Origin of the sequence: Anoxybacillus sp. FSL W8-0104, assembly GCF_038004465.1 — a bacterium.
Classification (GTDB): Bacteria; Bacillota; Bacilli; order Bacillales; family Anoxybacillaceae; genus Anoxybacillus; species Anoxybacillus flavithermus_G.
In genome coordinates this window covers 770,376-883,460 of the sequence record NZ_JBBOQU010000001.1, presented here as the reverse complement: position 1 = coordinate 883,460, position 113,085 = coordinate 770,376, and the positions used below count along the sequence as shown (strand labels likewise).

Here is a 113,085-nt window from a genome sequence, read left to right as displayed (position 1 = left end):
ATAACACAACGGTAATAATAAAGGCAAGCCCCGCCGTAAACAAAATGACTTTCTCGTTCATGATCGTTGCACCTTCCTCATTTCCTATTTATCTTTTCTTCGTTGAATAGCTTCGCGTGCGACGACACGATCATCAAAATGGAACACATCTTTCCCGATGATTTGATACGTCTCATGTCCTTTTCCAGCGATTAAAATGATATCGTCTTTTTCGGCTTGCTCGATCGCATATGTAATGGCTTCTTTTCGATCGACGATACATATAACGTCTTCGGTTACGCCTTGTTTCATGTCGTTTAAAATGGCCATCGGGTCTTCCGAGCGTGGATTATCCGATGTAAAAATCGGGACATCGCCATATTTGACAGCGATTTGCGCCATTAATGGACGCTTCGTCCGATCGCGATCTCCACCGCAGCCGACGACGACAAATACACGTTTTTTCGCAAACTGTCGAATCGTCTGCAATACGTTTTCTAAACTATCTGGTGTGTGTGCATAATCGACGATGACAGTAAACGGTTGTCCGGCATCGACAACTTCAAAGCGACCGGGAACACCTTCGATATCGGCGATGGCTTCGACAATCGTAGAGAGCGGAATGTTTGAAACGAGACAAGCGCCGACTGCAGCTAACAAATTATAAACATTAAACATGCCAATAAGCTTCGTTCTCACTTGTACCGTTTCGATTGGGGTAACAAGTTGGAATGTCGTACCACTTGTAGTTATTTCAATTTGTTTCGCCATAATGTCGCTTTTATGATGAATGCCGTACGTCACAACTGTTGCGGCCGTACTTTTTTTATACTCTTCTGAGGCAGCATCGTCTGCATTCAATATCGCAAATTTTGGACGTCGGTGATCAAAACGGTTACCGAGTTGCGCAAACAACAACCCTTTCGACCAACGATAATGGTCCATCGTTTGATGATAGTCTAAATGGTCTTGCGTTAAGTTTGTAAACACCGCGACATCAAAATCGCATCCGTGTACTCTCCCCATATGTAACGCATGAGACGATACTTCCATCGCAACGACGTCCACGTGCGCATCAACCATTTTCCGAAACATGTTTTGTAAAATAAGCGATTCAGGTGTTGTATTTTTTACATCATACGTATCATCGCCAATTTTCATGTTAATCGTACCGATGAGTCCGGTTTTTTTTCCAGCGTGACGGCATATGCGTTCGATAAGATGCGTCGTCGTCGTTTTTCCGTTCGTTCCTGTTACCCCAATTAAATGAAGGTGGTGCGTCGGCTGACCGTAAAAGGCGTCGGCTAATACAGCGAGAGCACGTCGGCTATCGTTCACATAAATGACCGGTACAGGCAATGCGAGCGGTTTTTCTGCCACGACTGCAACTGCTCCGCGCGCGACAGCTTGTTCCGCAAAATCGTGTCCGTCCACTGTAAATCCTTTGATGCAAACAAATAATGAACCTTGTTTGACTTCCCTTGAATCCATTTCGATCGATGTAATCGTTGGATTTTCTGTTGCAAGTGGGGTAAAGCTATGTAAATGTTGAAGTAACGTTTGTAACTTCATACCGATCGTTCCTTTCTTTTTTTCTTATCTAAACAGAAAAAGAAGCCATGAGGATACCTTCCTCTAGGCTTTACCGTTTCGTTCCAAAATAAACCCGGATCGTCGCTCCTTCTTTCACTTTGACTCCAGGCTTCGGCGCCTGTTCAACAACCGTATCGCCTTCGCCACTACCATCTAATTTTAAGTTAAAAAGTTGCTGTTGCAAATCTTTTTTTGTTAAACCGATTAAATTTGGCACTTCTACATAGCGTGGGTCGAGCCATGTCGTTTCTTTTTCAATTTGCTGTTTGCGCGGTTTGACACCGAGCGCGCGCAAGCTATCTTCCATAATGTTTCCAACAATCGGAGCGGCGACGACACCACCAAATTGTACTGTGCCTTTCGGATTATCGACCGCCACGTATACAACAATTTGTGGATCGTCTGCTGGCGCAAAACCGATAAATGAAACGATATGGTTGTCTTTTAAATATTGACCGTCTTTCGCTTTTTGAGCTGTTCCGGTTTTACCGCCAACGCGGTAACCGTCGACAAACGCTCCCTTCCCTGTTCCTTGGGCTACCACGCTTTCGAGGGCATAACGAATTTGTTTAGACGTTTCCTCGGAAATAACCCTTCTTTTTGCTTTCGGTGTTTGTCGTTGAATTACTTCTCCTGTAACCGGATCGAGCCATTCTTTTGCGATGTATGGTTGGTATAAAATCCCTCCATTTACCGCAGCAGCGACCGCTACCACTTGTTGAATCGGTGTAACAGCTACCCCTTGACCGAAAGCAGTCGTTGCTTGTTCGACCGGTCCAACGCGATGAAGTGGGAATAAAATTCCTTTTCCTTCCCCTTGCAAATCGATGCCCGTTTTCTCACCGAAACCAAACGCGCGAATATATTCGAATAGTTTATCTTTGCCGAGTCGATCACCAAGTTCAACGAATCCCGGGTTGCACGAGTTTTGTACTACTTCTAAAAACGTTTGGTCGCCATGTCCTCCTCGCTTCCAACAATGCAACGTCGCTCCTGCCACTTTCACATGTCCTGGATCATAAAAATGTTCTTTCAATAAATCGACCTTTTTTTCTTCTAACGCTGCCGCGAGCGTAATAATTTTAAACGTGGATCCCGGTTCATACGTGCTCCAAATCGGTAAGTTTCGGTTAAAAATTTCAGGTGGCACGTTTTGAAAATCAGCGGGATCAAATGTCGGACGGCTTGCCATCCCTAAAATTTCTCCGTTGTTCGGATTCATCGCAATCGCAATCATTCCGTCAGGGCGATACGTCGCTTCCGCAATCGTTAGCTCGCGCTCTAAAATCGTTTGTACACGCGTATCAACTGTCAATTTTAAATCAAGTCCATCCACGGGTGGCGTGTACGCATCCGCCATCCCAGGCATGCGTTTTCCTTTCGCATCGGAATAAAATTGAACGGAACCCGGTTTTCCGCTTAGCTGTTTATCGTAGTAAAGTTCAAGTCCCATTAATCCTTGATTGTCAATACCTGCAAAGCCGAGTACATGTGATAAATAGCTCCCGAACGGATAATAACGCTTCGAATCTTCCGCAATGTATACTCCTTTCATCCCTAAATCGCGAATTTGTTTCGCTTGTTCGTTTGAAATTTTTCGCCCCTCTGGATGAATACGTTCAATCGACGTTTTTTTCGTCACATGTTTATACGCTTTTTCTACCGGCATATTTAATATGCGCGCAAGCTCTTTCGCTACTTCCGATGGGTTTTCGATTTGTCGTGGAACGACGAGCACGGATGGAGCACTCATATTTGTTGCGAGAGGCACTCCGTTACGATCGACGATTTCCCCACGCTCTGGTTCAAACGGAATGTTTCGACTCCATAAATCTTTCGCTCGTTCTGTTAACATATCTCCTAATACAAATTGCACATAACCGAGACGAATATCAATAATTGCAAAAATGAAAAATCCGATCAATAAAACGGCCGTCAATCGCTTTCGAACTGTTACTGCACGCATACAGCGGAACCTCCTTCATCTATTTCGGCTCGTTCCACTATATGCTTGTACCGTTTTATATAGAACTAATCGACTGGGCCGTCTATCTCTTGCTGTTCAGTGCTTGCTTGTTGTTTTTCATCGATGTCTGACGGTTTCGCAAGCTCAACGATGACGTAATCGTTTTGTTTTATCACCGCTCCTGGAGCGATATTTTGCCTAAATACGTATCCGCTTCCGATAAAGCTCGGTTTAAGTTGCAACAATTCAGCGAGCTTCATGACATCGCGCAACGACCAGCCTGTCACATCCGGCATGATCGCATCTCCGTCCGTTTGCAACAACACGCGATCTGGCGCAACGACGTATTCGCCTGCTTGTGGAAATTGGGCACGCACTTTCGTTCCCTTTCCGATGACCGTCACACGCAATCCTTGTTTTTTCAATGACTGTGTTGCTTGCTCTACCGACTGACCAATATACGAAGGAAGAGCGATGCTTTTTTCTTTTTTCACTTGTTTTTTCTTAACGGTCGGTTCAATGTTTAAATATTGTAAACTATTTTTCATCACCGAGTTAAAAATCATCGATACAGGTGCTGCCCCTGTTTCTGTATATGAAATGTTCGGTTGTTGCACAGCAACATACATAATTAAGCGCGGATTTTCACGCGGCGCCATCCCTAAAAATGAAAAAATGTGGTTTTGATGCCCAGTTAAATACCCGCCTTCTGGATCTGGGATTTGGGCTGTTCCTGTTTTTCCTGCGACGCGATAACCCTCAATTTGATACGGACGCCCTGTTCCTTTTTCAGATGTGACGACCGTTTCTAAAATGTCTAGTACTTTTTCAGCTGTTTCTTTTGGAATCGGTGTATCGACAACAACCGGTTCGTGCTTCATCACTGTTTTTCCTGTATCTCCGTCAACAATGCGGTCAACAACGTACGGTTTCATCATTTTTCCACCGTTTGCGATGGCGGTTGCTGCTTGAATTTGTTGAATCGGTGTGACTGACGTTCCTTGTCCGAATCCTGTCGTCACTTTTTCGATCGGATAACGATACAAAATGTTTCCAGCTTTTTCACCCGGCAATTCAATGCCTGTCGGTTCGTTAAAACGGAAACGATGCAAATATTGTAAAAAACGATCTTCCCCTAGTTTTTCACGCACAATTTTTGCGAATGCGACGTTTGACGAGCGCTGTACTCCCTCAAGAAACGTAATTTTCCCCCATCCGATTTTGTTATGGTCACGAACGCGATGAGAACCAATTTGATACGAACCGGATTGATACGTTTCATTCGGCTCAAACACCCCTTCATTCACCGCAGCGGCGAGCGTAAAAATTTTCATCGTCGATCCCGGTTCATATGGATACGAAATCGCATCGTTAAAATAGTTTTCGATGTTTCGTTTGTTCGGATCAAAACTCGGACGGGTGCTCATCGCTAAAATCGCCCCAGTTTTCGGGTCAGCGACAATGGCGATCATTTTTTTCGGTGTATATTGTTTTTCGACGGCATTCATCGCGTCTTCTAAAAACGTTTGAATATGTTTATCAATCGTCAAATAAATGTTTTTTCCGTTTTGCGGTGGAACGATTTGTTCATCTGCATATGGGAGTTTAAATCCTTTTGGGTCGCTTTCATACGTGATCTCTCCGTCTTTTTCTTTCAGCTGCTCATTAAACTGTTTTTCAATGCCCATTTTTCCTTCGACTTCGTTCGTCGCTTCATCTTTTTGCGCATAGCCGACGACGTATGAGGCAAACGTGCCGTTTGGATAAAATCGTTTTGAATCGCGTATAAACGTAATGCCTGGAAGCTGTAACGCCTCAATTTTTTGTTTCACCGTTTGGCTAATGCCGCGGCCGTTCGGGCCGAACTCAACTTGCTTCGCCTTCTTTTTTAAAATGCGCTCGACATCCGCTGCATTCATGTTTAATAGCGGCGCAAGTTTACGTGCGGTTTCTTCCGGATCGGTCACATGTTGCGGCATGTTCGGATCGAGAATGGCGGCCACTGTATACGAAGGAATGTCTTCAGCAATTACTTCTCCGCTTCGGTCGAAAATCGTTCCACGCTTCGCTTCAAGCGTTTGTTTTTTGAAATAACGTTTTTGTGCCTCGACCGCTAACACTTGTCCATCTACAACACCTGTAGCTTGTAAATAAACGAAACGTACAAACAATATAAAAAAGAGCAAGCTAAAAAAAACAAAACATATAGCTGCTCCTCTATGCGTATGTTTATGCTTTCTCATTTTGCATCAGTCCTGCACAACTTTTACGTTATTTTCGTTTAATGTAAGGCCAAGTTCTTTCGCTTTCGCTAAAATGCGCTCATACGTGCTTAACTCTTTCACTTGTACGTATAAATCGCGGTTTCGTTTTTCTTGCTCCTCAATGCTTGTTTGTAATTGTTGCACTTCTTTATTGACATGATAAATCGTAAATTGATTCGAAACGATTGTGACGCTACTATACAAAGCGAAGGCAAAAAACGAAACGAACACCATTTTTTCCCCAATCGTCCAACGTATATTTCGTTTTCGCTTTTTCTTTGGCGCGCGTTGGACGTGTTGTTCTTGTTGTACTTTTTGTACTTTTTGTTGAATGCGAACAGCAGCCATACATTTTCCCCCTTTTTACAGTTTTTCAGCAATGCGCAATTTTGCAGATCGTGCACGATGGTTATGTTGCAATTCTTCTTCAGACGGGACGATCGGTTTTTTTGTAATGATTTTTAATTTCGGCTTATATTCATCTGGAATGATCGGCAATCCCGGCGGCAAGTGCGGTGTTTCACTTGCTTGTTTAAATGCGATTTTGCAAATGCGATCTTCTAGCGAATGGAACGTAATGACGCTAATTCTTCCTCCGGGCTTTAATAGATCAATTGCTTGTTCAATCGCTTCTTCAAACGCGCGCAATTCGTCGTTGACTGCAATGCGAATCGCTTGGAACACGCGTTTGGCTGGATGTCCCCCTGTTCGACGCGCTGGTGCGGGAATCGCTTCTTTAATGACTTCTGCAAGTTCTGTTGTCGTTTCAATTGGCTTTTGCTTGCGTGTTTGCTCAATTTTACGAGCGATCGCTTTTGAAAATTTTTCTTCACCATATTGGAAAAAAATTTTCACGAGCTGTTCGTACGACCATGTGTTGACAACGTCGTATGCTGTCAACGTTTGGTCACGATCCATGCGCATATCGAGCGGCGCTTCATGTTGATAACTAAAGCCACGCTCAGGCATATCTAACTGCGGGGACGATACACCAAGATCAAACAAAATGCCGTCGACTTCATGCACACCGTAAAGCGCCAGCTGTTGTTTCAAATAGCGAAAGTTGCTTTTAATGATCGTAAACTGACCACGATATCGTTCAAGTCGCTGTTGCGCATGACGAATCGCGATATCATCTTGATCAAAGGCAAATAGTCTTCCTTCTGGCGATAATTGTGATAATAAATATTCGCTATGTCCAGCTCCCCCGAGCGTGCAATCTACATATGTACCATCTTTTTTAATATTTAATCCGTCAACTGTTTCCTTCAATAATACGGTTACGTGATGAAACAATGATGTCACCTACCTAAACAACATATACATAAAAAATGAGTGCAATTGTATTGTACCATCATTTCACAAAATTCACTACTTACTTCCGAACTATTCTATTGTACATAAAAAAAATCCTGTACGCGACAGGATTTTTTTATCGACGAAAATAGTTAAAGATATACAATTTTATGCATTCCGTTCCAACGATAATCGACATGAAGCAGACGATCCACAAAGTCTAAGCCGTAGCGATTCATATAGTAAAGCACGTTCCAAACCCGCTCTTGTAGCATATTGTTCGGGCGAAGCGACAGTTCAATGCGTTCATATTTGCGCACATGTACGTCATGTTTTTGCAACATGCGTCGTGTAATCAATTGTTGAAGATAATCGATTTGTGTCTCGACTCGTTCGGCATTTTTCAACATCACTCTTTCAAGATGCGGATCGACTTGCATGCCGAGTTGGCGAAGTTGCTCGTGAATGTGCGCTATCTGTTTTTTCGCTTCATGAAACGTCTCATCAAACGCCACAGGTTGATTGTTGCGCACCCATTCCTCTAACGCTTGCTTCGTGCCGTTTGTCAACGCCTCTGCTACTGTCATTTGCACATCCGCCAAGTCCGTAGCAATATGACGCTCGATAAGCGTGAGCGAAAGGCGCGGCACGATCGGCGGCATATGCCAATGGAAATGCTCAAATACTCGTTTTAATTCCGCCCAATAAGCAATTTCCCCTGGACCAGCGATAAAGGCGAGCGTCGGAAATAACCATTCTTGCATAAGCGGTCGTGTAACAACGTTGTTGCTAAACGATTGCGGCTCACTTTCGATTCGCTGTCTTAATTCGTCTCGCGTGAAACGATACACCCCATCTTTTGTGTAAAAACAATGTTGCTCATCGTCATAATATAACAAGCGACGTTGACCGTCATCATAAAATAAATGTGCGCACATCGGCGATACATCAATCGATTGCTCATAGCCGAGTTGGGCGAGATGTCGTTGTTGAGTTTGCAACGCAGTTGTAATCGCTTCGTGTTCACGAGCGAGCGTCATAAACCATTCGCGCTCAATCGCCCGCAAATGCGGATGTGCTGCATCGACAATTACAATCCCTTCTTTCGCAAACAACTTAAGTACGATCGCCGCAAAAAAGTCGGCCACCGTTTTTGACGTTGCCATACATTCATATATGTACGTGCGCAATTCGTTTGTTACATTTGTTTCGCCAAATGTTTTGAATATATCATCTATCCATTGTTTCAACGCATCTGCATCAAGCTCGATGTGAGCAGCCATTCGCTTTTCTTTCGCTAGTGGCGAATACACATGTTTTTTCACTTTTCCACGTTGTGCGACATGGACGTAATTAATTTCTGCAATGTCGTGGTCTTCAGATGCCATCCAAAATACCGGAACGACCGGCACACGAAGCTGTTGTTCTTGTTGTTTTGCTAATGTAATGATGGAAATGATTTTATATATCGTATAGAGCGGTCCGGTTAAAAGACCTGCCTGTTGCCCGCCGATGACGACGACGCTTTCTCGATGACGCAATTTTTCAATGTTTGCAATCGTTTCTTCACTTGCTTGAAACTGTTTATGATACGCAAGCAAATGATCAACGAGCGCATCACGGGCATACGTCCGCTTTTGTAACTCATGCAAACGTTCTTCAAAAGAACAAGGATGGAACGCCTCGTGAACAGGAAACGCCCCTTCCATGTATTCCGTCGCTAAACGGTTTGTTGCTGGCAGTGACAGCTCGATGACTTCCATTGTGAACTTCCTTTCTCCTTCATGATGAAAATGCGATCATGACACGATGAATGATCCCATATATAAATAATCCAATATAAGCGGCAGTAAATAATAAAAACTGCATTTTCCAATATAGTTTAAACGTTCGTTGCAACGATACGTCGCCTGTTTTTTTCCAATACCAAACGATCCCAATCATTAATGTTACAATAAAAAAAATAAGTAGTTCAACAATATATGATCGCCGAAAAATAGCTTGCAATAAAACATGAACAGCAAAAATAAAAAAAATGGTCGATCCGTTTACAGCGACGTGGAACGCACGCCTCCCTTTTCGCTTAAAAACCGCTTTGGCAAGTGTAAATATAAAAAAAAACGACAAAAACGGCATAACAATCATGATAGCAATGAAAGAGGTGAGTATATCTTTCATCTCTCCGTCTCCCCCTCTAATTGTTTCCCTTTCATAAGCGCATATAAAAACGTGCTAATTGGGGCTGGGACGCATCGCTCGTTCGCCCGCTCGATCACATAGCCTAAAATCGCATCTAATTCCGTCATTCGCCCCGCCTCGATGTCACACAACATCGATGAGCGATTGGCAGCCGTTTGTTGACAAACCGTTTCAATATGCTTCCATATACGCTCTCGCTGTTCAATCTGAAAAATAGATGTGACTTCATGAAACAACTGTTCCATCGCTTGCCGATACGGCGCATGTGTCACTAACATGCCGTTTGGTACTTGCAATAGAGCGGTAAGCGGATTAATAGCAACGTTCACCATTAATTTTTCAATTAACATCATTTCCCAATCGTCGACATATTGGAACGGAAAACGGGCGTCTGTCGTATATAGAAAAGAAAACGTTTCTTTTTTTCCGCGCCACACGCTCCATTTCGTTTTACCGACACCCGTATGGGAAACCGTCGTATCGTCGATTTTGAACGCGCCATGTTCAACAACCGCAAGCGCAATATGATGATGAGGCATGTGCGGTAAATGGGACACATGCCCCATGCCGTTTTGCAAAAACATCACAGCGTCCGCTCGAAGCATATGCATGTTTGTTTTCAATATGTTTGTTAAGTCGTATTGTTTCACCGCTATAAATAACACATCTACATTCGTTTCACGAACGAACGGTTCAGCATGAACACGATGCGTCGTCCGTTCATCGCCACAAATGACCGTCAGCCCATGCGTACATAATTGTTCTGCTTGTTCTTGCCGACGCGTATAAACCGTCACGTCATAGTGGTTACTGAAATAAGCTGCCATCAATAAGCCGACTGCTCCGCCCCCTATAATTCCGATGCGCACGATGCGATCCTCCTCTTTTTTGCTATGTTTTATTGTATAAAAAAAAGTAGCTGGCGTCTATCAGCTACTACACAGACAATTGACGTGCGCGTTCTAAAATGTGCATCACCGTTTGATATTCTTGTTGCACCGCTTGCAGTTTCTTTTCAAGCTCTTCTTTTTCTTTTTGGAGCGTCCGTACTTGTTCGCGCAACTGTTCGATTTCTTGTTGCCCTTCCCCGCGTTGTTGCAACGTTTGTAAAAAAGAGATCACATCTTGCAACGTCATGTTTCGCTCGGCTAGTTGCGGTTCTTTTTTCTCTTTTCGTTGCTGTTTAGCAAGCTCTAACGCCTCTTCATATTGCTTCCGCACATATGCGTTCCAACGAAAACCACAAGCGGCTGCCGTTCGTGATAGTTTTTTCCCTACTTCTTCAAACGCGCGTAATTGGGTGCTCCCTTCGCGCACAAAAGCTAGCACCGTTTCAGCGAGCAATACATCTTCTTCTTCTGTCCATGCATCTTGGCGCGTCATTTCTATCCCTCCTCGCTACATTTACTATATGAGTATGCAGCTAATAGAGAAGATAGAAGACTATTTGTTTCGTTTCGTTAAAAATGATTGCACCGCTTGATCGTGTTCTTCGCTTTCCCATAAATATGCACATCGTTCGATTTCAGCGAAAAACCGTTGGCGAAACTGCTCTGTTTTCCAACGTGCCACCGCGGCTTCTTTATAAGCGCGCAATACAGCCGTTGATTTATTCGTATACTCCCTTAACTCTTTTTCACATCGTTCGCGCAACGAGTCAGGAAAAACGCGATGTACAAAGCCGATATGCTCCGCTTCTTCCGCTGTCATCGTTTTCGCGCGCAACAATATATTGAGCGCTTGATCGTACGGCATTTTTTCAAATAACATCGTCGCGCCGCCCCAGCCGGTCGTGATCGCTAAATTCGCTTGCACAAATCCGAGGCGCACCCCGGCACGCGCGAAACGAAAATCGCATGCGGTCGCTAATTCGCAACCTCCGCCGATCGCAGTTCCATTGATTAACGCAACCGTTGGCTTCGATAACGTCAATAAACGATATAAAATGTTTCCCATTTTCGCTAACATCGCATGCGCTTCTTCTTTTGTTTTCAGCTGATGAAACACTTGTAAGTCGCCACCCGCGCAAAACGCCTCTTCTCCTTCCCCTGTAATGACGAGCACTTTCGCCTCATCATCTTGTTCAACGAGCGTCAGCGCTTGCTCGAGTTCATCCATGACTGCATAATCAATCGCATTTCGTCTTGACGGACGACAAATGGTAAACGAGACGATGCCATGTTGTTCTTCGATCATTTTCCCTCTCCCCTTTACTGCATGTCCATCTTTTTTATTCGCTTTCCCGTTCTTTTTTCCTTCCAAATAAGAAAAGCGCAAGGGGATGGCCCTTACGCTTTTCTTATTTGTTTACAACGTCTTTTCCTTTGTATGTTCCACAAACTTTACATACGCGATGAGCAAGTTTCATTTCACCGCAGTTTGGGCATTCTACCATACCAGGTACGCGCAATTTGAAGTGCGTACGACGTAGTCTCTTTTTCATTTTCGATGTTCTTCTAAAAGGTACTGCCATCATTTCCACCTCCTTAAAGAGATTTAGGCGAATATGGAGGCCGGTGTAGTTCCGGATCTTCCCTTATGATTCATTTTTGTTTTCAAAAAACTTGGCTAACTTCGCAAGGCGCGGATCAATTTTGTTTTCATGTTCTTCTTCCGAAATGACCGCCCAATCTTTTCCTGATTGCGGAACGGCATCCGGATGATCCGGCTGCTCGCTAAAAATTTGCATTGGAATTTCAAGAAGAATGAGCTCTTTTACGATCGGCATTAAGTCGATCGCCTCTCCTTGAACAACATGCGATTCTTCATCGGTTGCATCATAATCGTTCAAAAAAAACGTTTCTGTGCTTTCGATGGCGAATGGATATGATACGTCCACAAGCGTACGGGAACACGGTAACGTCATCGTCCCTTCAATCGTTAAGTGGAACGTGAACTTTTTCGCGCTCACATCTGCCCGTCCATGAACACGCACAGGGGAAATGTCGCGAATCGAGTCGTCCACTTCTTTCAATTCGGACACATCAGCCATTTCGTCAATCGACAGCCCTTTATGTTGCAACTGATGAAGTTGATGAATAGACCATCTCAATGATAATCACCTCAAGACAACAAAGAAAATTATACGTTTGAACAACGGTTTTGTCAATATTTTTTCTTTACACTACTTCCATTATAATCAGCTTATACTCACTGTACCACGTTTTACATAAAAAAGAAAGGTGGACAATACATGAAAGCGGTTGGCATCGTTGTCGAATACAATCCGTTTCATAACGGGCACTTATATCATGTGCAACAAACGAGAAAAAAAACGAGCGCAGATTGCGTCATCGCCGTCATGAGTAGCTCATTTACACAACGGGGCGAACCTGCGATCGTACCGAAATGGGAGCGCGCTCGCATGGCGCTTGCAGGCGGCGTCGATCTCGTTGTTGAACTTCCTTATACGTTTGCTGTCCAAACAGCAGAATGGTTCGCTCAAGGGGCTATTTCGATTCTCGATGCGCTTTTTTGCGAGCAATTATGTTTCGGAAGCGAGGACGGAAGCATCGAACCGTTTATAAAAACGGCTCAACTTCTTGTTTATGAAAAAGAGCAACATAACGAAAAAGTAAAACAATATATGCAACAAGGTATCAACTATGCAAAAGCGTATACGCTTGCCCTTCATGACATTGGTCACGATACGCTTGACGTTTCACAACCGAACAACATTTTAGGGTTACATTACGTCAAGGCGATTATCGAACAACGAAGCAAGATGATGCCAGAAACGATTCAACGAACGGCTGCTCATTATCACGACGAAACGCTTCCAGCAAACGATAACATTGCGAGCGCAACGAGCATTCGTCGCTCTTTACAAATTAGTTATAACGATGTCGCACGCTACGTTCCGCATACAACATATGAAACGTTACAAACGTATCGCCATACGTATATGACGTGGCATGATTGGGAAAAATATTTTCCGTTTTTAAAATATCGGTTATTGACGATGGAAGTAGATGACATTCGCCAAATTGCTGAAGTGGAAGAAGGAATTGAGCATCGTCTGAAAAAGACAATCATTCACGCCACGTCATTTCACGATTTTCTTTCGGCTGTCAAAACGAAACGATATACGTGGACACGATTGCAACGTATATGCACCCACATATTAACGAACGTCATGAAAAAGGAAATAGCGAAAGCAATCGAAAACAAGCGTGCAACATACGTTCGTCCGCTAGCGATGAACGAAACAGGGAGAGCGTATTTACAAGAAATTAAAAAGCGCATGACGTTGCCACTTGTGACAAACGCCAAACAAATGAGACACGATCCGATATATCAAATAGAAAAAAAAGCGACGCAGGCGTATTTTTCGATTTTGCCTGAGCCGCTTTGTTCGGAAGCGTTACAGCGCGAGTATAAAACTCCGCCGTTACGATAACTTTTGTAAAAATTGAACGGCATCATCAAACGTATCAACAGGTACAATTTTCATGTTTGTGCCAATATCTTTCGCTGTTTTGACCGCTTCTTTATAATTGGAATGTTTCGCTCCGCGTTCGTTCGGCGCGAAAAAAATGTCCGCTCCTGCTTTATGAGCAGCAATCACTTTTTGAGAAATGCCGCCGATTGGTCCGACTTCGCCGTCGATGTTGATCGTTCCGGTGCCAGCGATGCGATACCCTTTCGTTAAATCTTCTCGGATCAATTGATTGTACACTTCAAGCGCAAACATAAGCCCAGCGGACGGTCCGCCGATTTGATCGGATTCAATGCGGACAGGCGGATCGGTAACGATATCGCGGTCGGTCATGACGGAAAGTCCGAGACCGACGCGATGCTTTTCTTTTGGAAACGGCGCAAGCGTCAACGTTGCTGTTTTTTCTTTTCCTGATCGTTTATACGTAATTTGGACGCGATCTCCTTTTTTCTTTCCGCTTACGTATTGAATAAATTCATCTGCGTCGTTGAGACGTTGCCCGTCAATCGCAACTAATTGATCGCCGCTTTTCAGCACGTTTGAAGCTGGCATGCCATCAACGACATATAACACATACACCCCTTTATTTCGATACGAAAACGATTTGTTTGCTTTTTTGTAGGCGACAGCGATCGCCGTTTCTTTTGAATTTTCCATCATTTTTAATTGACGATGCGTATATTCTTCGTCGCTTTCCCCTTCTTGTCTTACTTCATCCATGGGGTATAACTCGTTATATTTACTCACATGCGCAAGCATAAACGAAAAAAGATTGGCTTGCCCCATGCGAACGGTCGTTAACATAAATTGTCCTTTTTCTTTATAGCCGCCTTGCACTTCAACGAGCGGACGCAACGGTTCTGCCGTTCCAGGCATCGTCACATAATACGGCAAGTGAAAAAAAGTCGCAAAAGCGAGTAGTAGTGCGACGATGATCGTGATTCGAATATACCGTCTTTTATTCATTGTTTAAACCCCTTCTCTGCAAGCAATTGACGAATGATCGGAAGCTGTTGGCGCGTTGCTTCTTCTCCCATTTGAATCATCTCTTTCGCATGGGTGAACGCATACGAGCTATAACGCTCAAGCGATGGACGAATGACGACATCCGCTTGGGCGATACGGTGGGAAGCAAGTTCAGCTTGAATAATATCTAAACTTTGTAAAACGACATCAAAAATTGAGGTGATCGTATCGTTTTTTTTCACGGAAGCGACGTCGACAGCGATGACGACGTCAGCTCCCATGTCGCGCACGACGGTCGCTGGTACGCGATCGATCACTCCGCCGTCCACGAGCAGACGCCCGTTCCATCGCTCTGGCACGAAAATGCCCGGAATGGAAATGCTGGCGCGCACCGCATCTGCTATACTTCCTTTGCGAAACACAACTTTCTCCCCTTTTTGTAAATCGGTCGCCACGATCGCAAGCGGAATATGGGCGTCTTCAATACGCTTTTGTTTTGTCATGACCGAAATGAAATGTTTAATTTGACGCCCGGCAACGAGTCCCATTTTCGGGACTGTCCAATCGATGTAATCGTTGCGTCGAAACGCTGTCGCGAGCCGATATAATCGTTCCGTTGTCATGCCTGATGCGTACAACGCACCAACGAGCGCCCCCATGCTACTTCCGGCGATCATATGAATCGGAATGTTTTCTTCTTCCAACACTTTAATGACCCCGGCATGCGCAAGGCCGCGCGCACCGCCCGAACCTAACGCCAACCCGATTTTCATTCCTGCTCCCCCTTCCTGTTCAATACTATGGTCTAAAATGTCCACATATACTCGTATATTAAAACGAGTACGATCGGCAAATGAGGAGGCTAACGAACGATGAAAGAAAAATGGAAAACATTGCTGTTATCATCGATCATTATTTGTTTATGTATCGCATTACTTCGCTATCCGCAACATTCATTTGAAGCGGCGGTGCGTGGATTGCATATGTGGTGGGATGTCGTCTTCCCATCTCTTCTTCCTTTTTTTATTGTATCAGAAATTTTGATCGGCTTTGGCGTCGTTCATTTTCTCGGCGTATTGCTTGAGCCGTTCATGCGTCCGCTATTTAAAGTGCCGGGCATCGGCGGATTTGTTTGGGCGATGGGCATGGCTTCGGGATACCCTGCCGGTGCAAAACTGACTGCTCGCCTAAGACAGCAACAACAACTTTCCGCCATCGAGGCGGAGCGGCTCGTTTCGTTCACAAACTCATCTAACCCGCTTTTTATTTTCGGGGCGATTTCCGTCGGTTTTTTTCATAATCCGAACATCGGCATCATTCTTGCTTTGTCTCATTATCTCGGCAACATTTGCGTCGGGTTGATGATGCGCTTTTACGGAAAAGACGAAAGCAACGCGGTTCAAAAACAAACAAAAAGCCTTTTGCGCCAGGCGTTTCGCGCCATGCATGAAACACGCTTAAAACATAGCCAAGCCATCGGAAAGCTGCTTGGAGATGCGGTTCGTTCCTCCATTCAAACGCTTTTAATGATCGGTGGATTTATTATTTTATTTTCTGTTTTGAATAAGCTACTTTATATTACAAACATAACGAAATGGCTAGCCGACATCGTACAATACGCCTTGGCATTCTTTCACTTACCTAGCGAATTAAGCGTTCCGTTCATCGCCGGGTTGTTTGAAATTACGCTCGGCAGCCAAATGGCAAGCGAAGCAACAAACGCAACGCTATTACAAAAAGTCATCGTCACAAGCTTCATCCTTGCTTTTGGCGGTTTTTCCGTCCAAGCTCAAGTCGCAAGCATTTTAGCGGAAGCACATATTCGCTTTCAACCGTTTTTTATCGCTCGTATATTTCACGGTTTTTTCGCTGCTTTTTTCGCATTCATTCTTTGGAAACCGCTGTATGTTCAGCCGCTTGAGTCGGCAGAAACGTTGCCTGTTTGGCTTCCGGAAGCGACGATCCGTTGGCCGATATTGTACATACATTGGATCGAGCAATATGGCTTTTTTGTGACGGCAATCGCATGTTTCCTATATGTCTTTTCGGCTTTCCGACGCGAAAAACCACCTGTTTAAAGGTGGTTTTCTGCATGAGCAAACTTTTTTCGGAGCGCTTCTTCGACAACTTTTGGCACAAGTTCGGAAATGTTGCCGTTATATTTCGCGACTTCTTTCACGATGCTTGAGCTTAAAAAGGAGTATTGGTTGTTTGTCATCATAAAAAACGTTTCAATTTGCTCATTTAATATGCGATTCATAGACGTAATTTGCATTTCGTATTCAAAATCGGAAACAGCACGCAAGCCACGCAAAATGGCGCTTGCGTGTTTACTTTTCGCATAATCAACAAGCAAACCTTGATAACTGTCAACGAAGACGTTATGTAAATCTTTTGTCACTTCTTCTAGCAGCTGCACTCGCTCTTCTGCTGAAAACAACGGTTTTTTTGATGAATTGTTTAACACGACAACATATACTTTGTCAAACACTTTCGCTCCGCGGCGAATAATATCTAAATGTCCATATGTGACAGGATCAAAGCTTCCTGGGCATACCGCAATACTTGCCATCTCTATTCTCCTTCCTCGTCTACGTAAGCGTAAATCGATACAGCCGTGATGCCATACGTTTCGTGTTTCACTTTTGTTAAACGACCGATGTGAATGGGAAGCTCGACTTCAACCCCATGTTCAGCAACGATAAAACCGTCTTTTTGCAATAGTTGATGTGCATCGATGATCGCGATAAGCGCTTCCAACTGTTTATTTTTATAAGGCGGATCAAGAAAAATTAAGCGAAAGGTCAGCCCTCTTTTTATAATTGCTTTTAATGCACGTTCGGCATCGTTGCGATAAATTTCCGCTTGATCGGTCAAACGACAGGCAGCGACGTTTTTTTTCATCGTTTGCACCGCTTTTGCGTCATGATCGACGAAAATAACGCGATCTAATCCGCGACTTAACGCTTCGATGCCAAGTCCACCGCTTCCGCCAAATAAATCAAGCCCAAGTCCGCCAGAAAAATACGGACCGATCATATTAAACATCGCTTCTTTCACTTTATCTGTCGTTGGACGTGTCGTCATCCCTGGTACAGCTTGTAACAGCTTTCCTTTACACTTCCCTGATATGACTCGCATCACTTTCACCTCACTTCTTATTATCGTAACATAACCGAAGAGAAGAAAAATATGATGATCATGTATACAATGAAAAACAATGGTCATACTGTTAGTAACAACATCGTTAATGATGTTGTTGCCAACCACGGAGAAGACTTACGTTCCCCATAAGTTCTTCCTCCGGTTTCTCCTCTCCCTTTTTTCCTTCTCTTTTTCGGCTTGTCCGAAAAAGAATGGAAGGGACCCTGCGGCATATGCCACAGGGCATTTTTTTCCTTACTGACCAACCACGTGTATTTCTTCAGCCGTTTCGCTAATGTAGACGGAAAACCATTTCGGAAATTCCGTCCGTTCAATGTATAGCGTCCCGTTCCATTCTCGAATGACTGCATTTGCGCTGTTTGTAAAAAATCTCCAACGACCATTCCCTTTTTCAATAAATACCGCTTCTCCCGAACGTTGAACAGTATAGCCGAGCGTGCGCATAATCGGAATAAACGGAAACAGTTGTTGATCGTCTTTTAATAAAACGTGAGCGTTTGGCAATTTCACGTCATTGACGACGAGCATTTTTCGCTCTGTAAACGTCATGTATGGTTCCTCGTTTTGAAAAAATGTCGTGTTTCCTTCGTACGCTTCGCCTAGCCATTCGTCTAATTTTTTCAACGTCAACGGCTGACCTTCATTTTTATTGACTAACGTCCAAAACGTTTGTTGTTGTTCTTCCGTTAACGTCTGTTGCAATTGCTGAAAAACAAGTTTCGCCCTTTTTGTCACCGGCTCAGTTTTCGTCATATATGAAACGAGCAAATCCCATATCGAATCGGGGACAGCGCTATTTGGAAAACGGTGCTGTAACTGCACGCGAACGTAAGCGCGCTGTATGTCAGAAACGGAAGCTGTATCCGATATAATAACGAACGTCGGCGTCATATATTGCAAACGTGATGAAGTAACAATTAACGTTTGCACATCGCTTTCTTTCCAAAACGATAACGCTGTTTCGTGAAGCGGTTTTGTCGCGTATATGACTAAATCACCGTTAAACGTTGGCTGCAACGGTTGCGATTGAAAATAAAGCGGAACGGTTTGTCCGCCTTTTTTTTCCCACATAAAAAAGGAAAAAGACGGTTTATAGACGTAACCAACGAGCTTTCCGTCTGCTGCCCATACCCCTTCCGGATGAACGACATCGGTGAACGATACGTTTGTTTGTTGTGGCTGTGTCGTATGAAAATAAACGAGCCATTGTTGAATGAAAAGCGGTTCTTTTGGAACAATCGACACGCGATAAGTGAGCGAAAGTGTATTTGTTTTCGATGCGTCGACGATCGTTTTCCCATTTTTTTGTTCGACGCACGTTTTTTTCTTCGCACAGGAAATGTTTGTCACTTCTTTTGGCACCGTCACTTCATATGCGTCAGCAACCGCACCGCGTATATGATGAACGACTTCGATCGTTTTTCCAGTAAATGTTGCTTCAATATCATGTTGCAACACTGATTGTTTCGTCGCTTCCGTATGATATTCGTTCCATTGGTAATATAAAGCTCCTGCGCTAACGCCAAGGAAAAGGAGCATTGAAATAAAAGCTACTTTCCACATACGATGGCTCCTCATTCAGCAGTTTATATTATAACAATAGCAAAATTCCGATGCATTGTCATACACCGTTTTCACTAATTGTCGAAAAAAGTTGAACGTGTTAAAGTAAATGAGGGAATACAACATAAAGTGAGGGAATGGTGATGATTCAACGTTTTATTGAATTAGGGGAAGGATATTCTGACATTTATGAGTTAATTGAAATTGCGAAATCAAACCGTCATCGTTTATCGGGTTTGTTTGCTTTTCATACGATGAAAGACGGCAAGGCGCTCACGTCGTTCGTCGTCGTGCTTCATCCGACAGATCCTGGCGACTTTCAACCGCTATACATTTGCCGTGAAGGCATTCCACACCCTTCTGTGAAAGTGACAAAACGATATGAGTTGTTCCTCGATTTAGCGAAGGAACTGAATCAAGAAATCATTCATTTGGACGTCAAACCGTCTAACTTTTTTGCGGACTTACAATTGTACTATCAGCATCTAATCGGCATTATGCGCATGAATCGATTTATTCCGCCACTACAGTAAGAAAAGCGAAAAGGATGTCAGCGATTGACATCCTTTTTTTATATGCCGTATTCGTATTCTCTCTCTTTGTCTGCTTTTGATTCGAATTCCACTTTCACATACGGGCGATATGAAGGTTCGACGCGTTTAACAAACGGAAGCGAAGCGAGTTTTCGCATCGTCTCTTCTGCTTCGTCCATATTGCAATATAAAACGGCGTATTTTAACCGTTTCGATACGTAATGAACGTTTCCGTATTTCCGCAACTGTTTACTATGTTTTAACGAATACAGCCAAACGATAATGCCTTGACGCATTGGAAACATAAAAATCCCATCCCCTTTTTCACTTCGTCCGACAGCCACACGCACCGCCAGATCCGCATCCTCCACCGCAAGATAAAGAATCGAAATACGGATTTCCTGTCGGCACTTTAATGTTTTCAGATACGGCGCGACCGATCATCGTGCTAATTTCATCTAACAGCGACTGCATGTCTTTTTCTGCTTGTTTAAACGCGGCAATCGGACCGTGTAAATCCAGTTCGCGTTTTGCCTCACGCACTTGCTTTGTGACTTCTTTGTAGTCTGGATGATATTTGCCAAAACGCTGCACCTCTTCGTACCGTTCTTTTAGCTGAACGAACCGGCGAATAAGTTGCTGCGCTTTTTCATCTTGTTGCATATGATAAAAACAGCGACGGTATTCCTCCGCCACGTCTGATTCGACAATCATTTTGCCAAGCTCTTCAGCAAAGTCTAACAACTGTAATCGTTCGATCGTTGCTACAATCACGAGCAACACCTCCACAACGGTATCATAACATGATTTCGCCAACAAAACAAATAAGTCTGGTTGCCCCAGACTTATGAAATCGTCACCGTAAATTCATGTGAGATGTTATATTTACTTGCATCGTTATGGACAAGTTCCAACCGAATCGCATGTTTTCCAACGGGCAACCCCCGAATGACAAAAGCCGCCGTTGTCGTTTCGCCCACTCGTTTCCCGTTCACGTAAATGTATATGCGTCCTTGTCCGTCTTTTTTCGGATGCGTTCCTTTTGTAAACGTAAACTGATCGACAATACATTCGACAAATACGTTATTTCCTTTGACGAGATGTTTCACAAATAACGTTTGTTTTTGCTCAGCAAAAACGATTGTGCTGTCGTGATGAACATACGTAGAAAACAAAAGCGCAATACATAAAAAAAAGAAGCGCAACACTTTCACCGTCCTTTCATTTTGTTTATAAGTGATAGTGTTTGCGTTTCTCGCTTAATTATGAGTGTCTTTCATCAGTTTCATCATCGCCATCATCATTTTAGCCATTTCAACCGTTTGAACGACTTGTTCGACTTTATGCGGCAACGTTTGTTTATAATAGTGACGCGCTTGTTTTTCCATTTCTTTCACATCCATCGGACGTCTTGCTAATCGCCGATACCATATCGGTTGCTCGCGTAAAAATTGATGAAGCTTCGGCTTTGCTACAATGTATTCGTATACGTCTTTTCTCATCGCCTATCTCCTTAATCTTTTCGAAACGAAAACGGATCTTTTTTCGTCTGCTGCATTTGGCGGACGACTTCTTGGATGGATGCGATCGCTTGTTGAACGTTTGCAATGTACGTTTGAAGTTCATTAACATCAAGTTGTTTGACGTAACTGGCTAGCTTTTGCATCAAATCCCCTTGATCTTGTTTGACATCGCTTGGGCGATATTCGTCCCACATGTCATCGTCTTCGCCAAACACGTACCAATCGTTATATAACTCTTTCCACGTCTTTTTCCCTTGGCGCACCTCTTCAATCAGTTTCGGATGGTTTTTCACAAACTGTTTAAATTGTTCGATGGACATATCGGTCGCTCCTTCCTTGTTTGTTTGCCTATCATATATTACGACCGAACAGCCAATGCGTGCGCCTATTTTGGCTCAGAAAAAGGGCGAATAAAGTTTTGCGTATAATGACGTTTATATACACCAACGCCTAAATGCGTCAACTCAGCATTTAACAACGTTTGCCGATGACTACGGCTGTTAAGCCACGCTTCGACAACCGCCGGTCCATCGACATATTCCGAGGCGATATTTTCTCCCGCTAATTCAAAACGAACGTTTGCTTTCGTCAACCGCTGTTGTAAATCTCCGTTCGTTGGCGATTCGTGCGCAAAAAAATCATTTTCTGCCATATCTTTACTATGTCCGTACGCCACTTCCGCCACGCGCTCATCCCATGTAAGCGGTGGAACACCGTGACGAATGCGCATGACGTTTGTAATCTCAAAAATTTGTTGTGCATTTGCTTGCTCGACTTGTTTTTCGAGCGTTTCATCCATTTCTACGCTCGGTAACGGACCACGATATTCAAGTTCATATGGACGAAGCTTCACTAACGTTTCTCCGTCGACCCAGCGAATGCTTGATAATTTGCCGGTAAAACGATCAATATACAATTGTACGTAAACGTCGTCAAACGAAAGAAGCGGTTGAATGAGTAAATCTTCTTCTGTCAATTGAAAGCGATATACGCCATCGTCCAGTTGCACATGAATTGTATCGTGAAGCGGCATCGTTTGTAATAGTTCGTTAATCGAGCGATCGAACTGAAACGGTGCAACGTTGACTTTCGGTCCACACGCATAAATTGTGACAACCCGTCCGTCAACAATACCGATTTGCATATACGTTTTCGGGTCGTTATATACCCACCATACGTAACCGTAAGCGGACGGATCGATACGTGCTGGTTGTCCGAATGTTTGTCTCACTTCTTCTTCCGTCTTGCCAATCCACGCCCCTAACCCTTCTGCAACAATTTTCTCGCTCGTTTGTTCACTCATGATCGATGTATCATTTAGCGGGGCTTGTTCATTAGTTGGAAAAAAAGAAAAAATAAAAATAAAGATCGTAATTAGAGCAATGATCCAACGCATCCATCATTCTCCCTTAGCTGTTGATACTTCCATTATATACAGCTTGTCTGCATTGCAACACTAAAAAATAAAGGCTACGCAAAAAACATAGCCCTCATTCATCGGAATAGCACCGACGTTATAATCGCGCATTTTTACCGCTGCTTCGTACATATTATCGAGCGGTGTACAACATTCGACTTCTGTTGTCATCATTTCTTTTACTTTTGGCATGTGCATCTCTCCTCGTATAGTATGTTTAGAAAGATTTTTAAATCGAATTTCCAGTTGGATATGCTCCTTGACAATCGCATATGTGTAAGTGATTTGCCCACGGGGGAGGGGCGCGCCCCTCCCCCGTGGATGGCACTACATCGGGGTTGGACTTTTCGCGATGTTCTTGGATAATGGTCTTAGGATCATCGGGGACACTCTTCTCTCTCCTGTAGCTTTGACTACTTAGAAAGTCTGTCTCCCCGGCTCCTGTTCGGACTTCTAACCCGCAGGCTGTTCCCGTTGGTTTCCCATGCTGGAAGGAGCAGCTTCCAGGCAGCCCATGGCCCAACGTGAGTTCTCATATGCGAGGGTGACTGGTCAACAGGCGCGGTCCGGGGGCATCCCGAAGAGTCCCAACCCCACGATCCTACTACGATTGGAGGTGATCTCATGAAACTCTACGTCGGGATTGACGTGAGCTCAACGGACTTATACACGTGTATCATGGATCAAGAAGGAAACACGTGCGCCCAATTCAAGGTGGACAATCATCTCCTTGGCGCGACCTTCCTTCGCGATCAAATCCTCCTGTGGGCCAACAAGCTCCAACCATCCGAAATTCTCATCGGGATGGAAGCCACTTCGGTCTACAGCTGGCATCCAGCGATGTTTTTCCACCAACAGGAGGAGCTGAAGTCTTGGAATGTCAAGGTGTTTACCATCAATCCAAAGCTCATTCGCAAATTTAAAGAAGCGTACACTGACTTGGATAAAACGGACGGCATCGATGCGTGGATCATCGCCGATCGGCTTCGCTTTGGCCGTTTGAAAGTGACAGCTGTCATGCAAGAACAGTTTATCGCCCTTCAACGGCTCACGCGCATGCGCTATCATCTCGTCCATCAGCTGACTCGGGAAAAGCAGTACTTCCTCCAACACTTGTTTTACAAGTGCAGTTCCTTTACCCAAGAGGTGGACAGCTCCGTGTTCGGACATGCCATCTTAGAGCTTCTTCTCGAGTCGTTTAGCTTAGACGAAATCAGTCAGATGGACGTGCAACAGCTCGCTGACTTCTTGCGCCAAAAAGGACGCAATCGCTTTGCCGATCCGGAATGCATCGCCAAGTCCATTCAAAAGGCGGCTCGTTCGTCGTATCGGCTTTCCAAATGTGTCGAGGATTCCATCGACTTGCTTTTAGGGCTATCGATTCAATCCATCCGTAGCCTTCAAGCGCAAATTAAAGAGCTAGATAAAGCGATTACTCGCCATTTGGAAGGCATCCCAAATACGTTACAAACGATTCCCGGCATTGGTCCGGTCTACGCCGCTGGCATCTTAGCCGAAATTGGACAAATCGAGCGCTTTGACAACCAAGCCGCCTTAGCAAAGTATGCAGGTTTGACTTGGTCTAAGCACCAGTCCGGTCGGTTCCAAGCCGAGGAGACTTCCCTCATTCGTTCCGGCAATCGCTATCTCCGTTACTACCTAGTGGAGGCTGCCAACTCGGTACAACGGCATGATGCGTCGTTTCGCACCTATTACCGGAAGAAGTATGAGGAAGTACCAAAGCACCAACACAAACGAGCCCTCGTCCTCACCGCTCGAAAACTCGTGCGTGTGATCGATGCGCTGCTACGCAACGGTCAAATCTACACGCCAAGAAAGGGGGAAGATCGATAGGGGTATCGATCTAACTGATTTTGCATTAAAACCCAGTTAATGACATAAGACAAGACTGGGCTTCTTAAGTATTGCCTTTTTTCGGGTCATCGGACAATCGAATTTCCAATTTCGATGATTTTTCACCTTGACATATTACCGCAGGACTTTCACACATTAGTTTCACCAAAATCGAAACAATTATAAAGCTCGTCATTGAAAGTTATGCGCTTTCGTACTATCATTAATGGAGGAATGTTTTATTTTACATAAGGGGGACTTAAACGATGCGCTTCGAAAATACAGGTATTGAAAATCAAACAGCGCCATTAACACGTTTAGATGACTTAATGGAAAGCCTCGGCTTCGTACGTGCCGGTCAATGGGATTACGAACGTGTCACATATGACCGCAAATTTGAAATTAAAAATGACGTCTTTTATTTACGTGTGCAAGGTTATGCGATTGAAGGAGACGTTGGTGGTCGCCATGCGGTCATTAAACTGATGAAGCCGTTGCTTGGCAAGTATTATTATCCACATGGTGTCGAATATGGTGAGGGAGAGAACTTCCCTTCATCATTAGTAAACCAATGTGAAGCTCTTTTAGCAAAAGTGAAAGAAGGTCTTGCAACTATAAACGCATGAGCGCGCTCATGCGTTTTTTCCGTCAATGAGACGACGGACGTACAGGTGAACAGAAACAACCTCTTTTCCTGTCATGTCGTATATGTCATCGATCACTTGTTTTTGAATACGTTCACATAAGGTGAGCATATTGCCATGCAGCTTGACAGAAATGGTCATGGAAATCGTCAATCGGTTTTGTCGTTCATACACGTTCACTTCTTCTAATATGACATGATCAAACGGTTGTACACTCATCGCAACAATCGTTATAACGGGTTTATGCATATCCATCCCCCACACTAAAATCAAAGCAGATGCCGCTTCGTCGTTCAAAATATTTATGTTTTGATGCCATTACTTTATGATACAAATGATAAAGAGGGTGAATGCCCACCCTCTTTTTAAAATCCTAAAATGGCTTTAATGACCGATGTCGTTTCACCGCCGCGGTAAAATACGTATAACAACAAATACACAACAACGCCTGTTGTCGCGGTGAAAAACCAAACGATGCTTGTTATCGGACCGAGCTTTTTATGGCGTACCCAATTTTTTTTCACCGCGGAAAGCAACGTGACAATGCCGAACACCGCGCCGGCAGTCGCTAAAAAAATGTGAAAAAACAAAAAGAGTGTGTAGTAAATTTTCAAATGATCCGGTCCACCAAAGCTTGTATTTCCAATGAAAATCGTACGTGATAAATAAATGATGAAAAATGCTAGTGCGAAAGCGGCCGCAAGCCACATCGTTTTTTCATGCTTCTTCACTTGCTTTTGGCGAATAAAATACCAGCCGACTGCTACAAGGATAGCACTAATGACGATAAAGCTTGTACTAATCGTAGGTAAAATCGGTAACGAACCCATCGTATTCCCTCTCCTATTTGATCATTTTGTCGTCTAAACAGCCACGTGTTCTTCATCTCTTTCTTTTCGATACCATTCAATAAAAATGAAAAATAACATAACCCCATACACAATTTCTTGAATAATTTTCATTAAAACGCCACCGAGCTGTTGATCGTGTAACAGAGACATCGAGCTAAACATTTCCGGTCCGCTCAATTCAAGTGACGCTAATGTCGTTTGCGGCACACAAAGCGCTAACGCGTTCATCCAGGCAGCTGGATCGTAATATGTGGCATACAACGGTGTATCGGCGAAAATAATAAGCGCACAAGCAGGTGTAAGCAATACACCATCAGCGAAAATATAACCAACTTTTTTCACACCCGATAATCTCGGAAAACCATGAACGTCGTTCACAAGTGGCCACCACATCATCATCGCCGCAATAAAAATAGCTGTCGTCATGAGCGCGTGAAGCCACATATTTGTTTTCACAACATCGAAAATAAGCGGCACGTGATATAGCGAAAAAATGCCATTAAACAAAAATAACGCAATTAACGGTTTTGTGAAAAACGTAAACATTGAACGGACGATGCGCATGCGAAATAACGCTTCAAACATCCACGACGGAATGCCTTTAATAAGTAGCGGCGGCACCATTAAATAAAGAACAGCCATTTGCGTCATATGCGCACTAAACATTAAATGACCTAACAAATCGACAGGAGAACCTTTACAAATATAAAGCAAAACAATCGCAGTCACAAACAACGTTTTTTGTTTCGTCGTCGTTTGTTCTTTTGAGCGATTGACAAGCCAAAAATAAACGATCGTCACAGCGACTAAAAAAATAAAAAAGTATGGACTCCACATCGCTTCAAAACCAAATATACTTAACGGCATCATACTCACCTCGCTTTTTTTCCAACTTTATTATACTACAAACGTAACAAACGTGAAAAGAAAAGAAGCTAGCCAATGCTAGCTTCTTAAATCCAGACGACTGTTAAAAACGCCCAAATCGTAATAAACGCCACGGCTACCCCGCCGTACAAGAAAAGCGCTGGAAGTTCATGCCCTTTATGGCTCATATGCATGAAGTAATATAGCTGGAAAATGACTTGCACGACCGCTAACAATAAAATGAACGGTACAGAAAACCAAGCGGAAAATCCTTCATATCCAACCGCAAAAAAGGCGATAAGCGTTAAAAAGATCATTAACGTAAACGAAATGATTTGATGTTTCATTTCTTCCGCATTTTTTTTGCGGCGATATTGTACATCTACTTTTGGGTTTTGTACATGTGTATGATTTGCCATACAATCACCCCACCATTCCCATTAAGTATACGACCGTGAAAATGAACACCCAAACGACGTCGATAAAGTGCCAATATAAGCTGGCAACGTAAAACTTCGGTGCATTATATAAGTTTAACCCGCGTTTCGCATTGCGAATCATTAACGTTAAAATCCAAAGTAAACCAAATGCGACGTGGGCACCGTGCGTACCAACAAGCGTATAAAACGCTGAAGAAAAGGCGCTTGTTGAAAACTTAAATCCTTCATGTACGTATTCTGTAAACTCGTAAATTTCAAGCGCTAAGAAGCCGGCGCCAAGCAATACGGTAATGCCGAGCCAAAGCTGCATTTTTTTAAAGTCAAAGTTGCGCATATGATGCATCGCATATACGCTCGTTAAACTGCTCGTTAAAAGCAACATCGTCGCTAAAAAGACGATCGGCATTTGGAACAGTTCTTTTGCAGACGGACCGCCTGCGACAGAATCCTTCAACGCTAAATATGTGGCGAAGAGAGAGGCGAACAATACCGTCTCTCCGCCGAGGAAAAACCAAAAACCTAAAAACTTATTTTTCCCTTCAAGGGTCGCTTTTTCAGGCTCTGCCGGGAACGTCTCCGGCGTTAATTTTTCTTCCACATGCATTATGCCCCAGCCCCCTTCTTCTCTGCTTCCATTACTTCTTCTTTAGGAATATGGAAGCCGTGGTCATCAATAATTGAACGGAAGAACATGGCAACTAGCGTGATCAGTAACCCGATAATACCAACAGGTAATCCCCAACCGTAGTCGTTATGGAATAAGAAGCCTAACGCTGAAATGAATAGACCTAACGACATAACGAACGGCAAAATTGTAGGGTTTGGCATATGAATATCGCCAAGCGGTTCTGCTGGTGTTAAGCCTTTTTTGCCTTCCATTTTTTCAATCCAATATGCGTCTAAACCACGCACAAGCGGCGTTTGCGCAAAGTTGTACTCTGGCGCTGGCGAAGATACTGCCCATTCCAACGTACGGCCATCTTCCCATGGATCGTTGCCAACGCGTTTTCCTTTTACTGTTGTGATGACAACATTTGCTAATAACACGATTATACCTGCTGCCATGAAAAATGCACCAACAGTACTAATCATGTTTCCTGTTTCAAATCCTTGGCCAGGTAAGAATGTGAATACGCGACGAGGCATTCCCATTAAGCCAAGGAAATGTTGAATGAAGAATGTTAAATGGAAACCAGTGAAGAACAACCAGAATGTTACTTTTCCTAATTTTTCATCTAACATTTTACCGAACATTTTTGGCCACCAGTAGTGAGCACCTGCTAGTAGCGCGAAAACAACCCCGCCGACGATAACATAGTGGAAGTGCGCAACGACGAAATAACTGTCATGATATTGATAGTCTGCCGCTGCTGCAGCGTTCATGACACCTGTCACTCCACCGATAACGAACGATGGAATAAACGCTACCGCATACATCATTGGTGTTGTAAAGCGAATGCTTCCGCCCCATATCGTAAACAACCAGTTGAAAATTTTAATTCCCGTTGGAACCGCAATTGCCATTGTCGCAACCGCAAAGATGGCGTTGGCAATTGGACCTAAACCAACTGTAAACATATGGTGCGCCCAAACCATGAATCCTAAAAATCCGATTAACACCGTTGCAAATACCATCGATGAATAGCCGAACAAACGCTTACGCGAGAACGTTGCAAAAATTTCAGAGAAAATACCGAACGCTGGCAATACGAGAATGTATACTTCTGGGTGACCGAAAATCCAGAATAAATGTTCCCAAATGATCGTATTTCCACCAAGCGCCGGATCAAAGAAGTTTCCACCGAACAAACGGTCCATCATCATGAAAATTAAACCGACTGTTAATGGTGGGAACGCGAATAAAATAAGCGCAGATGTGACAAACGTCGCCCATGTAAACATCGGCATGCGCATATATGTCATTCCCGGTGCGCGCATGTTGATGATTGTCACAAGGAAGTTAATTCCACCGATTAACGTTCCGAGACCGGAAATTTGTAAACCTAATACGTAAAAGTCGATCCCGTGTGTTGGTGATGCAAGCGATAATGATGCATACGATGTCCAACCAGCATCAGGTGCGCCACCTAAAAACCATGATAAGTTTAAAAACACACCACCGAAGAAAAATAACCAAAATCCAAGCGCATTTAAAAACGGAAACGCAACGTCACGCGCGCCGATTTGAATCGGTACAACCGCGTTCATCATCGCAAACACGAGCGGCATCGCCGCAAGGAAAATCATTGTCGTTCCGTGCATCGTTAACACTTCATTGTAAAACCCTGCGCTAATGAAGTCGTTGTTTGGCACGGCGAGCTGAATGCGAATAATCATCGCTTCTAAACCGCCAAGCAAGAAGAAGAATCCGCCGGCGATTAAGTACAAAATCGCAATCTTTTTATGGTCTACTGTCGTTAAGTAGTCCCAAATGACTGCGCCGACACCTTTTTTCCGAGCTAACGTACTCACAGTTTAACCTCCCTTTATCGATAATCCCCTTACTCAACAGATAATGTCATTAAGTATTTTGTTAATGCTTCTAACTCTTCATCAGACAATGCTGGATAAGTATCTGTCATTTTATTGCCTGGCTTAATTTTCTCTGGATCTTTTAGCCAAGCTTTTAAGTTTTCTTCGTTATGTTCTAAAATGCCAGCAATGCGAGAACGATCTGCAAAGTTGCCTAAGTTTGGCGCAAGGCGAGCTTGCTCTGGACGACCATCAATTGGTGTGACAGCATGACAGCCAATACAGCTTTTGTTGAAAATTTCTTCCCCTCGTTGCACAACTGGATCTGTTGAAGCAACAGGTTTAGCATTTTTCATTTTTTCTACCCATTGATCAAACTCCGCACGAGGAAGCGCTTTTACTTTAAAGTCCATTAAAGCGTGTGACGGGCCGCAAAGCTCCGCACATTTTCCGTAAAATAGACGTCCTGCCTCTTCGGCGCGTTTTTCATCAAATGTGAGGAAAAATTGGTTTGTGTTATCTGTATTTGTGTCCATTTTTCCTCCGACAGCTGGAATCCAGAACGAGTGTTTAACGTCAGACGCTTTTAAGTTGAAATACACACGTTCATCTGTTGGAACGACTAAATCTTGGCTTGTAATAATGCCGTAATCTGGATACTCAAACTCCCACCAGTACAAGTTCGCACGAACGTTGACGACAACGACGTCGCGTTCTTTTTTGTTCATCGGTTTTACATCCGCAAGCTCAAACGTGTATAAAACCGTTGGAACAGCTAAAATGATTAGCAAAATAATCGGAATAACTGTCCAAATAATTTCAAGCGTATGGCTTCCTTCCACTTGCTTTGGAATTTTGTTTTCCTCCCCTTTACGACGACGGAAGCGAGTCACAACGTAAAGGAAAATGATTGTTACAACCGCAATGACGATGACCATGATGGCCGTGCTGAGCAGCATAAGGTTGTACTGCATGTCAGCTACTTCTCCTGCTGGTTGAAGCGTCGATAAAAACGGCTTACCGCAACCAGCTAGCAAAAGCGCCATGGCGGATACAAGAGAAACCAAGCGCCAATTTCGTAGCCACTTTTTCATAGCCTAATCAAACCCCTCTTTCGATTATGAAATAAAGTGAAATATATACATTCTTTCTTTACAAAAAGAAAGAATTGTAAACCTCTTTAATCAATTGTTACGATCACCATTGTGACAAACAAAATCGTTAAATAGTTGAGCGAATAAATAAACATCCATTTCGCCCATTTCATATCGTCTTTCATTTTAAAACCAGCTAGTCCGAGCGCTAGCCAACCAACGTTCAACAACGTGGCAATCACCAAAAACGGAACGCCTAATGAAAATAAGTAAAATGGAAGTGGTAAAAGCGCTACAATCCAAATGATGATTTGCCGCTTCGTCATCGCAAATCCGTGAACGACAGGAAGCATCGGAATGCCTGCTGCGCGATACTCTTCACATCGCTTCATCGCCAGCGCTAAAAAGTGCGGCGGTTGCCATAAAAACATAAGCAAAAATAAAATGACAGGAACGATATGGAAAGAGTCATCGACCGCCGTCCAACCGATCACAGGCGGGACAGCACCTGAAATGCTTCCGATAACGGTATTGAACGTATTGCTTCGCTTAGACCACATCGTATATAAAAAGACGTACGTCACAACGCCAATGAGTCCGATCACTGCGGCGGTGACAGTTGTCATAAGCAAGCTTAACGTGCCGATAGCAATGAGAAACACGCCAAACCAGAGCACGCGCTTTGGTTCCATGCTTCCGCTTACCGTCGGACGATTTTTCGTCCGCTCCATTAAGTGATCGATGTCGCGATCAATAAAGTTATTTAATGCGCACGAACCTGCAATGACAAGGGCAGATCCAATAAGCGCAAAAAACACGATATGCAAATTGCTTAAAAACCCTTTTCCGGTAAAATGAAGGGCTAACCAAAGTCCCGTAAATGTCGTAATTAAATTGGAATTGACGATGCCAATTTTAACGACTGCCAACACATCTTTTAAAACACCTGTTTGTATTTTTGTCGGTTTGACATCTTCGACTACATCCGCCATCTGCCGCCACTCCTCTCTTATGCCTTTGAAGGCGTTTCCAATCTATACACGATAACGATATGTCGTCTCTGTATATTAAAGCACATTTCTTCGTCAAATTGTGAACTTTTTTTGTCTTAATTGTGTCGAATTTGTGTCAAAATGAGATTGTTACGATGAAAACGTTGAAAAATAACTGCATTTATATTTCTAGCAAACTCCGCACAAATATTCAACCACATTTGCAACGATTGCTATGTTGTAAAATAATAAAACTTTGCGCTTTTCGGCATTTTCCGCTAATATGAGGTTAGAATTTCTTCACACGTATTTCACATTTTTCACATTTATTATACAGTTTTTACTAGATATTTGCTAGATCAAATTTCGCATTAAGGAAGTGGATACATTGCAACGGCTTTTGAAATGGTTTGCGGTAGCGACAACAATCGGCATGCTTTTCGTTTTAATTGGCGGCGCACTCGTCACAAAAACAGGCTCAGGCATGGGGTGCGGTCGTTCGTGGCCGCTTTGTCACGGACAACTCATCCCATCTAACATTACGGCTGAGCTTTTAATTGAATTAAGCCACCGTGTTGTCTCTGGCGTCGTTGGGTTGATGGTACTTATTTTATCCATTTGGGCTTGGAAAGCGACCGGTCATATTCGTGAAACGAAGTTTTTGGCGATCGTGTCGTTCGTGTTTCTCGTCTTGCAAGGACTCATCGGCGCTGCCGCGGTCGTATGGGGCCAATCGGACGTTGTGCTAGCGCTTCATTTTGGCATTTCGCTCATTTCATTTGCGGCCGTCTTTTTATTGACGTTGTTTATTTTTGAAGTCGATAAAAAATTTGATGCCGCGTCCGTCGTGCTTGATCGTACGATGAAATTTCATATTTACGGCATTATTGCGTATTGCTATATCGTCGTATATACAGGCGCGCTCGTTCGTCATAAGCAGGCGAGCTTAGCTTGTCCAAGCTGGCCGTTTTGCGCACAAACAAGGTTCTTCCCAACCCAATTACATGAATGGGTGCAAATGGGTCACCGCTTCGCCGCGGGATTATTATTTATTTGGATTTTCATAGCGACGATATATGCGATGAAACGATATAAACAACAGCCAATTATGTATTGGGGCTGGCTGATTGCGTTCGTTCTTGTCAGCTGCCAAGTCGCAACAGGGGCGCTCGTCGTCTTTACAGAGTTGAACTTATACATCGCCTTAGCACATGCGTTTTTTATTTCCTGTTTGTTCGGTGTGTTAAGTTACTTTGTGCTACTGGCAACGCGCAGTCAAAAACAAGAAGATGCGCCGCAACGATCGAACGTCATTCCGTCTGCCGTATTAAAATAAAAGAACGAGGGATCCCTCGTTCTTTTATTTTTCGGCTAATTCAATTAATAAATCTCCCGTTTGAATCGCGTCGCCACCTTGGACGTAAATGTCTTTTACAACACCTGAAAACGGTGCTTGAACGGTCGTTTCCATTTTCATCGCTTCGGTAATCATTAAATGGTCGCCTTTTTTCACTTTTTCCCCTTTTTCAACGAGCACTTTTACAACCGTCCCTGGCATCGTTGCAGCAATATGGTTCGGATTGTTACGATCCGCTTTTACACGCGAAACGACAGTTGTCTTAATGCTGTCGTCTTTAATGACGATTTCGCGCGGCTGGCCGTTTAGTTCGAAGTAAACGACTCTCGTTCCGTCCGCCTGTGGTTGACCGATGGCAACAAGCTTGACGATTAACGTTTTTCCTTTTTCAATTTCAACTTCAATTTCTTCGCCAAGGCGCATGCCGTATAAAAACGTCGGTGTATCTAAAACAGATACGTCGCCAAACTGTTCAACGGTGCGGGCGTATTCGACAAACACTTTCGGATAAAGCGCATACGCTAACACGTCGTAGTCGGTCACTTCGCGTTGAACGATATGATATAACTCTTCGCGCAACTTCTCAAAGTCGACCGGCTCTAACAGCTCGCCCGGACGAACGGTAATCGGTTCGCGCCCTTTTAAAATAATACGCTGCAACGTTTCTGGGAATCCGCCGTGCGGCTGACCGAGATATCCTTCAAACAGTTCAACAACCGAATCAGGAAAATCAAGCGTCTCCCCGCGTTCGTAAATGTCTTGTTCGGTTAAATTGTTTTGCACCATATATAGCGCCATATCACCGACAACTTTCGATGACGGTGTCACTTTGACAATATCGCCAAACATGTCGTTGACGCGGCGGTACATTTCTTTTACTTCATCCCAACGATCTCCTAAACCGACCGCTTTCGCTTGTTGTTGAAGGTTGCTATATTGTCCGCCCGGCATTTCGTGCATATACACTTCCGTATGCGGCGCGTTCATGCCGCTCTCAAAATCGGCGTAATATTTGCGCACATCTTCCCAATAGCGCGACAGTTTTTCAAGCGATGTAATATTGACTTCGGGCGCGCGCTCCGTTCCTTCTAGCGCATAATAAAGCGTGTTGGCGCTCGGCTGTGACGTTAAACCGGCCATCGCACTTACCGCTACGTCGACAATATCGACTCCCGCTTCGATCGCTTTAGCATACGTATAAATGCCGTTGCCGCTTGTGTCGTGCGTATGCAAATGAATCGGAATGTCGACGACTTCTTTCAAAGCAGAAATAAACGTATAGGCAGCTTGCGGCTTTAATAGCCCTGCCATATCTTTAATCGCTAAAATGTGAGCGCCAGCTTGTTCAAGCTCTTTCGCTAAGTTTTTATAGTAGTCGAGGTTGTATTTTGTGCGCGCCGGATCGAAAATATCGCCCGTATAACAAATGGCTGCTTCCGCCACTTTTCCAGATTGACGTACTGCATCAATCGCAACCGTCATTCCTTTGACCCAGTTTAAGCTATCGAAAATGCGGAATACGTCAATGCCCGCTTCGGCTGATTTCGCAACAAACTCGCGAATGACGTTATCTGGATAGTTTTTATACCCAACGGCATTGGAAGCGCGAAGCAACATTTGAAACAGGATGTTTGGAATTTTTTCACGCAATTGAATGAGGCGCTCCCACGGGTCTTCTTTTAAAAAGCGATATGCGACATCAAACGTCGCCCCGCCCCACATTTCCATCGAAAATAGTTGCGACCATAAACGCGCCGTCGGCTCAGCGATGCGCAACAAGTCGTTTGTGCGCACGCGCGTTGCTAAAAGCGATTGATGGGCGTCACGAAACGTCGTATCTGTCAACAGCACTCGGTTTTGCTCTTTAATCCATTGGACGAGCCCGTCAGCTCCGCGCTCATCTAAAATTTGTTTCGTCCCTTTCGGCATCGGTTCGATATAGCTCACTTTCGGGATGCGAGGAGGGTCAAAGATCGGCTTTTTCTTTTTTCCGATGCCCGGAAATCCGTTTACAGTTACTGTTCCGATATACGATAACAATTTCGTACCACGGTCTTTTCGTTTTGGGAAAATAAACAGCTCTGGCGTCGTATCAATAAACGATGTATCATATTCCCCTGTTAAAAACTTCGGATGTTGCACGACGTTTTCTAAAAACGGAATGTTCGTTTTTATGCCGCGAATGCGGAACTCACGCAAGTTGCGCAACATTTTCGCCGCCGCTTGTTCAAACGTTAATGCCCATGTCGTCACTTTCACTAACAGCGAATCGTAATACGGGGTAATGACCGCCCCTTGAAAGCTATTTCCTGCGTCTAAACGAACGCCGAAACCGCCGCCTGAGCGATACGCCATAATTTTCCCTGTATCTGGCATAAAGTTATTTAGCGGATCTTCTGTTGTGACGCGCGCCTGAATCGCATAGCCGTGAACAAAAATGTGCTCTTGCTTTGGAATACCAACTTTTTCGCTATGTAACGCATACCCTTCCGCAATTAAAATTTGCGATTGAACGATATCGATGCCGGTAATCATTTCGGTAATCGTATGTTCAACTTGAATGCGCGGGTTTACTTCAATGAAATAAAATTCATCGCCAGAAACGAGAAATTCGACCGTTCCTGCGTTCACATATTGCACGTTTTTCATAAGTTTGACTGCCGCTTCACAAATTTCTTCGCGAAGCTCCTTCGAAAGTGACACGCTTGGCGCCACTTCGACCACTTTTTGATGGCGACGCTGCACCGAACAATCTCGGTCGTATAAGTGAACGATATTGCCGTATGCATCACCTAAAATTTGTACTTCAATATGTTTTGGACGTTCGATTAATTTTTCGACATACACGTCGTCGCTACCAAATGCCGCTTTCGCCTCTGATTTGGCGCGCTCGTACGCTTCCTTCACTTCCGCTTGCGAACGAACGATGCGCATGCCGCGACCGCCGCCGCCTAACGCAGCTTTAATGATCATCGGATAACCGTATGTCTCACCAAAGCGCAACACGTCCTCCAAGCTTTGCACAGGGCCATCGCTTCCCGGAATGACCGGAATGCCCGCTTGTTTCGCTTGGTGGCGCGCTTTTACTTTATCGCCGAACATATCTAAATGTTGTTGGCGCGGTCCGATAAAAATGATACCCTCCTCTTCACATCGTTTCGCAAATTCGATGTTTTCCGATAAAAAGCCGTATCCCGGATGAATTGCATCAACATCATGCATTTTAGCAATTTCGATGATCCCTTCGATGTCTAAATAAGCTTCAATCGGCTTTTTTCCTTCTCCAACTAAATACGCTTCATCCGCTTTGTAGCGATGGTACGATCCAGCATCTTCGCGCGAGTAAATGGCAACAGTGCGAATGCCAAGCTCGTTGCACGCACGAAACACGCGAATCGCAATTTCCCCACGGTTTGCAACAAGTACTTTTTGAATACGCCTCATTATGCATCCTCCCCCTGTCGTTCATAATAAAAACTATAACGAATTTTCTGTATTTGTAAATAGGATTACGAAAAAGAAACGTGATTTTTTTGAATATTGTTTTGTTTTTCTGTTTTGTATTTTTCGTAGTTTGCGACAGCGGAAATGTTGGCAAGCACTCCCACAGACATCATAAGTAAAACGAGCGAAGAACCGCCGTAGCTGACAAACGGAAGCGGCACCCCTGTAAGCGGGATAATACCTGTCACCCCACCGAGATTGATGGACGCTTGAATGCCGATCATTGCGGAAATACCGATAGCTAATAAACTGCCGAACGCATCTGGACATCTCCTTGCAATGACAAAGCCGCGCAATACGATAAACGATAGTAAAATAAGGACGAATGAAACGCCGAATAAACCAAGCTCCTCTGCGATGACTGCCATAATAAAGTCGGTATGCGCTTCTGGCAAATAGCCGTATTTTTGAATGCCTTGTCCAAGACCGAGACCTTTTAGTCCCCCGTTTGCGATTGCGAAATATGAGTTAATGAGTTGATATCCTTCTTTTTGTGCGTATGCAAACGGATCTAAAAAGCTGTACAGCCGCGCCTTGCGCACTTCAGTAAAAACTTTGTCATATATGAACGGAAGGGATAAGAGAAAAACAATCCCGAATAATACGCCTTGTTTAATTAATAGCCATTTGCTTGTTGCTGATGAAAGTATGATTGTTAAACAAATCGCAACGATAATGAGCATTGTTCCAGCGTCTGGTTGAAGAAAAACAAGCAAGCAAATAAACAGCATGTAATAAATCGGAAAAAGCACCTCTTGCGGCGATGTTTGTAGCTTTTTTTGTTTGTTTGCAAGCACCCCGCTTAAATATACAATTAAGCCAATTTTCGCAAACTCTGCGGGCTGAACGTTAACCGGACCTAGTTTAATCCAACTTGTCGCATTGTTTGCTGTATGTCCAAACAAAAGGACGTAAATGAGCGGCAAAGGCATAACAAAAAAAACGAATTGCAAAAACTTTTTGCGCGCATAATGTTTATACGGAACAAATGCAGTGAATAAAAACATGCATGCACCGATGATCCACGCCCATTTTTGTTTTTGGAAAAAATAATCACTCGCCGTATGAAAACGGACGACCGCTGTAATCATGCTTGCGCTATATACCATGATAAGCCCAAACAACGACAATAACATGACAGCGATGATTAACGGATAATCATGATATTTCAGAAACGTTTTCAAGCGCATTCGCCCCATCTTCCTTTTCATTTTCTTACTTTGCATTGTACTACAAAACAGAAAAAACCCAAACGAAATTCGTTTGAGTTTTTGTCATTTTTTCTTTTTTTTCGTGCACGCTTCATGCAATGCCGAAAGCTCCCGCTCAAGTCGGTCTAAAATCGCCTTCCCGTCTTTTTCATCGACAAGCCCTAAGCGGACCGCAAAGTCAATTTCACGGGATAGCCCGAACATTTGCGTATCTAGCACTTCTTCATAAAGCGGACATTGCGGCATCGTTAAATGATCCATTTGCACTTGAATCAGCTTCACAATTTTCTCCGCATCCGCTTGCAATAACGAATAGGCTCTTTCTCGAAAGTTTATCGCCACTTCAGGCGTCACGTTGACCCCTCCGTTCCGTACGTTCCTGTCTTTTCATCTTATCGTGAATACGAGAAAAATGCAAGCATCACGCCTCGGACGATTCGTTTTACAAACAAGCGCTTTCATCATATAATGAAAGGCAGATAGGGGGAATAAACATGGTCATCGTCATCAAGGGAAACGTCAAATTTACGATTACACTCGACCCGAGCGTGTGGATTTTTGACGATCGCAAAGTAGATGTACATACTTATTTTACACGCCATCCAGAAATAGAACAACGAGAAGACAGCGACGACATTCAAAAAATTTCAGCATATTGGGATCGCGAAATTCAAGAAGGAGCTGTGTCGCCTCCGACGTTGCAAACCGAAAAGCAATTTGAAAAAGAAAAAATATTAACAGGCACGTTCGGCATGCCGTTCGCCCCGTTTTTGCGCAATGCAGAGCCGAACGAGAATGCTACAAAGGTCGTGATCGTCACAGAAAACGGCGATACGACGATTTCACTTGCTGAAGCTTACGAGTTGTTATTATGTTTTTCAAAAGACGGCAAACCACTCAAAGAAGATGGACCTGTCCATATTTATTTCGGCGACGGCTCGAACCGCGACAATCCGATCACACACGTGCGGGCGTTTATCGTCGAGTAAAAAGAGGCGCTTCGCCTCTTTTCTTATAAAAGATCGGCGGCAAGCTGCGCAAGCGATGACCGTTCGCCTTTAATGAGCCGCACGTGCCCAGCCACTTTTTGTTCTTTAAATTTTTCAACGACGTATGTGAGCCCATTATTGTATTCATCTAAATACGGATGATCAATTTGGGCAGGATCACCCATTAATACAATTTTACTTCGTTCCCCGACGCGCGTTAAAATTGTTTTCACTTCATGTTTCGTTAAGTTTTGTGCCTCATCAATAATAATAAACTGCTCTGGAATGCTTCTGCCGCGTATATACGTAAGCGCCTCGACTTCAATCGACCCCATGCCTGATAAAATCGCATCGAGTTCTCCCGGTTTTTTTGTATCAAATAAAAAGTGTAAGTTGTCGAAAATCGGTTGCATCCACGGCCTTAACTTTTCTTGTTTCTCGCCTGGCAAATAGCCGATATCTTTGCCGACAGGCACGATCGGACGAGCGACAAGCAATTTTTTATATAGCCGCATATCTTCTGTCTGCATCAGTCCTGCCGCTAACGCAAGCAGCGTCTTTCCTGTCCCAGCTTTTCCGATCAGCGTCACAAGCGGGATGTCGGTGCGAAGCAACAATTCACATGCCATCGTTTGCTGTACATTGCGCGGGCGAATGCCCCAGATGTGATCGTAATGAAATACAAGTTTGCGCACTTTTTTCCCGGTATGGTCAACGATGCCAAGCGCCGATGACGAACCGCCAAGCGCGTCTTTCATAATAATAAACTGATTCGGATAAAACGGGTGGTTTGTAATTTCCGCTAGCACAAGCTCACCTTTTTCATAAAAGCGTGACAAATGCTCCGGACTTATGTACAAATCTAAAAATCCGGTATAAATATGGTCGACTTCAACGACGCGATCGCTTAAAAAATCTTCCGCTTCTAGTCCAATCGCATCTGCCTTGACGCGCACGAGCGCATCTTTACTCACTAAAATAACCGGGCGACCGTTTTCTTTCGTTTGTTCTTCAAGCAATAAATTTTTCGCAACCGCTAAAATGCGATTGTCGTTCGTTTTTTCAACAAAAATTTCTTGCAGCTGCTGAAAGGAGCGATGGTTTAATTCAATGCGCAACACCCCACCGTTATCAAGCGGGATTTTTTCATGGAGTTTGCCGTTTTGGCGCAATTGATCAATAAGTTTGGACACTTGGCGCGCGTTTCTCCTTACTTCGTCCATATATCGCTTTTTTGAGTCCACTTCTTCTAACACGACACCCGGGATGACAACTTCATTATCTTGAAAGGAAAAAATGGAATACGGATCTTGCAAAAGAACGTTTGTATCTAATACGTATATTTTTTTGCCCACGTTTTCTCCCCCTTGACGACCGTCGTTGGACGGGATTGTTGTTTATATATATGAACAGGCGTATAAAGATAGAAGAAGTTTCGCAAAATAAACTTAAAGACGAAAAGGGGTGGAACGATTGAAATATATCTTCATCTTCATGTTGCTTTTTATGAGCGCCTGTGGACAACAAGCACAGCCGAACGATCGCGATTCGCTCATTCATGTGAAAAATACGACAAATGAAGAAATTGTAAATAAATCAGGACAACAAATTGCCCGTCATCTCGCTCATCTTGCGAGCAGCGTGCCGAATGTAAACGATGCGACCGTATTAGTTGTCGGGAAATATGCGTTAGTCGGCATCGACGTCAACGCTAAACTCGATCCATCACGGGTAGGGACGGTGAAATATTCTGTCGTGGAAAGCTTACAAAAAGATCCGTACGGGGCGAATGCGATCGTTATCGCTGATGCGGATTTGAATACGAGGTTAAAAGCCATTCAAAAACAAGTGGAGGAAGGAAAGCCGATTCAAGGATTTATGGATGAACTCGCCGCCATCGTCGGACGGGTCATGCCTGAAATTCCAAGCGACTTTCTGCAAATGAGAAATCCGCGCCCAACACGACAAAACGATAAGCAGCTAAATGAAGGGGAAGAGCAGCAGTTAGAAAACGAACAACAAAAACAATCAAACGACCATATGAAATAAGCCGAGCGTATTGCTCGGCTTATGCTTGTTTTAATGCGCTCATCACTTGTTGATCAAGTTTCGCTGCAGCTTGTGCATCATACGTTTTTTCGTATTTCGGTTCGACGGAAATTTTTGCTCCGTAAAACATGACATCGCGCACTTCTTCAATATCGACTTGAACCGCGGCGAGCTTCAACGGAACATTTTCTAATTTTTCAACTTTCACGTGCGCTTTTCCGCTAATGGAGTACGTCGATTCGTTGGCGATTAAAACGATCGAAATCGCTGGATTCGCTTTCACGTTCGCAACGATGCGGGAACGTTGATCGACCGCAAAATATACTTTGTCATGGGCAGGCGCATACACCCATGAAATCGCACTTGCATTTGGTGCACCTGTTTCGTGGTCAACCGTACATACAATGACATATCGTTCTTTTTGTAACGCTTGGAACAACGGTTCAATTAATGTTGGCTCTACCGCATTTGGCATATGTATCCCTCCTTATTTTTATCATACCTTTTTTTCACACAGTTTCAAATGATATGATATACTAACTTTTAAAAAAACATGTGAGGTTTGACGATGAGAGTACGATGCATTCTTTGTGAAAAAATAGATACGTTAAACGATGAAACGTTGCTTGCAAAACGATTGCGCAATCGTCCGATTCATACGTATATGTGTGAAACGTGCCATGAGCGCATTGCGCAAAAAACGAAAGAACGGCTTGCAACGGGCAAATTTCGCTTTTTCCGCACGAGCAAACATGAAACAGAATGGTAAGAAAAGCGCCCTGCACGAAGCGTGGGCGCTTATTCGTAATTGACATATTTTTCAGGTTCGCGATTGATTTGATCAAGCATCGTTTCGACGAGCTCGGCTGGAAAGCGAAACGTGCGTGATTCGTTGTTTACAGTAAACGCGACCGTATAGACGTCATCTTCTTTTGTATATGCGATTTCCTCAATCGCATGATCTTCACGCAACAAATCAGAAAAAAATTGTTCCGTCTCTTGTGCTGCCGTATCGTCTGGGCGCGCCTGCGCAACCACTTTAATTGTCAGCCAATTGTATACCGCATCTTGTAATTTCACGCCTTTTCCCCCTCGCGACGAAGACGCCATTTATAAATGATTAACACGACGGCAGCGACAAGCAATCCTTCCGCCACAGGTAAAAAGACAGCAAAAAACGTTAAAATCGTACAACCGAGCACAAGTAGCGTATAAATGACGACGTTTTTTAACATCGGTAATTTACGCGCAAAGCCGAGACGATACACAATGATCGCTAACACGACGATCGTCGCGTACAACAACCACATCCCTGTTATCGGCTGTTCGTGCACGTTGTATAGCGAAGCGAAAAATGACAGGCGACCGATCACATCCATGACGACTTCCCCCTATTTCTTTTGCTCGGCGAGTTTTTTCTTTTTCGCAATTTTTTCGCGTTCGTTTTTATCTAATATTTTTTTGCGCAAGCGAATCGATTGTGGCGTCACTTCGCAATATTCGTCGTCGTTTAAATATTCGAGCGCTTCTTCTAACGTCATGAGGCGCGGTTTTTTCATCGTCACCGTTTGTTCTTTTGTCGATGAGCGAACGTTTGTCACATGTTTCATTTTGCATACGTTCACGACTAAATCGTTGTCGCGGCTATGTTCGCCAACGATCATCCCTTCATACACTTCCGTTCCCGGCTCGATGAAAATAACGCCGCGGTCTTCGACTTGCATAATGCCATAAGCCGTCGCTTTTCCTGTCTCCATCGAAATGAGCACCCCTTGATGTCTGCCGCCAATTTGCCCTTGGATGACAGGTTGATAGCTGTCGAACGAATGGTTTAAAATGCCGTATCCGCGCGTAAGCGACATAAATTCCGTCCGATAGCCGATTAATCCGCGCGCAGGCACGAGGAAAATAAGGCGCACTTGCCCGTTTCCGTTATTGACCATATCGATCATTTCCCCTTTGCGCGCCCCAAGCGACTCCATAATCGCTCCTGTATATTCTTCTGGAATATCAATTTGCACGCGCTCGACCGGCTCGCACATGACGCCATCGATTTCTTTCATAATGACTTCTGGCTTTGATACTTGCAGTTCAAAACCTTCACGGCGCATATTTTCAATTAAAATGGACAAATGTAACTCTCCTCGTCCTGAAACGATCCATGCATCTGGCGAATCGGTCGGTTCGACGCGAAGCGATACGTCCGTTTCTAACTGTAAACGAAGACGTTCTTCAATTTTTCTTGCGGTCACATGTTTTCCTTCCCGTCCTGCAAACGGGCTATTGTTCACGAGAAATGTCATTTGTAACGTCGGTTCGTCAATGCGAAGCGGAGGCAATGCTTCTTGCGCGTCAAGCGGACATACCGTTTCACCTACGTTAATATCTTCCATGCCCGAAACAGCCACTAAATCGCCCGCTTTCGCTTCTTCAATTTCGATGCGTTTTAATCCGAGAAAGCCAAACAGTTTTGTGACGCGAAACGTTTTCACAGAGCCGTCTAGCTTCATCAGCGCGACTTGCTGCCCCACTTGCATGCGCCCGCGGAAAATACGTCCGATTCCAATGCGACCGACGTAGTCGTTATAGTCGAGAAGGGCGACTTGAAATTGAAGCGGCTCATCGCTATTGTCGATTGGAGCCGGAATATGCTCAATAATCGTTTCAAATAGCGCCGTCATGTCGGCGTCTTGTTTGTCCGCATCTAAACTTGCCGTTCCGTTAATCGCTGAAGCGTACACGACCGGAAACTCAAGCTGGTCTTCTGATGCCCCGAGCTCAATGAATAAATCAATCACTTCATCGACGACTTCGTGTGGGCGCGCAAATTCGCGGTCAATTTTATTAACGACAACAATCGGCGTTAAGTTTTGTTCTAACGCTTTTTTTAACACGAAGCGTGTTTGTGGCATACATCCTTCGTACGCATCGACGACGAGCAACACCCCATCAACGAGCCGCATAATGCGTTCGACTTCTCCACCGAAGTCGGCATGTCCCGGCGTATCTAAAATGTTAATGCGCGTGCCTTTGTATTGAATGGCTGTATTTTTTGCTAAAATCGTAATGCCTCGTTCACGCTCTAAATCGTTGCGATCAAGCGCCCGTTCTTCCACTTGTTCGTTCGCCCGAAACGTGCCGGATTGGCGAAGCAATTGGTCGACTAACGTCGTTTTTCCGTGGTCAACGTGCGCAATAATCGCGATGTTGCGAATATCGTTTCTCAATGGTTTCAACTCCTATTTTTCAACATTGCGCGTCTATTATAGCACAAACATAGTAGAAAAGCGGAATGTTTTGTTGTAATCTAAAGGAAAGAGGAGGAAAACATATGAATAAATTTCAACCGCTTTTTTTTATAATGGCGCTACTTGCGACGATAACGTTAATAGGCACCGGCATTGCGATCGCTTATCGACATGTACCAGCGATCGTCGGTTCTCTTATTGCCTTTTTTGGCGTGATGGGGCTTAGTTTTTCACTAAAAAAAAAGAAAAAGCGCTAACGAGCGATAGTTAGCGCTTGATCATCGCAAGTATTTCTTCATGCAATCCCGGTTTTGAAACAAACACCGAGCTTTTTTCAATCATATTGAGCGGCTCACCGTACAAATTTGTCACCACGCCGCCTACTTCTTCAACAATAACCATCCCACCAGCAATGTCCCACGGCGACAACCGAAGCGTAATGTACGCATCTAGTTTACCTGATGCGATGTACGCCATCTCAAGTGCCGCAGAACCGTACGAACGCGTGCCGCGCGCTTTTTTCACAAGCGGTGCTAGCACATGGGGGTCGATGCGACGGTTTTCTGTCACCCACGTTGCATTTAGTGAAATGATCGCGCGGTCGAGCGATGTTTTTTCAAGTGGGGGGAGGGGAGTGCCGTTTAAAAACGCCCCTTTTCCTTTTTGGGCGTAATATAGCTCGTCAAACGCCACATCATATATGTAGCCGAGCATGCCTACCCCATCGTGAAACACCCCAACTGAAATGGCGAAATGACGCTGCTGGTGGACAAAATTCATCGTGCCGTCAATCGGATCAATGATCCAAACGGTGCCGTCTAACGCCTCGAGCTGATCACCAAATCCTTCTTCCCCTAAAACGTGATGCGTCGGATACGTTCGGCGAATGCGTTCAATAAAAAATTGTTCAATTTCGCGATCGACATTTGTTACTAAATCGGACGGGCTTGATTTCGTTTCGATTTTTAGTTTCGTTTGAAACGCATCGCGTATGCGCTCCCCTGCTTCGCGAATCCAATGCTGCATATGTTGATCAATTTCGTTCCACATAAAAAACCTCCTGCATATACTTATGTAGAAAAGGCGGCGCTTGCCGCCTTTCATTTCGACGACAGACGAATGAGTTCTTGGCGTAGTCTTTCGAGTTTTCGTTTACATTCATTTTTTTTCGCTTCATTATTTTCTAACATCGCTTCATAAAGGGTGGCTAGTTCGTAATCAACTTCGAGCTTTAATACTTTAATTCGGCGTTCTCCATCCATTTTTTTAAATCCATCGGCTGTTTTTCTCATATCGTGCACCCCTTCCGCTCTTTTTTTCTGAAAATTCTTTTTTATATATTATGTAACGGAAGGGGGATATGCAACTTTACATTTTCACAATCTCTCCGTTGGACAACTCTTTTCCTTTTTTGATTGTTTGGTACGACGAATAGCCGCTTACTTTTTCAAATTCATCGCACAGTTTTCGCTCTTCCGCTTTGCTTGGAACGATTTGTTTAAAGCGGCGATATAAGTTCATGAGTTGCTCTCGCTCAATCCCTTGTTCGTACGCTCGCTCAATGCCTTCGTAAAATTTAATAACGTCGATGATTTCTTCGGTTGACCAACTGTAATCAATTGGATAAGCATATTTCATGATGTTCACCTTTCTCCCATCGTTGTCTTCCTTTAGTTTGCCCAACGGGTGCGAATTTGTTCCGCCTCGTTTATCATGCGCCCAAAAAGTTCGCTAACGGTCGGCACATCGTGAATAAGTCCGATCACTTGTCCCGCCCATGCAAACCCTTCTTCCGTATTGCCGTCGTAAATGAACCGCTTATTCGCTTGTCCGCTAATGTACTCTTTTAGTTGTTCATACCCTTTTCCTTCTCGTTCAAACTGTAAAATTTTTTCCGTCCATTCGTTCAACAAAGCGCGCGCAGGGGCACCGAGCGATCGTTTAATGACGACGGTGTCGCTTTCTGTACGTTCCACAAGCATTTGTTTGTACACAGGATGGGCATGAATGCACTCTTTTGTCGCAATAAAGCGCGTGCCCATCTCGATTCCTTCCGCTCCAAGCGCAAGGGCAGCCATCAGCCCACGCCCGTCGCCAATGCCGCCTGACGCGATGACAGGAATCGATACGGAATCGACGACGCGCGGCACTAGGACGAACGTTCCGATATCGTGTTTGCCGAGATGTCCGCCCCCTTCTTGCCCGACGACCATAACCGCATCTGCGCCGAGCTCCTCTGCTTTCACTGCTTGGCGAACAGCTGCGACAAGCACTAATGTTTTGACGTTCGTTCCTTTCAGCAGTTCAAAAAACGGCGCCGGATTGCCGCCTGTGACCGAGACGACCGGCACGCCCTCATCAAGCGCCGCCTCAAGCATGTGCGCAAACGGACGTCCATGTTGTCCGATCGCAAAATTCACACCAAACGGTTTGTCCGTTTTTTCCCGCACTTTTTTAATTTCTTCCCGCAACGCATCTGGCGTCTCAAGCGACATCGCTGTAATTTGCCCGAGCCCCCCGGCATTCGATACCGCCGCCGCTAAATCGGCATATGCTAAATACGCTAACCCTCCTTGAATAATCGGATAACGAATGCCTAACAGCTCGGTTACCCTCGTGTTCCAGTTCACAACCCATTCCCCCTTTACTTTTTATCATTCTTCACTTATAAAGAAAAGTCCTTCACAAACAATAAATGAAGAAACATACACCGCCTTTCATTTTTAAACAAAAAAACCATCTTTGCAAACGTATGAAGAAGTGCTATAATTCACTTTGTTTTATGTAAATCCAAGTTAAAGAGGTGTACAGCGAAATTGTCACAGTATGAAACACCGTTATTTACCGGACTGTTAGAGCATATAAAGAAAAATCCGATTCAATTTCATATTCCTGGCCATAAAAAAGGAGCAGGCATGGACGAGCAGTTTCGCTCCTTTATTGGAGAAAATGCGTTAGCGATGGATTTAATTAATATCGGTCCGCTTGATGATTTACATCAGCCAAAAGGAATGATTAAACGGGCGCAACAGCTAGCAGCGGAAGCGTTTGGAGCGGACTATACGTTTTTCTCCGTGCAAGGAACGAGCGGAGCGATTATGACGATGGTCATGTCTGTCGCAGGACCTGGGGATAAAATTATCGTCCCACGAAACGTGCATAAATCCGTTATGTCTGCCATCGTCTTTTCGGGAGCGACACCGATTTTCGTTCATCCTGAAATTGATAAAGAGCTCGGCATTTCGCACGGCATTACACCAGAAGCGGTAGAAGCGGCATTAAAGCAACATCCCGACGCCAAAGGGGTGCTCGTCATTAACCCGACATACTTCGGCATTGCTGGCGACTTGAAACGCATCGTTGACATTGCGCACGCATACGGCGTTCCTGTTCTTGTGGACGAGGCGCACGGTGTGCACATTCACTTTCATGAAGAGTTGCCACTATCAGCGATGCAAGCAGGTGCGGATATGGCAGCGACGAGCGTGCATAAACTAGGCGGTTCGATGACGCAAAGCTCCATTTTAAACGTGAAAGAAGGGCTTGTGTCACCGAAGCGCGTGCAAGCGATTTTAAGCATGTTAACGACGACATCAACATCTTACTTATTGCTCGCTTCGCTCGATGTCGCGCGTAAACGGCTAGCGACAGAAGGACATGAGCTTGCGGAACAAGCGATTCGCCTGGCAAATGAAACGCGGAAGCAAATTAACGACATCGATTATTTATATTGCGTCGGAAAAGAAATTCTCGGGACAGAAGCAACGTTTGATTACGATCCGACGAAGCTCATTATTTCAGTCAAAGAGCTTGGACTCACTGGCTACGACGTGGAAAAATGGCTTCGTGAACGCTACAATATTGAAGTCGAATTGTCGGATTTATATAACATTTTATGTATTATTACACCGGGCGATACGGAGCAGGAAACGAACGTATTAGTTGATGCGCTTCGTCATTTATCGAATGAATTTCGCCATCAAGCGGAAGTCGGGAAAAAAGCGGAAGTGATTTTACCAGATATTCCTGTGCTTGCGCTCACCCCACGCGATGCGTTTTATGCGGAAACGGAAGTCGTGCCGTTTGATGAATCGGCAGGGCGCATTATCGCGGAGTTTGTCATGGTATATCCACCTGGCATCCCGATTTTCATCCCGGGCGAAATTATTACGGAAGAAAATTTAAATTACATTCGCAAAAATATCGAAGTCGGCTTGCCTGTTCAAGGTCCAGAAGACGATACGTTGCGAACGTTGCGCGTCATTAAAGAACATCATAGACGATAAAAGCGGAGTGTAGCACTCCGCTTTTAAAAAAAGAGACTGGCGAAAACCAGTCTCTTTTCTATATATATCCTCCCCATCCCCCAAAGCTTATTATTCCTCGTCTTCACAATCGCATGTGCAACATTGACCGTACAATACCGTTACTTTTTCATCTTCAAAATGATCGATTGTCGCATTGCATGTTTGGCATACAATTGTACCCATCCCCGATAACCCCTTTTCCTTTGGAATGTTTGAAAACGTTTTACTTATTACATAATAATATGTCACATTTATTTTGTCAATAGGAATTAGTATGACATATTTAAACAAAAAAAGAGACGTATTTCACGCCTCTTACTCATATTGTTCAACATAAGGTGTCGTTGGTAAAATGTCTGAGAAAAATTCAGCTAAATCTTCAGCTTGTTCTTTTGTGTCGATGCGAAATATTCGTTGTAAGTAGTCGTGGTCTTCGATGTCTTTCGGGTCGAGGAGAGCGGAGCGGCCTGTTTGCATACAGATGACAAGTGGTTTGCCAAAAAACATGCTCGTATAAACGATGCCAAAATCGTAGCGAACGTCTTTTGTCGTAAAACCGACGAACCTCACTTTTACTTTTTCATGCTCATCATACATTTTTTCAAATACGTGCATATCATTCCCTCCTTCTAATAGGTTAACATTCATTATACCGCATCGTTTATATTTTCGCAATTATTTGTTTTTTTATATATATTCATGATACAATGAAAGTGATTTCAACATGTTTGAGGTGAACAAAATGGCTCATACAGCTACCATTGAACTTGTCCCTGCATCAACGTGGGAGACGGTGACGTTAGAACAATGCAAACAACTGCTCGAACAATTTCGCGATATCGCGCGCAAAACGGGCGAACAGCTTGGCTGGGACTACGAACAGTACGCTTTTCCATACGATATCGTCATAAACGAAGACCGCATCATTCTCGTCGGAAAAGATGCACGTTATCATATGATTGAATGCCGCATTCATGAGCGTGCGGTGGAGTTTGCTTTATCGAAACAAGCGACGCATGGCGATAAAGGAAAAGCGAATGAACTATGTAAATTTTTCGCTAAACGAATGGCAGGAAAACTGCATTTATTTAACGGGCGAGTGATGTATTATTACAAACGATAAGCCCAAAAAAGCTCGCGGCAAAGAAAATAAATGGCAATCGTCGAGACGGTTGTCCAACATGCTTGTCTTTTCGTTAAACGAAACCGAAGCGCAAGCAAAAAAGCAACATACATAAACATGACAAACAACAACGCTTTAAAAATAAAATGATCGTGGGCCGATCTCCATTCGATGAGCGAAAACAAACTCCATAAAATCATTTGAAGTAAAAAGACGATATACATGTTTATACACCCCTTACAAACATCATATGATCGTCTCAAAAAAATCATGAAAAAAGAGGACGGCGAAGCCATCCTCTTTTATTTGTTAATAATATGAATTGGGCTACCGATCGCCACTTCCGCTGCTTCCATCGTAATTTCACCGAGCGTTGGATGCGCATGAATCGTCATCGCAATATCTTCAGCTGTCATGCCTGCTTCGATCGCTAAGCCAAGCTCTGCGATCATATCCGATGCGTTCGGTCCGACGATTTGTGCACCGATAATGACGCCATCGTCTTTCGTTAAGACGAGCTTTAAGAAGCCGTCTGTTTCGTTTAACGCAAGGGCACGGCCGTTTGCACCGAACGGGAATTTTGCGGTAATGACGTCAATGCCTTCTTCGATCGCTTGTTTTTCAAAGTAACCGACAGACGCGCATTCAGGATCGGAGAAGACAACAGCTGGAATCGCTAAGTAGTCAATTTCAGACGGATGACCAGCGATCGCTTCTGCCGCAATTTTTCCTTCGTATGATGCTTTATGCGCAAGCGGTGGTCCTGCCACGATGTCACCGATCGCGTAAATGTTCGGCACGCTCGTGCGGCATTGCTTGTCGATTTCAATTAAACCGCGTTCTGTCATTTTGATGCCAATTTGTTCAAGTCCCATTTCTTCTGTGTTCGGACGGCGACCAACAGTAACGAGCACGTATTCGGCATCGACCGTTTTCGTTTCGCCGTTTACTTCAAATGTTACCGTTACGCCGTCTTCACGCTCTTCGACACCTTTCGCAAGCGCGTTTGTAAAGACGTCTACTCCTTTTTTCTTCAAGCGACGACGAACGACAGCGCTCATTTGTTTTTCGAAGCCAGATAAAATTTCATCCGCGCCTTCTAAAATCGTAATTTTCGTTCCGAAGTTTGCGTATGCTGTTCCTAATTCTGTACCGATGTAACCGCCGCCGATGACGACCATTGATTTTGGAATTTCAGGCAAGTTTAATGCGCCTGTCGAGTCAAGGACGCGCTTTGAAAATTTAAACGCTGGCAGCTCGATTGGGCGAGAACCTGTTGCGATAATGGCGTTTTTAAATTTGTACGTTTGCGCGCTATTTTCTGTCATGACGCGAACGGTATTTTCGTCAACAAAATACGCTTCGCCGCGCACGATTTCGACTTTATTTCCTTTTAATAAACTTTCTACGCCACCTGTTAATTTTTTCACGACGCTCGCTTTCCATTCTTGCACTTTTGAAAAGTCAACTTTTACGTTTTCTGCAAAAATACCCATATCTTGTGAATGTGTTGCAATTTCGTAACGATGACCGGCAGAGATGAGCGCTTTCGATGGAATACATCCAACGTTTAAGCACACACCGCCGAGGTTTCCTTTTTCAACGATCGTTACTTTTTGGCCGAGCTGCGCCGCACGAATCGCTGCGACGTAACCGCCAGGACCTGCACCGACGACGAGAGTTTCTGTTTCAATTGCGAAATCGCCTACTACCATCGCATTACGCCTCCATTAATAATAATTCAGGATCGTTTAATAAACGTTTAATATGATTTAACGCATTTTGTGCCGTTGCACCGTCGATCATGCGGTGGTCGAAGCTTAACGACAACGCTAATACTGGAGCGATAACAATTTCGCCATCGCGCACGATCGGTTTTTCTGAAATGCGACCGATACCTAAAATCGCTACTTCCGGATGGTTAATAACTGGTGTAAACCATTGGCCGCCTGCTGAACCGATGTTTGTAATTGTGCACGTTGCACCTTTCATTTCGTTTGGCATTAATTTGCCTTCGCGCGCTTTTGTTGCAAGCTCGTTAATTTCTTTTGCGATCGCAAAAATCGATTTGCGGTCGGCATGTTTCACAACCGGAACGAGCAAGCCTTTATCTGTGTCCGCTGCAATTCCGATGTTGTAGTAATGTTTATGAACGATTTCTTCCGTTGCATCGTCAATGGATGTGTTAAGCGCTGGATATTCGCGAAGCGCAGACGTTAACGCTTTAACGACATACGGTAAGAACGTTAACTTAATGCCTTTTTGCGCCGCGACGTCTTTAAATTTCTTACGATGCGCAACGAGTTTTGTCACATCGACTTCGTCCATTAATGTAACGTGTGGTGCGGTATGTTTCGAGTTCACCATCGCTTTGGCGATCGCGCGACGAATGCCGCTCATTTTCTCGCGTGTTTCTGGGAACTCGCCTTCAAGAACAACTGGCTGTGGTGCTGGTGCCGCTTTTTGTTCTTGCGCTGGCGCAACTGTTTCTGCTTGTGGTGCTTTCGTTTCTGGTTGTGGCGCTGCACCGCCTGCCAAGTACGCATCGATATCTTGTTTTAATACGCGGCCGTTTTTGCCTGTTCCTTGTACGAGGCGAATGTCGACACCTTTTTCACGCGCATATTTGCGCACTGATGGCATCGCGATGACGCGTTTTTTCGGCTCCGTGCTTTGTGCAGCTGGCTCTTGTTTTACTTCTTCTTTCTTTTCTTCTACTTTTGGCTCATCGCCATGATCGCCTTTGAATTTTAAGTTTTCGTATCCTGGCGCATCAAATTTAATTAACGTTTGGCCAACCGTTGCGACTGTGCCTTCGCTCACTAAAATTTCTAATACTTTTCCTTTGACTGGAGATGGAATTTCTACTACTGCTTTATCGTTTTGTACTTCGCAAAGCACGTCGTCTTCGTTTACTTCATCGCCCGGCTTTACAAACCATTTGACAATTTCACCTTCGTGAATTCCTTCACCGATATCCGGTAATTTAAATTCAAATGCCATGGATCTCAACCTCCTATTTCTTAAATGGGGAGGGGAATGCCCCCTCCATTAAAACGTCATTACTTTTTTCACTGTTTCGATGACATCTTTAAAGTTCGGTAACCATACCGGCTCTGCTTGCGAGAACGGATATACTGTATCTGGTGCCGCAACGCGCAACACTGGCGCTTCAAGGCTAAGGATCGCACGTTCATTAATTTCTGCAACAACGTTTGCGGCAATACCTGCTTGTTTTTGTGCTTCTTGTACAACAACCGCACGACCTGTTTTTTCAACTGATGCGATAATCGTTTCAATGTCTAACGGTTGAACTGTACGCAAGTCAATAACTTCAACAGAAATGCCTTCTTTTTCAAGTTCCGCTGCTGCTTTTAATGATTCGTGTACCATGGCACCGTATGTGATGACCGATACGTCTGTTCCTTCACGTTTAATGTCTGCTTTTCCGATCGGAATTGTATATTCGCCTTCTGGCACTTCTTGACGGAACGAACGGTACAATTTCATATGCTCTAAGAAAATGACCGGGTCGTTGTCGCGAATGGCTGAAATTAATAACCCTTTCGCATCGTACGGTGTCGATGGGATGACAACTTTTAATCCTGGCTGTTGTGCAACAAGCCCTTCTAAGCTGTCAGCGTGCAATTCTGGCGTATGTACGCCGCCACCGAATGGCGAACGAACGGTAATTGGCGCATGGAAGCGTCCGCCAGAACGATAGCGCATGCGCGCCATTTGACCAGAAATCGAGTCCATCACTTCATAGACGAATCCGAAAAATTGAATTTCAGGCACAGGGCGGAATCCTTGCAACGCTAAACCGATCGCTAAACCACCGATTCCTGATTCTGCAAGCGGTGTGTCGAATACGCGATCTTCGCCAAACTCCGCTTGCAATCCTTCTGTCGCGCGGAATACCCCGCCGTTTACACCGACGTCTTCACCGAACACAAGAACGTTCGGGTCTTTGCGCATTTCTACGCGCAACGCATCCGTGATTGCTTGAATCATTGTCATTTGCGCCATGGCTTATTTCGACTCCTTTTCTTTGTAGATTTCGTATTGTTCTTTTAAGAACGCTGGCATTTCTTCGTACATGATCGACATTAAGTCTGTTACTTTTTGTTTTGGTGTTTCGTCCGCTTTCTTAATCGCTTCTTTAATATCTTCTTTCGCTTGTTCGATGACGCGATTTTCTTCTTCTTCGCTCCATAATCCTTTGTTTTCTAAAAACTTGCGGAAGCGAACGAGCGGATCTTTTTTCTCCCATTCGTTTTCAAGCTCTTTCGAACGATAGCGTGTTGGGTCGTCTCCTGCCATTGTATGCGGACCGTAACGGAAGCAAAGCGTTTCAATCAATGTTGGTCCTCCGCCGTTAATTGCACGCTCGCGAGCGTCACGAACTGCGACATATACTGCAAGCGGGTCCATTCCGTCAACTTGAATGCCCGGAATACCTGCTGCAACTGCTTTTTGGGCGATTGTTTTTGCCGCAGATTGTTTTTCGACTGGTGTCGAAATCGCAAAACGGTTGTTTTGAACGATAAAGATCGCTGGTGCGTTAAATGCCCCTGCGAAGTTCATTCCTTCGTAGAAGTCCCCTTGTGATGCACCGCCGTCACCTGTATATGTAACCGCAACCGCTTTTTTGCCGCGTTTTTTCATGCCGAGCGCAACGCCGGCTGCTTGAATAATTTGCGCACCGATAATAATCTGCGGCGGCAACACGTTTACATCTTCAGGAATTTGGTTGCCATGGAAATGTCCGCGTGAAAATAAAAATGCTTGGTAAAGCGGTAAACCGTGCCAAATCATTTGCGGAACGTCACGATAGCCCGGTAAAATGAAGTCTTCTTTTTCTAGCGCGAAATGGCTCGCTAATTGGCTCGCTTCTTGTCCTGCTGTTGGCGCATAGAAGCCGAGACGTCCTTGACGGTTTAACGAAATGCAACGTTGGTCAAGCACACGCGTATACACCATGCGGCGCATTAACTCTTTTAATTGCTCATCTGTTAAATCTGGCATTGCCGCTTCGTTTACGACTTCGCCTTCTTCGTTTAAAATTTGAAATGTCGGGAACTGCTCAGCGACTTTTTCAAGTTGCTTTTTCACATCAAATAGGGGCTTTTTACCCATGTTGTTCACCTCATCCTTTCTTTTCGAAACGTAAAATGATGCACCTTTTAATTTGCCCAAAAACGATTTGTTTTTACTACGCTTGTGTATGAAAAGCTGTATTAATAAAAAAAGCAATTACGATTAATACAACTATTTTTTTACATCTTTCAGTTTACACCTTTCGACAACGCACGTCAACCAGTTTGCTTGACACGTTCTATGTAAAAATGAAATTTAGAAAATTTTAACTGTGTTATGAATCTGTTATACTTATTTTTTTAAATCTGTATTATTTCTGTTTTACAACGTGTTTATGTATGTTTCGTCAGCCAATTGCACTTTTGTGCATAATCGCCCATAATAAAACGTAGTCTACTTTGTGGATAAGGAGTGAAACGACGTGATTACGATGAAAGATATTATTAAAGATGGACATCCGACGTTACGAAAAGTAGCGGAAGAAGTTCCCCTTCCCCCTTCTGAAGAAGATCGCCGCATTTTAGCGAGTTTATTGGAATATGTAAAAATGAGCCAAGATCCTGAACTAGCGAAGGCATACGGGCTTCGTCCAGGCATTGGCTTAGCTGCCCCACAAATTAACGTTTCAAAACGGATGATTGCTGTGCATGTGACGGATGAAAAAGGAACGTTGCATAGCTATGCGTTATTTAATCCGAAAATTGTGAGCCATTCGGTTGAGATGTGCTATTTAACGAGCGGAGAAGGTTGTTTGTCTGTAGACGAAGCAATTCCGGGTTACGTGCCGCGCTATATGCGCATTACCGTCACCGGAACGACGCTTGAGGGCGAAACGGTGAAACTGCGCTTGAAAGGATTGCCTGCGATCGTATTTCAACATGAAATTGACCATTTAAACGGCATTATGTTTTATGACCATATTAATAAACAAAATCCGTACGACGTGCCAGCTGGCGCTATCCCGATTGAAAGGTAATAAGAAAAGCGGAAAGCGACCGCCTATCGGCGAAGAGAGCACGAGCCCCACCGAGGAGGCTGTCGCCGCCGCAGTGTGGGACGGAGCGACTCGAGCCGATGGCGCTTGGAGCTAGACATCAATTCGAAATTTTATACTTTCTTTTCAAAAAGGGCTACCATGACGGAGCCCTTTTATTTTAACAAACCAAGGTGGCGTAAGCCGAATAAAATGCCGTCTTCATCGACCGGTTTTGTAATGAAATCAGCTACTTTTTTCGCTTCTTCATGCCCATTTCCCATCGCGACACCTGTACCGACAAAGCGAAGCATTTCTGTATCGTTTAACCCGTCGCCGAACGCATAAACGTTTTCGCGCGGAATGCCGAGTTCGTTCATCATTTTTTTAATTCCTTCTGCTTTCGATCCGCCATACGGCAATACGTCCGTTGACACCGCATGCCAGCGCACGAAGTGAAACGTCGGAAACGATTGAATATACGGCTGTTCTTCTTCTGGTTTACAAAATAAAAGCGCTTGATAAATGTCGTTTCGTTCATCATACGTTTCATCGTGCGGTGGATGAGTAAATTTTAAACTTCCCATGCTTTCGTGAATGTACGGATGATCGGCTACACTTGCACGCATCGTGTCGGCGTCCATAAAAATAAGCGGATGGTCATTGTCGCGTGCCATTTGTTTTAATGCACGAAGTTGCTTGCGATCAAGCGGTTGATTGTAAATGACCTCCCCTTCAAAAACAACATACTGTCCGTTAAAGCTGACAAACGATTGAATGTCAAGCTCTTTTCGCAACGATTCAAACATAAACGGCGCTCTTCCTGTGGCGATCGCTACATATACCCCTTGTTTTTTTAATTCGTGTATCGCTTCATATGTCGATTCCGGCAACTGTTTATCATGATCTAACAACGTTCCGTCAATATCAAAAAAGACGATCTTTCTCTCCATGCTTCTCGCGCTCCTCGTGTAAAAGTTCACAAACTTACCGTAACGGAACTGCGCCATATTGTCAATAAATTGGTTGTTTCAATGTATATTTTCCCATGCAAAATTTGTCGAGCATCTTCTTATAATAAATAGTAGATAAAACATTTACTTTCCGACAAAATCGGATACAATAAAAGTGAGGAGTGATGCGTCATGTTGAAAAAGTTGAAACGCAAGCTGCTCAAACAATGGAAAGAACTTTTGCGCAGAAAATCCATTGCCTAGTTGTACGAGCCCTTCTGTTGAAGGGCTTCTTTTCAATTTTGTTTCCCATTCCACACTTTTTATATATAATAAGAAAAGCGGAACGCGCTCGGGGCTAATAAAATCATTACAACATTACACATAAGGAGAGATGAACGTTGATTTTTAAAGTATTTTATCAAGAAACGATCGATGAAGTGCCGGTAAGAGAAAAAACGAAAACACTCTACATCGAAGCGGAAAGCGAGCGAGATGTGCGCCGAAAATTACAAGACCGTCATATCAATATTGAATACATTCAGCCGCTTGAAGGTGCGCATTTAGCGTACGAGCAACAAAACCCTGATTTTCACGTATTGGAGATTGAACGATGAGCATGTTGAAAAATAAACAAGTTGGCGTTTTCGCCCTCGGCGGTCTAGGCGAAATCGGAAAAAATACATATGGCGTGCAGTATGAAGATGAAATCATCATCATCGATGCCGGCATTAAGTTTCCAGAAGACGAGTTGCTCGGAATTGATTACGTCATCCCTGATTATAGCTATTTAGTGAAAAACGCAGAAAACATTAAAGGATTATTTATTACCCATGGACACGAAGACCATATTGGCGGCATTCCGTATTTGCTTCGCCAAGTGAACGTGCCAATTTACGGTGGAAAGTTAGCGCTCGGCCTCATTCGCAATAAGCTCGAGGAGCACGGATTGCTTCGCCAAACGAAACTAATTGAAATAAAAGAAGATGACGTCATTTCGTTCGGAAAAACAGCGGTGACATTTTTCCGCACAACGCACAGCATTCCAGATAGCTACGGCATTGTCGTCAAAACACCGGTCGGGCAAATTGTGCATACGGGCGATTTTAAATTCGACTTTACGCCTGTTGGCGAGCCAGCCAACTTAACGAAGATGGCCGAAATCGGAAAAGAAGGCGTTCTTTGTTTGTTGTCCGACAGTACAAATAGCGAAATTCCGCATTTTACGATGTCTGAGCGACGCGTCGGCGAAAGCATTCACGATATTTTCCGAAAAGTGCAAGGGCGCATTATTTTTGCGACGTTTGCTTCCAACATTCACCGCTTACAGCAAGTCACCGAAGCGGCTGTATTAAACAATCGAAAAATTGCTGTCTTCGGTCGCAGCATGGAAGCGGCCATCGAAATTGGACAACAGCTCGGCTACATTAAATGTCCGAAAGATACGTTCGTTGACGCTACGCAAATTAATCGCCTTCCTGCCCATCGCGTCACCATCCTTTGCACCGGAAGCCAAGGTGAGCCGATGGCGGCGTTATCGCGCATCGCCAACGGGTCACATCGCCAAATTCAAATTATGCCGGGGGATACAGTCGTCTTTTCATCTTCGCCAATTCCGGGCAATACAGTAAGCGTCAATCGCATCATTAACATGCTTGCGCGTGCAGGAGCGGAAGTCATTCATGGACCGCTTAGCGACATTCATACGTCTGGTCACGGCGGACAAGAGGAACAAAAATTAATGATTCGCCTCATGAAACCGAAATATTTTATGCCGATTCACGGTGAATATCGCATGCAAAAAATGCATGTGAAACTTGCGGTTGATTGCGGTGTGCCAGAAGAAAATTGCTTTATTATGGACAACGGCGAGGTGCTTGGCATTAGTGAAGAAGGAGCAAGCATCGTCGGTAAAATTCCGTCCGGCTCGGTGTATATTGACGGGAGTGGCATTGGAGATATCGGCAACATCGTTCTGCGCGACCGCCGCATTTTATCGGAGGAAGGGCTTGTCATCGTCGTTGTAAGCATTAATATGAAAGAAATGAAAATTGCCGCAGGTCCAGACATTATTTCACGCGGATTCGTTTATATGCGTGAGTCGGGCAATTTAATTAACGATGCACAACAACTGATTGCGAAACATTTACAACAGCTACTCGAACAAGGAACAAATCAATGGTCCGACATTAAAACGGAAATTACTGATACGCTCGCACCGTTTTTATACGAAAAAACGAAGCGAAAACCGATGATTTTACCGATTATTATGGAAGTGTAAAAAAAGAAGGTGCCCGTTTGGACACCTTCTTTTTATTCTCCCACGACTTCGCTTTCGAAGCGGTCAATGTCTTGATCGGCACCGATGACGATTAAAATGTCCCCTTCGTAAATGACTTCTGATGCAAGCGGTGATACGATAATGTCGTTGTTTCGTTTAATCGCCACGATATTAATGCCGTATTTCGCGCGAATGTCTAACTCGAGAAGCGAATGACCGTGGAGCCGTTTGTTTGCGACAATTTCGACGATGCTATGGCGATCAGATAGCTCTAAATAATCGAGCACGTTGTTTGAAATCATATTGTTTGCAATTCTTTCGCCCATATCTCGTTCGGGATGAACGATATGGTCCGCTCCAATTTTTTTCAATACTTTTTCATGATAATCGTTCGTTGCTTTCACTGTAATTTTTTCGACACCGAGCTCTTTTAAAATCAGCGTTGTTAAAATGCTTGCTTGAATGTTGTCGCCAATCGCGACGATGACGTGGTCGAAGTTACGAATGCCTAAGCTTTTTAAGACGTTTTCGTCTGTTGAGTCAGCAACGACCGCTTGTGACGCGATCGATGCATATTCGTTCACTTTATCTTCGTTTATATCAATCGCAAGCACTTCCATGCCTTGTTCGCTTAACGTGCGACATACGCTACCGCCAAAGCGTCCGAGGCCGATGACAGCAAACTCCTTCTTTTTCATTCAATATCCCCTCTTGTTCGATATTCATCAATGACGCGAATGATTCGTTTTTCTAACATATTCATTCCACCGCTTCCTGCTTGGTAATGGCGAAAATGACCATTTGCATCAAATATATAGTACGTCGGCACGCAGCGATTATCAAACGCTTCTTTCAAGCGATGGTCGTTGTCAATGAAAAGCGGATGGGTCATGCCGTATTGTTCAGCTAGCTGTTGGACGACTTCTACGTTTTCGTCGCCATCGCGTCGCGGCATATGGACAGATACGACGTGCAATTCCCCTTTGTAACGCTCGCGGAAGACGTTTACTTGTTTCATTCCGTCTTTACAAAGATGGCAACTGACCGCCCAAAAATGAATGAGCGTCGGTTTTCCAATGAGCTGTTCACGCGTGACATTTCCGTTGAGTACAAGTGTTGCTCCGTCTAGTGATGGCATAAGTTCTCGTAGTTTCATCATTATTCTTCCTTTACTTTATGATTTCCTTTCCAAGTGACGTAACGGGTAAGTAGTTGAATGGCAACATCGATCGCCTCTTCGTTTGGGTTTAATTTCGCATGATGTAAGCCGAACGGTGATTGCACGCCGAGCCAAAACATAAACCCAGGGATGCGTGCAAGCATGTAGCCGAAATCTTCGCCCGTCATCGCTTCTTGACAACGAACGAGGCGTACATTTGTTTCTTTCTCAACAAACTGCATAAATTCGTTCGTTAACGTCTCGTCGTTGTACACTTGATAATACATCGAACCGTAATCAATGTGCGCTTGGCAGTCGTAAGCGACTTCGACGCCGCGCACAATCGCTTCAATGCGCCTTTTCACTTTTTCCATCGCTTCTGGTGAAAGTGTACGAATCGTTCCTTCAAGCCGTGCGCGCTCAGCGATAACGTTTTGTACCGTCCCGCTCGTTAGTTTGCCAACTGTAATAACAGCGCTATCGAGCGGATTGACGTTGCGTGAGACGATCGTTTGCAGCTGCATGATAAGGGAGCTTGCCGCAACGACCATATCTTTCGTTTCATGCGGAAACGCGGCATGCCCTCCTTTGCCGATTAAGTCAATAAACAGTTCGGACGTGTTCGCAAACAATAGCCCTTCTTTTGTTGCGATCGTTCCGACCGGATATTCTGGAGCGATATGCAAAGCAAGGATCATATCGGGCATCCATTGTTTCATTTCGTCGCTCTCCAACATCGGAAGCGCCCCGCCCGGTCCTTCTTCGGCTGGTTGAAAAATAAACAGCATGTCATCACAAATGGGATGATGAACAACATGAGTAAGCACACCGAGCGCAATCGCCATATGCATATCGTGCCCACACGCGTGCATGCGTCCTTCATGCGTTGAACGAAACGGAACGTCTGTTTGTTCGTCAATTGGCAATCCGTCCATATCGGCGCGATAACCGATCGTTTTCGTTGGTGCAGTGCCATGAACGTGCACGAGAATACCTGTGCGCCACGTTTTGATTTGCAGTCGCTCAGACGGAAGGGTGGCAAGATAGTCTAATATGTATTGTTGTGTTTTAAACTCTTGAAAGCCGAGTTCGGGAATTTGGTGTAAATCACGGCGAATATGAATAAAGTCGCCCATACGTTTCCTCCTTTTGAAAAAAGCGTGGAATCGATCCACGCTTTATAGTTGACGAAGTTCTTGTTTAATTTCTACTTTCGCTTTCGTTTTTTCATCGATTTGTTTAATGACACGCGCAGGTACACCTGCAACGACCGTATATGGCGGCACATCTTCTGTCACAATCGCCCCAGCCGCAACGACCGCACCTTTTCCGACCGTTACACCTTCTAAAATAACCGCATTTGCTCCGATCAAGACATCGTCTTCTACGATAACCGGTTTTGCGGATGGTGGTTCGATGACGCCGGCAAGCACAGCGCCTGCCCCAACGTGACAGTTTTTCCCTACTGTCGCCCGTCCGCCGAGCACCGCATTCATATCAATCATCGTACCTTCACCGACAACGGCACCGATGTTAATGACCGCCCCCATCATAATAACCGCATTGTCGCCAATTTGCACTTGATCGCGAATGATTGCTCCCGGCTCGATGCGCGCTTTAATATGTTTTAAATCAAGAAGCGGAATGGCTGAATTGCGGCGGTCGTTTTCAACGACGTAGTCTTCAATCTTATGTTTGTTTGCTTCAAGTGCCGCTTCAATGTCTGCCCATTCTCCAAATACGACGCCTGTCTGACCTGTAATAAATGTTTTCGCGCTCGGACCGAAATCGATGTCGGCAATGTCTCCTTTTATGTATACTTTCACAGGTGTTTTCTTTTTGCTGTTTTGAATAAACGAAATAATTTCATTCGCATCCATCATCATGGTCAGCTCCTCCTTGTCGTTTTATTTTTTACTTTAACAAATGAAACAAACGGTGACAAGCTTATTGTCGCTTTTCGTACATCGAGCGATTGAACCGCTTTAATATTTCTCGGCGCGTCACGATCCCTACAAAGTAGCCGTCATCGTTTTCGACGCAAACGAACGGATGGTCAATAAGCAGCTTCAACGCTTTTAAAAATGAATCGTTCACATGTAAACGCGGCATATTTTTTTGCATCACTTGTTCGACTTTCATCGTCTCTAACCGCTCAAATTCAATGCGTTCAATGCCTAAAATCGCATCCATAATCATCGTCATACTAATGAGCCCTTGTAGTTTGTACGTCATATCTAACACAGGAATGGCTGAATATCCTGTGCGCGTCAATACTAATAATGCGTGTTCTAAATGGTTCCCTACTTGCACGTGCGCCACTTTATCGGACGGAATCATCAGTTCAATAAGCGGTGGTCGTTGCATCGTCATTCCGCCTTTCACAATATAATCCCCATTTGTCATTGTACCATGTTCGTTTCGATATGGAAAAGCGAGAAGTGTAAAAAAAAGCCTTCACCGATGTGAAGACTTAATTCAACAAATCAAAAATTTCGATGGCGATCATATCAATGTTGTCAAACTGATACGATTTCGGCTTCTCGCCTTTTTCGTACACTTCTAATACGAACGTGTTCGTTTTTTCGTAATATGTGACGCTACATTTTTTTTCACCGTTCACTTCGAAGTTACGTTGTGGCGCTTCATTCGTTCCTGTTTTTTGTTCTTGCAAGCTAATTAAACGTTGGATAATGCCTAATAATTGCGACATGACGTTCATTCCTTTCCGATACGTATTTCAACGACTATTCACTACTGTACCAAGATTCGCATAAAAAGTAAACAAAAACGAAAGCCCACCATAGCGGGCTTACGTTTGAAGCGCGACGTATGCAATATAACCGAGCAAAAGAGCGACAAACACGATGTAAGCAATAAATACCGGATTGCGTACATACGGATGAGCTGCCACTTTCTCGCCAACGCTCGTATCGTATTCGCCTTGCGTTTTTTGGCGCTTGCCAACTTGATACGTATACACAAATCCCCCGACTAATACCCCGCTTGCGATCAGTAAAAGCATCCAAGACAACATATCCATCATCACTCACCTCACGTTTACTTTTCCACCGCAAGCGACGTTTTATTACAAATGGGCGTTATGTTCAAATAAATACTCGTACGTTAAGTCGATAAATAAATAATGGTGTTCATCAATCGGATACGAATATGTGCGAATCATTTCACCTGTTTCAATATCGCTGTACAAATCTGATAAAATGCCGCGCTTGCGTGAGCGCATGCGAATAATGTTTTCTAAAAAGTACGGACGCCAGCTCCAGTTTTTCATTTCGTATTGGGGCTGTAACTCCCACGTTTCGCCTTGCTTAAATATGTTTGCGGACTGTTGAAATCCGTCTTCATCGCATATGTAAATGCGAAAACTGCAATCGCTTAACTGTTTGGCTAAGGCAGAAATGAGTTCGTTAAACGATGACGCTTTTTTATATTTAGAAACGAGCTCGGAAATGCGCGCTTGAAACTGTTCGGAAATGTCATACAACGTTTGCAGTTTCTTTTTTTCGTGCTGAATGAACGTATGAAACTGATTGCGCAACGTTTCTTTTAATAAGTCTTTCGGAAGAAATGATGGCGAAGGTTCGTGCAAATAATAGCCTTGATAATATCTTCCCCCATTTCGCCACGCGTATTGCAGTTGAAAGGCGTTTTCAATGTCTTCATACAAAAGCGTTGCGCCAATTTTGCGCGCTAAAAGCGAGATCGAATACAGCACATCATCGTACGATACGGTTGACGTGCGCAACGAATGTAAATCAATTTTTAATAAATCGGGTGCCAACAGACGAATGCGATCTAAATTGCTGCTTTCTTTTCCGATGTTATCAACCGCAATTTGAATGCCGTATGTACGCAAATACGTCAATACGTGCCCGAGCTGTTGAATGTCGCCTTTGAAATGATGTTCGGTTATTTCAAGGACGACTTGGTTTAATCGCAATCCTTTTTCTTTATATCTCACATTTCGCACCCTCTCGACAAAAATCGGGAGGATTTTTTTATCTTCCTGTCGAATAAAACCTTGGAATACAAGGAAAGCAAAGGAGTTTGCTCATCATGGACGTTCAAATTCGGGCCATTTATGAAAGTTCTTATTTGAATATAATAAGCGCCCTGTTCAAAGATCTTGACCTTCCTCAGTTGATTGATCGTCTCGTTCCCGTGGATCCGCAATGCCAAACTCGAGCCAGCGATATCGTCAAACTAATCGTTCTGGATATCTTGAGCGGCCGGCAAGCGCTCGTTCATTTGGAACAATGGGCGCATGACATCGATTTGCCGAAGCTGATTCGGCCAGGGCTGGAGCCGTCTTGGTTCAACGACGATGCCATCGCGCGTCATTTGGATCGCCTGTATGAGGCGAATATCCATCAAGTCCTTTCGTCTTGCCTCGTGCAGATCTACAAGAAAGAAGGCCTCTCTCTTCGCGTCTTCCACGCCGATACGACGGACAAGACCGTTTATGGCGCGTATGAATCGGCCTCGCCGGATGCCTTGCAGATTACGCATGGCTACAACCGGCATCATCGTTGGCAAAAGCAGATCGGATTTGGGCTGATTGGCAACGAGGATGGCATCCCGTTTTATGGCGATGTACACGACGGCAACCTGCCGGATAAGACGTGGAATCCCGAGGTGTTGTCCCGTGTGCAGAAACAGCTGAAGCAGGCGAAGATCGAAGATGAATGGATTTATGTTGCCGATTCTGCCGCCATGACGAAAGACACACTGGCGCAAACGAAGGCCGCCAACGCCTTTTTGATCACAAGAGGCCCTTCTTCGCTCCGGATCGTCAAAACCGCGCTGGCTAAAGCTGATGCCCAAGACACGCCGTGGAGCGATCCGTTCTCCTTAGCGGAGAAAAACGGAGCCACCTACCGGGTGTGGGAAACGACATCGACGTACGAAGGTCATTCGGTCCGGTTGATCGTCGTTGAATCCAGCGCGCTCGACCAACGAAAAGGAAAGACGCTCGAAAAAGAGCGAAACCAAGAAGCAGAGCTTCTTCGGCAGAAACAAACCCAGTGGGAAAGCCGTCTGTTTTCGTGCCGGGAAGACGCCGAACAAGCCCTAGCGTCTCTAAAGACGTCCCTTCGTCTCCGGTTCCATCGCGTCGAGGCGTCGGTCGAAGCGATCGTGCGTCCGAAAAAACGGCGCGGACGTCCGAAAAAAGGGGCGGAACCGGACATGGAAACGCTGTACGCCCTTCGCTTGAACGTGGAATTCGACCAAGATGCGTGGGAACAGGCGAGACGGAAAGCGTCCCGGTTTGTCCTTGTCACGACAGTTCCGGAGGAATGGAAAGGTCAACCGATGGATGCGAAAGAGATCTTGAAGTTGTATAAAGGCCAAATCTCGGTGGAAATGAACTTCTCTTTCTTGAAAGACCCGTTCTTTACGGATGAGATTTACGTAAAAAAACCGGAACGGGTCGCGGTATTGGGCTATTTGTTTCTGTTGGCCTTGGCGATTTACCGCGTCTTCCAGCGCCGGGTGCGTCAGTTCATCACCCCGGAACACCCATTAAAGGGCGCGGGAGGCCGGAAACTGACCCGACCGACCGGACAAGCGATTTTTCAATTGTTTTGGTATGTCAGAGTCGTCCTGTTGGAACTGCCGGATGGACGAATTCAACGCGCGTTAGGTCAACCGCTCACGTACGAGCAGCGAAGGATTCTGCAAGGATTAGGGATGGACGAGAGCATTTACGTCTAATGGGATAAAGAACGACCAACGATGGTAAAAAAAGGATACCATCGCTTTTGGTGTTGGTTTAAAAGTTATTCTAAAAAACTGAATAAAAAATCCTTTTGTTCCGCCCTACCAAGGTGCGAAATATGAGTTATATGGAAGAAGTAATTGTAAAAATGATTCGCCTCGATCAAGCATTAACACGTTTGCGTCACGATTGATAAAAATAAGCGATGCTGGCTGTTCGTTGACAAACTGTTCGAGCGCCTTCGTCGTTATGGCAACATCGACTTCCATACGAAACTCTTCTGGAATTGTTTCGTCGTGAAAAAATGGACCGAGGCTGATGACTTCACCATCTTGTTGAAAGCGACCGAGCACTTCATATCCAACGATGCACTGCTCATCAGCACTAAAAATCGGCTGATAATGCGGGACGACTTGATCGATATGTGTTAAAATGTCTAGCGCATCCAAAACGACGCCTCCTCCCCCGTTTTTTCAACCATTATATCATAAGAAAAATAAAAGTGTTTGTTAGGAAACAAAAGAAAAGCGACGCCAATAAACGTCGCTTTAAAACGGATGTTGATTGAGCCATTGCCCGCCATCAACGGTAATGCATTCCCCATTAATGTAGGCAGCCGCATCAGAAAGTAAAAACGAGGCGACACCTGCAATTTCTTCTGGCGTTCCGAAGCGTCCGAGCGGCACGCTATCTTTCACACGTTTTTCCATCTCCTCTGATAAAATAAGCTTTTCTGCCCCGCCTGTTCGCTCAATTGGACCTGGCGCGATGGCATTCACGCGAAAACCGTATTTTTTCCCCCATTCGACTGCTAATGTGCGCGTCATCGTCAACACGCCTGCTTTCGCACATGCGGAATGAATGACGCCCGCTCCTGCTCCCCAAGCATATGTAGCGACAATGTTAATGATCGACCCTTTTTTCCCTTTTTCAATCCAATAGTTTCCCACTTCTCGGCTACAATAAAACGTCCCGTTTAGGACGATATCAATGACGCTATTCCAGCCGTTAATCGATAGCTTTTCCGCCGGGCAAATAAAATTGCCTGCTGCGTTATTAATGAGCGCATCAATTTTTCCGAAGCGCTCATCTGTTTCTTTCACCATCGCCGCAACTAATTCTGGTTTGCGTACGTCCATCACGATCGGCAATACGCTTCCGCCTATTTCATTTGCTGCTTCGTCAAGCGCTTCTTTTCGTCTTCCTGTAATGACGACATGCGCCCCTTCATCCGCAAAACGCTTCGCCATATATTTCCCCATGCCACTTGAACCGCCTGTCACAATAATGACTTTCCCGTTCATTCTCCTCATCCCCTTTTATGAATGGTTATTCATTCATTTTTATTGTACTATATATTCCGAAAATTTTTAACATTGTTTTTGCTGTTTTTATCGACTTTTTTCTTTTATAATGGGTGAAGAACATTTCATATGTAAGGTTGAAGCGAATGAAACGACGAGATTTTTTTAAAACGATTTTTTCTTTATTCGTCAAAGGAGCTTTGCTTTCCACTGCCGGATACATGTACGCAAAGTATGTAGAACCGCAACAGTTGACGGTACGGCGATATGATGTCGTCCATCCGCTCATCCCGAAAAGCTTTGACGGATGCCGACTGCTTCAGTTTAGCGATGTACATTTAGGGTATCATTATTCTGTTGACCATTTTCAACGGGTCGTGAAACGAATGAATGACCTCGATCCGCATGTCATTTGTTTTACAGGAGATTTACTAGATGAACCGAATCAATATGAACATGTCGATGCGATTACATCGCTGCTCACCCAACTTCACGCTCCGCTAGGGAAATTTTGCATTTACGGAAACCACGATCATGGCGGATACGGAACAGACATATATAAACGAATGATGACAGCAAGCGGATTTCGACTACTTGTCAATGAATGGGTAACGATTGAACGAGGACATGAACGAATTGCGATCGCGGGGTTAGATGATTTTATGCTCGGTAAGCCTAATTTCGCCAAAACGGTGCAACAGTTGCCGAAAGAAACGTACACGATCGCTTTAATTCATGAACCTGACCTTGTGACGCAAGCGAGCGTCTATCCGTTTCATCTTCAATTGTCAGGTCATAGCCATGGGGGACAAATTCAACTGCCTTGGATCGGCCCGCTCGTAACCCCTCCGCTTGCGAAACAGTATGTTGAAGGATTTTATGACATCGGGCAGCTCACCTTGTACGTCAATCGCGGACTTGGTACGACGCGCATGCCGTTTCGCTTTTTAACGCCGCCAGAACTTACGTTGTTTACGTTAAAAGCCGGGTCATAACATGAACCCGGCTTGAAACAAGCATATGCTCCCAATGATTGAAGCGCTTATGTACAAAAACGCTTCTTTATATTGTTTGCCCAATAACAGCTGTAAAGCTTCGACGCTAAATGTTGAAAACGTCGTAAACGCGCCGAAAAATCCGACCGTCACTCCAACCGACTGGACGTCGTAGGCAAGCGCGATACCGAGCCCAAACGAACCGATCCAGTTAATAAATAAAATGGAAAGAGGCACAGGTGACTGTTTCGTCCAACGCATCAGCCATATGCCAAGCTTGTACCGACACCACGCCCCTAACGCGCCACCAAGTGCGACATACATCATGACGCCTCACCTACGCTTCTTGCACCAACTCGTTCACCGACATATATTCCTGCATAACAAAGAAGCAAGCCACCAACAAGTGAAGCGACAACATACAAACTTGCGCTAGCGATCTGTACGTGCCATAACACGACCGTTTCCTTACTAAACGTCGACATCGTCGTCAATCCGCCGCAAAATCCTGTACCAATCGCAAGCCGCAACCATTCAGCCATTTTTCCTTTTCCGACGTAAGAAGTCAATGCGCCAAGCAAAAACGAACCGATGTAATTGACAAACAACGTTCCCCACGGAAATGTAAGAAACGGGAAAAGAAGCGCAACGCCGTATCGGCATAACGCTCCGAATGCTCCCCCAATGGCGACCGCTCCGCTTTCTTTCATCATATCACATCACCTCATTCTTCATCGTCTGCCACATCATACGCCATTTGAAACAACATCATTTGGCTATCGACTTCTTCTTCGTCTTCTTTTCGTTTCACATATTCGTACTCGCCATCTTCATTTTGTTCGCGCGCTTTGACGTTATCAGAAAGCAAAATGTGTAACACCTCAATAAGCCGCTCTTTTAATTGTTGACGGAAAATCGGGAATAAAATTTCGATGCGGCGATCCATATTGCGCGTCATCCAATCGGCAGACGATAAAAAGACGCGTTCTTTTCCATGATGATGAAAATAATAAACGCGGCTATGTTCTAAAAAGCGGCCGACGATGCTGCGAACGCGAATATTTTCACTTACTCCTTTCATTTGTGGACGCAAACAACAAATCCCCCGCACAATTAAATCGATTTGTACCCCTGCTTGTGACGCTTCATATAACTTCATGATGAGCTGTTTATCCGTCAGCGAATTCATTTTCGCGATGATGCGTCCGTCGCCGTATTGTTTATGGTAACGAATTTCTTCATCGATCAGTTGTAAAAATTGTTGTCGTAAATCAAACGGAGCGACGACTAAATGATGAAACTCAGGCTTTTCCATATAGCCGCTTAAATAATTAAAAAAGTTTGTCGCATCTTCGCCAAATTGTTCGTTTGCAGTAATGAAACCGAAATCGGTGTACACTTTGGCAGTCGCATCGTTATAATTGCCTGTTCCTAAATGAACGAACCGCTCAATTTTTCCATGTTTTTGCCGAACGATTAACGTAATTTTACTATGCGTTTTTAAATGCGTCATGCCATAAATGACATGGCAGCCTGCTCTCTCAAGCTCTTTCGCCCATTGCACGTTATTTTCTTCATCAAACCGCGCTCTTAATTCGACGAGAACGGTCACTTGTTTGCCGTTTTCTGCTGCACGCTTTAACGCTTCAATAATTGGCGAATCGCCACTGACGCGATACAGCGTCTGTTTAATTGCCAACACATCTGGGTCATCTGCCGCATCGGAAATAAAATCAATTACTGGCTCAAACGACTCATACGGATGATGAAACAATAAATCGCGCTCTTTCGCTTTTTCAAATACGTCTTCTTCATCATCTAAGTCTTTTGGCGGCTGCGGAATGAGCGTTTCAAAAATCAAATGTTCTTTGTAGCGCGCCACTTCATGATAAAACGAAAATAAAAACGTCAAATCAATCGGCCCATCTATTTTGTACACATCTTTTTCGTGAATTTCTAGCTCATCTAATAAATAATCGAGCACCCATTCGTCAAATCCTTTTTTGCTCATTTCAAGCCGCACCGCTGCGCCCCATTTCCGCTTTTTTAACTCTTTTTCAATTTCTTTTAATAAATCGCGCGCCCCTTCTTCATGAATCGTTAAATCCGCATTGCGCGTAATGCGAAATTGCGTGACAGACAGCACCGTATACCCTTTAAATAGCGTATGAATAAACGTCGTAATGACATCCTCTAACAGCGCATAAGCGCGAATATCGTTGTTCGTCGGGAGAGGGATAAAACGATTTAACACAGCCGGCACTTGTACAATCGCTAATTTTTTTCGCTCATCGTCATCAAGAACGATCGCCAAGTTTAAACTTTTATCTAGCAACATCGGAAACGGACGATACGCATCGACAGCCATCGGCGTTAAAACAGGAAAGATGTTTTTCATAAAATACGACTGCAAATACGTTGTTTGTTCGTCGTTCCATTCATTTGGGGCAAGCAAATGTACCCCTTCAGCACGTAGCATCGGCAACAACGTCCGATTGTACATGTCATACTGCAACTTGACAAGCTCGTGCGTTTTTTTCGCAATTTTTTTCAACTGTTCTTTCGGCGTTAACCCGGCTTTATTTTCTGGCTTATTAAAACCAGCCTTCACTTGGTCTTTTAAACCGGCCACGCGCACCATAAAAAATTCATCTAAATTCGAACTAAAAATCGCTAAAAATTTCAATCGTTCTAATAGCGGATTGCGCTCGTCAATCGCTTCTTGCAAAACGCGCTCGTTAAATGCGAGCCAACTTAATTCGCGGTTATTGTAATACATCGGATGACTAAAATCCATCCTCATCCCCCCATATGAAACTGTAATAAAATCGGTCGTTTTAACATTTTTTCGATATGCTTTTTATGTTTTTCGGCTTGATATTCTTCCGCCTTAAACGATTCGTTGCAAAAGATGTGTATCACGATCGTTTCCTCGTGACGTTCAAGCTGCAAACGGTTGACGATGTTTCGTTTCGTATTGTTTAAACTATAAGCAAATTTCAATAATGCACCAAGAAAACGAAGCTTTTTTTGTTCTGCACGAGTAAACCACGAATGAAACGGCTGAATATATTGTTTAAACAATGTTTTATTTTTAAATGAAGCGACAAGCGCAAGCTGCACGCGATCGCGATGGTTTAATCCGTCAATCGTTCGATTCGCCAAAATGTAAAACGTATGTTGGCTGCTCGCTTCTTCATCGACATATTGCCCTAAATAAAACACATGAGCAGCGCGTTTTAATAAGACGAGGTCTTCCCCGGTAAGCGGAAAAAGGGCGAGCGCGCGCACTTGTTCAAACAATGGAATGACAAGTTTTAATACGTGTTGGACATGATTTGTATTCACTTCGTAGTCTTGGGCTAATTCAAAAAAACTTTCTTCTAATACGCTGGGAAAAGCACTCGGTCCGAACTGTTCATAAAAAATGCCGTCGCGCAAGCCTTTTCGGCTTAAAATAAACATCGTGGCATCTACCGTTTCATATAACGTTTGAAATACTTCAACCGCAGGAATAATTAAATCGGCTCGATCTTTCGATAATGCTTCCACTTTTTGTAGCTGTTCAAATGTCAACGAACGTAAATATTTTTTTACTTCAACGATATGGTCGCGCTTCATTTCATATTGATGAATGCCAGCAATCGGGTAGTTTTGCAGCATTTGATGCACTTGCACGACGTTGCGGGCGCTTCCGCCAATCGCGATAATTGGCAGACGGCGTTGTTTTAGCCACGGAAGCGACTGAAATTGTTTTTCGACGTACGCACGCAACTTCTGCAACTCTTCATCGGTCGGAACGTTCCCCGCAACAAAATCGCGCTTTAACGATAGCGCCCCAAATGGAAAGCTATGATAATCGACAAGTTCGCGATTGTGAAAATACGTCACTTCCGTACTTCCTCCGCCAATATCAACCGTAATGCCTTCGTGAAACGATGTCGATTGGACAACCGCTAAAAAACCGTAGTATGCTTCTTCATATTCGGATAAAATACGAATATGAAAATCAGTGCGCTCCGCGACGATGCGAACGATGTCATCGCGATTGCGCGCTTGGCGAATTGTTGCCGTCGCTACACATTTCACATCGTGCAAGCGATGAAAACGCGTAACATCTTGAAAGGTAAGCAACCCTTCTAAAAGCACATGTAATCCTTCGTCTGTCAACCATCCGTCTTCCGTTAAATAGTTGCGCAAGCGGGCTGCGATTTTTACATTTTCTCGCTCTCTCAAGCGACCGCTTTTGCTTCGTTCGTAAATGACAAGGCGCATCGTATTTGAGCCGATATCAATAATGCCGTATTTCAACGTTCGTCCTCCCTTATGAATAAAATGTAAAAAAAAAAATAAATTGAAAATTTTCCAAAAACATAGGTTATCGTGTATAATAAAAGTGTAACCAAATGAAAAGGGGTTGAATGCCAATGGAAACAGTCGAATGCACCGTTGAAAATTTGTCGGTTGCGCTGTTTACTGTCAATCGTCATGCGAAAACCGCTTTAAATCCTTCGTACTTGTATTTGTTGAAGAAAAAAACGATTGAAAAAATGCTCGAAGAAGGAAAAGCGAAAAAAGTTGGGCTTCATTTTTCCCGAAATCCGAAGTACAGCCAGCAAAAATCGGATGTGCTTGTGGCGATCGGTGCGTACTACTTCCACATACCTCCAACAAAAGAAGACTTCAAGCATTTGCCTCATCTCGGTACGTTGGACGATTCTTATCGCAACCCTGTTGTTAAAATGCCTTTGTCTCAAGCGAAGCGATTACTACAAGCGTATACAGGCATTTCGCCAGAAGATGTACAGCCGAAGCCGAAACGCTACGAGTGGCCACGCACGAATCGGTTAGGGAAAACATTTCGCTAAGGACAAACCTTCCTCGAAAAACGGCAAACATACTTTATCATATTACACAAAAGGGCAACCTCTTAATGAGATCGCCCTTTTTCATTCGTAATAAAAAAATGGCATATTGATCAAACTGTTGCCCAACGACCTCCCATTTCATGAATGGGGGTGTTGGTACAGAAACTGTTGTTCATTCATGCTGTAATCCTCGCTTTTTGTATTGTCCCTCCTTTTCTTATTAAACCATACGTGATAAAGATTGAAAATAGCTTTTCACGAAGAAATACAGATTAGTCAATTTTTCCTGTGCGTAAAATCGATACGTTGACATCCACATCCATTTGAGCTTCTCGATACAATTCGTACCATTGTTTATCCGTCAACTGCAATGCGCGCACCGAGTGGTCGTATATTTGCCCGAAGCCGATCGGATCGGTTTTGTATGCTTTTAGTTTATTTAATAGTTTCTCTATTTCTTTTTTCATTTGTTTTTCAATCGCTCGTTCAAGTGTGCGTATATTCGCTTGCGTAATCGGCTTCATTTTCTCCGACATCTCTAAAATTTCTGCTTGCATTTTTACTGTGACACGAAAATGCGGCGCTGGCTTTTGGCTGATGAGTTTAATTTTCCGTTTTGTGTGAATTTCGTTCATGACGATATTCACCTTCTTCCCTTTTTTCTTGGGCAGCAACGGAGCTACTTCGTCGCGAGACACCGATATTCTTTTCAACCCGGCGTTATATTCGGAAGCTAATATTTTAATATAAAAACTTTCATCGAGCGGCACGCTTCCGACTAGTTTGTCTCCGCGAAATAACGCCACTTTTTCAATAATCGGTTTATCATCCCGCATCGATAAATAAGGCAATACCGGATCTTTGCCGACATCGTAATAACTACTAACAAACTCATGCAACGTTGCCGCAAGCAATGATTCGCTGCGCAAGTTTTTTTCAATTAATCGATATAAGTACGTGCCAATGTCGGTCATATCTTCATACTTTTTACTTTTTATCACTTGCTTCGCGCTCGGTTCGGAAACGGTTAAATAAACGAGCGATCCGATACTGGCATCGCGCCGCAACGAATCGGTCATCGTAAAAATGCCTTCTTCCTCCGCTAGTTCCTTTCCGTACACAACAACGCGTAATTGCCCTGAGTCTAAATCGTGGCTCGTTCGCGCTTCTAAAATTTGACGAAATCCTTTGCCCGTTTTGTCCGTCGCTTCAATCACTTCGGACATCGAAGATTTGTTCGTTTGAAACGAAAGTATCACTGCACCACCTTCATACGACTTTCCTTTTTTATCGAAGGCAGTAGCGGTAATAATGCCTCTTTCTTCTAAGATGCGCGGCGATACACATCCGCTTAACAATAACATACAAACGATAAGCCGTTTCATTTAGCGCTCCCCTTTGCCCATTTTTTTATGCGCACAAGCACGTACAATATAAACGGATATACAAAGCTAAGCCCAAATCCGTAATAACCGACTTGGTCAATAAATTCGTTAATCGTTGCCCGCTTTTCAAAAATAATCGCAACAACGTACGATAAAAACGCAAAAACGAAAAGTAAATATTTTTGTTTCACACGAAAAAGCTCTTTTCCGCCGCGCGTCATCGCCCACATAGACATAAGTAAATTCGGTAAAATGACAAGAATCAAAAGCGGAATGAGGAGATATTCACATCGCTCAAAAAATGGGAGCTTGGCGATTTTAACCATCGATAACGATGCCCAAATGGTGCCATCGAGTTGCTTCGGGCTAAAAAAGACGATGGCGATGACAGTCACTACAGCTACAAGAAACGTCGTTAATAAAACACCAAATTGGGCATAACGATGCACGCGTTCTTTTTCTTTTACAAACGGATAAATGATGTACAATACTTCAAATCCGAGCATTGTGTATGCTGTTTTTAATACGCCGTTTGCCATTTGTTTTGGCGTCGCTTCCCAAATAGGAAGTAAATGAATCCATTCCGCGTATTTGAGCGGTTGAAAGAAGACAAACACAATCCAAATCGTCATAAAAAACGTTAAAAAACTTGCACCTGCTACAAAGCGAAGTCCTCCCCCGTACAACGCATATACGGTTAACAGTAATAAAACTAATGCCCCACTCCAAAGCGGAAAATCAGGGTACATCCACGTTGACATTATTTCAGCATAACCGAGCAAAAGGGACGTATACACCATTAAAAAATAAACAACAACTGCGCCATTGGCGATCCAGCCGAGCACGCGCCCGTAGACGAACGTATGAAGCGAAAAAATGTTGTCATGTTCTGTTTGTTTTAACGTTTGACAAATGATGAAAACGACAAGATGAATCCATAAGCCGCTCAGTAACACAGCAATCCACGCATCTTGGCGCGCTTCGACAAAAATGACGCGCTGCACACCGACGATGCCAAGCCCGATTTGCATGTCGTGAACGAGAAAAAAAACGAGATAAGCGTTAATCAATATCCGTTCGCGTGGCGTTTTCATCATTCATCCAAATCCTTTCGTTTCGCCGCTTCCCGCCATGAAAAACGGCGGGAGTTTTGCGGACGGTTCGTTTTCGGACGTTGGCTATAAAATTTAATTGGAAGGCGAACGAGCGCATATTTTATATCCGCCAAACGAAACGGATAAACAGGCGATAAATATGGACGTCCGAGCGATGTAAGTTTTAATAAATGAGTGAGCAAAAAGCCAAAGCCAACAAAAATGCCAACGAGCCCCAAAAACGCCGCTAAAACAATAATCGGAAAGCGTAAAATGCGAATCGTCGCCCCCATTTCATAACTCGGCGATGTAAATGAACCGAGCGCACTTAATGCGACGATAATAATGAGCACGTTGCTCGTAAAGCCTGCCGCTACCGCTGCTTGTCCGAGGACGATACCACCAACAATACCCATAGTTTGACCGACTTTTGTCGGCAAGCGCGCCCCCGCTTCGCGCAACAGTTCAATCATAAATTCAAGCAATAGCGCTTCGATGACCGGAGGAAACGGGACGCGCGAACGCGATTGACCAATCGTCAAAAGCAAAGCGGAAGGAAGGACTTCGGGATGATACGTAATGACAGCAACATAAAGCGGCGATAAAAAGATTGAGAAAAAAATGCCGAGCATGCGAATGGCGCGCAACACCGTGCTCATCGTCCAACGTAAATAAATATCTTCTGTCGTTTCAAAAAAGCTAAAAAACGTCGTCGGACAAATAATAACCGTCGGGCTGCGATCAACGAAAATGCCGATGCGCCCGTTCATTAAATTGTACGCTAGTCGGTCAGGAAGCTCCGTTAATAAATATTGCGGAAAAATCGTATACGTATGATCGTCCAATAGTTGAGCTAATACGGAACTGTCGGTCACTTCGTCAATGTGAAGCTCAGACAGCCGTTGTTTCACCGTTTGAACGTTTTCTTCATCGGCAATATCTTCGATGTACACGACGCGCACTTCAAGCTTGTTGCGCTCACCGATCGTCATTTTTTCAGTTACTAACTTTTGATCGGTAATATTTTGACGTAAAATGCGAATGTTCGTATCAATCGACTCGGTAAATGATATTTTTGGTCCTAAAACGAGCGATTCCGTCTCTGCCTTTTCAAGCGACCGTTCGATATTTTCTGCGATTTTGACGGCAAGCCCGCTCTTTTCTTTTTCAATATAAATGCCTGCCCAGCCATCACGTATATATGTCGCCATATCGTCCGTCGTTTCACAAATGTGCACCGCGCCAATCGGCAAACAGCGCGCCAACTGTTCAATCGATACGTTCTCTTGTTCATGAATAAATGCCAACACGTTTTGTTGCAAATAATTGTGATTAATTAAATTGCTTAAAAATAAGACGTCGACCATTTTTCCTTTGCATTGAATGCGACGGCACTTGAAATCTGGCGAATGGGCGAGCCGTTTCGCGACATCATCGACTCGATTTTTTTCCGTAAACCACATGATGTTGCCCCCTTTTTCTTCCGCTCCGTTTTTTACTAGTTTGCAATGACGGCTCATTTTTATGCAAAAAAAGAGGAAACCTTAATTGGCTTCCTCCTCTGGCAACGGAATAAATTGTCTTGCTAAACTTTTTCGAAAGTAAAATTTTCGCCATTACTTCGTCTCCCCTTTATATGTTTGTTTTACAATGTCATATGAACGTTTCAACCGTTCGTGATATGTCGGTTCTTCCCAACCATCCCATGTATAGAGATAAAAATGGTTTGGATCTAAATGGGCCGGATATGAAAAATTTTTTTCATATACGCCGATGCGAATGCCGTCAATCGTTTTGCTGCTTGTCAGTCCACCTTGCCACATATCTCCCATCACTTCATGCATGCTCGGGTCTTTTACGTTAAGAAGCGCCCAAGGGATGCGAATTTCATATCCGTCTTTTTGTTGGCTGACACTGACGTCCGTCAATGAATTGTATGCTTCGTCATTCGGATTAGCTGTACCGAACGTCATGATACCTGTTTCATAAAAATCGAACGGATACGTTTTTCCCTTAATTGGTAACTTTTTATTGAGCGTAAGGCGAATCGGATGATACATGCCGTTATTTTTTTTGTGCGCATACGGCAGGCGATCAATCATTTGCAACATATGTCCGTAATGATAATAAAACGAATCGTAGTAGCTATCAACCAATAATCGCCCTTCTTTTTCACCGCGTAAATGGAGGACGAAGTCAACGCCTTCCGTTCGTACGTTCGGCACATCGGGAATAGTCGATTGTCCTTGATTGTTGATCGTGTCAAATAATATATATACGTCTTTGTTTTGTTTTACCGTTGTATCGTAACGAATGTATACGTATCGTTCGTCGCTTGTCATATATAGCGCACGACCGTTTTGTTGGAACGCTGGAGCGATTTTTTGCAATGCCCAGTCTTCTTTTCTCCCATCGACTTTCATCATTTTCGTTTCGTCTGGCGCAGGGTCAAAACTTAATAGACCGAATTGCTGTTCGTTCGTTTGCGCGTTTGACCAAAACGGTCGACGATCTGGATTGTCGTAGTCCATCGTGTTCCACGTTCGTTTAAACCATTCATCTTGCCATGTGAAAATAAATCCGCCCGCCATCTTCTCGTGGACGATATCTTCAAATAGTTTTTTGTTGATAACACCTTGCTCTTGCTCGGAATGAAACCCTTGATTCATCCCGTATACGTTACGGTGCGTCATGCCGCGCGATGAAGGGACGCCAAATTCGGCGACGACGATTGGCATACGATGCACTTGCTTCATATCGTGCAAATAACCTGCATAGTTGTTTTTCTCACCGCGATGGTCGATATAATTGACGTATTTCGGCTCATAGTTTAAAAAGTCTGGATAATACGGATAAATGTGATACGAAGCAAACAAGCCGCTATGCATCGCTTTTGTCGCATATATGACGTTCGGATTGACCGATACGAAATCTTCTTTTTCTAACGGTTCGCTCGGATGTGTTAACAAATCGGTCGTCAACCAGTTTGTAAAGCTGACTGGCCGTTGCCAGTTGTACGTTTTCGTTTCATAGGCGATCGCTTCGTCCATCATGCGCGCGAGCCAAATTTCAAATGGGGAAGCACCTTTTGTATACACATACGCCCCTTGATAATCTGACAAGCCCGCATGTTTCGTATTTGTCGCATGGACGACGGTCGGCTCCCACTCGACGCCAAAAATCCAACCGAGTACATATCGTGAAATGTCGTGTTTATACACACCGCTCGCATGACCGGGACGAGGTGAAATCGTTGCCCGTCCATGCACAATGTCAATCGTCCGCTTTATTTCTGCGACAAACTCATCTGTATTTTCTTTTGCAAATGCATCGTTTGTACGTAAAAACGTTTCTTCATTCACCCAAACACCGTGAAATAAATATAAAGGCTGTTTTGCGATTTGATTATACTCGTAAAAAGCCTCATAAAACGCAGGTGGATGAATCGTATACACCCGTAAGGCATTCGCATGCATCGCCCCAATTTGTTTAAACCAGCGAAAATATTGTTCTTTCGTAATCGCTGTTTCTCCCGGGAAATGCCCCGGCTTTGCGATGCCCATGTTGACCCCTTTCAACAACATATTTTCCCATTTGCCATTTTTGTAAATTTGTATATATTGTTCACCAACGCGACCAGCGAGTTGAATGCCGTCGTCTGTTTTGGCGATCGCACGCTCGCTCCATTGCTTGTCATCGTTAGACGCTTGTTTTAAAATCGTTTTCATCATTGGAACGTACGCTTTCCAATAAAACGATGCGGTGCTGTTCGGATCGTGGCGCGTCGTCCATTTCCGCCATATGTCGATACCGGCCGTTCGGTAAATGCTCGGGACATCTCCGTAATCAGCGTAATCGCCGCAAAAATAGTACGCATCGTACCGATTGTTGCGATGATAAACGATCGCTGGAAACGTCGTCGGCAAACCGATCGCTTGCAACTTCTCTTTTCCGCTTTTTGATAATGAGAGCGTATACGTCGCTAACACTTCTTCGTCGTGTAACGGTTTGACAATATCAAACCAATACGAATACGGAATCGAACCGCTCACGCCAAGCTCTTTTTCCCCTTTTTTTGTCGGAGTAAAAAGCACGCCTTGTTTGCCGATTTCTTTTTTATGCAAAATGATAAGCCGGTCATATTCATCGACAAGCACATAGCCCGGTCCGGTGAATGTATATCGTTTGTTATATTGTTTTTCGTAGTTTTCTTTCACCCATACAGGCACTTCGTCATCTTCAAGCTTCGGAAAATAACGGCCAATCCAACCCGTCCATTCAACGTTTAATAACGCATAAAATTTTTCACGAACAGCTCGATCCGTTGAGCTCGCAAACGAGTTAAACTCCGCAATAAGCGTTTTGTTTCCTGCAAACATCGCATCGTGCAAGCGATTCACTTCTTGCTCTGTCAAACCGCCATACACTTTTTTCGAGCGTTTCCCTTTTTTTTTCCGCAGTGAAATCATTTTCATATACACCATACGTATCCGCCACATAAATGACATCGTACGGTTGTAACGATGTCGGCCACGGTCGTTCTTTTTTCCCATTCGGCATAAAACCGACGTAATCTTTCGATAATTTATAGCGCGTTCCGTTTGGTTTTACATATTTTTGTTGATTTAATAGCCAAACGAGCCCTGCATGTTCGCGATACGTCTCATCGGGGACGGTTTTATTAATAATAAGCACGTTTAACGTTGTTTCTGGATTCAGCTTCCATAGCCAATACGGTGAAGAAATAGCGAAAAACATAAACAGTACGTATACAATGAGCCATCGTTGTCGTTTCATCATTTCGACACACCTTTTCTTTTCATTTCTCCCCAACCTTTTCTTTTTAAGAGCGCATCGACAATGCCTTCACAGCGCCATAATACTGTCAACGGATGATACCATAACGTCTCTGTAAAAGAGTAAAAAAAGAGGCGCACGACGTCGGATACGTTTGAAATTTTTCGCATTGTCCATTCTTCTAACAATACAGCAGCCATTGAAAAAATCGAGCCGTACAAAACGAAAACGAGGAATAGTAAAATCGCAAATTCAACATATATGTCTCCTAAGATGAGAGAGAGAAAGATGAGGATATAGACAAACAGTTCGACGACAGGTCCAAAAAATTCAATAAGTAAAAAATATGGCATCGAAATGAGCCCGATCGAACCGTAGCGCGGGTTAAACCATATGCGGCGATGAAGCCAAAGGCTTTCAAGTAGCCCGCGATGCCAGCGGCGGCGCTGTTTGCGTAAATCTGTCATCGACTCTGGCGCTTCCGTCCAACAAACCGAATCAGGAACGTACACAATTTTTTTATTCGCGTTCGTTTCTTTCACTAGTCGATGAAGACGGATGACAAGCTCCATATCTTCCCCGACTGTATGCGCATACCCGCCCGCGCGAATGACCCATTGTTTCGAAAACACGCCAAATGCGCCTGAAACGATAAGCAGTAAATTGTGGCGGCTTAGTCCAATGCGCCCCACTAAAAACGCGCGCAAATATTCAATGACTTGCATGACGACGAGCGGCTGACGGGATAGCCCGATGCGCACGATTTCTCCTTTTTCAATGTCGCAGCCGTTGGCGATACGCACACTTCCGCCTGATGCGATCACTTCTTCATCTGAGTCGATGATCGGCTTCATCACTTTTAAAAAGGCGCGCCGCTCAATGACAGAATCGCCATCAATGGAGCAAACGTATCGATAAGATGAAAAATTAATGCCCGCGTTTAACGCATCCGCCTTCCCACCATTTTCTTTATCGATGACGAATAAATGGGAAAACTTTCGCGAGCGATATACTGCGCGGACACGTGCCGTTGGCAGCTGTTGGCGAATGACGCGCTTCATTTCAACAAGGTCAAAATCTCGCTTCAATCGCTCAAGCGTATCGTCTGTTGATCCGTCGTTAATGACAACAATTTCATACTCCGGATATTCGATGCTTAAAAGGGAGCGCACCGTCGCAAGAATACCAGCTTCCTCGTTGTAAGCAGGCACTAAAATAGAAACCGGTTTCGTATAACTGACATCGAGCATTTCTTCATACGGTTCCCATTCGTCCAATTCGTACATGCGTCGCAATTGAACGAACGAAACAACGAGTAAAAACGTATAAAACAAAATGACCGCCACCATAAAATAAAAGACGAACATCGCTGCCATTTCAATCATGTTCCCGACCCCTTTCTAACCATTCGAGCGCCATATCGCGCGCGTAGCGGTCGTCTGATGTTTGCGCAATGTGTTCGAGTATGTCCAGTCCGTTCGGCATGCGCAACAAAGCTTCCGCTGCTTGCGACCGAACGGAAAATACAGCATCTTTCATTAACAAGACAATATGATCGACCATTTCTTGCCGGCGCGTACGTGAGCACAGTCGTAATGCCATTAAACGCTCTTGCCAAACGGAAGATTGGAAATGAACGTGCAATTGTTCAACGTCGAGTGGATATGCCATTTGTGCTAACGCTTTTAATGCACGAACGCGATATTCACTTTGTTTATGTCGGAGCAATGTAAGTAAAAACGGAATGTGCGCCAATTTTTGCATAATGCCGATCATATCAATGATGGCGTATTGTATTTTTTCGTTCCAATCAAAAAAATGATCGACCATTTTCGCAAACGTCTCGTCATCCATGCGCGATAAAATAAGACGGTAGTCAAACTGTGTAAATGAATCGTCTGTTTGTTTCATATATTCGTATACGTGCGGATGTTGAAAAAGCGCAAACATTTTTAATAGTTGGCGCTTTTCCATCGTCGTCACACGTTTTTGTTCATACATGTTTTCTAATTCGGGCAAAAAGGAGCGAAGCTCAAAATCTTCAATGTAAAAGAGGGCGTTCATTCGTCTGCCGAGTCGGCGATGATACAATTGCTTATGCAAATAGTCAGCAAAATACGTTTCAGCTAACGATGTCACGCGCGCCCTCACATCTCCGTTGGCGAGCACGCGGATAAAATGGTCGAGCAATTCGATCATCGCGACATATTGCGCAGACGAAGATGGAGCGGGCACTTGTTCATCTCCGTACGCTACATAACGAAGTAATATTGGTTCGTACAATCGTTTGTACGTCTCTACTTCTTTTTTCCAACGCAAGTCTTTTCTTTTTTGCACAATTAAATAAAGGAAGATCGCTAGCAAAATGATCCATAATGTCACGACGATCAAACTAAATAACATAAGTGGATTCGACATCGTTAATTCATCCTTTTTAACATATGACGTATTTTTGCTTCAAGCTCAAGCAATTTAAACGGTTTCGTCATATAGTCGTCTGCGCCAAGCTCAAGGGCGCGGGCAATATCGTTTTCGCTTTTTCGCGCGGTTAACATAATAATTTTGTAGCGCGATGCATCTTTTTTGTTGCGCAATTGTTGGAGCACTTCTAGCCCATCCATTTTCGGCATGACGCCATCTAAAATGACGAGACACGGCTCTTTTCCTTCATGCCAATCGGATGATATAAATTCCTCTCCATCTTTAAACGTACGCAACTCGAGCGCCACTCGTTCTTTAGCGAACATTTTTTGTACGACATCTGTTACAATAGCACGCACAATCGCATCATCATCGACAATCGCTACTTTCACCGTCCGACGAAGCGATGTTTCTTGTTGTTTCGCAAGTACGACGCAGTTTCTTCCTGTGTTTTTCGCTTTATATAATGCGGAATCTGCTAATTCAATCCAATATCCAATCGGTTTAGACGGGTCGTTCACTTCAGCAATGCCGGTCGAAAACGTACACGAAAACGTCGTTTCACCGCTTTGAAACGGAATGCGTTCAAACTGTTCGCGCAGTCGTTCAAACACGAGAAACGCTTCGCTTGCTTCGGTCGCCGGCAATAACACGACAAATTCTTCCCCGCCGAAACGAATGACAATGTCACGCGCGCGAACGTTCGTTTTTACAAATTGGGCAAATTGTTTTAAGACAACATCGCCAATTAAATGGCCGTATTGGTCGTTTACTCGTTTAAAATGATCAAGATCGAGTACCGCTAAACAAAACGGTTCATGCGTACGATGCCAGTCGCTTTTTAACTGTTCATACGCTTGTTTTAAATATTTTCGATTATAGACGTGCGTCAATTCATCTAATAAAAGCAGTTCATCAATGAGCTTTTTCCGTTCGAGCTGGCGGCGAATGCGCACGATAAATTCGTCGATCGCAAACGGCTTTGGAATAAAATCGTCCGCGCCCATTTCGTAACTTTTCATGCGCATCTCTTTTCGGTCGTCAATGCTCACCACAATCATCGGCACGAATTGTTGTTTTAGTTTTTCTTTTAAAAACGTTAATACTTCAAAGCCGGTTTTCGTTTGCATATGAATGTCGATGACGACGCAATCCGGGCGGACGTCATAAAAAGAAGCGACCGCTTTGATCGGATCAGCGATGGCGGCGACATACCATCCGATTTGTTCGAGCTGTTCTTTGACGTACATTAAAAACGACGGGTCATCATCAATGAGTAAAACGGTCGGTTCGCCTCCTTCTTTCGCCCCTTGCTCATTTGATGCCACGTCTCCAATTTGATGTTCGTAACAAAGTTGAAAAAGCGGAGCGAGCCGCTCTTTCACTTCTTTTGCCCCCCATTTTTTTTGTTCATCTTCACCCCATTGTTCCATCAGCTTCCGAGCATAGTTGCCGATATCGTCCATGCCGATCATCGCCGCTGTACCGGCAATGGAATGGAGAAGACGATAGACGTCTTGATGGGCGATTTCTTCAACCGTTTCCCATTCTTCTAACCGTTTGCGAATATTTTTCAAAAAATGTTGTCGATATTTGTCGTAACGATCCATAACAATCCCCTACTGTTTTATAAAATGTATTGATCGATCACTTGAACGAGTTCAGCAATTTCTGGTTTACTCACTTGCGCTGTCGCACCGACACGCTCTCCTTTATGACGAAGGTCATCTGTAATGAGCGAAGAGAAAATGACGACAGGTAAATGTTTTAGTTTGTCATGTTCGCGAATGCGTTTCGTTAAATGATGACCGTCCATTTGTGGCATTTCAATATCGGTAATAACGAGCTGCACTTCGCTTTCAACTGGCTTTCCTTTTTCAACGATCGATTGTAAATAGTGAAGCGCATCTTCCCCATTTTCAAAAAACTCAACGTACACATAGCCCGCTTCAGCAAGCGTATCGTGAAGCAGTTTGCGCAAAAGCGGAGAATCTTCAGCGACGATTAACTTTTTATTCGAGCGGTCGCGTTGACCTAGTTTTTTCACGCGGTCGACGTGAATGCCTGATTGCGGATTAATGTCGACAAAGATTTTTTCAAAGTCGAGCAGTAAAATCATATTTCCGTTTAATTTCACTACACCGATAATTTGGCTTTCTAATCCTTGATACATTTGCGATGGCTTTTCGATTTGTTTCCATGATATGCGATGAATTTGTGTAACGTTATGGGCGTGAAACACAACTTTTTGTTGATTAAACTCCGCAACAATATATTTATCTTGCGCTGGGTTTTGCGATGGTCCGAATCCGAGCGCTTTCGCTAAATCGATGAGCGGAAGCACCTCGCCGCGCAATTCGATAATGCCTTCAATGTACGGGTGCGCATGCGGCACTTTTGTCGGTGCGATCGGCTGAATAATTTCTTTTACTTTAATAACGTTAATCGCAAAACGATTGTCACCGACTAAAAATTCGACAATTTCTAGTTCATTCGTTCCACTTTCTAACAAAATTCCATGTTTATTTTCCATGAAACAGCCTCCGTTACAACATCATTTATTGCCATTTTATCATATTTCTTGTGTGCACGAACAAAATTTAATATAAGTACTCGCTTACTTTTCGATTCGCGACGTTCGTGTCGATCGGGCAAAGGTCGGCATCGCGCCCGTATTGCCATATCCAGACGTTTGCACGGCAGTTCGGGACGTTCGGGCGAAATGTTGGTGCTTTCGCCGCTGAATCAACGCCCCACATGCATCATTCCTCCTTTTTTATACTTCCTTCCATAATGTATGTGAAAGTGTATGTGAATGATACATATATAAATAAAATTGTGAACCTATATAAATATTACTTTATTCCTAGGCAAAAACCACTATAATAAAAATATATAGAGACAGTGGGGGATTTTCCATGAAAAGAGAGAGACAAAAAAAGCAAACGAGAATATTGTTGCAACAAACAGCACTTCATCTTTTTCAAAAACAAGGATATGAACAGACGACCATCTTGCAAATTACAAATGAAGCCGGGGTAGCAAAAGGAACATTTTTTAATTATTTTCGGACGAAAGAAGAAGTGTTACAAAGCGTATTTTTTTCACGTATAGAGAGCATATGTCAAAAAACGATGAACAGCAACAACGATTGGCACAAAAAAATCGATTCCATATTTGATGAGTTAGCGACGATGCACGAACAGCTCGGACGGGAAGTAGCGAAAGCGGTGCTCCACATTCATACCCGAAAAACGAAAGAGGCGGGTTGGCTCGCTCCATTGCATGACGTATTGACGCGCTTATTCGAGGAAGGAAAACGGTGCGGGCATGTGCGGACGAAACAATCCGCTTCGACGCTTGCGCATATCGCGATGCAATTGTACGTCGGTGCGCTACATTTATGGATGTTTTCATATGTGACCGATCCGCTCGCTACGTTTATGACGAATGCGTGGAACATGTTTGTCCATTACATAGAAAAAGAAGGGGACTAATCCCCTTCGTAACATAAGAAGAAGGACGACTACACTCGTTTTTATTTTCAGAAAAAATAAACATATTGACAGCTTTATGAACATGATAGACGTGGACAAATATGGCGCGTTACAATGATTGTGAAAAAAAACACGAAAAGAGAAGGTGTCAACATGAAAGGGTTAGCCATTCTTTTTGAAGAAAATCATACGGTCACGATTTTAGAAGATGTAGAAAAAGAACAACTTGAAGAAGTGGTAGACGAAGAAACAGAAGCAGTTCTTTGGCACGGTGAAGAAATCGACTGGGACTACGGTTATTAATATAAGAAAAGCGAAAAGCGCCTGCCTATCGTTTAAAAAGCTGGCATTCGTCAGCTTTTATTTTTTTTCTTTTATTTTTCGGAATTTTATTTACATTTTACAAAAAACTCTTTATAATGTAGAAAAGGGAGGAGATTATTCTTCTCGCTAAGGGGGAATGAAACATGTATGAAAAATACAATGACATGGCACTCATATCTCAACCGTATGATCTCACAGATTACAAACAAGCGGCACAGTTTGTAATCGAACAGGCGTTGTTTCGATTTGAAAGAGATCGGTTGATGCGCGACATCGATCAGTCGCTTGAGCAGCGGGATGAAGCGTTGTTTCTTACCCTCTCAGCCCAATACAATGAGCTTCTTCAACGCTATCGTCACTTAGAGAGTTTGGCATGATCGACTGTGAAACGACAGAACAGCACATAAGGTGAACGTTTTCAGCAAAACACATTGCGAAACGTTCACCTTTTATTGTTTAATAAAGAAAAAAACGAAGAGGTGAACGATCATGACGCTTCCGATGAATGAACGTGTACGCCATATTCAACTATCTGGCATTCGGCAATTTTTTAATCTCGTTGCGAACGAGAAAGATATGATTTCATTAACGATCGGTCAGCCCGACTTTCCGACCCCTGATCATATTAAAGAAGCGACGAAGCGCGCGCTCGATGAACACTTTACATCTTACACGCATAACGCCGGATATTTACCGTTGCGTGAAGCTGCTTGTCGCTTTGTGGAAACGAAATATGGACTGCGCTATACGACCGATGAAGTGATCGTCACCGTCGGCGCAAGCCAAGCGCTCGATATTGCGTTTCGTACCATTTTAACGGAAGGCGCAGAAGTCATTCTCCCTGCCCCTGTGTATCCAGGATATGAACCGATTATTCGTTTATGTGGGGCAACACCTGTACATGTCGATACGAGAAAAACAGGCTTTAAACTGTTAGCCGAGCACATCGAACCGCTTATCACCGAGCGGACGCGGTGCATCGTATTGCCGTATCCGTCCAATCCGACAGGAATGACGTTAACGAGCGATGAACTGAAACAAATCGCTGCACTTGTAAAAGGCAAACCGATTTGGGTCATTTCCGATGAAATTTATAGCGAACTTGTGTTTACAGGGAAACACGAGTCGATTGCGACATGGCTTCCTGATCAAACGATCGTCATTAACGGCGTTAGTAAATCGCATGCGATGACCGGGTTTCGCATCGGGTTTTTATTTGCGCGACAATGGATCGTGGAACATATGTTGAAAGTGCACCAATATAACGTGTCATGCGCCACATCCATTGCGCAAAAAGCAGCGTTAGAAGCGTTAACGGTCGGAATAAACGATGCGAACGATATGAAAAAGCAATACGCGGAACGAATGACATATGTATATGATCGCCTTCGTGCCATGGACTTTGACGTCCAAAAACCGAACGGAGCATTTTACATTTTTCCTTCCATTGCACAGTTTCATCAATCATCTTTTGACTTTGCATTACAGCTAGCGAAAGAAGCGAAAGTCGCGGTCGTGCCTGGAAGTGCGTTTTCGACATATGGCGAAGGATACGTTCGCATCTCATACGCTTGTTCAATGGAAGAGCTAGAAAAAGGGTTGGATCGCATGGAATCGTACATAAAAAAAGGTGCTCGTTAACAGCACCTTTTTCACCATTCTTTATACCATTTATATAACGCTTGTGTACCGCTTTGTTCTTCCCCGCGCTCCGCAAGCGATTCATACAATTGCTTCGCGAGTTTTAAGCCCGGCAGTGATAAACCGAGCGTTTCCGCTTCAGCAAGTGCGATGCCCATATCTTTAATAAAATGTTTCACGTAAAAGCCCGGGGCGAAATCGCCAGCAAGCATGCGCGGCGCAAGATAAGAAAGCGACCAGCTAGATGCCGCTCCTTGTGAAATGCTTTGTAAGACGCGTTCTGGGTCTAACCCTGCTTTTTCGGCATAAACAAGCGCTTCACATACACCAATCATATTTGTCGCAATCGCAATTTGATTGCACATTTTCGTATGTTGCCCTGCCCCTGCTTTCCCTTGCCAAACGATATTTTTTCCTACGTGCGAAAATAACGGCATACACGCAGAAAAAGCTTCCATATCCCCACCGACCATAATTGATAGCGTGCCATTGCGCGCGCCGATATCGCCGCCTGACACAGGCGCATCGAGCGCATATATGCCTTTTTCTTTTGCCGCTTCGTAAATGCGAATCGCAAGCGAAGGTTTTGACGTCGTAAAATCAATGACGTACGCTCCGCGCTTCGCATGTTTTAAAATGCCGTCATCGCCAAAGTATACGTGTTCCACATCTTGCGGCTCACCAACCATCGTCATAACGACATCCGCCGCTTCAGCAACGTCTTTTACCGTTTCTTTCCACACGGCACCTTCTGCTAGTAAATCTTCTGCTTTTTCTTTTGTACGTGTATATACGACGAGCGAATAGCCTGCCCGAAGCAAGTTTCTTGCCATGCTTTTCCCCATCACACCAAGTCCGATAAATCCGATCGTTTGCATCGTTCTCTCCCCATTCTAAATTGCTTTGACCATGCCGCCATCGACTAAAAGCGATTGACCGGTCATATACGTATTCTCATCGGACAATAAAAAGGCGACGACGTTCGCAAATTCTTCTGGCGTGCCGTAACGACCGAGCGGAATGGTCGCTTTCATGCGCGCTTCCATTTCTTCTTTGCGAATGCCGAGTTTTTTTGCATTTTGTTCATCTAAATAAGCGACGCGTTCCGTCGCAATGCGCCCCGGTGCAACAGTATTAATTAGAATACCGTATGGGGCAAGCTCTTGCGCGAGCGTTTTCGTTAAGCCGACAATGCCAAGCCGAAACGTATTCGATAAAAGCAACCCCGGAATCGGCTCTTTAATGGACGATGAGGCAATGTTGACGATTTTCCCTTTCGTTTTTTTCAAATGTGGTAATGCCGCGCGAATCATTCGCACATAGCTCAATAAATTTAACTCAAACGCCTGTTGCCAATCGTCATCTGTTAACGTCGCGAGCGTTCCCGTCGGGGGGCCGCCAGCGTTATTGACTAATACATGAATGTCACCAAATGTCTCCACCGTTTTTTCCACGAGTTGTTCAATCATCGCGTTGTTCGTCACGTCCGTTACGACGTATGCCGCTTTCCCTTTTCCGAGCGCATTGAGCTGTTCGGTAACATCGTGTAGCTTTCGTTCGTCACGGCTAGCAAGCATGACGTTTACACCTTGCGAAACAAGTTTTGTCGCAATCGCTTTCCCAAGACCTTGGCTTGATGCAGCAACAATCGCTGTTTTCATTTCATCCGCCTCCCTTCGATATGTACATTCGCTAACGATGCCGCGATTCCTCCCTGTTCGTTTTGCTTTTTAAACTAGTTAATTTCATCGTTAATGACCGAAACAAAGCGGTCCCCCTTCAGCTATGTCGATTGTTGTCGAAAAATTAATAAAGTCGCAGTTTCATCGTCTTTGGCGAGGAGACCCCCACTTCAACGACCAAAGGGAGTAGGTGGGGGAGGAATCGCTTTTTTGTTATAAAAGATTTACGATATGGTTCTGTTTTTTCATCCAATCGTAAAAATATATTAAAAATTTTGATAAAATATATTTGAGATCCCACTTCTTTCGTGATTATCTTTACATCTTATTGCATGGTTCTCTTATGAACATGTATAGTAAAAGAGAAAGCGAGGTGAACAACGATCATGATGGCGAATCGAGTGGAAAGGCATATGATTTTCGCCACTCATCCGTATTATCCGATGATCGATGAGTATTGTTTTCGGTCAAAAAATTTGTACAACTTCGCCAACTATCAAGTGAGGCAAACGTTTTTCCAACACGGCACGTATCTTTCTTACAACAAGCTAGACAAGCTGCTGAAAACAGAAGGGATGGATACAGACTATCGAGCGATGCCAATGGCTCAATGTGCTCAACAAACGTTAAGAATGTTGCATCAAAATTGGCAATCATTTTTTAAGTCGATGAAAGATTGGGCAAAAAACAAAGACAAATATACAGGCAGACCGAAACCGCCCAAATATCTCAAAAAAGACGGACGATATGTACTTGTGCTAACGAATCAATCATGCAAAGTCGTCGATGAACAAATCACGTTTCCTGCCTGTTTTCAAGGGTTTCGGTTAAAGACAAACATGAAAGGGAAGCTACAACAAGTCCGATTCGTTCCGAAACACCGCCATATCATCGTCGAAGTCGTTTACAAAATCCCTATTCCAACACAAAAACAAGATAACAACAGATATATCAGTATTGATTTGGGATTAGATAACTTCGCAACCATTGTGAACAATGTGGGCAAACAACCGATTGTCATCAATGGTAAAGGTCTAAAATCCGCCAATCAATACTATAACAAACAAATGAGCCACTACCGCAAAGTAGCGAAACAGATGAATGGACTCGATTGGACAAAACGAATGAGCAAAATGACAGAAAAACGAAACCGCATCGTGGAAAACTTTATGCACCAAGCGAGTGCCTTTGTCATCAAACATGCGCTGTCTTTAGACTGCGATACGATTGTGGTGGGGATGAATAAAGATTGGAAGCGTGAAGTCCATCTCGGAAAGCGCACAAATCAAGCGTTCGTTCACATCCCGTATCAAACGTTTCTTCATCAGTTGCAGTACAAAGCAGCACAGCATGGGATTCGTGTCATCGTGACAGAAGAAAGCTATACATCGAAATGCAGTTTTTTAGACATGGAAGAAATCAAAAAGCAAAAGCAATACAAAGGAACGCGCATCAAGCGAGGACTGTTTCAATCTGAAAATGGAATACTGATTAACGCAGATGTCAACGGGGCATATAACATCATGAGAAAAGTATTCCCAAAGGCGTTCGCCAATGGGATAGCGGGTGTGGGGTTACACCCAATCCGAGTACATGTCGCTTAAACGACGTGGACGGATAAACAATTTTATTAAAATCTTTATCATTATTCTATGATTTTAATAAAATTGATAACCTGACCGTTTTGTACTGATTTTTGCCATAAAAAAGAACCGGGGCGCCCGGTTCTTATTGTTGGAACGTTTCTTTGACAAAACGAACGACTTCTTCTGTTGTGGCAAGCGATAAAATGTGATCTTTCACTCGCTCCGCTTCTTGTTTGGACAGTTTCTTTAATTGCGAGCGAACGCGTAAAATCGATGTCGCGCTCATGCTAAATTCGTCTAAGCCGAACGCTAATAAAATTGGCACAGCTAGCTCTTCGCCAGCCATTTCCCCGCACATGCCAACCCATTTGCCTTCTTTATGCGCCGCTTCAATGACGTTATAAATAAGGCGCAAAATGGCAGGGTTGTACGGTTGATACAAATACGATACACGCTCGTTCATGCGGTCAGCCGCCATCGTATATTGGATTAAGTCGTTCGTTCCGATGCTAAAGAAGTCTACTTCTTTTGCAAATTGATCCGCCAATACAGCAGCTGCTGGAATTTCAACCATCATGCCGACTTCGATATGATCGGATACCTCAACACCTTCAGCGACAAGCTTTTCTTTTTCTTCTAAAAGAACAGCTTTCGCTTGACGGAACTCGTCTAACGTCGCGATCATCGGGAACATAATTTTTAAATTGCCATATACGCTTGCGCGCAACAACGCACGAAGTTGCGTACGGAACATCTCTTGCATATCTAAACAAAGACGAACGGCACGGAAACCTAAAAACGGGTTCATTTCTTTTGGAAGGTCTAAATACGGCAATTCTTTGTCGCCGCCAATGTCTAGCGTGCGAACGACGACCGGTTTTCCTTCCATTTTTTCTAGCACCGTTTTATATGCTTCAAACTGTTCTTCTTCTGTCGGCAATTCGTTGCGTCCCATGTATAAAAATTCGGTACGGTATAAGCCGATACCTTCTGCACCGTTTGCAAGTACACCTTCGACATCGTTTGGTGTTCCGATGTTTGCCGCAAGCTCAACGTGATGACCGTCTTTCGTCGTCGTTTGTTCATGAACGAGCTTTGCCCATTCTGCTTTTTGGGCAGCGAATGCGGCACGTTTTTGTTCGTACTCCGCGATCGTTTCTTCGGTTGGGTTAACGATCACTTCCCCGTCGAGCCCGTCAATAATGACGATGTCGCCGTTTTGAATCGTTGCTGTCGCTTCTTTCGTTCCGACGACAGCTGGAATTTCCATCGAGCGTGCCATAATGGCAGAGTGGGATGTGCGACCGCCAATGTCTGTTGTAAAACCTTTCACATATTTTCGATTTAATTGCGCTGTGTCAGACGGCGTTAAATCTTCAGCTACAATGATGACTTCTTCTGTAATCATGCTTGGGTTTGAAATCGTAACGCCTAGTAAATGGGCGAGGACGCGTTTTGTGACGTCGCGAATGTCCGCTGCACGCTCTTTCATATATTCGTTATCCATCGCTTCAAACATCGCGATGAACATTGATGTGACATCATGAAGTGCAAATTCTGCATTCACACGTTCTTGTTCAATTTTTTGTTCGACCGCTTGCACGAGCTCTGGATCGCTTAGCACGAGCAAATGGGCGGAGAAAATGGCCGCTTTATCTTCGCCAAGTTCTTTTAACGCATGCGCTTGAATGACTTCAAGTTCTTCTTTCGCTTTGGCGAGCGCTTGTTGGAAGCGGCTTACTTGTTCAGCTGGGTTTTCAATCGTTTGTTTTTCAACTGTTAAATCGGGATGTTCTAAACGGTACGCCTTCGCAATGGCAATGCCATTCGATGCAGCAATCCCTTGTAATCGTTTCATTACTCCGCTAATCCTTCTTTTGCTAGCGTTTCTGTTAATGTGTTAATTGCGTCTGCTGCATCGCTACCTTCAGCTGAAATTGTAATTTGCGCACCTTGTGGAATACCTAAAGACATGACACCCATAATCGATTTTAAGTTGACTTTTTTGCCGTTGTACTCTAATTGAATGTCGCTATCGAATTTGCTCGCTGCTTGCACTAACATCGTTGCTGGACGGGCATGAATACCAGATTCTGCAGTTACTTTAAACGTTTTTTCCATTTTGCTCATCTCCTCACTTTATATTTTGAAAACATAGAGGGCGAAAACCCTCTATGTTTTTTTACCGAAAAATGACGCATTTTGCAAGTAAATTATTTTTGAACGACGACAACGTCTTCGCCTTTTGTTACTGTTCCTTGTTTCGCGATATTTACCGTTTCTCCTGCTTGCAAGTTTGTGAAAATAATCGGTGTAACAATAGAAGGCGCATGTTGTTTCACATATGCAAGGTCGACTTTTAAAATCGGTTGTCCTTTTTTCACTTCTGTTCCTTCAGAAACAAGCGCTTCAAATCCTTGGCCGTTTAATTTTACTGTGTCAATGCCAAAGTGGATGAGCACTTCACGACCTGTTTTTGATTGAATGCCGATCGCATGTTTTGTTGGGAAGACGTTGATGATCGTGCCGTCTACTGGCGATACGACTGTCCCTTCTGTTGGCTCAACCGCAAAACCGTCACCCATCATTTTTGTTGAAAATACTTGATCTGGCACTTCAGAAAGCGGAACGACTTTTCCTGTTAATGGCGATGCGACTTGTTCTGTTTCTCCTGTCGCTTGTACTACTGGTTTTGCTTTTTCTACTGCTTTTGTCGGTACGCGACCTTCCATAATGTCTTTAATTTGTGTTTTTAAAATGTCTGATTTCGGTCCGAAAATGGCTTGAATGTTGTTTCCAACTTCTAATACGCCAGCTGCTCCGAGCGCTTTTAGACGATCTTTATCGACGTGTTGAACATCGTTTACTGAAACGCGTAAACGTGTGATGCACGCATCTAAATGCGCGATATTTTCTTTTCCGCCAAGCGCTGCTAAAATTTCGTGCGGGAGTTCGCCTGCATCCGCTGTCGCTGTTGTGTCTGTCGTTTCTTTTTCACGACCTGGTGTTGCTAAATCCCATTTACGAATCGCAAAGCGGAAGCCGAAGTAGTAAATGACCGCAAACACTAAACCGACCGGAATGACAAGCCACCATGCTGTACGTCCTGGCAACACACCGAATAATAAGAAGTCGATGACACCGCCAGAGAACGTCATACCGATTTTGACGTTTAAGATGTGCATGAGCATGAACGACAAGCCAGCAAAAACGCAGTGAATGGCAAACAGCACCGGAGCGACAAACAAGAACGAAAATTCGATCGGTTCGGTAATCCCAGTCAAAAACGATGTTAACGCTGCAGATCCCATGATGCCGGCAACGACTTTTTTGTTTTCTGGACGCGCTTCATGATAAATCGCTAGCGCTGCCGCTGGTAAACCGAACATCATGAACGGGAATTTTCCTGTCATAAATGTCCCAGCTGTTAATTCAGCACCGTCTTTAATTTGTTCCATGAAAATACGTTGGTCACCGCGCACAAGCTCGCCTGCTTTGTTCACGTATTGACCGAACTCAAACCAGAACGGTGAGTAGAAAATGTGGTGTAAACCGAACGGAATTAATGCACGCTCGATGACACCGAAAACGAATGCCGCTAATGTACGGTTTGCATCGATCATGTTGTGTGAAAAGGTGTTTAAGCCGTGTTGGACAGGTGGCCATAACCATGTCATCACAATACCGAGAATTAATGCCGATGCAGCTGTCACAATCGGAACAAAACGCTTTCCTGCAAAGAAACCTAAATAAGATGGCAATTCGATGTTAAAGTATTTGTTGTACATGTACGCGGCTAAAATACCGACGATAATCCCGCCGAATACCCCTGTTTGCAACGTCGGAATACCTAATACGTTTGCAAACGATGGGTCTGTGTCGATTTGATCGGACGTTACACCTAAAATGACGCTCATTGTTACATTCATAACTAAGTAACCGATAATCGCTGCTAAACCAGCAACTCCTTCACCGCCAGCTAATCCGACGGCTACCCCTACCGCAAATAAAAGAGGCAAGTTGGCAAACACAATACCACCAGATTGCTCCATCACTTTTGCAACCATTTCAACCCAGCCTGTTTCTAACGCCGGAATTTTTTCAATTAATGCTGGGTTTTGCAATGCGTTACCAAACGCAAGCAAAATACCTGCTGCCGGTAAAATCGCAACGGGAAGCATAAGCGCTTTACCGACTTTTTGTAACGTACCAAACGCTTTTTTCATATAAAACCCTCCTTCATCATGTTAACGTTCGCAACAAACGCCATTTTCATGCATCAAAAGTAGATGAAACAACACATTAGACGTCTAACAAATGTAAGCATTTGCAAACGATGGAAAACAAAAAGGCATGGGCAAAGAACGACAGAAAAAGGGTACAATGATCCACCTCTTTTCCGCCTCCTTTACTCATGCCTGATCGAATCAGTAACACGTAAAGATAAGTGCGTCGTTATTCACTTTTTCCAGTTAACCGCTGCAAGTGCAACGTTAAATATACGGCTTCGGCTTCATCTACCGGAAGCTGCAACGTTTGCTGCATAATTTTTATGAGCTTCCACGACAAATTATAACATAGCGGGTACGTCTCTTTCAATATATTCGACAATTTTTTTGGCTCTTCAATTTTTTCGCCTTTTTTCACGCGCTCAATCGCATAGCGCAAATGGCGGACAAATCGTAAATAATGAATGCTTTCACGATCAATGCGAATGTCGAGCTGTTCTTCAACAACGGACACGAGGCGGGAAATGAGCTGTGAATGTTGGTTCACTTCGGACAGTTGGTGATTTGTTAACGCACTATGAATGTGTAAAGCAATAAAGCCGATTTCCCCTTCCGGAAGCTCGATGTGTAACCGTTCATTCAACATGTTAACGACTTCTGTTGCTACGCCGTATTCAAGCGGATATAAACTTTTCGTTTCAACTAAAAATGGATTTTTAATGTCCATCCCTTGTTCTAATCGCTTGATTGCGAACAAAATATGATCTGTTAACGCCACGTGAATATGTTCGTTTAACGAGCTGTTCGTCCGCTTTTGAATGTGGCGAATGATATCGTTCATTAAGCCGATAAATTCTTCATCAACGTGTGGCAGCAATTTTTTATATTGTTCTTGTTCACGCTCATTTTTTAAAATGAACCATTTTTCTACACCTTTTTGTTCAATGACGTCCCCTTTTTTCTTGCCAAATCCAATTCCTTTTCCGATTAATACGACTTCATCATACGTCGGATGGGAGGCAATGAGCACGTTGTTGTTTAACACTTTTTCAATGCGAAACGATTGTTCCACGTCTAGTTCGCCCCTTTAAAAACGTTTACATTACTTTCAATGTTACGAAACGAACAAAGCTACGTCAATGGAAATGCGATGTTTTTTGTCAAGACAGCTATGGATGTTTTTTGACAAAAAGGTGTTTCAGTTGCACAAATGCATGTATTCGATTAAACTTTTGTTCATCATAAAAATGGAAGGAGCTTGCCAAGCATGATTCGACTCATTGTTACTGATTTAGACGGTACGCTGCTCGGTTATGACCGTCGTGTAAAAGAAGAAGATCGTGAAGCAGTCGTGCGCGCGATTACAAACGGTATCGACTTTGCTGTCGCTTCTGGACGAATGGACAATGAAATTTTAGAAGTGTTGAAAGAAATCGGTCATGACGCTCATCGCATTAGCCAAAACGGGGCATTCGTATACACAAGCGACCATCATCTTCTTCATCAGCGTACATTTGACCCAGCGCTTGCCCGTTCCATTTACGAACAAGCGCGCACACTTGAAGCGATCGTGCTCGTATGTAACGAACAAACGAGCTTTGTCGAAACAAAAACGGAACAAATGGAGCATATGCGATCGCGACTATTTTTCGATATTGTTGAAAAGAAACAGATGCTCGATGCGATCGGCCATGATCTTTCTCCATCAAAAATTACCGTTATTGCTGAAGAAGACGTCATCAATCGTTTTCAGTCGTTCGTTCATAAACAATGGGATCGATATGTCGATACGTTCATTTCTGAACCGCGCTGTTTAGATATTATGCCAAAACAAATTAGTAAAGGCGAGGCGCTTCGGTTGCTTATGAATCATCTCAACATTCAACCGGAAGACGTCGCTTGTTTTGGCGATTCATTTAACGATATCCCGATGTTTCGCCTCACTCCACATAGTTTCGTTATGTCGCATGCGCCCGAACAAGTAAAAAAAGAAGCTCGTTACATCGTTTCCTCTGTTCATGAAGCGATTGAAACGGTGCTAACGATAAACAAAAAGATGCCTCAAATGTAAGAGGCATCTTTTTGCTCGCTGCTCCGTTAAAAAAGACGAACAGCTTTGACCGCACGCGGCGCCCAATAAGGTCTCATATTCGCGAAAGCAACACCTGTGCTTGTGGCAGCGTGCAATAACGTCTCGCTATCTACAACGATGGAAACATGGTTAATGACTCCATCTCCTGTCGTATCAAAAAAGATTAAATCACCTTTGCGCACGCTCGCAAGCGGCACTTCTGTTCCAACCATCGCTTGTTCGCGCGATGTGCGCGGCAATGTAATACCATTTTCTCTATACACGCGGTGGGTAAACGATGAGCAATCAAAAACGTCTGTGCGCGTCGTTGGTGCACCGAACAAATACGCCGCTCCGAGATATTTTTTTCCTGTTTCAATAATCGCATTCGCTCGCTCTTCCCATGAAAGCGGCACGTTAATCGTTTGTCCAACGCGAATAAAGTTCACGTTTGTAATCGTTGGATTTAGTGCGAGTAAATCGTCTAACGTCACATTAAATTTTCTAGCAATCGTCGACAATATGTCGCCTGGTTGGACGATATACGATTTACTTGCGCTATTTGTCGGCGCTGTTGATGCCGGTCCCGGCGATATAAGTTGGCTTGTTGTATTTGTTGTATTCGTTGTCGGTACTGTTAACGTTTGGCCAACGTAAATGCGTTTTACGTCTGTAATCGTCGGGTTTAGTTCAAGAAGACGTGTAATGGTCGTATTATACTGCCGTGCGATCGTCGATAACGTATCGCCTCGCTGAATCGTATATGTTGTTGTTTGTGTCGTTGGCGCAGTTGTTTGTACATCAGGCACTTGCAATACTTGTCCGACATAAACGACATCTGTTGTTAATCGGTTCACTGTTTTTAATTCATTAACCGATATGCGGAACGTTTGAGCAATTTTCCATAACGAATCGCCCGACTTAACTGTATATTGTGCCGCATCAACCGCTTTTTCCCCTAAAAATAACGTCGATAATACCGCTCCAGCTACAATCGTCTTTTTCATCGCCCCAAACTCCTTCCTTTTTTGAAGCGCTTCCTTGCTCATATCATAACATGAAACTATTAATCTATTAACCGTATATTTTTAAACTATTCTTCCATTAAATTGAAATAAGCATAAATGAAAATGAAAGGAAGATGTGAGATGCCTTATACATTTTAAGAAAAAGCTGACGGTTATTTTCCGCCAGCTTTTTCTTTTAAATCATCACGAACCGTTCCTTCCCAGCGCGGCACGTTTGTGTAATACGCAGCGCGGCTAATGAGATGAGCCGCAACAGGAGATGTCATAAAAATAAACACGATGCCAAGCAAAAGCCGTGAGTTAAATTCACCGTTTTCAAGCAAAAAGTGAAAAAATGCACCGAGTAAAATGCACATCATGCCAAGCGTCGTGCTTTTGCTGATGGCATGGCTGCGCGTATATACATCCGGCAAACGAATCGCACCAACTGCCGACAAAAGCACGAGCACCGCTCCGAACAAAACAAGTGCTGCGACGAGCACATTACCGATCGCGATCACCACGTTCGATGACAACCCCTTTCTCTAAAAACTTCGCAAACGCGACCGTACCGACAAACGCTAAAATACCGATGAGCAAAATGACGTCTAAAAACGCGCTCGTATTTAGCAGTATAGAAACGATCGCAACGATCCCAGCGAGCGTAATGCCCATCGCATCTAGAGCAATCACTCGATCAGCAGCGCTTGGACCTTTGACAACGCGGTATAAAAAACCAACCATCGCTATAGAAAGAATAACGAGAGCTACATTCCAAATCATTTGCTCACCTCCATAATCGTTTTCTCAAACGATTGCTTAATGCTTTGAATCGCTTCTTGCACATCTGGACTATTTAAGGCGTGAATATACAACGTGCTTTTATCATCAGATACATCTAAAACGAGCGTACCTGGCGTGAGCGTAATGAGCATCGCTAACAATGTAATTTCCCATTCTTTTTTTAATTGTGTCGGCAAAGCGAAAATGGCAGGTTGAATCGTTAACGAACGTTGCATAACGACTTTCGCTACGGCGATGTTTGATAAAATGAGCTCTTTGAAAAAAATGAACAGCAATTTGATGATGACAAACACCGGAACGAGATAAAAACGCGAATGGAAGAATCGACGCAACATAAAAATAATAAGCAACCCGATGACGTACCCAATAATAAACGATGCCCCATTAAATGAAACGGTTAAAAACATCCAGACGAACGCTAAACATACATTTAATAAAATTTGAAATGCCATCGCTTTCTACTCCTTTAACACCGCTTGAATGTACATATTCGGATCCGCTAACACGTTAACCGCGTCGACGACAAACGGACGGATAAATTCAATTCCAACTCCATATGCAATAGATAAAACGAGAAGCAACAATACAGGAACGAATCGTCCATCGAGCGGCTTTCTTTCAAATCCTTTTTCCTCACCCCAAAAGCCGTTCATAAATATTTTCATGACCGAATACAACACGAGCAAGCTGGACAATAAGATGACAATTGCCTCGAAAAGCAAACCAGCATGCAAACTTGCTTTCACAATTAATAACTTTCCGATAAATCCGCTAAGCGGCGGAATGCCTGCAAGCGACAATGCAGCGATGAAAAATGACCACCCAAGCAGCGGATAAGACGACATTAACCCCGAAAATGAACGAATGTTATTTGAACTAGTGATGGAAAAAACAATACCGACTAGTAAAAATAATGTTGCTTTCATGACCATATCTTGCAACATGTAAAAAATCGTTCCTTCTAAACTTTCTGGCGTCATCATCGCTACCCCAAAAATCATAACGCCGACTGCAACGATAATGTTGTAAATGACGATATAGCGCATATCGTTATATGCAACTGCTCCAATGACACCGATGACGATCGTGCCGAGCGCAAGCCAAGCGAGCAACGTATGCGTGTAGCCGACATCACTCGTAAATAAAAGCGTAAACGTGCGCAAAATCGAGTACACACCAACCTTTGTCAACAAACCTCCAAACAAGGCTAATATCGGGGTAGGCGGGGCGTAATAGGCTGCTGGAAGCCAAAAATATAGCGGAAAAATCGCTCCTTTTAAACCAAATACGATAATAAACAATACCGCAATAACCGTTAAAATAGGCGACATTCCTATTTCGCTTATACGCTCCGCTAAATGCGCCATATTTAACGTACCTGTTACTGCATATAAATACGCGACTCCAACGACAAATAGCGCCGAAGAAATAACGTTCACAAGCGTATATTTAATCGCTTCACGCAGCTGTATTTTCGTGCCTCCGAGCACAAACAGCACGTAAGACGACATAAGCATCACTTCAAAAAAGACGAACAAGTTGAACAAATCACCTGTCGTAAACGCCCCATTCACACCGACGATTAAAAATTGAAAAAATGAATAGTAATAAAACGTCTCTCTCTTATGCCCAATCGCATAAAACGAATATAGTAAACAAGCGAGCGCGATGATGCTCGTCGTCAATACGAGTAAAGCGGACAGCGAATCGGACACGAGCGTAATACCGAATGGCGCGGGCCAATTTCCGACGTTTAACGTTTGAATGCCGTCTGTATGCACACGATAAAGCAAGGCGCTGCTTGCGACGACTAAACTCATCGTTGCAAGCGCAGAGACAGCGCGTTGCCAAAGCACGTGCTTCGGAAAGAAAATAAGAATAATGGCTGTGACAAGCGGAATGAGAATAGGCAAAAGCAGAAGGTTATTCATCTCCCTTCATCCCTTCTATATGATCTGTTCCAATTTCTTGGTACGAACGGTATGCCAACACTAAGAAAAACGCTGTTACCCCAAAACTAATGACGATCGCTGTTAAAATGAGTGCTTGCGGCAACGGATCGACGTATCGTGCCGCCTTCTCCCCTAAAAGCGGAGGCGCTCCAACTTTTAACCCCCCCATCGTTAACAATAAAAGATGGGCACCATGACTGAGCAAACCCGTCCCGATAATAATGCGGAGCAAACTTTTGCTGAGCAACAAGTATGTCGCAGCGGTAAATAAACAACCGATAACGACAATCATAATCAGTTCCATTAGTGACTCTCCCCTATCGTTTCGATAATAATCATCGTCACGCCAATAACGACAAAGTAAACTCCTAAATCAAACAGCACAGCTGTATGAAGAGAAGTATAATCAAGCAACGGCAAATGAACGTATTCGTACGCATGCGTTAAAAATGGGCGGTCAAGAAACATGCTGCTCATGCCCGTTCCGACCGCAAACAACAATCCGATGGCGACAAGCCATTTATAATTAATCGGAATCATTTTTCGAACTGTTTCAATGTCGAACGCCAAAAGCAACAACACGATCGCACCAGCAGTCATCAATCCCCCAATAAATCCACCGCCCGGATAATAGTGCCCAGCAAAAAACAGTCGGACGGAAAATAAAACGATGATTGGTACGACGACAGCTGTGATTGTTCGCAAAACGACATCATTTCGCCTCATTTTTCATCCTCCTTCGCTAGCTGCAATTTCACCATTGCGTAAATACCTAAAGCAGCAATCGCTAACACACATATTTCAAACAACGTATCAAAACCACGGAAATCAACTAAAATGACGTTAACCATATTTTTCCCGGCCGCTTTTTCATACGTATTGTCCACATAATATTGTGAAATCGAATCGAAATGCTTTCCTGCGTAAGCTAAAAAGGCAATGACGCTGACCGTCACCCCGACCGCAATGGAAATGAAGGCATTTCCTAAGTGAAAACCGACGCTTTCTTGCTTTTGGCTAAACTTCGGCAAATGATAAAAACAAAGTAAAAAGAGCGCAGCGGAAATCGTTTCGATCACAAGCTGCGTCAACGCTAAATCAGGCGCGCGAAACAGAACGAAAAACAGCGCGACCCCGTAACCGACTGCCCCTAGTGAAACGATCGCTGTTAAACGCGATTTAGCAACAACTGTTGTCGCTGTTGCAACGACCATGGCAACTGCCAATACGATTTCATACACTCGCACAGGCGCCAAATGACTTAAATCGATATGCCATTGTTTTTTCAAACCGACCGTAAACAGAAGCAAAGCAACACTCGCCGTAAAAATGTACATTAAATACGTGCGCATCGAGCCGGTCATGATGCGCGACATGAGCGACTGTGATCCCCTTTCCATCCAAATGAAAGATTGGTCATAAACGAAATTTAAAGACATGCGTTCGGAGAGGCGATTATATAGTCCGCTCCATTTCGAAAACGTGCGATACAGCAGCATTCCGAACAATAATACCCCAATCGTCATAAAAAGCTCAGGGGTAAAACCGTGCCAATGCGAAATATATATATCGATTTGTTCGTTTGGTGCAAACAATCCGTACAATACCGCATATACCGCTGGTCCTAACACAGAGTGAGATAACACGTTCGGCACAATGCCAATGACTACAACGAGCGACGCTAACACGATCGGTGCAACGAGCATGCCAAGCGGCGCTTCATGCGCTTCTTTTTCTAATAAATGTGGCTTGTACGTTCCAAAAAATGTTCGACTCACTAACAATACGCTGTATAAAAACGTAAAAATGCTCGCTACCCAAGCAACAACGGGTAAAATAACGGCCCATGCTTGTACGTCTTTTGCACGCAACATGGCGGTAAAAAACATTTCTTTACTTAAAAAGCCGTTAAATGGTGGCAAGCCTGCCATCGAAAGCGAGCCGATCAATGCGATTGTAAACGTGATCGGCATGATCGTCATTAATCCGCCAAGCCGTCGAATGTCACGCGTCCCCGTTTCATGATCGACGATGCCGACAACCATAAATAAACTACCTTTAAACGTCGCGTGGTTAAACAGATGGAAAATCGCTGCTAAAACTGCGACCATAAATAAATTTTCTTCCATCCAATCGTAATGAAACGCAAGCCCACCGACGCCTAAAAGCGATGTAATGAGCCCGAGCTGGCTGACAGTTGAGTAAGCTAAAATTGCTTTTAAATCGGTTTGTTTCGACGCTAAAAACGATGCCCAAAATAACGTTACAAGCCCGACGAGCGCAACTGTCCAAACCCAAAGAGAAGATACGGCAAAAATAGGTGTCAAGCGCGCAATTAAATAAATGCCTGCTTTCACCATTGTCGCTGAATGCAAATAGGCACTAACAGGCGTTGGTGCTTCCATCGCGTCAGGTAACCAAATATAGAATGGAAATTGGGCTGACTTCGTAAAAGCACCAAACAAAATAAGGAAAAGTGCAGGAATAAAGAGGGCATGTTCTGTTAACGAGGCTTGCATGAGCTCACGAACGCTATACGTCCCACCTGCGATGGCAAGGGCAACAAATCCCCCGAGCATAAGCAATCCACCAAACATTGTAATAAACATCGATTTTTGCGCCCCGTAGCGCGAACGATCACGTTTATACCAATAAGCGATGAGCAAAAACGACGAAATGGACGTCAACTCCCAAAAGACGTATAACGCAATGAGGTGATCGGATAACACGATCCCAAGCATCGCGCCCATAAATAAAAGCAAGTAGACGTAAAAGTTGCCAAGCTGTTCTTTTTCTTTTTGTAAGTAGTAAATGGAATACAGTACAACGAGCGAACCGATTCCGGTAATCAATAGGGCAAACAACAAACTTAATCCATCGACATATGCGTCGAACGAAATGTCGAGCGACGGAATCCAAGGCATCGTTGCTCGAACAACTTCGTATTTGCGCACTTCGTCCATATAAGACAAAAAATAAATGAATAGCGCGATAGGGAGTGGAAGAACAAACCATCCGACATGAAGCGAACGAACAAATTTGTATAAAAACGGAACAAGTATCGCCAACAAAAATGGCGCCAACATCGTCATATGTAATGTTGACATAAAAAAAATCAACCTCCTTCTGACATAGCAATCCTCTTTTTTGTACGAGTCATATGTATAAAAAGTTTCATTTTTTTCAAAATAAATGATAAAAGAAAGAAAGGAGTAACGCAATGATTCTTTTCCTTATGCTCACCATCATGATCGATAACTATGATACAGTGGAGAAAAAAATTGAGCCTTCCATTTACGCGACGGTAAACGAAAGGCATTATGAGCCGTTTCAACCGAGACAATACATTCGTAAAATCGAAAAGCATGAGGAAAAAACAAAAAAATAAAAAGAAAACACCCATTTAGCTAGGTGTTTTCCATTGCTCGCCTAACGTGCGAATCGAGTCGATGATGGCATCTAATTTGCCTTCAATCCGATGCAGTAAATAAAACGTGACCGCAATCGGAAAACCGACATCGGAAAGAAGTGACAAATATGCTTCCATCTTGCTCATCCCTTTCTATGTGATATACATAACAAGGTGCCCCGACGCGCAGGGCACCTTTCATCGTTTATGCAAACGTCCATTGTGTCACAGTTGTGTCAATGAGGCGCGCTCCTTTTTTCGCGATAAGATCGCCTCCGCTCGATGGAAAGACGTTTGCCGCAATGATCACGTCCATCACGTTAGCCACTTGTGTTTCTGTCACATCGTCGCGCGGGGCATCCACGCTTAAGCGAACCGTCTTTCCTTCTTCATTCACAAACTGTAATTCAAGCGTTTTCATTCATTATCCCCCCTATTCACCTAATACATGCACATCGTTGCGATACACGTGAACGAGCGGAGCGCTTTGCAAAGAGGCAAGCGCTTGGGCAACAGAGACGAGCGAGCTTTCCGTTGCGTTTGGCTTAATCGTATACGTTTTGTTTTTATATAGCGGTTTGCCCGTTTCTGTCACACCGACTTCAAACGTTAAGCGAAGTTGAGAACGTTGAAGCATGTCTCTCCCCTCCTTTCACTTATTACTATCGCAACGACGAGCGTAAAAGGTTAGGGACTACATCCATTTTTCTGCCCATACTTGCACAGCTTCCATCACAATGCGCAAATCTTTCCCTTTGTCCGTTAATTCATATTCAATGCGCACAGGCTTTTCAGGATACACATGACGAACGACAATTTGTTTTTCTTCCAACTCTTTTAATCGTTCTGTTAACATTTTTTGGCTAATTTCTGGAATGCTTTCTGCTAAATCTTTAAACCGAAGCGGTCCGCGAAATAAAACGTGAATAATAAGTCCATTCCATCGCTTCCCAAGCAGCTGAAACGCTGCTTCAATTTTCGGACAGACATGCGAATGTTCCATCAATCATCACCCTATGCATGAAATTTGACAAACTTATTATAACTAAGTTAGCATAAATATTGTTACTTACAAAAAGTAAGTAAAGATATTTTTGTGTGTATAAAAGGAGGATATATATGCTTTCGGTTATTGAACAACGACAATCCGTTCGAAAATATGATCCAACTGCAACAATTTCGAAAGAACAATTAACGAAACTGTTGCAGTTAGCAGGCAAGGCGCCTTCTGCTTGGAATTTGCAACATTGGCATTTCATCGTCTTCTACGGAAAGGAAGCGCAACAAAAGCTCCTTCCGATCGCTTACAATCAACAACAAATCGTTGAGGCGTCTGCGGTCGTTGCGGTGCTCGGCGACTTACAAGCTCATCAAAAAATAGATGCGGTGTACGATCCGCTCGTCGCAGAAGGAAAGATGACGAAAGACATTAAAGAAACGCTCGCTAAACAAATTGAAAGCGCGTATACGAATGCGCAATATGCCCGTGACGCCGCCTTCACAAACGCATCGTTAGCTGCCATGCAATTGATGCTTGCTGCCAAAGCAGAAGGGTTCGACACATGCGCCATCGGCGGTTTTGACCCACAAGCATTTATGAAAACATTCCATATTCCAGACCGATACGTTCCTGTCATGCTAATTACGATCGGAAAAGCGGCCGCTCCTGCCCATTCGTCGTACCGTTTACCGATTGATGAGCTCACGACATGGATACAATGATCATAAAAATGACCCGTTGTTACGACGGGTCATTTTTATGAAGCGGCAACACGATATGAACCTTTGTTCCTTCGCCGACTTTGCTTTCGATGTGCATCGTTCCTTTATGTTCATGAACGATTTTCATGCTCGTCGTTAAGCCGAGACCCATGCCTTTTTCTTTTAACGTATAAAACGGTTCCCCGATATGTTTCAACCGTTCTTGTTCAATGCCTTTTCCTGTATCTTCAATAACAAGATGGACGCGATCGTCTTCGTCTTCCGTTGTGATCGTCAGCACCCCCCCTTTCGGCATCGCTTCGAGTGCGTTTTTTACCACGTTGACGACGACTTGAATGAGCTCATTTTTATCGCCGTACACGATCGCTGTCGTGCGCGGTTCGTATTTGATTTGCACGTTTTGCAAAATCGCCTCGTACGTAAACAGCTCGATGACGTAATCGATGACATCGTTTAAATGAAGTGGTTTATACGCTTTCATTTGCGGCTTAGCGAGCACGAGAAGTTGGGTGACGATTTGATTCACGCGCTCAATTTCGTCTAACATAATTTGCACGAACCGCTCATCTACTTGTTTCGTTTCTTTCATCATTTGTAAAAAGCCTTTAATCGATGTGAGCGGGTTGCGAATTTCGTGGGCGATGCCTGCCGCCAATTCGCCGATAACCGATAGTTTTTCTTTTTTCAATAACAGCTGCTCTGCCACTTTTTGTTGCGTAATGTCGCGCCCGATGACGACAAGCCCTTTTCGTTTCCCATTTTCGTAAAATAGCGGCACTTTAATGACGTCAAACGTTTTCATTTCACCGTTCGGCATCGGAAACGATTCGTCTGCGCGCGTTACCGTTTTCGCTCGCCACGCTTCTTCATCGGAATCAATGCAATAAAGCAGCGCTTCGCGAAAATGCGGAGTATATTCCGCGAGCTCGGCATCCGTTTTTCCTTTATAATCGACATGCTCGAGCCCGTATAACTTCAATCCAAATTCGTTCACTCTTAGCCAGCGTCCTTGTCCATCTTTAAACGATACGAAATCAGGCATCGCATGAATGAGCGTCAACAATTCTTGCTCCCTTTCGCTCATTTGCTTTAACGCGCGATGTTTTTTTAAGGCGATATACATAAATACCGCCGATAGCACGACAAAAAGCGACCCTTTTAAAGTTTGCACGTATGGCGCGATATGTGATGGAACAGGCAACTTGTCTACATACAAGTCAGTCAATATAATCCAAGCGAAACTAACAATTACATAGAGGAAAACGGCGTATTTCATTTGACAACGGAACCTTTCTTTTTACATTTCACGCATCCATTGCGCGAGCTTCACCGCAAGCGATCGCACATATTGTTCGTCCAACACGCGCCGGAGCGAGTGATGTAAGCGTGATTCAATATTCGCTAAATCGTCATAAGTCACTTGCATAGACCATTCTAAATAAGGAATGGCAACAACGATATATTGTTCCTTTTTATTTTCGTAAATGTATACGTTTTGTTGTGACGATTGTTCATTTATGATCGTTTTTCTTATTTTCATGTTGCTCATACCTTTCCACTTTTTATCATGATAGCACAAAATTTTCCCATTGTTCAAAACATTTTTTTCGTAAACGCTCCATTTCCCCACCGTTTTCCGCCCCATATTCCTTATTTCCTTAAGGAATATGATGCATATGCGAACATGTCAACCGGTTCGTTCGCTCTATTTTCCGATTCGCGCCAAACGAGCCGCTTTGATAAGCTAAACGTACCGCGGAATCATCGAGGGCGCGCTTTCGGGAAAGGAAGCACATATGTCGTTTGAAACGGTCGTCGAGCAATATCGTCCGCTTATTTCTTACATCATTCGCAAGCTGCATATTCGCCGTCACGTCGTCGATGAGTATATGCAAATCGGGCTCATCGCACTTTGGGAAGCGTACGAGCGATACGATGAGACGAAAGGATCGTTTCATTCGTTTGCGTTTAAAATGATTCGTTGGCGCATCATATCACAGTTGCGTAAAGAAACGAAAAACGTCGCCGTTCCGTTATTAGACGAACAAATGTTGAAAGAAGACGTTGATTTTTTTACCGACATCATATGGGAAGACGCAATGCGCGACATGACGCCGCGCGAGCGAATATGGCTCGTTCGCCATGTCATCGAAGGAAAGACGTTGAAACAAATTGCCGATGAAGAAGGCGTTACCGTCCATGCGGTGAAACAATGGCGCATATCCGCTGTAAAAAAGCTGAAGCGATACGTTAACTGCGCGGCTCATCCATGTAGTAATAAATGACATCACCGCCGCGCTGGGCGACGCCGCGAAAATGTTTGAAATCTTCTTGTTGGACGAGCACATGGCGAAACGTTAAAAAATGTTCTTTTTTCACAAGGAGATGTGGAATGTTTCGCGTGCGTAACTGTTCAATATGTTGTTTCGCTTCTTGCTCAGTCACGTTCATCCCTCCCTTTCTTTGTTTTAACGCGCTTCAATGGGAATGTCAATACGATGTGCGAATGCCTAATTTTGTTATATTGACACACGTCTATAAAAAACGCACATACAATGTTGGTGGATTCTAAATGAAAGAAAGGAAGATGAACGATGAATGACTGGAATATGTATGAAGATTTCCGCATGGATCAACAAATGGTGCCACAACAAGCGCAGCCGATGCCGCAAATGATGCCAATGCCACAACAAATGCCGCAAATGATGCCAATGCCGCAAATGATGCCGGGCGATTGCGGCTGTGGCACTCCGGTCGGACCGATGTGGCCGCAAATGCCGTTCCCACAAATGCCGCAACAAATGCCATATTGGCCGGGCATGCCGATGCCGTATTGGCCACAGCGCTAAAATTGTTTTCTAGTTAAAAATGCCCTTTACGAATGAGGAAAAATCATGCAAAATAGAAAAAAGGTTTAAAAATTCAAAAGTAAAGGGGATTTTCAATGAAAAAAGCGCAAATTGGCGACGTCATTGAATTTAAAAATGGGCTGCGGGGAATCGTTGAAAAAGTAAACGAAAATTCTGTGATTGTCGATTTAACGTACATGGAAAACTATAAAGAACTCGACTTGCAAGAACGAACGGTCGTCAATCATAAAAACTACAAAATTGTGGAATAACGAGAAGAGGGCTGCTTATTGTTGATGAGACAGCCCTCTTTTTTGTTCACATTGCCCTTTCATTTCGCTACATTCGTAAATATATACACCTTGCTTTTCCGAAAGCGCGGCACGATACATCGCTTCCGCCACTTGCTTAGCTGCAATCGGTTTATATTTTTCCCATTTGCCAACGAATGCAAATGAAAAACCGGAACATAGCCATTCCGCTGTTTTTTCGCCGAGGCGAAATTCTTCGCGCGCTCCTGTCAACAAAGACGGACGGAAAATGTGAAGTGAACGAATCGTCAGTCGCTGCAACGCCTCTTCCGTTTCCCCTTTGACGCGATTGTAAAAAAACATCGAGTGCGGATCAGCACCGATCGCAGAAACGAATAAAAACGTTTTGACGTGACATTTTTCCGCCAGTTTTGCGGCACGCAACGTATATTCGTAATCAACTTTAATAAATTGTTGTCTCGTCTTTGCTTTTTTCATCGTCGTCCCTAAACAGCTAAATACGTCATCCACGTGGAAATATTCTTCGTATTGTTCAATTCGGTCAAAATCGACGATGACTTGTTGTAATTTTTCATGTGTACAAGCGATAGGCTTTCGCACAAACACCGTCACTCGTTCATAATGCTCTGAACGAAGCAATCGCTCGAGAAGCTCGCCTCCGACCAATCCGGTTGCTCCGATCAAAAGAGCCGTTCTCTGTCTCAAATGAAGACCCCCCAAACGAAAAAAGGTTCATAACAATTTGTCATTATATACCCGTTTACGAAAAAAAACTAGCTATTATTTTTGAATTTTTTAAGGCTGGCTTATGCAAGCCAGCCCCATTAACGATTATCGACTTTTTCCGGATATAAATCGTGATTTAACAAACGATATTCTGCCATTTGTTCATATTTCGTTCCTGGGCGACCCCAGTTGCAGTAAGGGTCGATCGAAATGCCGCCGCGCGGCGTAAATTTGCCCCACACTTCAATATAGCGTGGCTCCATGACGCGAATTAAGTCGTTCATAATAATATTGACGCAATCTTCATGGAAATCACCATGATTGCGGAAGCTAAATAAATATAACTTGAGCGACTTACTTTCAACACATTTTTTATCAGGAATGTAACTAATGTAAATAGTAGCAAAATCTGGTTGATTCGTTTTCGGGCATAGGCTCGTGAACTCCGGACAGTTAAATTTGACGAAATAGTCGCGGTCTGGATGTTTGTTATCGAACACTTCAAGAATGTCAGGACTATATTCGAATACATATTTCGTTCCTTGGTTGCCAAGAAGTGTGACGCCTTGTAGTTCTTCATCTTTTCTCATGATTTCTTCCCCCCTTAATTATACGCCGCGGCGATTGCCCCATAATAACGTGTGTAGTTGTGGCAAGACGCGGACGTTGTTCATCTCTTTAGACTGTACTACTTTGTCAACGAGCCATTCAAGCTTTTGTAATAGGTTTAGGCGAAGAATCACATCGTCTGCTTCATGTATATGATCGTTGCCTACTTGCACGTAAAACGGAACGGACGGATAACGTTGATGCACATACGTCGCATAAGAAAAATCTTCATCGTTAAACACGACAACTTTTAAACTCACATGCCCGCGATGCGCTGTGAGTCGTTCCATTATCGTATCAAGCATTGTAAAATTTGTTTCCATATTTGAACTTGGCGGCTTTGGTGAAATCGTTAAATCGTCAATGTCATAAAACCAATCTTGCCATACGCTTCCTTGCGTTTCTAAGCCGATGCGCATGTTATGTTCTTTTAATAATGAAATAAGAGCACGAAGTCCTTTTAATAACGCTGGGTTGCCTCCAGAAATCGTCACGTGGTTAAAACGGTCACCACCAAGTTGTTTCAGCTGTTGCCAAATGTCTTCCGCCGTCATTTGCTTTACTTCATCTTTTGCAGAACCGTCCCACGTAAACGATGAATCGCACCAACGGCAACGGTAGTCGCATCCCGCTGTGCGCACAAACATCGTTTTTTGTCCGATGACCATCCCTTCCCCTTGAATGGTCGGTCCGAATATTTCAATGACCGGGATGCGCTCCATTATTGTTTCCCTGCTTTCGGACGATATACGACGTAGCTTGTTGGGGACTCGCGCACAAACACTTGCACGCACGTCGGTTTGTTTGGCAGCGTGTCTAAATGCGCTTGAACAATTTCCGCAATTTTCCGCGCCACCACTTCTGTCGTCGGAAAATGTTCGGCCGATGTATTGCTAAATAAATCTGTATGGTCATTCATCACCGTATGATCGAAACGGTTGTGAACAATTTTTTTCAACTGTTGAAAGTTAATTAAAAAGCCTGATTCATCGAGTTCATCGCCTGCGACAGTAATGTTGACAAAATACGTATGCCCGTGCATATTCGCGCACTGCCCCGCCGCTTCGTGCGGAATAAAGTGCGCTGCAGCGATTTGCATATCTTTATTTAGCTCGTAGCGAAACGGGTGTATCACTTGCGGATAAATTTGTTGAATCATTGCGCATCTGCTCCTTTCTTCTCATTCATATACTGGTCGAGACCGCGTTTGCGCAACACGCACGCCGGGCATTCGCCGCAGCCGTCTGCGATGATGCCGTTGTAGCATGTGAGCGTTTGCGTGCGCACAAATTCAAGCGCTCCCAACTCATCAGCAAGCTTCCACGTTTCCGCTTTATTGAGCCACATGAGCGGCGTATGAATGACAAATTGGTAATCCATCGCTAAGTTAAGCGTGACGTTTAGCGATTTAATGAATACATCACGGCAATCTGGGTAGCCGCTAAAGTCCGTTTCACATACACCTGTCACCAGATGGCGTGCTCCTTTTTGTTTCGCAAGCACCGCCGCAAACGATAAAAATAATAAATTGCGCCCATCGACAAACGTGGACGGCAATTGTCCTTCTTTTTGCTCGATTGCTATATCGCTTCTTGTAAGCGCATTTGGTGCGAGCTGATTTAATAGCGACATATCAAGCACCGTATGCGGCACTTCCAGCTGTTTTGCGATCGATGCAGCAACGTCAATTTCAAGCCGGTGGCGTTGATTGTAATCGAACGTTACAGCTTC

At 44.0% G+C, this 113,085-nt stretch carries 129 protein-coding genes and 3 pseudogenes (2 of these 132 running past the window's edge); 29 read left to right on the top strand and 103 right to left on the bottom strand.

Annotated elements, in window-relative coordinates; translation table 11 throughout:
* The 13 genes from mraY to NST18_RS04775 form a co-directional block, all read right to left on the bottom strand.
* Window positions 1-61, bottom strand: partial view of a phospho-N-acetylmuramoyl-pentapeptide-transferase gene (gene mraY / locus NST18_RS04835; protein ID WP_004891214.1) — the 5' end (the start) only. Its footprint begins 914 nt before the window's first position; only the first 61 of its 975 coding nucleotides appear in the window; it begins with the start codon at window positions 59-61; its stop codon lies off the left edge, out of view.
* Window positions 62-84: 23 nt separating this feature from the next.
* Entirely contained in the window at window positions 85-1,551 is a 1,467-nt protein-coding gene (locus NST18_RS04830) for a UDP-N-acetylmuramoyl-L-alanyl-D-glutamate--2,6-diaminopimelate ligase (protein ID WP_004891216.1), read from the bottom strand.
* Window positions 1,552-1,621: 70 nt separating this feature from the next.
* Window positions 1,622-3,538: a stage V sporulation protein D gene (locus NST18_RS04825; RefSeq protein WP_004891217.1), complete on the bottom strand. Its 1,917-nt coding sequence runs from the start codon at window positions 3,536-3,538 to the stop codon at window positions 1,622-1,624.
* 65 nt (window positions 3,539-3,603) lie between these two features.
* Window positions 3,604-5,781, bottom strand: a complete 2,178-nt coding sequence (locus NST18_RS04820; RefSeq protein WP_004891219.1) for a penicillin-binding protein — start codon at window positions 5,779-5,781, stop codon at window positions 3,604-3,606.
* 6 nt (window positions 5,782-5,787) lie between these two features.
* On the bottom strand, window positions 5,788-6,150 hold the full coding sequence (gene ftsL, locus NST18_RS04815) for a cell division protein FtsL (protein WP_004891220.1): 363 nt from the start codon (window positions 6,148-6,150) through the stop codon (window positions 5,788-5,790).
* A 15-nt stretch (window positions 6,151-6,165) separates the two neighbouring features.
* A complete protein-coding gene (rsmH, locus tag NST18_RS04810) occupies window positions 6,166-7,098 on the bottom strand; it encodes a 16S rRNA (cytosine(1402)-N(4))-methyltransferase RsmH (RefSeq protein WP_004891221.1) in 933 nt (310 codons plus the stop codon).
* Window positions 7,099-7,250: 152 nt separating this feature from the next.
* Window positions 7,251-8,861, bottom strand: coding sequence for a bacillithiol biosynthesis cysteine-adding enzyme BshC (bshC, locus tag NST18_RS04805; RefSeq protein ID WP_004891222.1), 1,611 nt, complete (start codon window positions 8,859-8,861; stop codon window positions 7,251-7,253).
* 19 nt (window positions 8,862-8,880) lie between these two features.
* On the bottom strand, window positions 8,881-9,276 hold the full coding sequence (locus NST18_RS04800) for a DUF3397 domain-containing protein (protein WP_004891223.1): 396 nt from the start codon (window positions 9,274-9,276) through the stop codon (window positions 8,881-8,883).
* Window positions 9,273-10,166 carry a 2-dehydropantoate 2-reductase gene (locus NST18_RS04795; protein WP_004891225.1) on the bottom strand — a complete coding sequence of 298 codons (894 nt, stop codon included), beginning with the start codon at window positions 10,164-10,166 and terminating at the stop codon, window positions 9,273-9,275. The genes NST18_RS04800 and NST18_RS04795 overlap by 4 nt, the downstream gene beginning before the upstream one ends.
* Window positions 10,167-10,233: 67 nt before the next feature.
* Window positions 10,234-10,680 (bottom strand): RsfA family transcriptional regulator, encoded by a 447-nt coding sequence (locus NST18_RS04790; RefSeq protein ID WP_004891227.1) that lies wholly within the window; start codon window positions 10,678-10,680, stop codon window positions 10,234-10,236.
* Between the two features lie 60 nt (window positions 10,681-10,740).
* Window positions 10,741-11,574: an enoyl-CoA hydratase/isomerase family protein gene (locus tag NST18_RS04785; protein WP_004891229.1), complete on the bottom strand. Its 834-nt coding sequence runs from the start codon at window positions 11,572-11,574 to the stop codon at window positions 10,741-10,743.
* A gap of 22 nt (window positions 11,575-11,596) precedes the next feature.
* Entirely contained in the window at window positions 11,597-11,770 is a 174-nt protein-coding gene (gene rpmF / locus NST18_RS04780) for a 50S ribosomal protein L32 (RefSeq protein ID WP_003395111.1), read from the bottom strand.
* Between the two features lie 63 nt (window positions 11,771-11,833).
* A complete protein-coding gene (locus NST18_RS04775; protein ID WP_004891232.1) occupies window positions 11,834-12,349 on the bottom strand; it encodes a YceD family protein in 516 nt (171 codons plus the stop codon).
* Window positions 12,350-12,490: 141 nt separating this feature from the next.
* Between NST18_RS04775 and NST18_RS04770 the strand changes: the two genes are divergently transcribed.
* Window positions 12,491-13,696: a nucleotidyltransferase gene (locus NST18_RS04770; RefSeq protein ID WP_004891234.1), complete on the top strand. Its 1,206-nt coding sequence runs from the start codon at window positions 12,491-12,493 to the stop codon at window positions 13,694-13,696.
* Here NST18_RS04770 and NST18_RS04765 read toward each other — a convergent pair.
* Together NST18_RS04765 and NST18_RS04760 are read right to left on the bottom strand one after the other, a co-directional pair.
* Window positions 13,688-14,701: a SepM family pheromone-processing serine protease gene (locus NST18_RS04765; protein WP_004891236.1), complete on the bottom strand. Its 1,014-nt coding sequence runs from the start codon at window positions 14,699-14,701 to the stop codon at window positions 13,688-13,690. The two genes, NST18_RS04770 and NST18_RS04765, sit on opposite strands and share 9 nt — an antisense overlap.
* Window positions 14,698-15,474, bottom strand: a complete 777-nt coding sequence (locus tag NST18_RS04760) for a patatin-like phospholipase family protein (protein WP_035018755.1) — start codon at window positions 15,472-15,474, stop codon at window positions 14,698-14,700. Before NST18_RS04760 ends, NST18_RS04765 begins: the two co-directional genes overlap by 4 nt.
* A gap of 99 nt (window positions 15,475-15,573) precedes the next feature.
* Between NST18_RS04760 and ylbJ the strand changes: the two genes are divergently transcribed.
* On the top strand, window positions 15,574-16,779 hold the full coding sequence (ylbJ, locus tag NST18_RS04755) for a sporulation integral membrane protein YlbJ (protein WP_004891240.1): 1,206 nt from the start codon (window positions 15,574-15,576) through the stop codon (window positions 16,777-16,779).
* Here ylbJ and coaD read toward each other — a convergent pair.
* From coaD to NST18_RS04740, 3 genes are all read right to left on the bottom strand, one after another.
* Window positions 16,776-17,273 carry a pantetheine-phosphate adenylyltransferase gene (coaD, locus tag NST18_RS04750; RefSeq protein ID WP_004891242.1) on the bottom strand — a complete coding sequence of 166 codons (498 nt, stop codon included), beginning with the start codon at window positions 17,271-17,273 and terminating at the stop codon, window positions 16,776-16,778. The genes ylbJ and coaD overlap by 4 nt on opposite strands.
* Before the next feature lie 2 nt (window positions 17,274-17,275).
* Window positions 17,276-17,842 (bottom strand): 16S rRNA (guanine(966)-N(2))-methyltransferase RsmD, encoded by a 567-nt coding sequence (gene rsmD, locus NST18_RS04745; RefSeq protein WP_004891244.1) that lies wholly within the window; start codon window positions 17,840-17,842, stop codon window positions 17,276-17,278.
* A 258-nt stretch (window positions 17,843-18,100) separates the two neighbouring features.
* Window positions 18,101-19,429: a hypothetical protein gene (locus NST18_RS04740; protein WP_064214020.1), complete on the bottom strand. Its 1,329-nt coding sequence runs from the start codon at window positions 19,427-19,429 to the stop codon at window positions 18,101-18,103.
* Window positions 19,430-19,572: 143 nt separating this feature from the next.
* Between NST18_RS04740 and NST18_RS04735 the strand changes: the two genes are divergently transcribed.
* On the top strand, window positions 19,573-19,962 hold the full coding sequence (locus NST18_RS04735; RefSeq protein ID WP_004891245.1) for a DUF7147 family protein: 390 nt from the start codon (window positions 19,573-19,575) through the stop codon (window positions 19,960-19,962).
* A 38-nt stretch (window positions 19,963-20,000) separates the two neighbouring features.
* Here NST18_RS04735 and NST18_RS04730 read toward each other — a convergent pair whose 3' ends face one another.
* The 7 genes and pseudogenes from NST18_RS04730 to NST18_RS04700 form a co-directional block, all read right to left on the bottom strand.
* Window positions 20,001-20,267 (bottom strand): YlbG family protein, encoded by a 267-nt coding sequence (locus NST18_RS04730; RefSeq protein WP_004891246.1) that lies wholly within the window; start codon window positions 20,265-20,267, stop codon window positions 20,001-20,003.
* Between the two features lie 19 nt (window positions 20,268-20,286).
* A complete protein-coding gene (locus tag NST18_RS04725) occupies window positions 20,287-20,736 on the bottom strand; it encodes a YlbF family regulator (RefSeq protein WP_004891247.1) in 450 nt (149 codons plus the stop codon).
* A 71-nt stretch (window positions 20,737-20,807) separates the two neighbouring features.
* Window positions 20,808-21,176 carry a hypothetical protein gene (locus NST18_RS04720; protein ID WP_004891249.1) on the bottom strand — a complete coding sequence of 123 codons (369 nt, stop codon included), beginning with the start codon at window positions 21,174-21,176 and terminating at the stop codon, window positions 20,808-20,810.
* Between the two features lie 45 nt (window positions 21,177-21,221).
* Window positions 21,222-21,464, bottom strand: a complete 243-nt coding sequence (locus NST18_RS04715) for a YlbE-like family protein (RefSeq protein ID WP_004891251.1) — start codon at window positions 21,462-21,464, stop codon at window positions 21,222-21,224.
* Window positions 21,465-21,475: 11 nt separating this feature from the next.
* On the bottom strand, window positions 21,476-21,805 hold the full coding sequence (locus tag NST18_RS04710; protein WP_004891253.1) for a YlbD family protein: 330 nt from the start codon (window positions 21,803-21,805) through the stop codon (window positions 21,476-21,478).
* Window positions 21,806-21,870: 65 nt separating this feature from the next.
* Window positions 21,871-22,881 carry a CAP domain-containing protein gene (locus NST18_RS04705; RefSeq protein ID WP_004891255.1) on the bottom strand — a complete coding sequence of 337 codons (1,011 nt, stop codon included), beginning with the start codon at window positions 22,879-22,881 and terminating at the stop codon, window positions 21,871-21,873.
* Between the two features lie 99 nt (window positions 22,882-22,980).
* A pseudogene (locus tag NST18_RS04700) lies at window positions 22,981-23,094 on the bottom strand (CBS domain-containing protein); the annotation flags it as partial.
* 432 nt (window positions 23,095-23,526) lie between these two features.
* On the opposite strand from NST18_RS04700, the gene NST18_RS04695 reads away from it, so the two are divergent.
* Together NST18_RS04695 and NST18_RS04690 are read left to right on the top strand one after the other, a co-directional pair.
* Entirely contained in the window at window positions 23,527-24,756 is a 1,230-nt protein-coding gene (locus NST18_RS04695; RefSeq protein WP_064214420.1) for an IS110 family transposase, read from the top strand.
* Between the two features lie 266 nt (window positions 24,757-25,022).
* Window positions 25,023-25,382, top strand: a complete 360-nt coding sequence (locus tag NST18_RS04690) for a YugN family protein (protein ID WP_004891257.1) — start codon at window positions 25,023-25,025, stop codon at window positions 25,380-25,382.
* Window positions 25,383-25,388: 6 nt separating this feature from the next.
* Here the strand turns inward: NST18_RS04690 and NST18_RS04685 are convergent, their stop codons facing one another.
* The 8 genes from NST18_RS04685 to cyoE form a co-directional block, all read right to left on the bottom strand.
* Window positions 25,389-25,649, bottom strand: a complete 261-nt coding sequence (locus tag NST18_RS04685) for an Asp23/Gls24 family envelope stress response protein (protein ID WP_064214022.1) — start codon at window positions 25,647-25,649, stop codon at window positions 25,389-25,391.
* A gap of 116 nt (window positions 25,650-25,765) precedes the next feature.
* On the bottom strand, window positions 25,766-26,230 hold the full coding sequence (locus tag NST18_RS04680) for a DUF420 domain-containing protein (RefSeq protein ID WP_064214023.1): 465 nt from the start codon (window positions 26,228-26,230) through the stop codon (window positions 25,766-25,768).
* A 33-nt stretch (window positions 26,231-26,263) separates the two neighbouring features.
* Entirely contained in the window at window positions 26,264-27,121 is an 858-nt protein-coding gene (gene ctaG / locus NST18_RS04675; RefSeq protein ID WP_004891264.1) for a cytochrome c oxidase assembly factor CtaG, read from the bottom strand.
* An 83-nt stretch (window positions 27,122-27,204) separates the two neighbouring features.
* Window positions 27,205-27,537, bottom strand: coding sequence for a cytochrome c oxidase subunit IVB (ctaF, locus tag NST18_RS04670; RefSeq protein ID WP_004891266.1), 333 nt, complete (start codon window positions 27,535-27,537; stop codon window positions 27,205-27,207).
* A 4-nt stretch (window positions 27,538-27,541) separates the two neighbouring features.
* Window positions 27,542-28,162, bottom strand: a complete 621-nt coding sequence (gene ctaE / locus NST18_RS04665) for a cytochrome c oxidase subunit III (protein WP_004891267.1) — start codon at window positions 28,160-28,162, stop codon at window positions 27,542-27,544.
* Window positions 28,162-30,030: a cytochrome c oxidase subunit I gene (gene ctaD, locus NST18_RS04660; protein WP_004891268.1), complete on the bottom strand. Its 1,869-nt coding sequence runs from the start codon at window positions 30,028-30,030 to the stop codon at window positions 28,162-28,164. The genes ctaE and ctaD overlap by 1 nt, the downstream gene beginning before the upstream one ends.
* A 29-nt stretch (window positions 30,031-30,059) precedes the next feature.
* Window positions 30,060-31,124: a cytochrome c oxidase subunit II gene (gene coxB, locus NST18_RS04655; protein ID WP_004891270.1), complete on the bottom strand. Its 1,065-nt coding sequence runs from the start codon at window positions 31,122-31,124 to the stop codon at window positions 30,060-30,062.
* A gap of 86 nt (window positions 31,125-31,210) precedes the next feature.
* Window positions 31,211-32,116 (bottom strand): heme o synthase, encoded by a 906-nt coding sequence (cyoE, locus tag NST18_RS04650; RefSeq protein ID WP_064220835.1) that lies wholly within the window; start codon window positions 32,114-32,116, stop codon window positions 31,211-31,213.
* Between the two features lie 388 nt (window positions 32,117-32,504).
* On the opposite strand from cyoE, the gene NST18_RS04645 reads away from it, so the two are divergent.
* Window positions 32,505-33,452: a COX15/CtaA family protein gene (locus tag NST18_RS04645; RefSeq protein WP_340721621.1), complete on the top strand. Its 948-nt coding sequence runs from the start codon at window positions 32,505-32,507 to the stop codon at window positions 33,450-33,452.
* Window positions 33,453-33,476: 24 nt separating this feature from the next.
* Here the strand turns inward: NST18_RS04645 and pyc are convergent, their stop codons facing one another.
* From pyc to NST18_RS04630, 3 genes are all read right to left on the bottom strand, one after another.
* Window positions 33,477-36,917, bottom strand: a complete 3,441-nt coding sequence (gene pyc / locus NST18_RS04640; protein WP_004891274.1) for a pyruvate carboxylase — start codon at window positions 36,915-36,917, stop codon at window positions 33,477-33,479.
* 65 nt (window positions 36,918-36,982) lie between these two features.
* Complete coding sequence (locus NST18_RS04635; RefSeq protein ID WP_004891275.1) at window positions 36,983-38,176, bottom strand: FtsW/RodA/SpoVE family cell cycle protein; 1,194 nt, start codon at window positions 38,174-38,176, stop codon at window positions 36,983-36,985.
* Window positions 38,177-38,251: 75 nt separating this feature from the next.
* On the bottom strand, window positions 38,252-38,542 hold the full coding sequence (locus NST18_RS04630; protein ID WP_004891276.1) for a YlaN family protein: 291 nt from the start codon (window positions 38,540-38,542) through the stop codon (window positions 38,252-38,254).
* A gap of 140 nt (window positions 38,543-38,682) precedes the next feature.
* On the opposite strand from NST18_RS04630, the gene NST18_RS04625 reads away from it, so the two are divergent.
* Window positions 38,683-39,177, top strand: a complete 495-nt coding sequence (locus NST18_RS04625) for a hypothetical protein (RefSeq protein WP_081253652.1) — start codon at window positions 38,683-38,685, stop codon at window positions 39,175-39,177.
* Window positions 39,178-39,200: 23 nt separating this feature from the next.
* Here NST18_RS04625 and NST18_RS04620 read toward each other — a convergent pair whose 3' ends face one another.
* Window positions 39,201-40,532: a PhoH family protein gene (locus NST18_RS04620; RefSeq protein WP_004891279.1), complete on the bottom strand. Its 1,332-nt coding sequence runs from the start codon at window positions 40,530-40,532 to the stop codon at window positions 39,201-39,203.
* Between the two features lie 139 nt (window positions 40,533-40,671).
* On the opposite strand from NST18_RS04620, the gene NST18_RS04615 reads away from it, so the two are divergent.
* Complete coding sequence (locus NST18_RS04615) at window positions 40,672-41,226, top strand: YhcN/YlaJ family sporulation lipoprotein (protein ID WP_230456258.1); 555 nt, start codon at window positions 40,672-40,674, stop codon at window positions 41,224-41,226.
* 19 nt (window positions 41,227-41,245) lie between these two features.
* Here the strand turns inward: NST18_RS04615 and NST18_RS04610 are convergent, their stop codons facing one another.
* Window positions 41,246-41,701, bottom strand: a complete 456-nt coding sequence (locus tag NST18_RS04610; protein ID WP_004891283.1) for a pyridoxamine 5'-phosphate oxidase family protein — start codon at window positions 41,699-41,701, stop codon at window positions 41,246-41,248.
* Window positions 41,702-41,794: 93 nt separating this feature from the next.
* Between NST18_RS04610 and NST18_RS04605 the strand changes: the two genes are divergently transcribed.
* Complete coding sequence (locus NST18_RS04605) at window positions 41,795-41,995, top strand: YlaI family protein (protein WP_004891284.1); 201 nt, start codon at window positions 41,795-41,797, stop codon at window positions 41,993-41,995.
* A gap of 29 nt (window positions 41,996-42,024) precedes the next feature.
* Here NST18_RS04605 and NST18_RS04600 read toward each other — a convergent pair whose 3' ends face one another.
* From NST18_RS04600 to typA, 3 genes are read right to left on the bottom strand one after another with little or no spacing between them, the layout of a single operon-like run.
* Entirely contained in the window at window positions 42,025-42,306 is a 282-nt protein-coding gene (locus NST18_RS04600) for a hypothetical protein (RefSeq protein ID WP_004891286.1), read from the bottom strand.
* Window positions 42,303-42,605: a YlaH-like family protein gene (locus NST18_RS04595; RefSeq protein ID WP_004891287.1), complete on the bottom strand. Its 303-nt coding sequence runs from the start codon at window positions 42,603-42,605 to the stop codon at window positions 42,303-42,305. Before NST18_RS04595 ends, NST18_RS04600 begins: the two co-directional genes overlap by 4 nt.
* A 12-nt stretch (window positions 42,606-42,617) precedes the next feature.
* Window positions 42,618-44,453, bottom strand: a complete 1,836-nt coding sequence (gene typA, locus NST18_RS04590; protein ID WP_004891288.1) for a translational GTPase TypA — start codon at window positions 44,451-44,453, stop codon at window positions 42,618-42,620.
* Between the two features lie 104 nt (window positions 44,454-44,557).
* Between typA and NST18_RS04585 the strand changes: the two genes are divergently transcribed.
* Window positions 44,558-44,731: a DUF5325 family protein gene (locus NST18_RS04585; protein WP_171699735.1), complete on the top strand. Its 174-nt coding sequence runs from the start codon at window positions 44,558-44,560 to the stop codon at window positions 44,729-44,731.
* A 10-nt stretch (window positions 44,732-44,741) separates the two neighbouring features.
* Here the strand turns inward: NST18_RS04585 and NST18_RS04580 are convergent, their stop codons facing one another.
* From NST18_RS04580 to NST18_RS04565, 4 genes are all read right to left on the bottom strand, one after another.
* A complete protein-coding gene (locus NST18_RS04580; RefSeq protein WP_004891290.1) occupies window positions 44,742-45,524 on the bottom strand; it encodes an inositol monophosphatase family protein in 783 nt (260 codons plus the stop codon).
* 50 nt (window positions 45,525-45,574) lie between these two features.
* Window positions 45,575-45,766, bottom strand: a complete 192-nt coding sequence (locus NST18_RS04575) for a hypothetical protein (protein ID WP_004891291.1) — start codon at window positions 45,764-45,766, stop codon at window positions 45,575-45,577.
* Between the two features lie 76 nt (window positions 45,767-45,842).
* Window positions 45,843-46,112 carry a UPF0223 family protein gene (locus NST18_RS04570; RefSeq protein ID WP_192951375.1) on the bottom strand — a complete coding sequence of 90 codons (270 nt, stop codon included), beginning with the start codon at window positions 46,110-46,112 and terminating at the stop codon, window positions 45,843-45,845.
* 32 nt (window positions 46,113-46,144) lie between these two features.
* Complete coding sequence (locus tag NST18_RS04565; RefSeq protein ID WP_004891294.1) at window positions 46,145-47,104, bottom strand: NAD(P)H-dependent flavin oxidoreductase; 960 nt, start codon at window positions 47,102-47,104, stop codon at window positions 46,145-46,147.
* Window positions 47,105-47,290: 186 nt separating this feature from the next.
* Between NST18_RS04565 and NST18_RS04560 the strand changes: the two genes are divergently transcribed.
* Window positions 47,291-48,760, top strand: a complete 1,470-nt coding sequence (locus tag NST18_RS04560) for an aminotransferase class I/II-fold pyridoxal phosphate-dependent enzyme (protein WP_004891295.1) — start codon at window positions 47,291-47,293, stop codon at window positions 48,758-48,760.
* A 90-nt stretch (window positions 48,761-48,850) separates the two neighbouring features.
* Here the strand turns inward: NST18_RS04560 and NST18_RS04555 are convergent, their stop codons facing one another.
* On the bottom strand, window positions 48,851-48,964 hold the full coding sequence (locus NST18_RS04555) for a GapA-binding peptide SR1P (RefSeq protein WP_003395198.1): 114 nt from the start codon (window positions 48,962-48,964) through the stop codon (window positions 48,851-48,853).
* Window positions 48,965-49,096: 132 nt separating this feature from the next.
* Window positions 49,097-49,396 carry a DUF3055 domain-containing protein gene (locus NST18_RS04550; protein WP_004891299.1) on the bottom strand — a complete coding sequence of 100 codons (300 nt, stop codon included), beginning with the start codon at window positions 49,394-49,396 and terminating at the stop codon, window positions 49,097-49,099.
* Between the two features lie 127 nt (window positions 49,397-49,523).
* Between NST18_RS04550 and NST18_RS04545 the strand changes: the two genes are divergently transcribed.
* A complete protein-coding gene (locus NST18_RS04545; protein ID WP_004891301.1) occupies window positions 49,524-49,904 on the top strand; it encodes a DUF1885 family protein in 381 nt (126 codons plus the stop codon).
* On the opposite strand, the gene NST18_RS04540 is transcribed toward NST18_RS04545, so the two are convergent.
* From NST18_RS04540 to pdhA, 5 genes are all read right to left on the bottom strand, one after another.
* The gene (locus NST18_RS04540) at window positions 49,892-50,128 is read right to left on the bottom strand and encodes a hypothetical protein (RefSeq protein ID WP_004891303.1); all 237 of its coding nucleotides are present in this window, start codon (window positions 50,126-50,128) and stop codon (window positions 49,892-49,894) included. The genes NST18_RS04545 and NST18_RS04540 overlap by 13 nt on opposite strands.
* A gap of 78 nt (window positions 50,129-50,206) precedes the next feature.
* Window positions 50,207-51,619, bottom strand: a complete 1,413-nt coding sequence (gene lpdA / locus NST18_RS04535) for a dihydrolipoyl dehydrogenase (protein WP_004891305.1) — start codon at window positions 51,617-51,619, stop codon at window positions 50,207-50,209.
* Between the two features lie 4 nt (window positions 51,620-51,623).
* The gene (locus NST18_RS04530) at window positions 51,624-52,907 is read right to left on the bottom strand and encodes a dihydrolipoamide acetyltransferase family protein (protein WP_004891306.1); all 1,284 of its coding nucleotides are present in this window, start codon (window positions 52,905-52,907) and stop codon (window positions 51,624-51,626) included.
* A 48-nt stretch (window positions 52,908-52,955) separates the two neighbouring features.
* On the bottom strand, window positions 52,956-53,933 hold the full coding sequence (locus NST18_RS04525) for an alpha-ketoacid dehydrogenase subunit beta (protein ID WP_004891307.1): 978 nt from the start codon (window positions 53,931-53,933) through the stop codon (window positions 52,956-52,958).
* A gap of 3 nt (window positions 53,934-53,936) precedes the next feature.
* Entirely contained in the window at window positions 53,937-55,043 is a 1,107-nt protein-coding gene (pdhA, locus tag NST18_RS04520; RefSeq protein WP_004891309.1) for a pyruvate dehydrogenase (acetyl-transferring) E1 component subunit alpha, read from the bottom strand.
* 382 nt (window positions 55,044-55,425) lie between these two features.
* Here pdhA and def point away from each other — a divergent pair, with 382 nt between their 5' ends.
* Window positions 55,426-55,980, top strand: a complete 555-nt coding sequence (gene def / locus NST18_RS04515; protein ID WP_006321317.1) for a peptide deformylase — start codon at window positions 55,426-55,428, stop codon at window positions 55,978-55,980.
* A 173-nt stretch (window positions 55,981-56,153) separates the two neighbouring features.
* On the opposite strand, the gene NST18_RS04510 is transcribed toward def, so the two are convergent.
* Window positions 56,154-56,930 carry a Cof-type HAD-IIB family hydrolase gene (locus NST18_RS04510; protein ID WP_340721257.1) on the bottom strand — a complete coding sequence of 259 codons (777 nt, stop codon included), beginning with the start codon at window positions 56,928-56,930 and terminating at the stop codon, window positions 56,154-56,156.
* A 144-nt stretch (window positions 56,931-57,074) separates the two neighbouring features.
* Window positions 57,075-57,248 (bottom strand): hypothetical protein, encoded by a 174-nt coding sequence (locus NST18_RS04505; protein WP_192950815.1) that lies wholly within the window; start codon window positions 57,246-57,248, stop codon window positions 57,075-57,077.
* 83 nt (window positions 57,249-57,331) lie between these two features.
* Between NST18_RS04505 and NST18_RS04500 the strand changes: the two genes are divergently transcribed.
* On the top strand, window positions 57,332-57,547 hold the full coding sequence (locus NST18_RS04500) for a DNA-dependent RNA polymerase subunit epsilon (RefSeq protein WP_004891313.1): 216 nt from the start codon (window positions 57,332-57,334) through the stop codon (window positions 57,545-57,547).
* Entirely contained in the window at window positions 57,544-59,211 is a 1,668-nt protein-coding gene (gene rnjA / locus NST18_RS04495; protein ID WP_004891315.1) for a ribonuclease J1, read from the top strand. Before NST18_RS04500 ends, rnjA begins: the two co-directional genes overlap by 4 nt.
* Window positions 59,212-59,243: 32 nt before the next feature.
* On the opposite strand, the gene NST18_RS04490 is transcribed toward rnjA, so the two are convergent.
* The 8 genes from NST18_RS04490 to NST18_RS04455 all read right to left on the bottom strand — a co-directional run bounded on the left by NST18_RS04490 (window position 59,244) and on the right by NST18_RS04455 (window position 64,385).
* A complete protein-coding gene (locus tag NST18_RS04490) occupies window positions 59,244-59,909 on the bottom strand; it encodes a potassium channel family protein (protein WP_004891316.1) in 666 nt (221 codons plus the stop codon).
* Window positions 59,906-60,367 carry a TlpA family protein disulfide reductase gene (locus tag NST18_RS04485; protein WP_004891318.1) on the bottom strand — a complete coding sequence of 154 codons (462 nt, stop codon included), beginning with the start codon at window positions 60,365-60,367 and terminating at the stop codon, window positions 59,906-59,908. The genes NST18_RS04490 and NST18_RS04485 overlap by 4 nt, the downstream gene beginning before the upstream one ends.
* A 2-nt stretch (window positions 60,368-60,369) precedes the next feature.
* A complete protein-coding gene (locus NST18_RS04480; RefSeq protein ID WP_004891320.1) occupies window positions 60,370-61,506 on the bottom strand; it encodes an N-acetyldiaminopimelate deacetylase in 1,137 nt (378 codons plus the stop codon).
* Window positions 61,507-61,548: 42 nt separating this feature from the next.
* Window positions 61,549-62,256 (bottom strand): 2,3,4,5-tetrahydropyridine-2,6-dicarboxylate N-acetyltransferase, encoded by a 708-nt coding sequence (gene dapD / locus NST18_RS04475; RefSeq protein WP_004891321.1) that lies wholly within the window; start codon window positions 62,254-62,256, stop codon window positions 61,549-61,551.
* Between the two features lie 61 nt (window positions 62,257-62,317).
* Window positions 62,318-62,776, bottom strand: a complete 459-nt coding sequence (gene cbpB, locus NST18_RS04470) for a cyclic-di-AMP-binding protein CbpB (RefSeq protein WP_004891322.1) — start codon at window positions 62,774-62,776, stop codon at window positions 62,318-62,320.
* A 67-nt stretch (window positions 62,777-62,843) separates the two neighbouring features.
* Window positions 62,844-63,083 (bottom strand): YkuJ family protein, encoded by a 240-nt coding sequence (locus NST18_RS04465; protein WP_003396622.1) that lies wholly within the window; start codon window positions 63,081-63,083, stop codon window positions 62,844-62,846.
* 99 nt (window positions 63,084-63,182) lie between these two features.
* A complete protein-coding gene (locus NST18_RS04460) occupies window positions 63,183-63,416 on the bottom strand; it encodes a hypothetical protein (RefSeq protein WP_004891323.1) in 234 nt (77 codons plus the stop codon).
* Between the two features lie 42 nt (window positions 63,417-63,458).
* Window positions 63,459-64,385 carry an EAL domain-containing protein gene (locus NST18_RS04455; RefSeq protein WP_445290569.1) on the bottom strand — a complete coding sequence of 309 codons (927 nt, stop codon included), beginning with the start codon at window positions 64,383-64,385 and terminating at the stop codon, window positions 63,459-63,461.
* Between the two features lie 62 nt (window positions 64,386-64,447).
* Between NST18_RS04455 and NST18_RS04450 the strand changes: the two genes are divergently transcribed.
* Window positions 64,448-66,106 carry an IS1634 family transposase gene (locus tag NST18_RS04450; protein ID WP_340721135.1) on the top strand — a complete coding sequence of 553 codons (1,659 nt, stop codon included), beginning with the start codon at window positions 64,448-64,450 and terminating at the stop codon, window positions 66,104-66,106.
* A gap of 129 nt (window positions 66,107-66,235) precedes the next feature.
* On the opposite strand, the pseudogene NST18_RS04445 reads toward NST18_RS04450, so the two are convergent.
* Window positions 66,236-66,559, bottom strand: a pseudogene (locus tag NST18_RS04445) (diguanylate phosphodiesterase); the annotation flags it as partial.
* 99 nt (window positions 66,560-66,658) lie between these two features.
* Window positions 66,659-67,414, bottom strand: coding sequence for a 2,4-dienoyl-CoA reductase (fadH, locus tag NST18_RS04440; RefSeq protein ID WP_004891327.1), 756 nt, complete (start codon window positions 67,412-67,414; stop codon window positions 66,659-66,661).
* A 146-nt stretch (window positions 67,415-67,560) separates the two neighbouring features.
* Between fadH and NST18_RS04435 the strand changes: the two genes are divergently transcribed.
* Entirely contained in the window at window positions 67,561-68,409 is an 849-nt protein-coding gene (locus NST18_RS04435; protein ID WP_004891329.1) for a metallophosphoesterase, read from the top strand.
* Here NST18_RS04435 and crcB read toward each other — a convergent pair.
* The 4 genes from crcB to NST18_RS04415 are packed head-to-tail and all read right to left on the bottom strand — an operon-like array spanning window position 68,404 to window position 72,720.
* Window positions 68,404-68,736 (bottom strand): fluoride efflux transporter CrcB, encoded by a 333-nt coding sequence (gene crcB / locus NST18_RS04430; protein WP_035018761.1) that lies wholly within the window; start codon window positions 68,734-68,736, stop codon window positions 68,404-68,406. The two genes, NST18_RS04435 and crcB, sit on opposite strands and share 6 nt — an antisense overlap.
* Window positions 68,733-69,119, bottom strand: coding sequence for a fluoride efflux transporter FluC (locus tag NST18_RS04425; RefSeq protein WP_035019241.1), 387 nt, complete (start codon window positions 69,117-69,119; stop codon window positions 68,733-68,735). Before NST18_RS04425 ends, crcB begins: the two co-directional genes overlap by 4 nt.
* Before the next feature lie 14 nt (window positions 69,120-69,133).
* A complete protein-coding gene (locus NST18_RS04420) occupies window positions 69,134-71,206 on the bottom strand; it encodes an RNA degradosome polyphosphate kinase (RefSeq protein WP_004891333.1) in 2,073 nt (690 codons plus the stop codon).
* A 2-nt stretch (window positions 71,207-71,208) separates the two neighbouring features.
* On the bottom strand, window positions 71,209-72,720 hold the full coding sequence (locus NST18_RS04415; protein WP_004891335.1) for a Ppx/GppA family phosphatase: 1,512 nt from the start codon (window positions 72,718-72,720) through the stop codon (window positions 71,209-71,211).
* A gap of 116 nt (window positions 72,721-72,836) precedes the next feature.
* Between NST18_RS04415 and NST18_RS04410 the strand changes: the two genes are divergently transcribed.
* Window positions 72,837-73,277, top strand: a complete 441-nt coding sequence (locus tag NST18_RS04410) for a YkyB family protein (protein ID WP_004891336.1) — start codon at window positions 72,837-72,839, stop codon at window positions 73,275-73,277.
* 272 nt (window positions 73,278-73,549) lie between these two features.
* Here NST18_RS04410 and NST18_RS04405 read toward each other — a convergent pair whose 3' ends face one another.
* From NST18_RS04405 to NST18_RS04365, 9 genes and pseudogenes are all read right to left on the bottom strand, one after another.
* Window positions 73,550-74,662 carry a Ger(x)C family spore germination protein gene (locus NST18_RS04405; RefSeq protein WP_064214027.1) on the bottom strand — a complete coding sequence of 371 codons (1,113 nt, stop codon included), beginning with the start codon at window positions 74,660-74,662 and terminating at the stop codon, window positions 73,550-73,552.
* Entirely contained in the window at window positions 74,659-75,759 is a 1,101-nt protein-coding gene (locus NST18_RS04400; protein WP_081254026.1) for a GerAB/ArcD/ProY family transporter, read from the bottom strand. The genes NST18_RS04405 and NST18_RS04400 overlap by 4 nt, the downstream gene beginning before the upstream one ends.
* Entirely contained in the window at window positions 75,756-77,219 is a 1,464-nt protein-coding gene (locus NST18_RS04395; RefSeq protein ID WP_064214028.1) for a spore germination protein, read from the bottom strand. Before NST18_RS04395 ends, NST18_RS04400 begins: the two co-directional genes overlap by 4 nt.
* A gap of 153 nt (window positions 77,220-77,372) precedes the next feature.
* Window positions 77,373-80,556 (bottom strand): annotated as a pseudogene (locus tag NST18_RS04390) (hypothetical protein).
* Complete coding sequence (locus NST18_RS04385) at window positions 80,553-81,938, bottom strand: glycosyltransferase family 2 protein (protein ID WP_004891347.1); 1,386 nt, start codon at window positions 81,936-81,938, stop codon at window positions 80,553-80,555. The pseudogene NST18_RS04390 and the gene NST18_RS04385 overlap by 4 nt, the downstream one beginning before the upstream one ends.
* On the bottom strand, window positions 81,931-82,971 hold the full coding sequence (locus tag NST18_RS04380) for a HEAT repeat domain-containing protein (protein WP_340721256.1): 1,041 nt from the start codon (window positions 82,969-82,971) through the stop codon (window positions 81,931-81,933). The genes NST18_RS04385 and NST18_RS04380 overlap by 8 nt, the downstream gene beginning before the upstream one ends.
* A 2-nt stretch (window positions 82,972-82,973) precedes the next feature.
* Window positions 82,974-84,584, bottom strand: a complete 1,611-nt coding sequence (locus NST18_RS04375; RefSeq protein WP_088223388.1) for a diguanylate cyclase — start codon at window positions 84,582-84,584, stop codon at window positions 82,974-82,976.
* Window positions 84,585-84,601: 17 nt separating this feature from the next.
* Window positions 84,602-85,507, bottom strand: a complete 906-nt coding sequence (locus NST18_RS04370; protein WP_340721254.1) for a chemotaxis protein — start codon at window positions 85,505-85,507, stop codon at window positions 84,602-84,604.
* A 67-nt stretch (window positions 85,508-85,574) separates the two neighbouring features.
* Window positions 85,575-85,733, bottom strand: a complete 159-nt coding sequence (locus NST18_RS04365; protein ID WP_155116432.1) for a hypothetical protein — start codon at window positions 85,731-85,733, stop codon at window positions 85,575-85,577.
* A 159-nt stretch (window positions 85,734-85,892) separates the two neighbouring features.
* Here NST18_RS04365 and NST18_RS04360 point away from each other — a divergent pair, with 159 nt between their 5' ends.
* From NST18_RS04360 to NST18_RS04345, 4 genes are all read left to right on the top strand, one after another.
* Window positions 85,893-86,471, top strand: coding sequence for a TetR/AcrR family transcriptional regulator (locus NST18_RS04360; protein WP_004891359.1), 579 nt, complete (start codon window positions 85,893-85,895; stop codon window positions 86,469-86,471).
* A gap of 153 nt (window positions 86,472-86,624) precedes the next feature.
* Complete coding sequence (locus NST18_RS04355; protein WP_164875838.1) at window positions 86,625-86,774, top strand: hypothetical protein; 150 nt, start codon at window positions 86,625-86,627, stop codon at window positions 86,772-86,774.
* A 164-nt stretch (window positions 86,775-86,938) separates the two neighbouring features.
* Window positions 86,939-87,172, top strand: coding sequence for an IDEAL domain-containing protein (locus NST18_RS04350; protein ID WP_004891362.1), 234 nt, complete (start codon window positions 86,939-86,941; stop codon window positions 87,170-87,172).
* Window positions 87,173-87,284: 112 nt separating this feature from the next.
* The gene (locus tag NST18_RS04345) at window positions 87,285-88,436 is read left to right on the top strand and encodes an aminotransferase A (RefSeq protein WP_004891365.1); all 1,152 of its coding nucleotides are present in this window, start codon (window positions 87,285-87,287) and stop codon (window positions 88,434-88,436) included.
* Window positions 88,437-88,447: 11 nt separating this feature from the next.
* On the opposite strand, the gene NST18_RS04340 is transcribed toward NST18_RS04345, so the two are convergent.
* Both NST18_RS04340 and NST18_RS04335 read right to left on the bottom strand, forming a co-directional pair.
* Window positions 88,448-89,314, bottom strand: coding sequence for an NAD(P)-dependent oxidoreductase (locus NST18_RS04340; protein ID WP_004891367.1), 867 nt, complete (start codon window positions 89,312-89,314; stop codon window positions 88,448-88,450).
* A 15-nt stretch (window positions 89,315-89,329) separates the two neighbouring features.
* Complete coding sequence (locus NST18_RS04335; protein WP_064214032.1) at window positions 89,330-90,097, bottom strand: SDR family oxidoreductase; 768 nt, start codon at window positions 90,095-90,097, stop codon at window positions 89,330-89,332.
* A 407-nt stretch (window positions 90,098-90,504) separates the two neighbouring features.
* Here NST18_RS04335 and NST18_RS04330 point away from each other — a divergent pair, with 407 nt between their 5' ends.
* The gene (locus NST18_RS04330) at window positions 90,505-91,722 is read left to right on the top strand and encodes an RNA-guided endonuclease InsQ/TnpB family protein (protein WP_004891372.1); all 1,218 of its coding nucleotides are present in this window, start codon (window positions 90,505-90,507) and stop codon (window positions 91,720-91,722) included.
* A 124-nt stretch (window positions 91,723-91,846) separates the two neighbouring features.
* On the opposite strand, the gene ptsP is transcribed toward NST18_RS04330, so the two are convergent.
* The 4 genes from ptsP to glcT form a co-directional block, all read right to left on the bottom strand.
* On the bottom strand, window positions 91,847-93,562 hold the full coding sequence (gene ptsP, locus NST18_RS04325) for a phosphoenolpyruvate--protein phosphotransferase (protein ID WP_064214033.1): 1,716 nt from the start codon (window positions 93,560-93,562) through the stop codon (window positions 91,847-91,849).
* Window positions 93,562-93,834, bottom strand: a complete 273-nt coding sequence (locus tag NST18_RS04320) for a phosphocarrier protein HPr (protein ID WP_004891375.1) — start codon at window positions 93,832-93,834, stop codon at window positions 93,562-93,564. The genes ptsP and NST18_RS04320 overlap by 1 nt, the downstream gene beginning before the upstream one ends.
* 83 nt (window positions 93,835-93,917) lie before the next feature.
* Window positions 93,918-95,930 carry a glucose-specific PTS transporter subunit IIBC gene (gene ptsG, locus NST18_RS04315; RefSeq protein WP_004891378.1) on the bottom strand — a complete coding sequence of 671 codons (2,013 nt, stop codon included), beginning with the start codon at window positions 95,928-95,930 and terminating at the stop codon, window positions 93,918-93,920.
* A gap of 229 nt (window positions 95,931-96,159) precedes the next feature.
* Window positions 96,160-97,005: a glucose PTS transporter transcription antiterminator GlcT gene (gene glcT / locus NST18_RS04310; protein WP_004891380.1), complete on the bottom strand. Its 846-nt coding sequence runs from the start codon at window positions 97,003-97,005 to the stop codon at window positions 96,160-96,162.
* Window positions 97,006-97,200: 195 nt separating this feature from the next.
* Between glcT and NST18_RS04305 the strand changes: the two genes are divergently transcribed.
* The gene (locus tag NST18_RS04305; RefSeq protein WP_004891383.1) at window positions 97,201-98,004 is read left to right on the top strand and encodes a Cof-type HAD-IIB family hydrolase; all 804 of its coding nucleotides are present in this window, start codon (window positions 97,201-97,203) and stop codon (window positions 98,002-98,004) included.
* A 26-nt stretch (window positions 98,005-98,030) separates the two neighbouring features.
* On the opposite strand, the gene NST18_RS04300 is transcribed toward NST18_RS04305, so the two are convergent.
* From NST18_RS04300 to NST18_RS04265, 8 genes are all read right to left on the bottom strand, one after another.
* The gene (locus NST18_RS04300; protein WP_064214034.1) at window positions 98,031-99,011 is read right to left on the bottom strand and encodes a C40 family peptidase; all 981 of its coding nucleotides are present in this window, start codon (window positions 99,009-99,011) and stop codon (window positions 98,031-98,033) included.
* A gap of 173 nt (window positions 99,012-99,184) precedes the next feature.
* Entirely contained in the window at window positions 99,185-99,547 is a 363-nt protein-coding gene (gene mnhG, locus NST18_RS04295) for a monovalent cation/H(+) antiporter subunit G (protein WP_064214035.1), read from the bottom strand.
* Window positions 99,516-99,794 carry a Na(+)/H(+) antiporter subunit F1 gene (locus NST18_RS04290; protein ID WP_004891389.1) on the bottom strand — a complete coding sequence of 93 codons (279 nt, stop codon included), beginning with the start codon at window positions 99,792-99,794 and terminating at the stop codon, window positions 99,516-99,518. The genes mnhG and NST18_RS04290 overlap by 32 nt, the downstream gene beginning before the upstream one ends.
* Window positions 99,791-100,267, bottom strand: a complete 477-nt coding sequence (locus tag NST18_RS04285; RefSeq protein WP_004891391.1) for a Na+/H+ antiporter subunit E — start codon at window positions 100,265-100,267, stop codon at window positions 99,791-99,793. Before NST18_RS04285 ends, NST18_RS04290 begins: the two co-directional genes overlap by 4 nt.
* A 6-nt stretch (window positions 100,268-100,273) precedes the next feature.
* Window positions 100,274-101,746: a Na+/H+ antiporter subunit D gene (locus tag NST18_RS04280; RefSeq protein WP_004891393.1), complete on the bottom strand. Its 1,473-nt coding sequence runs from the start codon at window positions 101,744-101,746 to the stop codon at window positions 100,274-100,276.
* The gene (locus NST18_RS04275) at window positions 101,739-102,071 is read right to left on the bottom strand and encodes a Na(+)/H(+) antiporter subunit C (protein ID WP_004891396.1); all 333 of its coding nucleotides are present in this window, start codon (window positions 102,069-102,071) and stop codon (window positions 101,739-101,741) included. Before NST18_RS04275 ends, NST18_RS04280 begins: the two co-directional genes overlap by 8 nt.
* Window positions 102,071-102,493 carry a Na(+)/H(+) antiporter subunit B gene (locus NST18_RS04270; protein ID WP_004891397.1) on the bottom strand — a complete coding sequence of 141 codons (423 nt, stop codon included), beginning with the start codon at window positions 102,491-102,493 and terminating at the stop codon, window positions 102,071-102,073. Before NST18_RS04270 ends, NST18_RS04275 begins: the two co-directional genes overlap by 1 nt.
* Entirely contained in the window at window positions 102,490-104,874 is a 2,385-nt protein-coding gene (locus NST18_RS04265; RefSeq protein ID WP_340721253.1) for a Na+/H+ antiporter subunit A, read from the bottom strand. The genes NST18_RS04270 and NST18_RS04265 overlap by 4 nt, the downstream gene beginning before the upstream one ends.
* 113 nt (window positions 104,875-104,987) lie before the next feature.
* On the opposite strand from NST18_RS04265, the gene NST18_RS04260 reads away from it, so the two are divergent.
* Window positions 104,988-105,155 carry a hypothetical protein gene (locus NST18_RS04260; RefSeq protein ID WP_164875837.1) on the top strand — a complete coding sequence of 56 codons (168 nt, stop codon included), beginning with the start codon at window positions 104,988-104,990 and terminating at the stop codon, window positions 105,153-105,155.
* 15 nt (window positions 105,156-105,170) lie between these two features.
* Here NST18_RS04260 and NST18_RS04255 read toward each other — a convergent pair whose 3' ends face one another.
* From NST18_RS04255 to NST18_RS04240, 4 genes are all read right to left on the bottom strand, one after another.
* Window positions 105,171-105,314 (bottom strand): YvrJ family protein, encoded by a 144-nt coding sequence (locus tag NST18_RS04255; protein WP_004891403.1) that lies wholly within the window; start codon window positions 105,312-105,314, stop codon window positions 105,171-105,173.
* Window positions 105,315-105,381: 67 nt separating this feature from the next.
* The gene (locus NST18_RS04250; RefSeq protein ID WP_004891406.1) at window positions 105,382-105,597 is read right to left on the bottom strand and encodes a DUF2922 domain-containing protein; all 216 of its coding nucleotides are present in this window, start codon (window positions 105,595-105,597) and stop codon (window positions 105,382-105,384) included.
* Window positions 105,598-105,609: 12 nt separating this feature from the next.
* Window positions 105,610-105,813, bottom strand: coding sequence for a DUF1659 domain-containing protein (locus NST18_RS04245; RefSeq protein ID WP_004891408.1), 204 nt, complete (start codon window positions 105,811-105,813; stop codon window positions 105,610-105,612).
* Window positions 105,814-105,870: 57 nt separating this feature from the next.
* Window positions 105,871-106,179, bottom strand: coding sequence for a winged helix-turn-helix transcriptional regulator (locus NST18_RS04240; RefSeq protein ID WP_004891410.1), 309 nt, complete (start codon window positions 106,177-106,179; stop codon window positions 105,871-105,873).
* Between the two features lie 116 nt (window positions 106,180-106,295).
* Here NST18_RS04240 and NST18_RS04235 point away from each other — a divergent pair, with 116 nt between their 5' ends.
* Window positions 106,296-106,898 (top strand): nitroreductase family protein, encoded by a 603-nt coding sequence (locus tag NST18_RS04235; protein WP_004891411.1) that lies wholly within the window; start codon window positions 106,296-106,298, stop codon window positions 106,896-106,898.
* 19 nt (window positions 106,899-106,917) lie between these two features.
* Here NST18_RS04235 and NST18_RS04230 read toward each other — a convergent pair whose 3' ends face one another.
* Together NST18_RS04230 and NST18_RS04225 are read right to left on the bottom strand one after the other, a co-directional pair.
* Window positions 106,918-108,174, bottom strand: a complete 1,257-nt coding sequence (locus tag NST18_RS04230) for an ATP-binding protein (protein WP_004891414.1) — start codon at window positions 108,172-108,174, stop codon at window positions 106,918-106,920.
* Window positions 108,175-108,195: 21 nt separating this feature from the next.
* Window positions 108,196-108,447, bottom strand: a complete 252-nt coding sequence (locus NST18_RS04225) for a YueH family protein (RefSeq protein WP_413431913.1) — start codon at window positions 108,445-108,447, stop codon at window positions 108,196-108,198.
* 247 nt (window positions 108,448-108,694) lie between these two features.
* Here NST18_RS04225 and NST18_RS04220 point away from each other — a divergent pair, with 247 nt between their 5' ends.
* A complete protein-coding gene (locus tag NST18_RS04220; RefSeq protein ID WP_004891419.1) occupies window positions 108,695-109,183 on the top strand; it encodes a sigma-70 family RNA polymerase sigma factor in 489 nt (162 codons plus the stop codon).
* Here NST18_RS04220 and NST18_RS04215 read toward each other — a convergent pair.
* Window positions 109,149-109,343: a hypothetical protein gene (locus NST18_RS04215; RefSeq protein WP_003396728.1), complete on the bottom strand. Its 195-nt coding sequence runs from the start codon at window positions 109,341-109,343 to the stop codon at window positions 109,149-109,151. The two genes, NST18_RS04220 and NST18_RS04215, sit on opposite strands and share 35 nt — an antisense overlap.
* A gap of 149 nt (window positions 109,344-109,492) precedes the next feature.
* On the opposite strand from NST18_RS04215, the gene NST18_RS04210 reads away from it, so the two are divergent.
* Window positions 109,493-109,747, top strand: coding sequence for a hypothetical protein (locus NST18_RS04210; protein ID WP_004891424.1), 255 nt, complete (start codon window positions 109,493-109,495; stop codon window positions 109,745-109,747).
* A gap of 95 nt (window positions 109,748-109,842) precedes the next feature.
* A complete protein-coding gene (locus NST18_RS04205) occupies window positions 109,843-110,019 on the top strand; it encodes a YkvS family protein (RefSeq protein ID WP_003396733.1) in 177 nt (58 codons plus the stop codon).
* Window positions 110,020-110,034: 15 nt separating this feature from the next.
* Here NST18_RS04205 and NST18_RS04200 read toward each other — a convergent pair whose 3' ends face one another.
* The 5 genes from NST18_RS04200 to queC all read right to left on the bottom strand — a co-directional run.
* Window positions 110,035-110,724 carry an oxidoreductase gene (locus NST18_RS04200; RefSeq protein ID WP_035018776.1) on the bottom strand — a complete coding sequence of 230 codons (690 nt, stop codon included), beginning with the start codon at window positions 110,722-110,724 and terminating at the stop codon, window positions 110,035-110,037.
* A gap of 119 nt (window positions 110,725-110,843) precedes the next feature.
* Window positions 110,844-111,335: a preQ(1) synthase gene (gene queF, locus NST18_RS04195; RefSeq protein WP_004891427.1), complete on the bottom strand. Its 492-nt coding sequence runs from the start codon at window positions 111,333-111,335 to the stop codon at window positions 110,844-110,846.
* Between the two features lie 18 nt (window positions 111,336-111,353).
* The gene (gene queE / locus NST18_RS04190) at window positions 111,354-112,076 is read right to left on the bottom strand and encodes a 7-carboxy-7-deazaguanine synthase QueE (RefSeq protein ID WP_004891430.1); all 723 of its coding nucleotides are present in this window, start codon (window positions 112,074-112,076) and stop codon (window positions 111,354-111,356) included.
* On the bottom strand, window positions 112,076-112,513 hold the full coding sequence (gene queD, locus NST18_RS04185; RefSeq protein WP_004891431.1) for a 6-carboxytetrahydropterin synthase QueD: 438 nt from the start codon (window positions 112,511-112,513) through the stop codon (window positions 112,076-112,078). The genes queE and queD overlap by 1 nt, the downstream gene beginning before the upstream one ends.
* On the bottom strand, window positions 112,510-113,085 hold the 3' portion of the coding sequence (queC, locus tag NST18_RS04180; RefSeq protein ID WP_004891434.1) for a 7-cyano-7-deazaguanine synthase QueC. The gene runs 90 nt beyond the window's last position; the window shows 576 of its 666 coding nt (coding positions 91-666); the start codon falls outside the window, past its right edge; it ends in the stop codon at window positions 112,510-112,512. Before queC ends, queD begins: the two co-directional genes overlap by 4 nt.

Excerpts from the sequence above, each read along its gene's own strand:
- NST18_RS04830 (WP_004891216.1), bottom strand. The coding sequence starts at position 1,551 with ATGAAGTTACAAACGTTACTTCAACATTTACATAGCTTTACCCCACTT.
- NST18_RS04825 (WP_004891217.1), bottom strand. The coding sequence starts at position 3,538 with ATGCGTGCAGTAACAGTTCGAAAGCGATTGACGGCCGTTTTATTGATC.
- NST18_RS04820 (WP_004891219.1), bottom strand. The coding sequence starts at position 5,781 with ATGAGAAAGCATAAACATACGCATAGAGGAGCAGCTATATGTTTTGTT.
- ftsL (WP_004891220.1), bottom strand. The coding sequence starts at position 6,150 with ATGGCTGCTGTTCGCATTCAACAAAAAGTACAAAAAGTACAACAAGAA.
- bshC (WP_004891222.1), bottom strand. The coding sequence starts at position 8,861 with ATGGAAGTCATCGAGCTGTCACTGCCAGCAACAAACCGTTTAGCGACG.
- NST18_RS04800 (WP_004891223.1), bottom strand. The coding sequence starts at position 9,276 with ATGAAAGATATACTCACCTCTTTCATTGCTATCATGATTGTTATGCCG.
- NST18_RS04790 (WP_004891227.1), bottom strand. The coding sequence starts at position 10,680 with ATGACGCGCCAAGATGCATGGACAGAAGAAGAAGATGTATTGCTCGCT.
- rpmF (WP_003395111.1), bottom strand. The coding sequence starts at position 11,770 with ATGGCAGTACCTTTTAGAAGAACATCGAAAATGAAAAAGAGACTACGT.
- NST18_RS04770 (WP_004891234.1), top strand. The coding sequence starts at position 12,491 with ATGAAAGCGGTTGGCATCGTTGTCGAATACAATCCGTTTCATAACGGG.
- NST18_RS04765 (WP_004891236.1), bottom strand. The coding sequence starts at position 14,701 with ATGAATAAAAGACGGTATATTCGAATCACGATCATCGTCGCACTACTA.
- NST18_RS04760 (WP_035018755.1), bottom strand. The coding sequence starts at position 15,474 with ATGAAAATCGGGTTGGCGTTAGGTTCGGGCGGTGCGCGCGGCCTTGCG.
- ylbJ (WP_004891240.1), top strand. The coding sequence starts at position 15,574 with ATGAAAGAAAAATGGAAAACATTGCTGTTATCATCGATCATTATTTGT.
- coaD (WP_004891242.1), bottom strand. The coding sequence starts at position 17,273 with ATGGCAAGTATTGCGGTATGCCCAGGAAGCTTTGATCCTGTCACATAT.
- rsmD (WP_004891244.1), bottom strand. The coding sequence starts at position 17,842 with ATGCGAGTCATATCAGGGAAGTGTAAAGGAAAGCTGTTACAAGCTGTA.
- NST18_RS04740 (WP_064214020.1), bottom strand. The coding sequence starts at position 19,429 with ATGTGGAAAGTAGCTTTTATTTCAATGCTCCTTTTCCTTGGCGTTAGC.
- NST18_RS04735 (WP_004891245.1), top strand. The coding sequence starts at position 19,573 with ATGATTCAACGTTTTATTGAATTAGGGGAAGGATATTCTGACATTTAT.
- NST18_RS04730 (WP_004891246.1), bottom strand. The coding sequence starts at position 20,267 with ATGTTTCCAATGCGTCAAGGCATTATCGTTTGGCTGTATTCGTTAAAA.
- NST18_RS04715 (WP_004891251.1), bottom strand. The coding sequence starts at position 21,464 with ATGAGAAAAGACGTATACGAATACATTGTAGCAAAGCCGAAGCTTCAT.
- NST18_RS04710 (WP_004891253.1), bottom strand. The coding sequence starts at position 21,805 with ATGTCCATCGAACAATTTAAACAGTTTGTGAAAAACCATCCGAAACTG.
- NST18_RS04705 (WP_004891255.1), bottom strand. The coding sequence starts at position 22,881 with ATGCGTTGGATCATTGCTCTAATTACGATCTTTATTTTTATTTTTTCT.
- NST18_RS04695 (WP_064214420.1), top strand. The coding sequence starts at position 23,527 with ATGAAACTCTACGTCGGGATTGACGTGAGCTCAACGGACTTATACACG.
- NST18_RS04690 (WP_004891257.1), top strand. The coding sequence starts at position 25,023 with ATGCGCTTCGAAAATACAGGTATTGAAAATCAAACAGCGCCATTAACA.
- NST18_RS04685 (WP_064214022.1), bottom strand. The coding sequence starts at position 25,649 with ATGCATAAACCCGTTATAACGATTGTTGCGATGAGTGTACAACCGTTT.
- NST18_RS04680 (WP_064214023.1), bottom strand. The coding sequence starts at position 26,230 with ATGGGTTCGTTACCGATTTTACCTACGATTAGTACAAGCTTTATCGTC.
- ctaG (WP_004891264.1), bottom strand. The coding sequence starts at position 27,121 with ATGATGCCGTTAAGTATATTTGGTTTTGAAGCGATGTGGAGTCCATAC.
- ctaF (WP_004891266.1), bottom strand. The coding sequence starts at position 27,537 with ATGGCAAATCATACACATGTACAAAACCCAAAAGTAGATGTACAATAT.
- ctaE (WP_004891267.1), bottom strand. The coding sequence starts at position 28,162 with ATGCATGTGGAAGAAAAATTAACGCCGGAGACGTTCCCGGCAGAGCCT.
- coxB (WP_004891270.1), bottom strand. The coding sequence starts at position 31,124 with ATGAAAAAGTGGCTACGAAATTGGCGCTTGGTTTCTCTTGTATCCGCC.
- cyoE (WP_064220835.1), bottom strand. The coding sequence starts at position 32,116 with ATGGCGGATGTAGTCGAAGATGTCAAACCGACAAAAATACAAACAGGT.
- pyc (WP_004891274.1), bottom strand. The coding sequence starts at position 36,917 with ATGAGGCGTATTCAAAAAGTACTTGTTGCAAACCGTGGGGAAATTGCG.
- NST18_RS04635 (WP_004891275.1), bottom strand. The coding sequence starts at position 38,176 with ATGGGGCGAATGCGCTTGAAAACGTTTCTGAAATATCATGATTATCCG.
- NST18_RS04625 (WP_081253652.1), top strand. The coding sequence starts at position 38,683 with ATGGTCATCGTCATCAAGGGAAACGTCAAATTTACGATTACACTCGAC.
- NST18_RS04615 (WP_230456258.1), top strand. The coding sequence starts at position 40,672 with ATGTTGCTTTTTATGAGCGCCTGTGGACAACAAGCACAGCCGAACGAT.
- NST18_RS04610 (WP_004891283.1), bottom strand. The coding sequence starts at position 41,701 with ATGCCAAATGCGGTAGAGCCAACATTAATTGAACCGTTGTTCCAAGCG.
- NST18_RS04605 (WP_004891284.1), top strand. The coding sequence starts at position 41,795 with ATGAGAGTACGATGCATTCTTTGTGAAAAAATAGATACGTTAAACGAT.
- NST18_RS04595 (WP_004891287.1), bottom strand. The coding sequence starts at position 42,605 with ATGGATGTGATCGGTCGCCTGTCATTTTTCGCTTCGCTATACAACGTG.
- NST18_RS04585 (WP_171699735.1), top strand. The coding sequence starts at position 44,558 with ATGAATAAATTTCAACCGCTTTTTTTTATAATGGCGCTACTTGCGACG.
- NST18_RS04580 (WP_004891290.1), bottom strand. The coding sequence starts at position 45,524 with ATGTGGAACGAAATTGATCAACATATGCAGCATTGGATTCGCGAAGCA.
- NST18_RS04575 (WP_004891291.1), bottom strand. The coding sequence starts at position 45,766 with ATGAGAAAAACAGCCGATGGATTTAAAAAAATGGATGGAGAACGCCGA.
- NST18_RS04570 (WP_192951375.1), bottom strand. The coding sequence starts at position 46,112 with ATGAAATATGCTTATCCAATTGATTACAGTTGGTCAACCGAAGAAATC.
- NST18_RS04555 (WP_003395198.1), bottom strand. The coding sequence starts at position 48,964 with ATGGGTACAATTGTATGCCAAACATGCAATGCGACAATCGATCATTTT.
- NST18_RS04550 (WP_004891299.1), bottom strand. The coding sequence starts at position 49,396 with ATGCACGTATTTGAAAAAATGTATGATGAGCATGAAAAAGTAAAAGTG.
- NST18_RS04545 (WP_004891301.1), top strand. The coding sequence starts at position 49,524 with ATGGCTCATACAGCTACCATTGAACTTGTCCCTGCATCAACGTGGGAG.
- NST18_RS04540 (WP_004891303.1), bottom strand. The coding sequence starts at position 50,128 with ATGTATATCGTCTTTTTACTTCAAATGATTTTATGGAGTTTGTTTTCG.
- lpdA (WP_004891305.1), bottom strand. The coding sequence starts at position 51,619 with ATGGTAGTAGGCGATTTCGCAATTGAAACAGAAACTCTCGTCGTCGGT.
- NST18_RS04530 (WP_004891306.1), bottom strand. The coding sequence starts at position 52,907 with ATGGCATTTGAATTTAAATTACCGGATATCGGTGAAGGAATTCACGAA.
- NST18_RS04525 (WP_004891307.1), bottom strand. The coding sequence starts at position 53,933 with ATGGCGCAAATGACAATGATTCAAGCAATCACGGATGCGTTGCGCGTA.
- pdhA (WP_004891309.1), bottom strand. The coding sequence starts at position 55,043 with ATGGGTAAAAAGCCCCTATTTGATGTGAAAAAGCAACTTGAAAAAGTC.
- NST18_RS04510 (WP_340721257.1), bottom strand. The coding sequence starts at position 56,930 with ATGGAGAGAAAGATCGTCTTTTTTGATATTGACGGAACGTTGTTAGAT.
- rnjA (WP_004891315.1), top strand. The coding sequence starts at position 57,544 with ATGAGCATGTTGAAAAATAAACAAGTTGGCGTTTTCGCCCTCGGCGGT.
- NST18_RS04490 (WP_004891316.1), bottom strand. The coding sequence starts at position 59,909 with ATGAAAAAGAAGGAGTTTGCTGTCATCGGCCTCGGACGCTTTGGCGGT.
- NST18_RS04485 (WP_004891318.1), bottom strand. The coding sequence starts at position 60,367 with ATGAAACTACGAGAACTTATGCCATCACTAGACGGAGCAACACTTGTA.
- NST18_RS04480 (WP_004891320.1), bottom strand. The coding sequence starts at position 61,506 with ATGGGCGACTTTATTCATATTCGCCGTGATTTACACCAAATTCCCGAA.
- dapD (WP_004891321.1), bottom strand. The coding sequence starts at position 62,256 with ATGATGATGGATGCGAATGAAATTATTTCGTTTATTCAAAACAGCAAA.
- cbpB (WP_004891322.1), bottom strand. The coding sequence starts at position 62,776 with ATGACAAATGGGGATTATATTGTGAAAGGCGGAATGACGATGCAACGA.
- NST18_RS04465 (WP_003396622.1), bottom strand. The coding sequence starts at position 63,083 with ATGTCGCAATTATTAGGCATTATCCAACGTTTAATTAGCTTGCAAGAA.
- NST18_RS04460 (WP_004891323.1), bottom strand. The coding sequence starts at position 63,416 with ATGATGGATATGTTGTCTTGGATGCTTTTACTGATCGCAAGCGGGGTA.
- NST18_RS04450 (WP_340721135.1), top strand. The coding sequence starts at position 64,448 with ATGGACGTTCAAATTCGGGCCATTTATGAAAGTTCTTATTTGAATATA.
- fadH (WP_004891327.1), bottom strand. The coding sequence starts at position 67,414 with ATGAACGGGAAAGTCATTATTGTGACAGGCGGTTCAAGTGGCATGGGG.
- NST18_RS04435 (WP_004891329.1), top strand. The coding sequence starts at position 67,561 with ATGAAACGACGAGATTTTTTTAAAACGATTTTTTCTTTATTCGTCAAA.
- crcB (WP_035018761.1), bottom strand. The coding sequence starts at position 68,736 with ATGATGTATGTCGCACTTGGTGGCGCGTTAGGGGCGTGGTGTCGGTAC.
- NST18_RS04425 (WP_035019241.1), bottom strand. The coding sequence starts at position 69,119 with ATGAAAGAAAGCGGAGCGGTCGCCATTGGGGGAGCATTCGGAGCGTTA.
- NST18_RS04420 (WP_004891333.1), bottom strand. The coding sequence starts at position 71,206 with ATGGATTTTAGTCATCCGATGTATTACAATAACCGCGAATTAAGTTGG.
- NST18_RS04410 (WP_004891336.1), top strand. The coding sequence starts at position 72,837 with ATGGAAACAGTCGAATGCACCGTTGAAAATTTGTCGGTTGCGCTGTTT.
- NST18_RS04405 (WP_064214027.1), bottom strand. The coding sequence starts at position 74,662 with ATGAAACGGCTTATCGTTTGTATGTTATTGTTAAGCGGATGTGTATCG.
- NST18_RS04400 (WP_081254026.1), bottom strand. The coding sequence starts at position 75,759 with ATGATGAAAACGCCACGCGAACGGATATTGATTAACGCTTATCTCGTT.
- NST18_RS04395 (WP_064214028.1), bottom strand. The coding sequence starts at position 77,219 with ATGTGGTTTACGGAAAAAAATCGAGTCGATGATGTCGCGAAACGGCTC.
- NST18_RS04385 (WP_004891347.1), bottom strand. The coding sequence starts at position 81,938 with ATGATTGAAATGGCAGCGATGTTCGTCTTTTATTTTATGGTGGCGGTC.
- NST18_RS04380 (WP_340721256.1), bottom strand. The coding sequence starts at position 82,971 with ATGTCGAATCCACTTATGTTATTTAGTTTGATCGTCGTGACATTATGG.
- NST18_RS04375 (WP_088223388.1), bottom strand. The coding sequence starts at position 84,584 with ATGGATCGTTACGACAAATATCGACAACATTTTTTGAAAAATATTCGC.
- NST18_RS04370 (WP_340721254.1), bottom strand. The coding sequence starts at position 85,507 with ATGGAAAATAAACATGGAATTTTGTTAGAAAGTGGAACGAATGAACTA.
- NST18_RS04365 (WP_155116432.1), bottom strand. The coding sequence starts at position 85,733 with ATGTGGGGCGTTGATTCAGCGGCGAAAGCACCAACATTTCGCCCGAAC.
- NST18_RS04360 (WP_004891359.1), top strand. The coding sequence starts at position 85,893 with ATGAAAAGAGAGAGACAAAAAAAGCAAACGAGAATATTGTTGCAACAA.
- NST18_RS04355 (WP_164875838.1), top strand. The coding sequence starts at position 86,625 with ATGAAAGGGTTAGCCATTCTTTTTGAAGAAAATCATACGGTCACGATT.
- NST18_RS04350 (WP_004891362.1), top strand. The coding sequence starts at position 86,939 with ATGTATGAAAAATACAATGACATGGCACTCATATCTCAACCGTATGAT.
- NST18_RS04345 (WP_004891365.1), top strand. The coding sequence starts at position 87,285 with ATGACGCTTCCGATGAATGAACGTGTACGCCATATTCAACTATCTGGC.
- NST18_RS04340 (WP_004891367.1), bottom strand. The coding sequence starts at position 89,314 with ATGCAAACGATCGGATTTATCGGACTTGGTGTGATGGGGAAAAGCATG.
- NST18_RS04335 (WP_064214032.1), bottom strand. The coding sequence starts at position 90,097 with ATGAAAACAGCGATTGTTGCTGCATCAAGCCAAGGTCTTGGGAAAGCG.
- NST18_RS04330 (WP_004891372.1), top strand. The coding sequence starts at position 90,505 with ATGATGGCGAATCGAGTGGAAAGGCATATGATTTTCGCCACTCATCCG.
- ptsP (WP_064214033.1), bottom strand. The coding sequence starts at position 93,562 with ATGAAACGATTACAAGGGATTGCTGCATCGAATGGCATTGCCATTGCG.
- NST18_RS04320 (WP_004891375.1), bottom strand. The coding sequence starts at position 93,834 with ATGAGCAAAATGGAAAAAACGTTTAAAGTAACTGCAGAATCTGGTATT.
- ptsG (WP_004891378.1), bottom strand. The coding sequence starts at position 95,930 with ATGAAAAAAGCGTTTGGTACGTTACAAAAAGTCGGTAAAGCGCTTATG.
- NST18_RS04305 (WP_004891383.1), top strand. The coding sequence starts at position 97,201 with ATGATTCGACTCATTGTTACTGATTTAGACGGTACGCTGCTCGGTTAT.
- NST18_RS04300 (WP_064214034.1), bottom strand. The coding sequence starts at position 99,011 with ATGAAAAAGACGATTGTAGCTGGAGCGGTATTATCGACGTTATTTTTA.
- NST18_RS04290 (WP_004891389.1), bottom strand. The coding sequence starts at position 99,794 with ATGATTTGGAATGTAGCTCTCGTTATTCTTTCTATAGCGATGGTTGGT.
- NST18_RS04285 (WP_004891391.1), bottom strand. The coding sequence starts at position 100,267 with ATGGCATTTCAAATTTTATTAAATGTATGTTTAGCGTTCGTCTGGATG.
- NST18_RS04280 (WP_004891393.1), bottom strand. The coding sequence starts at position 101,746 with ATGAATAACCTTCTGCTTTTGCCTATTCTCATTCCGCTTGTCACAGCC.
- NST18_RS04275 (WP_004891396.1), bottom strand. The coding sequence starts at position 102,071 with ATGGAACTGATTATGATTGTCGTTATCGGTTGTTTATTTACCGCTGCG.
- NST18_RS04270 (WP_004891397.1), bottom strand. The coding sequence starts at position 102,493 with ATGAGGCGAAATGATGTCGTTTTGCGAACAATCACAGCTGTCGTCGTA.
- NST18_RS04265 (WP_340721253.1), bottom strand. The coding sequence starts at position 104,874 with ATGTCAACATTACATATGACGATGTTGGCGCCATTTTTGTTGGCGATA.
- NST18_RS04260 (WP_164875837.1), top strand. The coding sequence starts at position 104,988 with ATGATTCTTTTCCTTATGCTCACCATCATGATCGATAACTATGATACA.
- NST18_RS04255 (WP_004891403.1), bottom strand. The coding sequence starts at position 105,314 with ATGGAAGCATATTTGTCACTTCTTTCCGATGTCGGTTTTCCGATTGCG.
- NST18_RS04250 (WP_004891406.1), bottom strand. The coding sequence starts at position 105,597 with ATGAAAACGCTTGAATTACAGTTTGTGAATGAAGAAGGAAAGACGGTT.
- NST18_RS04245 (WP_004891408.1), bottom strand. The coding sequence starts at position 105,813 with ATGCTTCAACGTTCTCAACTTCGCTTAACGTTTGAAGTCGGTGTGACA.
- NST18_RS04240 (WP_004891410.1), bottom strand. The coding sequence starts at position 106,179 with ATGGAACATTCGCATGTCTGTCCGAAAATTGAAGCAGCGTTTCAGCTG.
- NST18_RS04235 (WP_004891411.1), top strand. The coding sequence starts at position 106,296 with ATGCTTTCGGTTATTGAACAACGACAATCCGTTCGAAAATATGATCCA.
- NST18_RS04230 (WP_004891414.1), bottom strand. The coding sequence starts at position 108,174 with ATGAAATACGCCGTTTTCCTCTATGTAATTGTTAGTTTCGCTTGGATT.
- NST18_RS04225 (WP_413431913.1), bottom strand. The coding sequence starts at position 108,447 with ATGAGCAACATGAAAATAAGAAAAACGATCATAAATGAACAATCGTCA.
- NST18_RS04220 (WP_004891419.1), top strand. The coding sequence starts at position 108,695 with ATGTCGTTTGAAACGGTCGTCGAGCAATATCGTCCGCTTATTTCTTAC.
- NST18_RS04210 (WP_004891424.1), top strand. The coding sequence starts at position 109,493 with ATGAATGACTGGAATATGTATGAAGATTTCCGCATGGATCAACAAATG.
- NST18_RS04205 (WP_003396733.1), top strand. The coding sequence starts at position 109,843 with ATGAAAAAAGCGCAAATTGGCGACGTCATTGAATTTAAAAATGGGCTG.
- queF (WP_004891427.1), bottom strand. The coding sequence starts at position 111,335 with ATGAGAAAAGATGAAGAACTACAAGGCGTCACACTTCTTGGCAACCAA.
- queE (WP_004891430.1), bottom strand. The coding sequence starts at position 112,076 with ATGGAGCGCATCCCGGTCATTGAAATATTCGGACCGACCATTCAAGGG.
- queD (WP_004891431.1), bottom strand. The coding sequence starts at position 112,513 with ATGATTCAACAAATTTATCCGCAAGTGATACACCCGTTTCGCTACGAG.